113 protein-coding genes, 7 tRNA genes and 1 pseudogene (2 of these 121 only partly in view) are annotated in these 111420 nt (G+C 59.7%); 59 read left to right on the top strand and 62 right to left on the bottom strand.

Features of this window, described 5'->3' with window-relative positions; all coding sequences use genetic code 11:
* A protein-coding gene (locus JFT63_RS15190; RefSeq protein ID WP_198844236.1) for a serine kinase/phosphatase crosses the window boundary here: on the bottom strand, positions 1-151 show its 5' portion. 254 nt of this gene lie to the left of the window's left edge; only the first 151 of its 405 coding nucleotides appear in the window; it begins with the start codon at positions 149-151; the stop codon falls past the left edge of the window.
* Positions 152-290: 139 nt separating this feature from the next.
* Here JFT63_RS15190 and can point away from each other — a divergent pair, with 139 nt between their 5' ends.
* Positions 291-935 carry a carbonate dehydratase gene (can, locus tag JFT63_RS15185; protein WP_003188288.1) on the top strand — a complete coding sequence of 215 codons (645 nt, stop codon included), beginning with the start codon at positions 291-293 and terminating at the stop codon, positions 933-935.
* Here the strand turns inward: can and JFT63_RS15180 are convergent.
* The 3 genes from JFT63_RS15180 to acpA form a co-directional block, all read right to left on the bottom strand.
* A complete protein-coding gene (locus tag JFT63_RS15180) occupies positions 932-1456 on the bottom strand; it encodes an SET domain-containing protein-lysine N-methyltransferase (protein WP_198844235.1) in 525 nt (174 codons plus the stop codon). The two genes, can and JFT63_RS15180, sit on opposite strands and share 4 nt — an antisense overlap.
* Positions 1457-1596: 140 nt before the next feature.
* Positions 1597-2766, bottom strand: coding sequence for a hypothetical protein (locus JFT63_RS15175; protein WP_198844234.1), 1170 nt, complete (start codon positions 2764-2766; stop codon positions 1597-1599).
* 119 nt (positions 2767-2885) lie between these two features.
* Positions 2886-4586, bottom strand: a complete 1701-nt coding sequence (gene acpA, locus JFT63_RS15170) for an acid phosphatase (protein ID WP_057701734.1) — start codon at positions 4584-4586, stop codon at positions 2886-2888.
* A gap of 154 nt (positions 4587-4740) precedes the next feature.
* On the opposite strand from acpA, the gene JFT63_RS15165 reads away from it, so the two are divergent.
* Complete coding sequence (locus tag JFT63_RS15165; RefSeq protein WP_057701733.1) at positions 4741-5031, top strand: nucleotidyltransferase family protein; 291 nt, start codon at positions 4741-4743, stop codon at positions 5029-5031.
* 109 nt (positions 5032-5140) lie between these two features.
* Here JFT63_RS15165 and JFT63_RS15160 read toward each other — a convergent pair whose 3' ends face one another.
* A complete protein-coding gene (locus tag JFT63_RS15160; protein ID WP_057701732.1) occupies positions 5141-6559 on the bottom strand; it encodes a short-chain fatty acid transporter in 1419 nt (472 codons plus the stop codon).
* Positions 6560-6745: 186 nt separating this feature from the next.
* On the opposite strand from JFT63_RS15160, the gene JFT63_RS15155 reads away from it, so the two are divergent.
* The 5 genes from JFT63_RS15155 to JFT63_RS15135 all read left to right on the top strand — a co-directional run bounded on the left by JFT63_RS15155 (position 6746) and on the right by JFT63_RS15135 (position 14678).
* Entirely contained in the window at positions 6746-8035 is a 1290-nt protein-coding gene (locus JFT63_RS15155) for an MFS transporter (protein ID WP_057701731.1), read from the top strand.
* 128 nt (positions 8036-8163) lie between these two features.
* Complete coding sequence (locus JFT63_RS15150; RefSeq protein ID WP_057701730.1) at positions 8164-9069, top strand: cation diffusion facilitator family transporter; 906 nt, start codon at positions 8164-8166, stop codon at positions 9067-9069.
* 109 nt (positions 9070-9178) lie between these two features.
* A complete protein-coding gene (locus JFT63_RS15145) occupies positions 9179-10399 on the top strand; it encodes a TolC family protein (RefSeq protein ID WP_186559352.1) in 1221 nt (406 codons plus the stop codon).
* Between the two features lie 19 nt (positions 10400-10418).
* Positions 10419-11525, top strand: coding sequence for an efflux RND transporter periplasmic adaptor subunit (locus tag JFT63_RS15140; protein WP_186559350.1), 1107 nt, complete (start codon positions 10419-10421; stop codon positions 11523-11525).
* 18 nt (positions 11526-11543) lie between these two features.
* Positions 11544-14678 (top strand): CusA/CzcA family heavy metal efflux RND transporter, encoded by a 3135-nt coding sequence (locus JFT63_RS15135; RefSeq protein ID WP_057701727.1) that lies wholly within the window; start codon positions 11544-11546, stop codon positions 14676-14678.
* A 75-nt stretch (positions 14679-14753) separates the two neighbouring features.
* Here the strand turns inward: JFT63_RS15135 and JFT63_RS15130 are convergent, their stop codons facing one another.
* From JFT63_RS15130 to JFT63_RS15120, 3 genes are all read right to left on the bottom strand, one after another.
* A complete protein-coding gene (locus JFT63_RS15130) occupies positions 14754-16199 on the bottom strand; it encodes a heavy metal sensor histidine kinase (RefSeq protein ID WP_198844233.1) in 1446 nt (481 codons plus the stop codon).
* Complete coding sequence (locus JFT63_RS15125; protein ID WP_005784544.1) at positions 16196-16870, bottom strand: heavy metal response regulator transcription factor; 675 nt, start codon at positions 16868-16870, stop codon at positions 16196-16198. The genes JFT63_RS15130 and JFT63_RS15125 overlap by 4 nt, the downstream gene beginning before the upstream one ends.
* 337 nt (positions 16871-17207) lie before the next feature.
* The gene (locus JFT63_RS15120) at positions 17208-18527 is read right to left on the bottom strand and encodes an OprD family porin (RefSeq protein ID WP_198844232.1); all 1320 of its coding nucleotides are present in this window, start codon (positions 18525-18527) and stop codon (positions 17208-17210) included.
* A 226-nt stretch (positions 18528-18753) separates the two neighbouring features.
* On the opposite strand from JFT63_RS15120, the gene JFT63_RS15115 reads away from it, so the two are divergent.
* The 3 genes and pseudogenes from JFT63_RS15115 (at position 18754) to JFT63_RS30105 (ending at position 20508) form a co-directional block, all read left to right on the top strand.
* Positions 18754-19086 carry a DUF2790 domain-containing protein gene (locus JFT63_RS15115; protein ID WP_057701725.1) on the top strand — a complete coding sequence of 111 codons (333 nt, stop codon included), beginning with the start codon at positions 18754-18756 and terminating at the stop codon, positions 19084-19086.
* A gap of 105 nt (positions 19087-19191) precedes the next feature.
* Positions 19192-19968, top strand: a pseudogene (locus JFT63_RS30110) (PAS domain-containing protein); the annotation flags it as partial.
* Between the two features lie 12 nt (positions 19969-19980).
* Complete coding sequence (locus tag JFT63_RS30105) at positions 19981-20508, top strand: methyl-accepting chemotaxis protein (protein WP_442963716.1); 528 nt, start codon at positions 19981-19983, stop codon at positions 20506-20508.
* 153 nt (positions 20509-20661) lie between these two features.
* Here JFT63_RS30105 and JFT63_RS15105 read toward each other — a convergent pair whose 3' ends face one another.
* The 6 genes from JFT63_RS15105 to JFT63_RS15080 all read right to left on the bottom strand — a co-directional run bounded on the left by JFT63_RS15105 (position 20662) and on the right by JFT63_RS15080 (position 26006).
* A complete protein-coding gene (locus JFT63_RS15105; RefSeq protein WP_003188310.1) occupies positions 20662-20898 on the bottom strand; it encodes a hypothetical protein in 237 nt (78 codons plus the stop codon).
* 446 nt (positions 20899-21344) lie between these two features.
* The gene (locus JFT63_RS15100; RefSeq protein WP_198844231.1) at positions 21345-22154 is read right to left on the bottom strand and encodes an AraC family transcriptional regulator; all 810 of its coding nucleotides are present in this window, start codon (positions 22152-22154) and stop codon (positions 21345-21347) included.
* 213 nt (positions 22155-22367) lie between these two features.
* Positions 22368-24197: a gamma-glutamyltransferase gene (ggt, locus tag JFT63_RS15095; RefSeq protein WP_198844230.1), complete on the bottom strand. Its 1830-nt coding sequence runs from the start codon at positions 24195-24197 to the stop codon at positions 22368-22370.
* Between the two features lie 36 nt (positions 24198-24233).
* Positions 24234-25013 (bottom strand): PhzF family phenazine biosynthesis protein, encoded by a 780-nt coding sequence (locus JFT63_RS15090; protein WP_186559340.1) that lies wholly within the window; start codon positions 25011-25013, stop codon positions 24234-24236.
* Between the two features lie 127 nt (positions 25014-25140).
* Positions 25141-25217: transfer RNA gene (locus JFT63_RS15085), tRNA-Met, on the bottom strand.
* A 237-nt stretch (positions 25218-25454) separates the two neighbouring features.
* Positions 25455-26006 carry an RNA polymerase sigma factor gene (locus tag JFT63_RS15080; RefSeq protein ID WP_057701719.1) on the bottom strand — a complete coding sequence of 184 codons (552 nt, stop codon included), beginning with the start codon at positions 26004-26006 and terminating at the stop codon, positions 25455-25457.
* Between the two features lie 263 nt (positions 26007-26269).
* On the opposite strand from JFT63_RS15080, the gene JFT63_RS15075 reads away from it, so the two are divergent.
* The 11 genes from JFT63_RS15075 to sctU are packed head-to-tail and all read left to right on the top strand — an operon-like array spanning position 26270 to position 36410.
* Positions 26270-27334 carry a TyeA family type III secretion system gatekeeper subunit gene (locus tag JFT63_RS15075; protein ID WP_198844229.1) on the top strand — a complete coding sequence of 355 codons (1065 nt, stop codon included), beginning with the start codon at positions 26270-26272 and terminating at the stop codon, positions 27332-27334.
* Positions 27331-29424 (top strand): type III secretion system export apparatus subunit SctV, encoded by a 2094-nt coding sequence (gene sctV, locus JFT63_RS15070; protein WP_057701717.1) that lies wholly within the window; start codon positions 27331-27333, stop codon positions 29422-29424. Before JFT63_RS15075 ends, sctV begins: the two co-directional genes overlap by 4 nt.
* A gap of 37 nt (positions 29425-29461) precedes the next feature.
* Positions 29462-30361, top strand: coding sequence for an FHA domain-containing protein (locus tag JFT63_RS15065; RefSeq protein WP_198844239.1), 900 nt, complete (start codon positions 29462-29464; stop codon positions 30359-30361).
* Positions 30362-30369: 8 nt separating this feature from the next.
* Positions 30370-31716, top strand: coding sequence for a FliI/YscN family ATPase (locus JFT63_RS15060; protein ID WP_438811477.1), 1347 nt, complete (start codon positions 30370-30372; stop codon positions 31714-31716).
* Positions 31703-32131: a type III secretion system stalk subunit SctO gene (sctO, locus tag JFT63_RS15055; protein ID WP_057701715.1), complete on the top strand. Its 429-nt coding sequence runs from the start codon at positions 31703-31705 to the stop codon at positions 32129-32131. The genes JFT63_RS15060 and sctO overlap by 14 nt, the downstream gene beginning before the upstream one ends.
* Complete coding sequence (locus JFT63_RS15050; protein WP_198844227.1) at positions 32128-32586, top strand: type III secretion system HrpP C-terminal domain-containing protein; 459 nt, start codon at positions 32128-32130, stop codon at positions 32584-32586. Before sctO ends, JFT63_RS15050 begins: the two co-directional genes overlap by 4 nt.
* Complete coding sequence (locus JFT63_RS15045) at positions 32583-33596, top strand: FliM/FliN family flagellar motor switch protein (protein ID WP_057701713.1); 1014 nt, start codon at positions 32583-32585, stop codon at positions 33594-33596. Before JFT63_RS15050 ends, JFT63_RS15045 begins: the two co-directional genes overlap by 4 nt.
* On the top strand, positions 33593-34246 hold the full coding sequence (gene sctR, locus JFT63_RS15040) for a type III secretion system export apparatus subunit SctR (protein WP_057701712.1): 654 nt from the start codon (positions 33593-33595) through the stop codon (positions 34244-34246). Before JFT63_RS15045 ends, sctR begins: the two co-directional genes overlap by 4 nt.
* 7 nt (positions 34247-34253) lie before the next feature.
* Entirely contained in the window at positions 34254-34517 is a 264-nt protein-coding gene (sctS, locus tag JFT63_RS15035) for a type III secretion system export apparatus subunit SctS (RefSeq protein ID WP_014716816.1), read from the top strand.
* A gap of 10 nt (positions 34518-34527) precedes the next feature.
* A complete protein-coding gene (gene sctT / locus JFT63_RS15030; protein ID WP_057701711.1) occupies positions 34528-35316 on the top strand; it encodes a type III secretion system export apparatus subunit SctT in 789 nt (262 codons plus the stop codon).
* Positions 35313-36410 (top strand): type III secretion system export apparatus subunit SctU, encoded by a 1098-nt coding sequence (gene sctU, locus JFT63_RS15025; protein ID WP_186559330.1) that lies wholly within the window; start codon positions 35313-35315, stop codon positions 36408-36410. The genes sctT and sctU overlap by 4 nt, the downstream gene beginning before the upstream one ends.
* Here the strand turns inward: sctU and JFT63_RS15020 are convergent, their stop codons facing one another.
* From JFT63_RS15020 to JFT63_RS14935, 19 genes are all read right to left on the bottom strand, one after another.
* The gene (locus tag JFT63_RS15020) at positions 36411-36776 is read right to left on the bottom strand and encodes a transcriptional regulator (RefSeq protein WP_186559328.1); all 366 of its coding nucleotides are present in this window, start codon (positions 36774-36776) and stop codon (positions 36411-36413) included.
* Entirely contained in the window at positions 36773-36976 is a 204-nt protein-coding gene (gene hrpT / locus JFT63_RS29615; protein WP_078820232.1) for an HrpT family type III secretion system protein, read from the bottom strand. Before hrpT ends, JFT63_RS15020 begins: the two co-directional genes overlap by 4 nt.
* Positions 36973-39114: a type III secretion system outer membrane ring subunit SctC gene (sctC, locus tag JFT63_RS15015; protein WP_198844226.1), complete on the bottom strand. Its 2142-nt coding sequence runs from the start codon at positions 39112-39114 to the stop codon at positions 36973-36975. The genes hrpT and sctC overlap by 4 nt, the downstream gene beginning before the upstream one ends.
* A 14-nt stretch (positions 39115-39128) precedes the next feature.
* Complete coding sequence (locus JFT63_RS15010) at positions 39129-39521, bottom strand: type III secretion protein (protein ID WP_198844225.1); 393 nt, start codon at positions 39519-39521, stop codon at positions 39129-39131.
* Positions 39522-39737: a hypothetical protein gene (locus tag JFT63_RS15005; RefSeq protein WP_057701706.1), complete on the bottom strand. Its 216-nt coding sequence runs from the start codon at positions 39735-39737 to the stop codon at positions 39522-39524.
* A gap of 88 nt (positions 39738-39825) precedes the next feature.
* Entirely contained in the window at positions 39826-40419 is a 594-nt protein-coding gene (gene sctL / locus JFT63_RS15000; protein WP_186559325.1) for a type III secretion system stator protein SctL, read from the bottom strand.
* Entirely contained in the window at positions 40397-40978 is a 582-nt protein-coding gene (locus JFT63_RS14995; protein ID WP_233102309.1) for a type III secretion protein, read from the bottom strand. The genes sctL and JFT63_RS14995 overlap by 23 nt, the downstream gene beginning before the upstream one ends.
* Before the next feature lie 13 nt (positions 40979-40991).
* Positions 40992-41792, bottom strand: a complete 801-nt coding sequence (gene sctJ, locus JFT63_RS14990; protein ID WP_057701703.1) for a type III secretion system inner membrane ring lipoprotein SctJ — start codon at positions 41790-41792, stop codon at positions 40992-40994.
* 2 nt (positions 41793-41794) lie between these two features.
* Positions 41795-42166: a hypothetical protein gene (locus JFT63_RS14985; RefSeq protein ID WP_057701702.1), complete on the bottom strand. Its 372-nt coding sequence runs from the start codon at positions 42164-42166 to the stop codon at positions 41795-41797.
* 117 nt (positions 42167-42283) lie between these two features.
* Positions 42284-42487 (bottom strand): type III secretion protein, encoded by a 204-nt coding sequence (locus JFT63_RS14980; RefSeq protein WP_082629588.1) that lies wholly within the window; start codon positions 42485-42487, stop codon positions 42284-42286.
* A gap of 240 nt (positions 42488-42727) precedes the next feature.
* Complete coding sequence (locus JFT63_RS14975; RefSeq protein WP_057701701.1) at positions 42728-43651, bottom strand: sigma 54-interacting transcriptional regulator; 924 nt, start codon at positions 43649-43651, stop codon at positions 42728-42730.
* Positions 43652-43971: 320 nt separating this feature from the next.
* The gene (gene ychF, locus JFT63_RS14970) at positions 43972-45072 is read right to left on the bottom strand and encodes a redox-regulated ATPase YchF (protein ID WP_057701700.1); all 1101 of its coding nucleotides are present in this window, start codon (positions 45070-45072) and stop codon (positions 43972-43974) included.
* A 22-nt stretch (positions 45073-45094) separates the two neighbouring features.
* Positions 45095-45679 (bottom strand): aminoacyl-tRNA hydrolase, encoded by a 585-nt coding sequence (gene pth, locus JFT63_RS14965; RefSeq protein WP_003208389.1) that lies wholly within the window; start codon positions 45677-45679, stop codon positions 45095-45097.
* Between the two features lie 167 nt (positions 45680-45846).
* Positions 45847-46452 (bottom strand): 50S ribosomal protein L25/general stress protein Ctc, encoded by a 606-nt coding sequence (locus JFT63_RS14960; RefSeq protein WP_005784612.1) that lies wholly within the window; start codon positions 46450-46452, stop codon positions 45847-45849.
* A gap of 138 nt (positions 46453-46590) precedes the next feature.
* The gene (locus JFT63_RS14955; RefSeq protein ID WP_003208392.1) at positions 46591-47532 is read right to left on the bottom strand and encodes a ribose-phosphate pyrophosphokinase; all 942 of its coding nucleotides are present in this window, start codon (positions 47530-47532) and stop codon (positions 46591-46593) included.
* 46 nt (positions 47533-47578) lie between these two features.
* Positions 47579-47653: transfer RNA gene (locus JFT63_RS14950), tRNA-Gln, on the bottom strand.
* Positions 47654-47690: 37 nt separating this feature from the next.
* On the bottom strand, positions 47691-48539 hold the full coding sequence (gene ispE, locus JFT63_RS14945) for a 4-(cytidine 5'-diphospho)-2-C-methyl-D-erythritol kinase (RefSeq protein WP_082629587.1): 849 nt from the start codon (positions 48537-48539) through the stop codon (positions 47691-47693).
* Between the two features lies 1 nt (position 48540).
* On the bottom strand, positions 48541-49158 hold the full coding sequence (lolB, locus tag JFT63_RS14940) for a lipoprotein insertase outer membrane protein LolB (RefSeq protein ID WP_057701699.1): 618 nt from the start codon (positions 49156-49158) through the stop codon (positions 48541-48543).
* A gap of 4 nt (positions 49159-49162) precedes the next feature.
* Entirely contained in the window at positions 49163-50887 is a 1725-nt protein-coding gene (locus JFT63_RS14935) for a tetratricopeptide repeat protein (protein ID WP_198844223.1), read from the bottom strand.
* 316 nt (positions 50888-51203) lie between these two features.
* Between JFT63_RS14935 and hemA the strand changes: the two genes are divergently transcribed.
* From hemA to JFT63_RS14905, 6 genes are all read left to right on the top strand, one after another.
* Positions 51204-52493, top strand: a complete 1290-nt coding sequence (gene hemA, locus JFT63_RS14930; protein ID WP_057701697.1) for a glutamyl-tRNA reductase — start codon at positions 51204-51206, stop codon at positions 52491-52493.
* On the top strand, positions 52490-53572 hold the full coding sequence (gene prfA, locus JFT63_RS14925; protein ID WP_057701696.1) for a peptide chain release factor 1: 1083 nt from the start codon (positions 52490-52492) through the stop codon (positions 53570-53572). The genes hemA and prfA overlap by 4 nt, the downstream gene beginning before the upstream one ends.
* Positions 53573-54403, top strand: coding sequence for a peptide chain release factor N(5)-glutamine methyltransferase (gene prmC / locus JFT63_RS14920; protein WP_198844222.1), 831 nt, complete (start codon positions 53573-53575; stop codon positions 54401-54403).
* Positions 54397-55152, top strand: a complete 756-nt coding sequence (locus JFT63_RS14915; protein WP_198844221.1) for a molybdopterin-synthase adenylyltransferase MoeB — start codon at positions 54397-54399, stop codon at positions 55150-55152. The genes prmC and JFT63_RS14915 overlap by 7 nt, the downstream gene beginning before the upstream one ends.
* Positions 55145-55939 carry a glutamate racemase gene (gene murI / locus JFT63_RS14910; protein ID WP_198844220.1) on the top strand — a complete coding sequence of 265 codons (795 nt, stop codon included), beginning with the start codon at positions 55145-55147 and terminating at the stop codon, positions 55937-55939. The genes JFT63_RS14915 and murI overlap by 8 nt, the downstream gene beginning before the upstream one ends.
* 111 nt (positions 55940-56050) lie before the next feature.
* Positions 56051-56569, top strand: coding sequence for an acyloxyacyl hydrolase (locus JFT63_RS14905; protein WP_057701692.1), 519 nt, complete (start codon positions 56051-56053; stop codon positions 56567-56569).
* Between the two features lie 113 nt (positions 56570-56682).
* Here the strand turns inward: JFT63_RS14905 and JFT63_RS14900 are convergent, their stop codons facing one another.
* The 12 genes from JFT63_RS14900 to JFT63_RS14845 form a co-directional block, all read right to left on the bottom strand.
* Positions 56683-56988, bottom strand: coding sequence for a YkgJ family cysteine cluster protein (locus JFT63_RS14900; protein ID WP_032803249.1), 306 nt, complete (start codon positions 56986-56988; stop codon positions 56683-56685).
* Between the two features lie 55 nt (positions 56989-57043).
* Positions 57044-57535: a DUF2878 domain-containing protein gene (locus JFT63_RS14895; RefSeq protein WP_198844219.1), complete on the bottom strand. Its 492-nt coding sequence runs from the start codon at positions 57533-57535 to the stop codon at positions 57044-57046.
* Complete coding sequence (locus JFT63_RS14890; RefSeq protein WP_198844218.1) at positions 57528-58799, bottom strand: SAM-dependent methyltransferase; 1272 nt, start codon at positions 58797-58799, stop codon at positions 57528-57530. Before JFT63_RS14890 ends, JFT63_RS14895 begins: the two co-directional genes overlap by 8 nt.
* Positions 58786-59595, bottom strand: a complete 810-nt coding sequence (locus JFT63_RS14885; RefSeq protein WP_057701689.1) for a DUF1365 domain-containing protein — start codon at positions 59593-59595, stop codon at positions 58786-58788. Before JFT63_RS14885 ends, JFT63_RS14890 begins: the two co-directional genes overlap by 14 nt.
* Positions 59592-60839 carry an NAD(P)/FAD-dependent oxidoreductase gene (locus JFT63_RS14880; protein WP_198844217.1) on the bottom strand — a complete coding sequence of 416 codons (1248 nt, stop codon included), beginning with the start codon at positions 60837-60839 and terminating at the stop codon, positions 59592-59594. The genes JFT63_RS14885 and JFT63_RS14880 overlap by 4 nt, the downstream gene beginning before the upstream one ends.
* Positions 60836-61618 carry an SDR family NAD(P)-dependent oxidoreductase gene (locus tag JFT63_RS14875; RefSeq protein ID WP_057701687.1) on the bottom strand — a complete coding sequence of 261 codons (783 nt, stop codon included), beginning with the start codon at positions 61616-61618 and terminating at the stop codon, positions 60836-60838. Before JFT63_RS14875 ends, JFT63_RS14880 begins: the two co-directional genes overlap by 4 nt.
* Complete coding sequence (locus JFT63_RS14870) at positions 61615-62037, bottom strand: nuclear transport factor 2 family protein (RefSeq protein WP_198844216.1); 423 nt, start codon at positions 62035-62037, stop codon at positions 61615-61617. Before JFT63_RS14870 ends, JFT63_RS14875 begins: the two co-directional genes overlap by 4 nt.
* Entirely contained in the window at positions 62030-63472 is a 1443-nt protein-coding gene (gene phrB, locus JFT63_RS14865; RefSeq protein ID WP_198844215.1) for a deoxyribodipyrimidine photo-lyase, read from the bottom strand. Before phrB ends, JFT63_RS14870 begins: the two co-directional genes overlap by 8 nt.
* On the bottom strand, positions 63473-64402 hold the full coding sequence (locus JFT63_RS14860) for a MerR family transcriptional regulator (protein WP_186559310.1): 930 nt from the start codon (positions 64400-64402) through the stop codon (positions 63473-63475).
* 3 nt (positions 64403-64405) lie between these two features.
* Positions 64406-65365, bottom strand: a complete 960-nt coding sequence (locus JFT63_RS14855) for a YbgA family protein (protein ID WP_198844214.1) — start codon at positions 65363-65365, stop codon at positions 64406-64408.
* Between the two features lie 113 nt (positions 65366-65478).
* On the bottom strand, positions 65479-65694 hold the full coding sequence (locus JFT63_RS14850) for a TIGR02450 family Trp-rich protein (protein ID WP_057701682.1): 216 nt from the start codon (positions 65692-65694) through the stop codon (positions 65479-65481).
* Entirely contained in the window at positions 65691-66677 is a 987-nt protein-coding gene (locus tag JFT63_RS14845) for an NAD(P)/FAD-dependent oxidoreductase (RefSeq protein ID WP_198844213.1), read from the bottom strand. The genes JFT63_RS14850 and JFT63_RS14845 overlap by 4 nt, the downstream gene beginning before the upstream one ends.
* Positions 66678-66889: 212 nt before the next feature.
* Here JFT63_RS14845 and JFT63_RS14840 point away from each other — a divergent pair, with 212 nt between their 5' ends.
* Both JFT63_RS14840 and hemH read left to right on the top strand, forming a co-directional pair.
* Complete coding sequence (locus JFT63_RS14840; RefSeq protein ID WP_198844212.1) at positions 66890-67789, top strand: TIGR01777 family oxidoreductase; 900 nt, start codon at positions 66890-66892, stop codon at positions 67787-67789.
* Positions 67790-67803: 14 nt separating this feature from the next.
* Complete coding sequence (gene hemH / locus JFT63_RS14835) at positions 67804-68829, top strand: ferrochelatase (protein ID WP_198707503.1); 1026 nt, start codon at positions 67804-67806, stop codon at positions 68827-68829.
* 127 nt (positions 68830-68956) lie between these two features.
* On the opposite strand, the gene JFT63_RS14830 is transcribed toward hemH, so the two are convergent.
* The gene (locus JFT63_RS14830; RefSeq protein ID WP_198844211.1) at positions 68957-71053 is read right to left on the bottom strand and encodes a TonB-dependent siderophore receptor; all 2097 of its coding nucleotides are present in this window, start codon (positions 71051-71053) and stop codon (positions 68957-68959) included.
* A gap of 111 nt (positions 71054-71164) precedes the next feature.
* Positions 71165-72325, bottom strand: coding sequence for a Do family serine endopeptidase AlgW (algW, locus tag JFT63_RS14825; RefSeq protein WP_057701677.1), 1161 nt, complete (start codon positions 72323-72325; stop codon positions 71165-71167).
* A 101-nt stretch (positions 72326-72426) separates the two neighbouring features.
* On the opposite strand from algW, the gene JFT63_RS14820 reads away from it, so the two are divergent.
* The 3 genes from JFT63_RS14820 (at position 72427) to cysN (ending at position 76269) form a co-directional block, all read left to right on the top strand.
* Positions 72427-73185 (top strand): Nif3-like dinuclear metal center hexameric protein, encoded by a 759-nt coding sequence (locus JFT63_RS14820; protein WP_198844210.1) that lies wholly within the window; start codon positions 72427-72429, stop codon positions 73183-73185.
* A 258-nt stretch (positions 73186-73443) separates the two neighbouring features.
* Positions 73444-74361 (top strand): sulfate adenylyltransferase subunit CysD, encoded by a 918-nt coding sequence (cysD, locus tag JFT63_RS14815; RefSeq protein ID WP_017137614.1) that lies wholly within the window; start codon positions 73444-73446, stop codon positions 74359-74361.
* A gap of 9 nt (positions 74362-74370) precedes the next feature.
* Positions 74371-76269, top strand: coding sequence for a sulfate adenylyltransferase subunit CysN (gene cysN, locus JFT63_RS14810; protein WP_057701675.1), 1899 nt, complete (start codon positions 74371-74373; stop codon positions 76267-76269).
* A 107-nt stretch (positions 76270-76376) separates the two neighbouring features.
* Here the strand turns inward: cysN and JFT63_RS14805 are convergent, their stop codons facing one another.
* The 3 genes from JFT63_RS14805 to JFT63_RS14795 form a co-directional block, all read right to left on the bottom strand.
* Positions 76377-77276, bottom strand: a complete 900-nt coding sequence (locus JFT63_RS14805) for an acyltransferase (RefSeq protein ID WP_057701674.1) — start codon at positions 77274-77276, stop codon at positions 76377-76379.
* Positions 77277-79376 (bottom strand): phosphate acetyltransferase, encoded by a 2100-nt coding sequence (pta, locus tag JFT63_RS14800; protein ID WP_186559296.1) that lies wholly within the window; start codon positions 79374-79376, stop codon positions 77277-77279. It lies immediately after the preceding gene.
* A 79-nt stretch (positions 79377-79455) separates the two neighbouring features.
* Positions 79456-79746 (bottom strand): DUF3565 domain-containing protein, encoded by a 291-nt coding sequence (locus JFT63_RS14795; protein WP_198844238.1) that lies wholly within the window; start codon positions 79744-79746, stop codon positions 79456-79458.
* On the opposite strand from JFT63_RS14795, the gene JFT63_RS14790 reads away from it, so the two are divergent.
* Complete coding sequence (locus tag JFT63_RS14790) at positions 79745-80230, top strand: FKBP-type peptidyl-prolyl cis-trans isomerase (protein ID WP_003171645.1); 486 nt, start codon at positions 79745-79747, stop codon at positions 80228-80230. The genes JFT63_RS14795 and JFT63_RS14790 overlap by 2 nt on opposite strands.
* A gap of 279 nt (positions 80231-80509) precedes the next feature.
* On the opposite strand, the gene rpsT is transcribed toward JFT63_RS14790, so the two are convergent.
* Positions 80510-80788, bottom strand: coding sequence for a 30S ribosomal protein S20 (gene rpsT / locus JFT63_RS14785; protein WP_003188401.1), 279 nt, complete (start codon positions 80786-80788; stop codon positions 80510-80512).
* A gap of 253 nt (positions 80789-81041) precedes the next feature.
* On the opposite strand from rpsT, the gene murJ reads away from it, so the two are divergent.
* The 6 genes from murJ (at position 81042) to ispH (ending at position 88563) form a co-directional block, all read left to right on the top strand.
* Positions 81042-82580 (top strand): murein biosynthesis integral membrane protein MurJ, encoded by a 1539-nt coding sequence (gene murJ / locus JFT63_RS14780; protein ID WP_057701671.1) that lies wholly within the window; start codon positions 81042-81044, stop codon positions 82578-82580.
* A 119-nt stretch (positions 82581-82699) separates the two neighbouring features.
* The gene (gene ribF, locus JFT63_RS14775; protein ID WP_057701670.1) at positions 82700-83638 is read left to right on the top strand and encodes a bifunctional riboflavin kinase/FAD synthetase; all 939 of its coding nucleotides are present in this window, start codon (positions 82700-82702) and stop codon (positions 83636-83638) included.
* A 14-nt stretch (positions 83639-83652) separates the two neighbouring features.
* A complete protein-coding gene (gene ileS / locus JFT63_RS14770; RefSeq protein WP_057701669.1) occupies positions 83653-86484 on the top strand; it encodes an isoleucine--tRNA ligase in 2832 nt (943 codons plus the stop codon).
* On the top strand, positions 86477-86989 hold the full coding sequence (gene lspA, locus JFT63_RS14765; protein ID WP_003188406.1) for a signal peptidase II: 513 nt from the start codon (positions 86477-86479) through the stop codon (positions 86987-86989). The genes ileS and lspA overlap by 8 nt, the downstream gene beginning before the upstream one ends.
* Positions 86990-86996: 7 nt before the next feature.
* Positions 86997-87434 carry an FKBP-type peptidyl-prolyl cis-trans isomerase gene (locus JFT63_RS14760; RefSeq protein ID WP_169855857.1) on the top strand — a complete coding sequence of 146 codons (438 nt, stop codon included), beginning with the start codon at positions 86997-86999 and terminating at the stop codon, positions 87432-87434.
* 181 nt (positions 87435-87615) lie between these two features.
* Complete coding sequence (ispH, locus tag JFT63_RS14755) at positions 87616-88563, top strand: 4-hydroxy-3-methylbut-2-enyl diphosphate reductase (RefSeq protein ID WP_198844209.1); 948 nt, start codon at positions 87616-87618, stop codon at positions 88561-88563.
* Here ispH and JFT63_RS14750 read toward each other — a convergent pair.
* Complete coding sequence (locus tag JFT63_RS14750) at positions 88517-89092, bottom strand: GspH/FimT family pseudopilin (RefSeq protein WP_198844208.1); 576 nt, start codon at positions 89090-89092, stop codon at positions 88517-88519. The genes ispH and JFT63_RS14750 overlap by 47 nt on opposite strands.
* A gap of 205 nt (positions 89093-89297) precedes the next feature.
* Between JFT63_RS14750 and pilV the strand changes: the two genes are divergently transcribed.
* From pilV to thiO, 5 genes are all read left to right on the top strand, one after another.
* Positions 89298-89783 carry a type IV pilus modification protein PilV gene (gene pilV, locus JFT63_RS14745; protein ID WP_198844207.1) on the top strand — a complete coding sequence of 162 codons (486 nt, stop codon included), beginning with the start codon at positions 89298-89300 and terminating at the stop codon, positions 89781-89783.
* Positions 89780-90487: a prepilin-type N-terminal cleavage/methylation domain-containing protein gene (locus JFT63_RS14740; RefSeq protein ID WP_057701665.1), complete on the top strand. Its 708-nt coding sequence runs from the start codon at positions 89780-89782 to the stop codon at positions 90485-90487. The genes pilV and JFT63_RS14740 overlap by 4 nt, the downstream gene beginning before the upstream one ends.
* Positions 90488-90492: 5 nt before the next feature.
* The gene (locus JFT63_RS14735) at positions 90493-91023 is read left to right on the top strand and encodes a pilus assembly PilX family protein (protein ID WP_198844206.1); all 531 of its coding nucleotides are present in this window, start codon (positions 90493-90495) and stop codon (positions 91021-91023) included.
* 11 nt (positions 91024-91034) lie between these two features.
* Positions 91035-91436, top strand: a complete 402-nt coding sequence (locus tag JFT63_RS14730) for a type IV pilin protein (RefSeq protein ID WP_057701663.1) — start codon at positions 91035-91037, stop codon at positions 91434-91436.
* A 62-nt stretch (positions 91437-91498) separates the two neighbouring features.
* The gene (gene thiO, locus JFT63_RS14725) at positions 91499-92608 is read left to right on the top strand and encodes a glycine oxidase ThiO (RefSeq protein WP_198844205.1); all 1110 of its coding nucleotides are present in this window, start codon (positions 91499-91501) and stop codon (positions 92606-92608) included.
* Here thiO and JFT63_RS14720 read toward each other — a convergent pair.
* Together JFT63_RS14720 and JFT63_RS14715 are read right to left on the bottom strand one after the other, a co-directional pair.
* Positions 92595-92828 (bottom strand): PP0621 family protein, encoded by a 234-nt coding sequence (locus tag JFT63_RS14720; RefSeq protein WP_198844204.1) that lies wholly within the window; start codon positions 92826-92828, stop codon positions 92595-92597. The genes thiO and JFT63_RS14720 overlap by 14 nt on opposite strands.
* A 127-nt stretch (positions 92829-92955) precedes the next feature.
* Positions 92956-93981: an outer membrane protein assembly factor BamD gene (locus JFT63_RS14715; protein ID WP_005784660.1), complete on the bottom strand. Its 1026-nt coding sequence runs from the start codon at positions 93979-93981 to the stop codon at positions 92956-92958.
* A gap of 149 nt (positions 93982-94130) precedes the next feature.
* Between JFT63_RS14715 and rluD the strand changes: the two genes are divergently transcribed.
* The 7 genes from rluD (at position 94131) to JFT63_RS14680 (ending at position 99225) form a co-directional block, all read left to right on the top strand.
* Positions 94131-95093 carry a 23S rRNA pseudouridine(1911/1915/1917) synthase RluD gene (gene rluD / locus JFT63_RS14710; RefSeq protein ID WP_198844203.1) on the top strand — a complete coding sequence of 321 codons (963 nt, stop codon included), beginning with the start codon at positions 94131-94133 and terminating at the stop codon, positions 95091-95093.
* Positions 95090-95815 (top strand): peptidoglycan editing factor PgeF, encoded by a 726-nt coding sequence (gene pgeF, locus JFT63_RS14705; RefSeq protein ID WP_057701661.1) that lies wholly within the window; start codon positions 95090-95092, stop codon positions 95813-95815. The genes rluD and pgeF overlap by 4 nt, the downstream gene beginning before the upstream one ends.
* Positions 95816-95950: 135 nt before the next feature.
* Entirely contained in the window at positions 95951-98515 is a 2565-nt protein-coding gene (clpB, locus tag JFT63_RS14700; RefSeq protein ID WP_057701660.1) for an ATP-dependent chaperone ClpB, read from the top strand.
* 295 nt (positions 98516-98810) lie between these two features.
* Positions 98811-98886 (top strand) — tRNA-Asn (locus tag JFT63_RS14695).
* A 10-nt stretch (positions 98887-98896) separates the two neighbouring features.
* Positions 98897-98973, top strand: a tRNA-Pro gene (locus JFT63_RS14690).
* Between the two features lie 5 nt (positions 98974-98978).
* Positions 98979-99054: transfer RNA gene (locus JFT63_RS14685), tRNA-Lys, on the top strand.
* A gap of 94 nt (positions 99055-99148) precedes the next feature.
* Positions 99149-99225 (top strand) — tRNA-Pro (locus tag JFT63_RS14680).
* Positions 99226-99403: 178 nt separating this feature from the next.
* Here the strand turns inward: JFT63_RS14680 and JFT63_RS14675 are convergent.
* Genes JFT63_RS14675 through JFT63_RS14665 form a run of 3 tightly spaced genes read right to left on the bottom strand, consistent with a single transcriptional unit; the run spans position 99404 to position 101619 of the window.
* Positions 99404-100702, bottom strand: a complete 1299-nt coding sequence (locus JFT63_RS14675; protein WP_057701659.1) for an NAD(P)/FAD-dependent oxidoreductase — start codon at positions 100700-100702, stop codon at positions 99404-99406.
* 60 nt (positions 100703-100762) lie between these two features.
* Positions 100763-100936, bottom strand: coding sequence for a DUF3094 family protein (locus JFT63_RS14670; protein ID WP_005784671.1), 174 nt, complete (start codon positions 100934-100936; stop codon positions 100763-100765).
* Between the two features lie 53 nt (positions 100937-100989).
* Entirely contained in the window at positions 100990-101619 is a 630-nt protein-coding gene (locus tag JFT63_RS14665) for a DUF1780 domain-containing protein (RefSeq protein WP_003188431.1), read from the bottom strand.
* A gap of 163 nt (positions 101620-101782) precedes the next feature.
* On the opposite strand from JFT63_RS14665, the gene JFT63_RS14660 reads away from it, so the two are divergent.
* A complete protein-coding gene (locus tag JFT63_RS14660; protein ID WP_198844202.1) occupies positions 101783-102472 on the top strand; it encodes an energy-coupling factor ABC transporter permease in 690 nt (229 codons plus the stop codon).
* 64 nt (positions 102473-102536) lie between these two features.
* Positions 102537-102752, top strand: coding sequence for a hypothetical protein (locus JFT63_RS14655; protein WP_003171680.1), 216 nt, complete (start codon positions 102537-102539; stop codon positions 102750-102752).
* On the opposite strand, the gene yacG is transcribed toward JFT63_RS14655, so the two are convergent.
* The 4 genes from yacG to JFT63_RS14635 are packed head-to-tail and all read right to left on the bottom strand — an operon-like array spanning position 102749 to position 105637.
* The gene (gene yacG / locus JFT63_RS14650) at positions 102749-102949 is read right to left on the bottom strand and encodes a DNA gyrase inhibitor YacG (RefSeq protein WP_005784677.1); all 201 of its coding nucleotides are present in this window, start codon (positions 102947-102949) and stop codon (positions 102749-102751) included. The genes JFT63_RS14655 and yacG overlap by 4 nt on opposite strands.
* On the bottom strand, positions 102946-103569 hold the full coding sequence (gene coaE / locus JFT63_RS14645; RefSeq protein WP_057701655.1) for a dephospho-CoA kinase: 624 nt from the start codon (positions 103567-103569) through the stop codon (positions 102946-102948). The genes yacG and coaE overlap by 4 nt, the downstream gene beginning before the upstream one ends.
* Positions 103566-104432 carry a prepilin peptidase gene (locus JFT63_RS14640; protein ID WP_057701654.1) on the bottom strand — a complete coding sequence of 289 codons (867 nt, stop codon included), beginning with the start codon at positions 104430-104432 and terminating at the stop codon, positions 103566-103568. The genes coaE and JFT63_RS14640 overlap by 4 nt, the downstream gene beginning before the upstream one ends.
* Entirely contained in the window at positions 104429-105637 is a 1209-nt protein-coding gene (locus JFT63_RS14635; protein ID WP_198844201.1) for a type II secretion system F family protein, read from the bottom strand. Before JFT63_RS14635 ends, JFT63_RS14640 begins: the two co-directional genes overlap by 4 nt.
* A 199-nt stretch (positions 105638-105836) precedes the next feature.
* Between JFT63_RS14635 and JFT63_RS14630 the strand changes: the two genes are divergently transcribed.
* The 3 genes from JFT63_RS14630 (at position 105837) to JFT63_RS14620 (ending at position 106842) form a co-directional block, all read left to right on the top strand.
* Complete coding sequence (locus JFT63_RS14630) at positions 105837-106250, top strand: pilin (RefSeq protein WP_057701652.1); 414 nt, start codon at positions 105837-105839, stop codon at positions 106248-106250.
* Between the two features lie 63 nt (positions 106251-106313).
* Positions 106314-106386 (top strand) — tRNA-Thr (locus JFT63_RS14625).
* Between the two features lie 150 nt (positions 106387-106536).
* A complete protein-coding gene (locus JFT63_RS14620) occupies positions 106537-106842 on the top strand; it encodes a DUF6388 family protein (RefSeq protein WP_198707983.1) in 306 nt (101 codons plus the stop codon).
* A gap of 70 nt (positions 106843-106912) precedes the next feature.
* Here the strand turns inward: JFT63_RS14620 and nadC are convergent, their stop codons facing one another.
* Positions 106913-107761, bottom strand: coding sequence for a carboxylating nicotinate-nucleotide diphosphorylase (nadC, locus tag JFT63_RS14615; RefSeq protein WP_057701650.1), 849 nt, complete (start codon positions 107759-107761; stop codon positions 106913-106915).
* 246 nt (positions 107762-108007) lie between these two features.
* Here nadC and JFT63_RS14610 point away from each other — a divergent pair, with 246 nt between their 5' ends.
* The 3 genes from JFT63_RS14610 to ampE form a co-directional block, all read left to right on the top strand.
* On the top strand, positions 108008-110161 hold the full coding sequence (locus JFT63_RS14610; RefSeq protein ID WP_198844200.1) for a DUF1631 domain-containing protein: 2154 nt from the start codon (positions 108008-108010) through the stop codon (positions 110159-110161).
* A 61-nt stretch (positions 110162-110222) separates the two neighbouring features.
* Positions 110223-110786, top strand: coding sequence for a 1,6-anhydro-N-acetylmuramyl-L-alanine amidase AmpD (ampD, locus tag JFT63_RS14605; RefSeq protein ID WP_057701648.1), 564 nt, complete (start codon positions 110223-110225; stop codon positions 110784-110786).
* A protein-coding gene (gene ampE, locus JFT63_RS14600) for a regulatory signaling modulator protein AmpE (RefSeq protein ID WP_057701647.1) crosses the window boundary here: on the top strand, positions 110783-111420 show its 5' portion. It continues 199 nt past the right edge of the window; only the first 638 of its 837 coding nucleotides appear in the window; the start codon lies at positions 110783-110785; its stop codon lies beyond the right edge, outside the window. Before ampD ends, ampE begins: the two co-directional genes overlap by 4 nt.

The raw sequence follows: 111420 nt of genomic DNA, 5'->3' as shown, positions 1-111420 counted from the left end.
GCTCGCGCTCGCCACGCGGGATTTCATCGCCGATTTCCGCAGTCTGGTCTTGCTCGTCAAAATCCAGCTCGCGCATCTCACCCATGCGGTCCTCGTTGTCGTCGATCGGTTCCGGCTGGGTTGCGCCGTAGGGACGTCGTGATTCAGTCATGGCCAATCCTCATACTGTGGGGCTTATAGTGTGTGGACAGGCTGTGCGCCCCAAAGATTCAAGCTAATTTGCGCCAGGCGTGACCCGGACGAGGGGTTGTCAGTCACAAAACTGCGCATCATTCCTGAGGCTTTCCCTGATGAACGAACTACAAGACCTGCTTGATAACAACGAACGCTGGGCGGATGCGATCAAACAGGAAGATCCCGAATTCTTCGCCAAGCTCGCCCGCCAGCAAACCCCGGAATACCTGTGGATCGGTTGCTCCGACGCCCGGGTGCCGGCCAACGAGATCGTCGGCATGTTGCCCGGTGATCTGTTCGTGCACCGCAACGTGGCTAACGTGGTGCTGCACACCGACCTTAATTGCCTGTCGGTGATCCAGTACGCGGTGGACGTGCTCAAGGTCAAACACATCCTCGTCACCGGCCACTATGGCTGCGGCGGCGTGCGTGCATCGATGCAGGACCGCCAGTTCGGCCTGATCGACGGTTGGCTGCGTACTATTCGCGACCTCTACTACGAGAACCGCGACGTGCTCGCCCAACTGCCGACTGAAGAAGAACGCGTCGACCGCATGTGCGAACTCAACGTGATCCAGCAGGTGGCCAACGTAGGCCACACCAGCATTGTGCAAAATGCCTGGCACCGTGGGCAGAGCCTGTCGATCCATGGCTGCATCTATGGCATCAAGGACGGTCGCTGGAAGAGCTTGAACACCACCATCAGTGGCTTCGAGCAACTGCCGCCGCAATACCGCCTGCGCCCGTTGGGCGAAGCCTAAGAGCGCTTGTGCTCGCGCCACCAGGCCATGAAGGCCTGGCCTTCGGCGTTCAGCGCCTGCTTGCTGCCGGTGATCCAACCCCGGCAGTTCAGCTCGCCGCAATGGCAAGCGAACTGTCGGGTCAGGGCGTCTTCGGTCGTGGCGTAATCCAGCGTCAGCAGGCTACCGGCGGCTATCGGTTGCACGCTCCATAGCTCCAGGTACGTAGTGTCCAGGAACACGTTCGGATTGCAGGAATGCTGGAGCAGGCCGCAAAACCAACAATCGTACAAGTGAATACGTGTCGACAACTGCAGCGTATGCGGGCGCCGTTCGCTGACGGCATAGCCCGAAACCTGGGCAATGCGCACGCGGCTGTCAAAGGCCGTGCGAGCCATGACCCCGGCCGCCGCGCCGTGGGCGTCTTGCGTGACCTGGAAATGCGCGTTCGAGGGGTAACCTTGCTCCACGAGCAGTGTATTGAAGGGGTACAGGCAGCTACCCGCCGCGGTCTTAGCCTTATCCCTGGCTTGAGTTTTCATCGCTCTCCTGAACCAGGCTGCATGGACCTGTGCGTATTGGCTGACAGCCAGTCTTGCAGCAAATGGGTGCGGTTCAAGACTCGCCGAAGTGAGATCCGATTTCTACTGTCAAATCTGACAGTAGAAATCGCTGGCTCGCATTAAAGCGCGGGAGAGGCGACGGTGGGGGCCGGTGCGGCATTTCTCAGCTGCTTCAACTGCGCCTTGACTGACGGGGTGGCGCACTTGGCGTTGGCTTGCTCCGGGGTCAGGTTGCGCACCGAGGTGTAGAACAGCTCGCAGGTCTGCTCTTTGCGCGTGACCTGCCAGGTGTTCAAGCAGGCTTTGAGCAACACATTCGCATCGCTGGCGGGTTTCTGACCCATTCCGGCTTGCCAGCAGGCCGCGCTTAAATCCTGGCCCATCACTTTCAATCCGGCATCGTCGGCTTTTTGCTCATCGCCGTCATAGCTCGTCGGGTCCGCCGCGTACCAGATGTAGCTGGGGTGATTGGCGCCCAGTACGGATACGCTTTTGCCCGCTGCCGGGCTGATCTGCGCCAGCTCCAGCACGCCCACGCTCTGGCCATATTGTTGCTTGATCCAACTGCGCACCGGTGCGCCGAACGCCACCATCGGCAGTGAGCCGTTGGCGTGCAGGCTTAGTTCCCTGACCATGCGGGTCTGGTAGTCGGTGAAGTAGCTATAGACGCTTTCCAGATCCTTACCGGCATTGGACGGCGCGGCGATGGGCGCGATATCGATGATGGTCTGGTAAGCCGGTGTTTCGCTGACCGGGATGCCGTTGTCGGTGAGCAAGGCCGCCCAACGGTCAGTGGTGGCCGACTCCAGGTAGTCCTGGGCCTGGGTGAGCGAATAATCCGGTGGGAAATGCAGCAGTTCGATGCTTTTGCGATTCTCCAGGGCCATGCCCAGCGGCAGAAACAGGTACCAGTTATAAGCCCACTTGCCATCATCGTTGAGCCGGCTGGCACCCTGGTAAGCCAGGTCGGCGGTATCGAGTAAGGTGGTCAAGGATCGGCCGTAAGAATCAGGTACGCCGCTGAAATTCGCCGAGACCTGACCATCGCGGCTTTTCACACTGACCCTGGCTCGGCTGTAGCCGTCACGCTGCAGGCTCTGGTTCAAATAATGCTCAGCGGTCTGCTCCAGCGTCCATGGCCGAAAGCAGATCACATTGCAGTTATTGGGAAATGCGAATAGCTGGGTGACGCGCTGCGTACTGCCCAGAGGCACCTCGATGTCGGCCTGTACGACCGCACTCACCAGCAGTGCGGCGAGGGTGAAGGACAGCCTGGTCGGTTTAAACATAGTTGGTTCCTTGTCAGCGAAGCCCGTCTGCGCGGGATAAAAGCCCACCTGCACACAGTAGCGGCTGACCGGAAAAATCGCGTGTTAAATCGCCAGGCATGTCGTTATTGGATAAGCCCCTAGGGTTGAAATTGCAACGCGTTGGTCAGGTCGCCCATGGGTTTCTGGCCGCGGGCGATCATTGCGTCGTCACGCTGCTTGAGGCCGTCCAGCGTCTCCAATTGGAACACCCGGGTGATCAAACGCAGGATCGACGCGGTGTCGTACACCGTGTGGTCAACGGTGCCTTTGCGCGCAAACGGCGACACCACCAAAGCCGGCACACGCGAGCCCGGGCCCCAGCGGTCACCCTTGGGCGGCGCGACATGATCCCACCAGCCGCCGTTTTCATCGACGGTGACCACCACCACCATGTTTTTCCACTGCGGGCTCTCTTGCAGCACTTTCAGGGCGCGGGCGATATGGCGGTCGCCCGAGGCCACATCGGCATAACCGGCGTGCATGTTGAGGTTGCCCTGGGGTTTATAGAAACTCACCGCAGGCAGCTTGCCGGCCTGGGCATCGGCGAAGAATTTATTGGTGCTCGATTCATCGCCCAAGCCGCCGTCGCGCAGGCGCTTGGCACGTTCTGCGGGGTTTTGCGGCCCTTGCTGCTTGAAGTAGTTGAACGGCTGGTGGTGGTACTGGAAATTCGGAATCTTGGGGATCCCGCCCGAATCCTTGAACTGCTCCAGGGTGGCTTGCCACGCACCGGCGTACCAGGCCCAGTCGATGTTCTTTTTCGACAGTTTGTCGCCAATGTGCTCGTGGGTTTGCGGCACCAGCACGTTGGGCAGATCAGGCTTTGAGTAATCCGGGTTTTGCGGGTCGCGGATCCAGGTAGGCCAATAGGGCGGCGCCAGAGTGTTCACGGCGTAACCGTCCGGGGTCAGCGCACTCGGGCCGAACTGCGGCGGGCCGCTCATGGCGCTGGCCGGAGATGCGTCCAGCGGCTTGAGGCGTGTGTCGGCGGGGTCATCGCTTTGCAGCGTGGCGATCTGCGCCTTGGCCACTGATTGCGCGGCATTGGGATAAACCGGGGCCGTGGCGCTGATCAGGTACTGGTGGTTAAGAAACGAGCCGCCAAACGCGCCCTGGAAGAAGTTATCGCACAGCACAAACTCCTTGGCCACGTCCCACAAGCGCAGGGCATAACGGCTCTGGGCGTAATGGCCCATCACCAGCCCACCGGAATCGCCCCAGGCGACAAAACCATCATTCTTGCCGCCGTTGATCTGCATCTGGTTCTGGTAGAACACGTGCCACAGGTCGCGAGTCACCAAGCTCAATGGCAGGTCTTCGGCGTTCGGGCCCTTGAGGGCAAACGGTGCATTGGGCAAATTTTCCTGAAATTGCACGCCGGCGGGGTAAGTCACCCCGTCCACCGTTTGCGGGCCGACTTGCAACACACCGCCCCAGGTGGGCGGCAGGCTGGCCAGCACACTACCGTCGCGGTCGCGCTGCTGGGTGTCAGTGGCAGATAACGCCGACAGCGGTTTCTCAAGCCCAGGGAAATCGGCAAACAGGTTGTTGAAGCTGCGGTTCTCGGCGTAGATCACCACCACGGTCTTCACCTGCTCGCGCAGCGCTTTGTCCAGTTCCTGGGGCGTGAGCGGCCGGGTCACGGGTGGGCCAGGTGCTTCGCTGGTATTGCCGCAGGCACTCAAAGTCGCACCCACCCCCAACACCGCCGCACCGCCGAGGAAGCGCCGACGGCTGGTGTCTACCGTCGGTTGGGTGGCGGAATCGGAGGAGGGAAGGTCTTCGTGCTCATCACTCATTGCGGGGGAGTCCTTGGCGAGATGTTGCAAGATATTTCGCAGGACGGTAGCAACGGAATGTGACGGAACAAAGACAGGCGGGTGATGGGGGGCGTGTCTACACGGCTCAAGCGCTGCTAAGGTTGCAAGGTGTTGAACGTCGCCAAGGTGAACTGTGAAGCCTTCTACCGCACTTGATCTGAACAGGATCGCTATTCGTGTGATGGTTACTCGCTTTCGAGCCTTTAATCCGCGAGTCTTTGGCTCTGCTTCAATGGGCGAAGACAGAGAGGGGAGTGATCTTGACCTGCTTGTTGATGTACTCCCTGGCACCACGTTATTTGACTTGGGTGGCCTACAGGTAGAGTTGGAGGAGTTGTTGGGCGTTAAGGTTGACCTGCTTACACCCGGTGATCTGCCAGCAAAACTACGCCATCAGATATTGGCTGACGCCAAATCGGTATGACAGGGCGCAGAACATACTGTGGCAGCGGGCTTGCTCGCGAAGGCTGTGTGTCAGTCGCCGGATTTTTTCTGACAGTCCACATTCGCGAGCAAGCCCGCATCGACCCCTTTTAAGGCATCACAGGCGGCAAATACTTCAGCGTCGTCCCCAACGCCCACAGCAAAAACAACACCAGCGGCGTATGCACCAGCAACTGCACAAACGAAAATCCGATCAAGTCCCGTGCCTTTAACCCCAATACCCCCAGCAACGGCAGCATATAAAACGGGTTGATCAAGTTCGGCAGTGCCTCGGCGGCGTTGTAGATCTGCACCGCCCAGCCCAGGTGATATTGCAGGTCATTGGCCACTTGCATCACATAAGGCGCTTCGATAATCCACTTGCCGCCGCCCGATGGAATAAAGAAACCCAGCACCGCCGAATACACGCCCATCAGCAGCGCGTAGGTGTCGTGGGAGGCGATGGAGGTAAAGAACGTCGAGATATGGTGCGCCAGGGTCTGGCCATCACCGCCCTTGACCACCGTCATCAGCGCGGCAATCGAGCCGTACAGCGGAAACTGGATCAGCACGCCGGTGGTGGTCGGCACCGCACGGGCCACGGCATCAAGAAAGCTGCGCGGGCGCCAGTGCAGCAGGGCGCCGACCATGATGAACAGGAAGTTATAGGTGTTGAGCCCGGAGATGGCACTGATCGCCGGCTTGGTCGAGAACTCATGGAACAGCCAGCCGGCTGCCAGCAATGCCAGCAATATCGTCAGCAACGGGCTGTGTTCCAACCATTCGCCTGGACGCGTCGGCGCTTGTGGCTTGGGCAGGTTAAAGGCCGGGTCGACACCACAGGCCTTGGCATCCCGGGCGCTGTTGGGGCCGGGCGCTGTGGCGTAGGCGATGATCAGCGAAACCACGATCAGCGCCAGCAGCAGCACACCGGATTGCCACAGAAAGATGGTCTCGGTAAACGGGATCATCCCGGTGATCGACAGGATCGACGGCGGCAAGCTCGCCGGGTTGGCCTGTAACTGCGCGGCTGACGATGACAGCCCCAGCGCCCACACGGCACCGAGGCCCAGGTATGCCGCAGCGCCGGCGGCGCGGTAGTCCATGCGCAAGTCGGTACGACGGGCCAACGCCCGCACCAGCAAACCGCCGAATACCAGGGACAGGCCCCAGTTCAGCAACGAGGCCACCATGGAAATCAACGCCACCCAGGCCACCGCCGAGCGGCCATTCTTGGGGATGCGCGCCAGGCGGTCGATCAGCTTCACCGCCGGCGGTGAGCTGGCGACCACGTAACCGCCGATCACCACAAAGGCCATCTGCATGGTGAACGGGATCAGGCTCCAGAACCCGTCGCCAAACGCCTTGGCCGCTTCGGCGGGCGCCGCGCCCATGCCCAGGGTCGCTACGGCGACGATGATCACGGCGAGGGCGGCAAACACCCAGGAGTCGGGAAACCAGCGCTCGGCAAAATTGGAGCAACGCAGGGCAAATCGAGCGTAGCGGCTTTCTTCGATAGCATCGGCCATGAAGCTTTCCTCTTGTATTTATTATGGGGTTTGGCAGTTTTACGGCATGTTCCTCTACCCCCATTGATTTGGGAATGTAGTTATCTTCAACGATCAATGAGTAAAACAAATATATCCATCGTGATTGCCATCAAGGGACTCAGCTCATAACCTGCACGCCATTTTGTTTGTCTGCCGAGCCTGCACATGACTGCCACCTTTTCCCCACGGGCGCAGCGTTTTTCCCGCTCCGACTACAAAACCCTGGGCCTGGCCGCCCTCGGCGGAGCCCTGGAAATCTACGACTTCATTATTTTTGTGTTCTTCGCGCTGACCCTCAGCCAATTGTTTTTCCCTCCGGAAATGCCCGAGTGGCTGCGCCTTTTGCAAAGCTTCGGCATCTTCGTCACCGGTTACCTCGCGCGTCCGCTGGGCGGCATCCTGATGGCGCACTTTGCCGACCATTTGGGACGCAAGCGTGTCTTCAGCTTGAGCATCCTGATGATGGCCTTGCCCTGCCTGCTGATCGGCATCATGCCGACCTACGCGCAAATCGGCTATTTCGCCCCCTTGATCCTGCTGGCGCTGCGCGTGCTGCAAGGTGCCGCAGTAGGCGGCGAAGTGCCCAGCGCCTGGACCTTCGTCGCCGAGCACGCACCGCGTCATCACCGTGGCTACGCCTTGGGCTTCCTGCAAGCCGGCCTGACCTTTGGTTACTTGCTGGGGGCACTGACCGCCACCTTGCTGGCGCAAGTTTTTACACCTGCTGAAATCCTCGACTACGCCTGGCGCTTGCCTTTCCTGCTCGGCGGCGTATTCGGCGTGATTGGCGTATGGCTGCGGCGTTGGCTCAGCGAAACCCCAGTGTTTCTGGAAATGCAGGCGCGTCGCCAGGCCGCTGCCGAAATGCCATTGCGCACCGTGCTGCGCGAGCATCGCGCCGTGCTGCTGCCGGCCATGATCCTGACCTGCGTACTCACCTCAGCCGTCGTGGTGCTGGTGGTCATCACACCGACCATGATGCAGAAAACCTTCGGCATGAGCCCCAGCCATACTTTCGCCCTGAGCGCGTTGGGCATCGTCTTTCTGAACATCGGCTGCGTCCTCGCAGGCTTGCTCGTGGACCGCATCGGCGCCTGGCGCGCGGTATTGGTCTACAGCCTGTTGCTGCCGGTAGGTATTTTTATCCTGTATGCCAGCCTGATCAGCGGCGGCGTGTGGCTGGGCGCGGCGTACGCCGTGGCAGGCTTGAGCTGCGGCGTAGTGGGCGCGGTGCCGTCGGTGATGGTGGGCCTGTTCCCGGCGCAGGTGCGGGTGTCGGGGATCTCCTTCACCTACAACATTGCCTACGCGCTGTGGGCGAGTACCACACCGCTGCTGTTGATCGCGCTGATGCCGACCAGCCCGTGGATCTGCGTGGGATATTGCGTGGTGATGGGGGCGGTGGGGGTAGCGAGTGTGGCGTTGTTTGGAAAGCGCCACGCGTTGGCTGCCTGAAGATCGGTTCAGGAGAGCGCTCGAAGCTAACGACGTTCTGGCGTGCAGATGACAATTTTGCAAACCATGCCCGTGAATCTGGCCTATAGCTCTATGATCCGCCCCATCCCAACCCACGAGAACATCCCATGAGCGCAGGACACAGCCACGCCCAGGTACGCGCCGGTCACGAACGCAAGTTATGGATCGCACTGGGGCTGACCGGCAGCTTCATGCTGGCCGAAGTCATCGGCGCCTTTATCACCGGCAGCCTGGCGCTGTTGTCGGACGCGGCGCACATGATGACCGACGCTCTGGCCCTGGCGATTTCCCTGGTGGCGATCCAGGTCGCCAAGCGTCCTGCAGATCGCAAGCGCACCTTCGGGTATGCGCGGTTCGAGATTCTTGCAGCGGCGTTTAATGCATTGCTGTTGTTCGCCGTGGCGTTCTACATCCTGTACGAGGCTTTTCAGCGGCTGCAGGCGCCGGCCGAAATCCAGTCCACCGGCATGTTGGTGATTGCGTTGCTGGGGCTGGTCGTCAACCTCATCTCCATGCGCCTGCTCAGCGCCGCCAGCGGCGAGAGCCTCAACGTCAAGGGCGCCTATCTGGAAGTCTGGAGCGACATGCTCGGCTCCGTCGGCGTGATCATTGCTGCGTTGGTGATCATGTTCACCGGCTGGGGTTGGGTCGATTCCGTGGTCGCGGCCGCCATCGGCTTTTGGGTATTGCCGCGCACCTGGACATTGCTCAAGGCGAGCATGAACATCCTGCTGCAAGGTGTGCCGGAGGGCGTTGATATCGAGCAGGTGGAGCAGGGCATTCGCAGCGTGCCTGGGGTCAAGGACGTACACGACCTGCATATCTGGGCCCTCACCAGTGGCAAGAACGTGCTGAGTACGCATTTGGTCGCGGATGCGTCCCAAGGCACTGAGCAACAGATCCTCAGCCGAGTGACGGAATTGCTGCACGAACAATTTGATATTTCTCATGCCACGATCCAGGTCGAGGGCGAGGGCTTTGCGCATGACGACCATGACGACGTGCATGCCTGAGCCTGGCTAACGGATTTGTAATCTTTCACACACGGCCCTGATAAGTACCGACAGCTACATTGCCCCCGCTGGGAAACCCCAGCAACTTCATGGGCGTGGAACTCTCGTTATGGCAATTTCCGTTAGAACACTCTTGGGGGCGGCGGCAGTGTGGGTCGCTGCAAGCGCCGCCCTGGCACAACCTCTGACCCTCGATGCAGCCTTGCAAACCGCCTTCGCCAATAACCCGGACCTGGCGGCCGCACAATGGGACATCGACATCGCCCAGGGCGGCCGTCAGCAAGCCGGTTTGATCCCCAACCCGGTGGCTTCCTGGGACGCTGAAGACACCCGCCGCAACAGCCGCACCACCAGCATCAAGCTCAGCCAGACCCTGGAACTGGGCGGCAAGCGCGGTGCGCGTATCGAGGTGGCCACCCGCGCCCAGGACGCTGCCGCGCTGAGCCTGGAGCAGCGCCGCAACGTGCTGCGCGCTGAGGTGATCGACAGCTATTACGGCGCCCTGCGTGCCCAGGAACGCCTCGATCTGGCGCAACGCTCAATGGCGCTCGCCGAACGCGGCCTGGTGGTCGCCAACGGGCGTGTTACCGCGGGCAAATCATCGCCGGTGGAGGCCACCCGCGCCCAGGTGCAGGTATCGGAAATTCGCCTGGAATTGAATCGCGCTCAGGTGGGTCTCACTGACGCCTACCGTCGGCTGGCCGCCAGCACCGGCAGCGCCGCCGCCGACTTCCAGGCGGTCGCCACGCAAGGTAGTTCCACACCGGCATTGCCTGGCGCCGCGCAATTGTTGGCGCGACTTGAGCAGACCGCCGAGTTGCGCCTGGCCGAACTGAACATTGTGCAGAACGAAGCCAGCGTGGGCCTGGAAAAAGCCCAGCGCATCCCGGATCTGGACGTATCCATCGGCAGCCAGTACGACGCCAGCGTGCGCGAGCGGGTCAACCTGGTGGGCGTGTCGATGCCGATCCCGTTGTTCAACCGCAACCAGGGCAACATCCTCGCGGCCAGCCGTCGCGCCGACCAGGCGCGCGATTTGCGCAATGCTGCTGAGCTGCGCCTGCGCACCGAAACCCGCCAGGCCCTGGACCTGTGGCAAACAGCGAACACCGAAGTGCGCACCTTCAACCAACAGATCCTGCCTGCCGCGCAGAGTGCGGTCGACAGCGCCACCCGTGGTTTCGAGATGGGCAAGTTCAACTTCCTCGACGTGCTCGACGCCCAGCGCACCTTGATCGCGGCGCGCACCCAGTACCTTGCGGCGACCGCCCAGGCCACCGACGCCTGGGTGCGCATCGAACGAATTTACGGCGACCTCGCCCGGTTTTGATTTTTTCTGGAGTCCCCTGATGAACAAAAAACATGGCATGGCGCTCGCCGTCGCCTTGGGCCTGCTGCTATCGGGCTTGGCCCACGCCGAGGAAGAAGAAGGCAAGCTTGAACTCACCGAGCAGCAGATCCAGGCGGCCGGTATTGAACTGGCCCAGGCGCAACCGCGCTCAATCAGCACCGTGCTGACGCTGCCGGGCGAGGTGCGTTTTGATGACGACCGCACCTCCCACATCGTGCCCCGTGCGGCGGGTGTAGTGGAGGCGGTGAAGGTCAATCTTGGCCAGTCAGTGAAGAAGGGCGAGCTGTTGGCAGTGATTGCCAGCCAGCAGATTTCCGATCAGCGCAGCGAGCTGGCGGCCAGTGAGCGCCGGGTCGAACTGGCGCGCACCACCTTCCAGCGCGAGCGTCAGTTGTGGCAGGACAAAATCTCTGCCGAACAGGATTACCTGCTGGCGCGGCAAACCCTGCAAGAAGCCGAAATTGCCCTGAACAATGCGCGGCAAAAAATGACTGCGCTCAGCGGCAGCGCCGTATTGGCAGGCGGCAATCGTTATGAACTGCGTGCGCCGTTCGCCGGTGTGGTGGTGGAAAAACACCTGGGCGTCGGCGAGGTGGTCAGTGAAACCAGCAACGCGTTCACCCTCTCGGACCTGTCCCAGGTGTGGGTCACCTTCGGCGTATTTCCCAAGGACCTGAACAAGGTGCGCGTGGGCAAACCGGTAAAAGTCAGCTCGACGGAAATGGGCACCGAAGTACTGGGCACCGTGGCCTATGTCGGCAACTTGCTCGGTGAGCAGACGCGCACCGCTACCGTGCGCGTGACGGTACCCAACCCCGACGACGCCTGGCGCCCGGGCTTGTTTGTGGCCGTGCAAGTCGCCACCGATACCTACCAGGCCAAGGTCACCGTACCGCAGGCCGCCATCCAGACCGTCGAGGACAAACCCTCGGTGTTTGTGCGCACCGCGGACGGTTTTATCACTCGCCATCTTGAACTGGGCGTGAGTGAAAACGGCTACGTCGAAGTGCGTAAAGGCCTGGAGGCCGGCGCACAGGTGGCGACGGCTGGCAGCTTTATCCTCAAGTCCGAACTGGGCAAAGGCTCGGCCGAACACGCCCATTGATCCTGCGAGTGATTCCCCATGTTTGAGCGCCTTATCCAATTTGCCATCGAGCAGCGCATCATCGTGCTGTTGGCGGTGCTGTTGATGGCCGGTGTCGGCATCGCCAGCTATCAGAAGCTGCCCATCGACGCGGTGCCTGACATCACCAACGTACAGGTGCAGATCAACTCGGCGGCGGCGGGGTTTTCGCCGCTGGAAACCGAGCAGCGCATCACCTTTCCCATCGAAACCGCCATGGCCGGTCTGCCCGGCTTGCAGCAGACGCGTTCGCTGTCGCGTTCGGGCTTGTCCCAGGTGACCGTGATCTTCAAGGACGGCACCGACCTGTTCTTTGCCCGCCAACTGGTTAACGAACGTCTGCAAGTGGCGCGTGAACAATTGCCCGCGGGCATCGAAACCGCGATGGGGCCGATTTCCACCGGGCTTGGGGAAATTTTCCTGTGGACCGTGGAGGCCAAGGACGGTGCACGCAAGGAAGACGGCACGCCGTACACACCGACTGATTTGCGGGTGATCCAGGACTGGATCATCAAACCGCAACTGCGCAATGTGCCGGGCGTGGCCGAGATCAATACCATCGGCGGCTTCGCCAAGGAATATCAGATAGCACCGGACCCCAAGCGCCTGGCCGCCTACAACCTGACGCTCAATGACCTGGTCACCGCGCTGGAGCGCAACAACGCCAACGTCGGCGCCGGTTACATTGAGCGCAGCGGCGAACAGTTGCTGATCCGCGCGCCGGGGCAAGTGGCGTCCATTGATGACATCGCCAACATGGTCATCAGCACCTCGGACGGCACGCCGATTCGGGTGCGCAACGTGGCTGAGGTCAATATCGGCCGTGAATTGCGTACCGGCGCCGCGACCGAAAACGGTCGTGAAGTGGTGCTGGGCACGGTGTTCATGTTGATCGGCGAGAACAGCCGCAGCGTGTCTCAGGCAGTGGCGAAAAAACTTGAGGAGATTAACCGCTCACTGCCCGAAGGCGTGGTGGCGGTCACCGTTTACGACCGCACCAACCTGGTGGAAAAAGCCATTGCCACCGTGAAGAAAAACCTCTTCGAAGGTGCGTTGCTGGTGGTGGCGGTGTTGTTCCTGTTCCTGGGCAATATTCGTGCGGCGCTGATCACGGCGATGGTGATTCCGCTGGCGATGCTGTTCACCTTCACCGGCATGTTCACCAACAAAGTCAGCGCCAACCTGATGAGCCTCGGTGCGCTGGATTTCGGCATTATTGTCGATGGTGCGGTGGTGATCGTCGAGAACGCCATCCGTCGTCTGGCCCATGCGCAGCAGCGTCACGGCCGCCTGCTGACCCGCAGTGAGCGCCTGCACGAAGTATTTGCCGCCGCCAAGGAGGCGCGGCGCGCGCTGATCTTCGGGCAACTGATCATCATGGTGGTGTACCTGCCGATCTTCGCGCTCACAGGTGTGGCCGGGAAGATGTTCCACCCCATGGCCTTCACCGTGGTGATTGCCTTGCTCGGCGCGATGATTCTGTCGGTGACCTTCGTACCGGCGGCGATTGCGTTGTTCGTCACCGGCAAGGTCAAGGAAGAAGAAAACTTCGTCATGCGCAGCGCACGCCGGGTATATGACCCGGTGCTCAACTGGGTGATGACGCGTCGCCCCTTGGTATTTGGTCTGGCGCTGCTGACCATCGTTGTATCGGGCCTGGTTGCCAGCCGCATGGGCAGTGAATTTATCCCCAGCCTCAGCGAAGGCGACTTCGCCCAGCAAGCGCTGCGCGTGCCCGGCACCAGCCTGACGCAATCGGTGCAGATGCAGCAGCAACTGGAAAAAACCTTGCTGGCCCAAGTGCCGGAAATCGAGCGGGTATTTGCGCGCACCGGTACGGCCGAAATTGCCTCCGACCCGATGCCGCCGAATATTTCCGACAGCTACGTGATGCTCAAACCCAAGGATCAATGGCCTGACCCGAAGAAGTCCCGCGAGGCAATCATCGCTGATATCCAACGGGCCAGCGCGATTGTGCCGGGCAGCGCGTACGAGCTGTCGCAACCGATTCAGCTGCGTTTCAACGAGCTGATTTCCGGGGTGCGCAGTGATGTGGCGGTGAAGGTATTTGGCGATGACATGGCGGTGCTCAACACCACCGCCGGCGAAATCGCCGAAACCTTGCAGAAGCTCAACGGTGCCTCGGAAGTGAAGGTAGAACAGACCTCCGGCCTGCCGGTGCTGACCATCAATATCGACCGCGACAAGGCTGCCCGCTTTGGCCTGAACGTGGGCGATGTGCAGGACACCATCGCTGTCGCCGTCGGTGGACGTCAGGCCGGTACCTTGTACGAAGGTGATCGGCGTTTCGACATGGTCGTGCGCTTGTCCGACGCGCTGCGCACCGATATCGACGGCTTGTCACGCTTGCTGATTCCGGTGCCGGCGCTGGCCGGCAACACCTCGGGGCAATTGGGCTTTATCGCCTTGTCACAGGTCGCCAGCCTCGACCTGGTGCTGGGCCCCAACCAGGTCAGTCGCGAGAACGGCAAGCGCCTGGTGATCGTCAGCGCCAACGTGCGCGGGCGCGATATCGGCTCGTTTGTCGAAGAGGCCGAAGCCGCCATCACTGCCCAGGTGAAAGTCCCCGCCGGCTACTGGACCACCTGGGGCGGCCAGTTCGAACAGCTCAAGGAAGCCTCCGAGCGCCTGCGTATCGTGGTGCCGGTGGCGTTGCTGCTGGTGTTCGGGTTGCTGTTCATGATGTTCAACAACCTCAAGGATGGCCTGCTGGTGTTTACCGGCATCCCGTTCGCGCTGACCGGTGGGATCATGGCGCTGTGGCTGCGGGATATACCGCTGTCGATTTCGGCGGGGGTGGGCTTTATCGCATTGTCGGGCGTGGCGGTGCTTAACGGGCTGGTGATGATCGCCTTCATCCGTAACCTGCGCGAAGAAGGTCGCTCATTGCCGGTAGCGATCCACGAAGGGGCGCTGACCCGTTTGCGCCCGGTGCTGATGACCGCGCTGGTGGCGTCTCTCGGATTTATCCCCATGGCACTCGCCACCGGCACCGGCGCCGAAGTGCAGCGCCCGTTGGCGACGGTGGTGATTGGCGGGATTATTTCCTCCACCTTACTGACGTTGCTGGTGCTGCCGGCGTTGTATCAGTGGGCTCATCGCCGCGAAGAGTGAGTTGCCTGATACCTTGAAGACACCACAAAGCAAAGTGGGAGGGGGCTTGCCCCCGATAGCGGTGTGTCAGCCAGCTCATGCATCAACTGACCCATAGCCATCGGGGGCAAGCCCCCTCCCACATGAGATCTCTGTTGTCTGCAAAGGAAACACCAGACTGAACCGCGTAAAGCGTCCCGGCTGGCTGGTGACATGGGCATGCCCCTCATGAAGATGCATGATCGACTTGACGATCGCCAACCCCAACCCGGTGCCGCCTTCGGCACGGGCACGGCTGCTGTCGGCGCGGTAGAAGCGTTCGAACAGGTGCGGCAGGTGATTCGCGTCGATACCTCGACCCGGGTTGCCCACCGACAGCGACACGCTCTGTTCATAGGTTTCCACCAACAACAAGATGCTTGAACCTTCAGGCGTATGGCGGATGGCATTGGACAACAAGTTGGAAATCGCCCGCTGGATCATCAGGCGATCACCGGTCACCCAGGCATCGCCGCGCAGGCTCAGGGTGACGTGCTTGTCTTCGGCGCTCAGGGCAAACAGCTCCATCACTCGCTCGGCCTCCTGCCCCAGGGATACGTCGGTGAATGAGGCCCGCGCCGCCGGATGGCTGACCTGAGCCAGGAACAGCATGTCGCTGACGATACGCCCCAAGCGTTCCAGCTCTTCGGTGCTCGATTCCAGTACCGCCTTGTATTCCTCGGGCGGACGCTGGCGCGACAGGGTCAGTTGGGCCTTGCCCATCAGGTTGGTCAGCGGGGCGCGCAGTTCGTGGGCCAGGTCATCGGAGAATTGCGAGAGTTGCTGTACGCCCGCATCCAGGCGGTCGAGCATCACGTTGAAGGCTTGGGCCAGTTCCCCCAGTTCGTGGGGCAAATTGCCCACCGACAAACGGTGCGTCAGGTCCTGGGTGGTGACCTTCGCCGCCACCTGGCTGAACTGCTTCAACGGCGCCAAGCCGCGCTGCACCAGCCACCAGGCGCCCATGCCGATCAGTATCAACAGCAGCGGCAGCGCGATCAGCGTGGCGCGCAGATAGGCGCTGAGCAGTGCCTGGTCGTCTCGGCGGTCCAGGGACAGCAGCACCCGCACGCGCTCGCCGCTGGCCAGGCGCATCAGGCTGGAGGCGCTGAGCACCTGGTTGCCGTCGCTGTCGGCCCAGTTCAGGTAGCCGAGGGTTTCCCGCGGCTTGAAGTCGGTGAGCAACGGCGCTTGAGGCTTGGCGCCGATGTTGAGCAATACGCTGTTATTGGGCGCGGTACCGACGATGGTCAGGTAGAAATTGTCGTGGCCGATGACCAGGTCCAGCAGCGCATGGGGGCGGGCGCGAATGGCCTGGGCATCGAGCCCCAGGGACAGGCTGTGCTGGATCTGTTCCATCTTGCTTTCCAGGCCCTTGCGCGCCAGTTTTTCCAGTTCATGGGTCAGGGCCAGGTAGGCCAGGGTGGCCAGCAGCAAGACCAGGCCCGCGCCCATCAGGCTGACGGTCAACCCCAGGCGCATCGACAGGCTGCCGGTTCTCATGGGCGCGCCTCCAGCACGTAGCCCACGCCGCGGATGGTGTGGATCAGCTTGACCTCGCTCTGGTCATCGACCTTGGCGCGCAGGCGGCTGATGGAGACTTCCACCACATTGGTATCGCAGTCGAAATTCATGTCCCACACCAGCGAAATAATCTGCGTGCGGGTCAGCACTTCACCGCTCTGGCGCATCAGCACCTGCAGCAGCGCAAACTCCTTGGTGGTCAGGTCAATGCGCCGGGTGCCGCGATAGGCGCGGTGGCGACGCGGGTCCAGCTCCAGGTCCGAGACGCGGAACACTTCCGGCTGGGGGATATGCTCGCTGCGCCGCAACAGGGTCCGTACCCGCGCCAGCAGCTCGGGGAACTCGAACGGTTTGACCAGGTAATCGTCGGCGCCCATGTCCAGGCCCTTGATCTTGTCCGCCAGCCGGCCTCGGGCCGTGAGCATCATCACCCGCTGGTTGCCATTGCGGCGCAGTTGTTCCAGCACTTGCCAGCCATCCTTGCCCGGCAGGTTGACGTCCAGAATCACCAGCTCATAGGCATGCTGCTCGGCCAGGTGCAGGCCATCAATGCCATTGGCGGCGCAGTCGGCCACGTAGCCGCTTTCGTTCAAGCCTTGTCGCAAATAGTCAGCGGTTTTTTGCTCGTCCTCAATCACAAGGATACGCATGGGGGGTTACCTCTTGAATGATGGAGAGAAGGCGCCCATGTCCTTATGGCGGCGGTTATTGAAGTGGGAAAAGTCTGAAGGCTAAAGTAGCTTTAGGGTCAACTGCGACCATCGGTCGCATAACCCTGCGCACAAAAAAAACGCCCCAAGCGGGGCGTTAAAAATTCATCTCTTTCCAAAGGAGCTACACAACAGCTTCAGAGATGAACGTGCTCGGTGAATAAGTTGACGCGAGTATAGAAAGTTGAACTTAACGAGAAGCTGAGGCCAATATTACAATTTTGATAATCGGCTATTTGTGAACAGATGTTAGTTAATCGCGAGCGAATGTAAGGCGTCATAGCACGGCCAGTGGATATTCGGCGATCAAGCGAACTTCTTCCAGGTCGGACTCAAAGGCACTGGAGCGCACGGTGGCCTGGCGCAAGCGCAGGGACAAATCCTTGAAACGCCCATTTTGCACCACGTACTTGGCCTCGATATCCCGTTCCCAACGGCGTTGATCGGTCAGCGGGTTACCCGCCGCATCGCGCCGCATATACACGGCGTTGGCGTTGCTGTAGTCGGCGCCGGTGCCTTTGCCGTAGCGGGTCATGAACGACAGGCCTGGAATGCCGAACGCCTGCATGTCCAGGTCGTAGCGCACCATCCATGAGCGCTCCTTGGGCGAGTTGAAGTCGCTGTACTGGATCGAGTTATTGAGGAAGATCGAATCAGACTGGCGCAAGTAGTCGAAGTCGTCGTCGCCATTGTTGCGCTGGTGCGACACCGCCACGCTGTGGGCGCCGACCTTGACCCCCAGCCTGGCGCTCCAGATGGTGTTGTCGAACTCGCCGAGCTGTTTGCTGCCTTCGTCCACCGCCTTGTAGACGTTGAAATCGCCGAACAGTGACACCTCGTCGGTCAGCGCATAATTGGCGTTGCTGCCCAAATAGTACTGATTCCAGGCATCTTTCAAACGGCTGCTGTAGAGGCTGACGCTCAGGTGTTTATTGAATTGATAGTCACCGCCGACATAGCCCACCCAGGGTGAGTCGACCTTGCCCGCATAGAACGTCGCAAAGCCGTTGTTCATCCCGCTTTCATTGGGCTGGCTCATGCCGCTCAAGCGTCCGCCTTGCAGGCTCAGGCCTTCCAGGCTGGTGTTTCGCACGGTGAAACCGCGAAAGCTTTGCGGCAATACCCGTGAATCGCCGTACGCCACAACAGGCGTCAGCGGGAATACATCGCCGGCCTTGATTACCGTATCCAATACCCGCAGTTTCGCCGCGCCGCCGAGTTTGCTGTAGCTGTTTTCGGGCTGATTGGCGCTGTCCACCGGCAACACACCGAACGAGCCCTTGCCGCCGCTGCGGCCGGCACCGGAGTCGAGCTTGAGCCCCAACATGGCAAACGCATCCAGACCAAACCCCACGGTGCCTTGGGTAAAACCGGATTCAAACTGGCTGATCAGCCCTTGCGCCCAGGCTTCGGAATAGCCGTTACCGGTGGGGCTGGATTGGCTCTTGCGATCGTCGCGGTTGAAGTAAAAAGTGCGCGCCAGTACGTTCAGGCTGCTGCCTTCGATAAAGCCTTCGGGCTTTTCCTGCTCTGCGGCCACGGCCAGGGGCAAGGCGGCCATCAGTGAAAAGGGAAGGGTGTAGTGACGAATATTCATGATGCGCTCCTCGGTGATGGCAGTTATCGGCTTCTTATAGAGGCGGGCATTCTTATTGATCTGGCCCGGGCTGATAGTTGCAAACGGCGGATAACAGTGGCATTGCATGAAGATTACGATTCTGGAAACTAACGGCCCTCTAACAAATACGTAATGTTTTGGTGAACCTGGCGTCAGGGTTGATTGATTAGTCTCGACACTTAACTTTTATGTCGAGGACTTGGTCATGAACTTTTATAAAGTGGGTTTGGGCGTATTAACGGCGGTCTTGTCCTTCGGTGTACTGGCCGAAGGCGGAGGGGATCGCACCTTTGCCCTGATGATGGAGCGCAACGAGAAAGCCATGGCTGCCTACGCGATCAAAAAAGGCAAGGCTGTGCCCCAGGTGCAGACCTATCGCTACGGCATGGACCTGGACATCGCCAAGGTGGTCAACGTGACGCCGCCGATCCGCTCGTGCAATGCGGTGCCGTCGCGCATGACCTATGAAGACTCCAGCGGCAAGCTCAATACCCTGGAATATCAAGTCATGGGTGTGTGCCGATTCAATGGGGGCTGATGGGGCTGAAAATATAGTTCGACTTGAGTCCCGAGCCCTCTTCAGAAAACTGCGCCAGCGCCGATGCAGGTTAGTACGCCCACCTCACTTGCCTAATGGTGCCCCATGTTCAACACCCGCCTGAAGCAGGAGCTGACCGCTCTGCGCGAAGAATTGTCGAGCTTGCTACAGGTGAAAGAGAGCCTGGAAAGCGAAATGCTCTGCCTGACGCTGGACGCCGAGGGCCGGGTGGAGTGGGCGAATGCCAACTTCCTGGAGGAACTGGCCTATTCACTGAGTGAGATTGTGGGGCGTGCAATCGAAGACCTGGTACCGGCCCATGTACGCCAGGACGAGTTCCAGTTGCGCTTCAAGCACGCGCTGGCCCGTGGCGAACACTTTGCCGGGGCCGTGCGCCTGATGCGTGGCAATGGCAAGGAGGCGTGGTTGCGTTCGATCGTGCAACCGGTGCGCAGTTCGGAAGGGCGCATCAAGCATTTTTCGATTTTTTCCAGCGACCTCACCCGTACCATCGAGAGCTCGCGTGAACATGAAAACCTGATCACCGCGCTGATGCGTTCCACCGCGCTGATCGAGTTCGACCTGGACGGCAACGTGCTCACCGCCAACGACCGCTTCCTCAGCAGCATGGGGTACAGCCTGGCGCAGATTCAGGGTAAACATCACCGTATGTTCTGCGAGCCGCAGGAATACAACAGCCCCGAGTACCAGCAGTTCTGGAAGCGCCTGAACGCCGGTGAGTTCGTGGCGGCGCGCTTCAAGCGTGTCGACAGCCATGGCCGCCTGGTATGGCTGGAAGCCACCTATAACCCGGTGCTGGACGCCAATGAACGGCTGTACAAAGTGGTCAAGTTCGCCACGGTCATCACCGACCAGGTCAACCGCGAGCAGGCGGTGGCCGAAGCCGCCAACATTGCCTACAGCACCTCCCTGCAAACCGACGACAGCGCCCAGCGCGGCACCACCGTGGTCACCCAGGCGGTGGACGTGATGCGCGACCTGGCCCAGCACATGCAACAGGCCGGTGAGGGTATTGAGGCGCTGAATGCCCAGTCCCAAGTGATCGGCAGCATCGTCAAGACTATCAGTGGCATTGCCGAGCAGACCAACCTGCTGGCGCTCAACGCCGCCATTGAAGCCGCACGCGCCGGTGAACAGGGGCGTGGCTTTGCGGTGGTGGCCGATGAAGTACGGCAACTGGCGTCACGCACCAGCAAAGCCACCGAGGAAATTGTCGGCGTAGTGCGCCAGAACCAGGACATGGCCCGCGATGCGGTTGCGCTGATGGCCGACGGCCGCCTGCAAGCCGAACAAGGCCTGGCCCTGGCGGCCGAGGCGGGCACGGTGATTGTGGAGATTCAGGACGGTGCGCAAAAAGTGGTGAGTGCGGTCGGGCAGTTTGCCAATCAGTTGTCGAGCTAAAGAGCACGTTCGGACACCAAACTCGATTTTGGCGACAACAGAACCCAAATGTGGGAGCTGGCTTGCCTGCGATAGCATCACCTCGGTGTACCTGATGTACCGAGGTGTCTGCATCGCAGGCAAGCCAGCTCCCACATTGGTTTTGTAGTGTTTTCAGGTTCTCGGCATGCACTCGATAGTGCGGTTTACCACGGTCTTGGCCATCTCCAGCAAGTGCCACGCGGCATGGATTCTGGCGCGGTCATGGGGTTGCAGGTGATCGCAGCAGTCCCACACCGTGGCCGATGCGCTGTTGATCAGATGGGAAATGTAGAGTTGAGCGTCTTCGAAGCTGAGCTCTTCGTTGACGACTAGGCAATCCATGGGTGGATCGGGAAGTGCTTTGGTCATGGTGTAACTCCTATTAACTCAAAGGAGCCGACCCGTCGCGACTAAACGTTGGGTGGCGGCTGTACGCAGGTTAGTCGACCGGCAAATAGGCAAAGTCCGGCGCACCCGAGGGCGCCCTGCGCACAGCCACCATAAAACCTCATGGAGGACCATGCGCCTATTAAATCCGAGCGACTAAACCCGATCACTGAAAAGGCAGTGACGGACCGAAGACTAGCCATCGATTCCAACAGGCACAAGGTGGCAAGGATTGTCTCGGAAACGTCCTGCAATTTAAAGGGACACGGCTTGCTGGCCCTTTACAAACCATGACCAAATGCCAGCAACACCACCTCATCCAACTGTGGGAGCTGGCTTGCCTGCGATAGCGGTGTGCCTGATACACCGAGGTGTCTGCATCGCAGGCAAGCCAGCTCCCACAGTTTGAACGTATTCCAACCCAGCACTCAGCGTCCGAGCATCTTCACCCAGCGCGAGGGCGGCATACCGTAAGTGCTGCGAAATTGCCGGGTCATGTGGCTTTGGTCGGTGAAACCTGCGGTCATCGCCGCATCCACCAGCGATTGGCCCTGGGCCAGCAAGTGACGCACCAGATCCAACCGGCGCATGGTCAGGTAGCGGTAGGGGCTGGTGCCGAATAGCAGACGAAAATCCCGCGATAACGCCCAGCGGTCGCGGCCGGCATGGTCGGCTATTTCATCCAGGGTGATGCTGCGGCCCAGGGCGCTGTGGATAAATTCACGGGCGCGTTCGGCGGCTACGTAGTCGAAGGCTTTGCGGCTGACAACCGCACCGGATGCCTCGCTCAGCGCCTGAGCCAGGTCGAACATGGCGTCCTGCTCTTGCATCGGGTCAATCGGGCAATCCAGGCTTTGCAGCAACAATTCGCTGGCGCGGTGCAGCCGAGGGTCGGTGGACAAGCCGCCGGGAATGAAAGGCAAGGGTTTGCCGCCGAGGATCTGCTGGATCAACGCCGGCTCCACATAAATCATCCGGTACTTGAAGCCTTCGTCGCTGCCGGCGCGACCGTCATGAATTTCATCCGGGTGAATCACCATGGTGGTGCCGGGCATACTGTGGGTCATGCCGCCGCGATAATGAAAACTCTGCACGCCGAACAACGTGCGCCCGATGGCGTAAGTGTCATGGCGATGGGGGTCGAATGCGAAACCGGCAAAGTACGCCTCGATGCGGTCCAGGCCGCTGGCGTGCGGGGCGCGGTGCAGCCAGTCGAGGGAGTGGGTGGGTTTGCCCATGGTGACTTGTCACAGATAGAGGTGGGAACACGTTAACCGAGTCTGCCGCGGTTGTCTGCTCGGGGTCTTGTACGATTGTGCAGGTGTTGGGCGGCGCAGATTGCTAACGAAACGCAGCGGATCGTCAATCGAGCAAAAACCGTGATCCACGCCGGGGAGGGCATTGAGGTTATGGGTTTTGTGCATCGTGCATTCTCCTTTGATCAAAACACCTTAATCGCCCAACGCCTCACCCTCACGCCGTGGGTCCGCACCGCCGCTCAGTATCACCTTGCCCTGGGCATCCCGCGTGCGCACGATGGCCTGGACGCCACTGGTCATATCGATCTCGCTCAGGGCATGGCCCTTGTCCTTGAGCGCTTGTTTGAGCGCAGGGCTGAACAGGCCGGTTTCCAACTCAGTGGCGCCATTGCGGCTGCCGAAATTCGGCAGGCTGATGGCCGCTTGCGGGTCGAGCTGCCAGTCGAGCATGGCGACCAGGGATTTACTCACGTACTCGATGATCTGCGAACCGCCCGGGGAACCCACGGTGGCCAGCAACTCACCACTGTTGCGATCGAACACCAGGGTCGGCGCCATGGCCGAGCGCGGGCGCTTGCCGGGCTGCACGCGGTTGGCCACCGGCTGGCCGTTTTCTTCGGGGATGAATGAGAAATCGGTCATCTGATTGTTGAGCAAAAAGCCCTGGACCATCACGTGGGAGCCGAACGCTGCTTCCACAGTGGTGGTCATCGACACGGCGCCGCCCTGGTCGTCCACCGCCACCACTTGCGAGGTGGAGATGCGCAGCGGCGAACGATCCGGTGCATACGCCACTTGCACGCCCGCCGGTTGGCCAGGCTTGGCGATCCCCATGCTGCGCTCGCCGATCAGCGCGGCGCGCTGAGCCAGGTAATTGGGGGCGACGAGGCCAGCAACGGGCACGGGAGTGAAGTCAGCGTCGGCCACGTACAGTGCGCGATCGGCAAAGGCCAGGCGCCCGGCTTCGGCGATCAGGTGCACGGCCTCGGGCGTTGGTTCAAGCCCGGCCGGCGAGGCACTCTTGACCGGCGTCATCGGTGCAATCGCCAGGCGTGGGTCGCGGGCCTGGAGCGCCTGCAAGGTGCCCAGGATCTGCGCCACGGCAATGCCGCCTGAGGAGGGTGGCGGCATCCCGCAGATTTTCCATTGCTTGTAGTCGGTACACAGCGGCGCGCGTTCCTTGGCGTTGTAGCCCTTGAGATCGGCTACGGACAAGCTGCCGGCATTGTGATTGCCCTGTACCTTGCGGGCGATCTCATCGGCAATCGGCCCGTGGTACAGCGCATCCGGCCCCTCCTTGGCGATGCGCTTGAACACCGCGGCCAGCGCAGGGTTTTTCAACAGCGTGCCGGTGGCTTTTGGCGAACCATCGGCATTCAAAAAGTACGCCGCCATCTCGGGCGATTGCGCGATAAAGCGATCCGCCGCGATCAAGCTGTGCAAGCGCGGTGAAATGGCAAAGCCCTGCTCCGACAGGCGGATCGCCGGTTCGAACAGCTTGGCCCATTGCAGATGGCCGCTCTTGTTGTGCGCCATGTGCAGTGCGCGCAATACCCCGGGCGTGCCCACGGAGCGCCCGCCAATCTGCGCGTCGGTGAAAGCCATCGGCGTGCCGTCGGCCTTGAGGAACAAGCGCTCGGTCGCCCCCGCCGGTGCGGTTTCGCGACCGTCGTAGGCCTGCACGTTTTTGCCATCCCACAACATGATGAACGCACCGCCACCAATGCCGGAAGACTGTGGCTCCACCAGGGTCAGCACCGCTTGCATGGCAATCGCCGCGTCGATGGCCGAACCGCCTTGGCGCAACATCTCGCGTCCGGCTTCGGCGGCCAACGGGTTGGCGGCGGCAGCCATATGGCGCTCGGCGTGGCGGGTGCTCAGGTCCGTGCGATAGCCCGAACCCAGCTCCGGTGCCGGTGGTTGTTCGGTGACGGACGTGTGGCAGGCCGCCAGGGCCAGGGCTGCTGCGATGACCGTCAACTGACGGCGGGAAGTCAAAAACACGCGCTGAACTCCGTTCATTTTGAGAATGATCTGTTGTCCTTCCGGTACTGGGTTTTACAGGTAAATCGTACCTTGCATGTACAGCACCGCCTTGCCGGAGATAATCACGCGGTCGCCCTTGAGTTCACAGCGCAACTGGCCCTTGCGCTGGCCACCTTGCTCGGCGGTCAATTGCGACTTGCCCAGGCGCTCGGCCCAGAACGGTGCCAGCGAAGTGTGCGCCGAACCGGTGACCGGGTCTTCATTGACACCCACATTCGGGCCGAACCAGCGTGAGACAAAATCAAACTGTGTGCTCTTGGCGGTGACTGCGATCCCGCGTTTGGGCAGGCCCTTGAGCCGTGCGAAATCCGGAGTCAGTGCCGCCACCTGCGCTTCATTTTCCACCAGCACGATGTAGTCGTCGGTGCCGAACACCTCGGCAGTTTCAATGCCCAGTGCGCTCAACATCCCCGCCGGTGGTTCGCAGCGTTCAGGCTGTTTGGCCGGGAAATCCATCGCCAATTCGTCGCCATTGCGCGTCACCCGCAATTCGCCGCTACGTGTGGCAAAGCGCAGCACTTGCGGCGCATCTTCCAACATATGGATCAACACCCACGCCGCCGCCAACGTGGCATGGCCGCACAGGTCTACTTCAACTTCCGGGGTGAGCCAGCGCAGCTCGTAGAACTCGCCACGGGGCACAAAAAACGCGGTTTCCGAGAGGTTGTTTTCAGCCGCGATACTTTGCAGTTGTTCGTCGGGCAGCCATTCGGCAAGTGGGCACACCGCCGCCGGGTTGCCGCCGAAGGGGTGCTGGCTGAAAGCGTCGACTTGGTAGATGTCCAGTTTCATCGGGGCACTCCGCATTTTAGGGAGGCTGGACACTAACAGTGGGGGTGGGGGGCGTCAAAATACAGTTGGGGAGTTTTTTACGCTCATAAAAAAACGGCTTACCTTTCGGTAAGCCGTTTTTAGTACTTGGTGGCTACACAGGGACTTGAACCCCGGACCCCAGCATTATGAATGCTATGCTCTAACCAACTGAGCTATGTAGCCAAGTGGCGCGCATTATTCGCTCGGAACGGCAATGCGTCAAGCCTTTTTGTTGAAAATTTTTCTACGCTTTCAACTGTTTAACCGAAAACGGCGGTTTTGGCGACGGGCGGCGGCGGACGCGCTCTGTAGCAATGGTGAGATACAGAGCCGTAGCGTCTTGGAAAGTGTCTTTGAGGCTATGCCTGACAGTGTTGGGCAGATATCCCTGTCGCCCAACGCTTGCAAGGCTAATTCAGCTTAGCGGTACAGGTGCGTGTGTGTGACGCGCTTGAGCTGTTCGCGCGCCCGTGACAGCCGCGAGCGCACGGTGCCGATAGGGATGTCCAGCACGTCGGCGGTGTCCTGATAGCTACCATCGGTTTCCAGTGAGGCGTAAAGCGTCCTGCGCATTTCGGTGGGCAAGTGGTCAATAGCGCTCAGGGTATTTTCCAGGCGCCGGTTGATCTCAAACTCCCAGTCCAGGCTGTGGGTTTCTTCCTGGCCATGCCACAGCGATTCGTCGAATTCGCAATGGGCGGGTTTGGCATACAGGCGCCGAAAGTGATTGCGGATCAGGTTCTGCGCGATGCCGCACATCCAGGTGGTGAGCGTTGCGGTGCCGCTGAAACGTTCGCGATTACGCCAGGCTTCCAGGTAGGTCAATTGCAAAAGATCATCAGCATCTTCCGGGTTGAGCACGCGTTTATGAATGAAACGGCGAAGTTTTTTCTGTTGATCGTCTGTCAGGTGAAGCATGAATTGAGGCGAGTTACCACCAAGGTGAACTAAGGCTTCAATAGGGATATTCATGATTTTTTCCTTAAGGTAGACGCAGTCGAAACGTATCGACAGGAACCCGATTGCACTGCTTGTGCCAAACAGAAAAAATCACGTAACTACTTAATTTATATATATAAATATCTTGAATTGAAGCTTTTTTACGCAGGCTGTTGCACGTGAGGATCAGGCGCCCGTGCAAGTATTTTCAAATATGCCGTCGTTTCGAATTTCAATGGAACCGTATGGGTAGGCTTTGCCACACAGAGACACACTCTTCCGGAACTGGCCTGTCCATGAAAGTCGAATCGCGCAACGATGTGCCAACGGTCCAACGCCTGGATCAACCTGTTATCAGCAATACCACCGTGCCTGCGCCTGCGAAGGGTGTTGATGAACTGGCGCAACTGTTCAATCAGGAAGTCGTGCTCAATAAACTCCCGCTGGCTCAGCGGCAGATGGGCGTGCGCGTGCCTGCGGCGGAGCAACTGGTGCAGCTTTATGAGCAGTTGGGGCATCCGGCCCAGGCGAGCATGGCCTCGGTTTCTCGCCGCATCAGAATGCAGTTACTCAAAGACGCCAGCGTCGATAAATTGCTCGACCTCGCAGGCGGCGACCCGGCGCGTGCGTTCGTGGTGCTCAAGCACGTGGCGAGCCAGGCGGATGTCGAACTGCGTAAATCCGAGGCTGCCTTGGCCCGCGCAGCCATTGCCAAATTCGAGGCGCGTTTCAAAAGAGAAATCCAGGCAGGCCTGAACATTGCCGTAACCTTGCAAGCGGCCGGTGTGGACCCGCAGGAGCGCCAGGCGCTCCGTGCGCTCTACTATGCCAGCGTGGTCACGCGCCAATCGCTGGCGACCATGATGCAAGCCCTGCTGGGCGTATACGGCGGCGAGCGCTTCTATGAAGGGCTCAATGTGATGCGTAAAGCCTTGGCAGACGATATCGCGGCCCGGGTGTCATCGATGCCTACGCCACTGTTGCGCTCTTTGCTGCAGGGCCTGCGCAGTTGTGGGCAGTTGGGCACCGTGTTGGCCGATTGCCTGGCGTTTAACCAGCGACTGGACGTCGATCAGGACGCGGTTTCCCTGCTGCAGCGCCTGCTTGGGTACGCCGACAGCGGTATCGCGGCTGATGAAATCCTGCGGTTGGGGAGCGAGATGGGCAGTGGTTCGTCTTCCAGGCAACTGGCAGCGCTCAACGCGCTTTACCCTCTTATCCGGCAGATGCCGCTGGCCTTATGGTCTGACGATAGAGTCCGTGAGGAAACCTTGTTCAGGTTTGTCGCGGTGATGGACGAGCTGAACCGGATCGACGGGGGGACCCAGCGTTTTCCTGAGTTGCCGGGGGCTATGACGTGACCCTGTTGTCGACCATCAACGGCTTGCTGCTCAAAGTGGCACAGCGCGCTGAAGTGCTGGGCGCTGTGGTGGTCATGGCCATTGTGTTTATTTTTATCGTGCCACTGCCGACCTGGCTGGTAGATATTCTGATTGCGCTCAATATCTGCATATCCTGCCTGCTGATCGTTCTGGCGCTTTATCTCCCAGGCCCTCTGGCGTTCTCGTCGTTCCCGTCGATCCTGTTGCTGACCACCATGTTTCGTTTGGCGCTGTCGATTGCGACCACGCGCTTGATCCTGCTGGAACAGGACGCCGGTGACATCGTCGAGGCCTTCGGCAATTTCGTGGTGGGCGGAAACCTGGCGGTCGGGATGGTGATCTTTCTGATCCTGACCCTGGTCAACTTCCTGGTGATCACCAAGGGCTCGGAGCGGGTTGCCGAGGTGGCGGCGCGGTTTAGCCTGGATGCGATGCCCGGCAAACAGATGTCCATCGATAGCGACCTGCGTGCAGGGCTGATTGACGGCATGCAAGCGAGAGACAAGCGTGAGCAGTTGTCGCGCGAGAGCCAACTGTTCGGGGCCATGGACGGGGCCATGAAGTTCGTCAAAGGCGACGCCATCGCCGGCTTGATCATCGTCGTGGTCAACCTGTTGGGCGGCTTCTCCACGGGCATGTTCCAGCACGGTTTGAGCGCAGGCGATTCGATGGCCTTGTATTCGGTACTGACGATCGGCGATGGCCTGATTGCACAGATTCCGGCGCTGCTGATCTCGTTGACTGCCGGCATGATCATCACCCGAGTTGCACCGGATGGACGCAAAGGCGTCAGTAACATGGGCGTCGAAATTGCCCGGCAAATGACCAGCGAGCCCAAGAGTTGGGTGATTGCCTCGGTGGGAATGCTTGCGTTTGCCATGGTTCCCGGCATGCCAACCCTGGTATTTATCTTGATCGCGCTGATCACCGGCAGCGTGGGTTACTACCTGGTGCGTCAGCGTCAACAGCAGGCAGAGCCTTCCAGCGAGGCCGCTGAAGTGGTTCGCCCTGAAGAGAACGGCAAAGAGGACCTGCGCGGCTTTGACCCGTCGCGCCCTTACCTGTTGCAGTTTTCCCCCGTGCTGCGTGGCACGCCTGAAGTGACGAATTTGATTCACGGGATTCGCCAGGCGCGAAATTCACTGGTCGCCAATATTGGCCTGACGTTGCCGCCGTTCGAAGTCGAACTGGATGACTCACTGGCCCCCGATGAGATGCGCTTTTGTGTGCATGAAGTCCCCATGGTCAGGGCGTCGGTGGTCAATCATGTGGCCGTTGAACGCAAGGCGCTTGAGGTTGAGCCTGAGCACGCCATCGCCGGGCTGGTTGAGCGCGATGAACAGGATTGGCTCTGGTTGGCCCCTGACGATCCGCTGCTTGATGATCCGCAACTGGAGCGCTTCACCGCCACAAGCCTGATTCTGGAGCGTATGAGGAAGGCGATGATGCTCAGCGGGCCACAGTTCCTGGGGATTCAGGAGAGCAAGTCGATCCTGAGTTGGCTTGAGCATAACCAGCCGGAACTGGTGCAGGAGCTGCAGCGCATCATGCCGCTGTCGCGTTTTTCTGCGGTATTGCAACGCCTGGCCAGTGAAGGTGTCCCGCTGCGGGCGGTGCGCTTGATTGTCGAATCGCTGATCGAGTACGGACAGCATGAGCGTGAACCGGAAGCCCTGGCCGACTATGCACGCATTGCGCTCAAGGCGCAGATCTATCACCAGTACAGCGAGGCCGACGGCCTGCATGCCTGGCTGTTGTCTCCACAGAGCGAAAACATCCTGCGCGAAGCCCTGCGCCAGACCCAGACCGGGGTGTTCTTCGCGTTGGACCAGGACCACAGCGCGGCGTTTATCAACCTGCTCAATCAGGCCTTTACCTTAAGGGCCAAGAGCAAAAGCGTGATGTTGGTGGCGCAGGACTTGCGCAGCCCCTTGCGGACCTTATTGCTCGAAGAGTTCAACCATGTACCGGTGCTGTCTTTCGCTGAGTTGGGAAGCACGTCCAGGGTCAAGGTATTGGGGCGCATTGACCTCGGTCAGGAAGCATTAATGCGTGGTGCAGCGGCATGAGTTCACAGCCATGGACCGTCCGAAGGAGGGCTCGATGATGTATGAGTTACGCGTGCTTGATGGGCTGCGCCAGGGTGCCGCGTTGCCGTTGTTCGGCGAACGATGGAGCATCGGTGCCGAGTCGGATGCTGACCTGGTGCTGAGCGATCCTGGGGTCGCCGAGCATCATGCCCTGCTGCGATTTTTCGAGGCTAACTGGTCGGTGCAGGCCCAGGCGCAGCTGTTGTACGGGGCTGATGGCCAGGCCCTGGCGCAGATCCCGAGCCTGGCGCTGAACGTGCCCTTTGTGGTGGGCAGCGTGCGATTGTGCGTCACCTTGGCCGATCATCCATGGCCTGAGCCGGAGGCCCCGGTATCTGCAACATTGCCACCACCGGGCCAACCTGTGCAGGCACTGCCGTTATCGTCCATCTCATCCTCGCAGCAAAAGCGTTTGATCAGCCTGATGCTGGTGGTGGCGGTAGTCATCGCGGTGGTGGGTATGGTCTCGACAGGGGAGCATGAGGCGCAGGCTTCCCTGATGCCACCGGTGATTGGCAAACATGAATTGGCCTCACCGTTTGATGTGCGTCAGCAGTTACTGAAAATGCTCGGCGAGCGTGAGCTAAGCCAACGGATCGACTTGCAAGTCATCAACGGCCAGGTCGTGCTCAGCGGTGATGTTTCCCAGGACGAAGTGGAGCTGGTGTCGCGGATGCTCAGCCGCTTTGGTGAGCAATTCGACAGTATGGTACCGGTGCTCAGTCGTGTACGTGTGCGAGATGACGCCTTGCCGTTCAGGATCGTGCAGATTGTCGGCGGACCTAACGGCCATGTGGTTCTGGAAGAGGGTAGCCGCCTGTTTTTGGGGGATCAGGTGGACGGGCTGCGCCTGGTGCTGATCGACAATAACAAAGTGGTTTTTGATGGCGCACAACGCTATGAGGTGCACTGGTGAGTACACCCGTGCAAACGCGTCTTGACGCCTGGCAACAACGCCAGGCCCAGTCGCTAGGCAGCTTTGCGCCGGTGGCCATGCGCGGGCGAATCCAGCGCGTCAACGGCATGCTTTTACAGTGTCGGCTGCCTCAGGCGCGCATCGGTGATTTGTGCCAGGTGGAGAAAGGGCCGGGTGATTGCATGCTTGCTGAAATCATCGGGTTTGATCAGCAGGATGCGGTGCTCAGTGCCCTTGGGAACCTGGAAGGCGTGCGCGTGGGGGCACCGGTTGAGCGCCTGGGCGTGTCGCATCGGGTGCAGGTCAGCGAGGCGCTGTTGGGGCAGGTGCTGGATGGCTTCGGGCGGCCGATTACGGGCCAGGGTGCCAGCGCATTTGTCGAGTCCGAACTGCCGGATACCAGCCCGGTGTTATGTGAAGCGCCCTTGCCCACCGAGCGACCGCGTATCAACCGGGCGCTGGCCACCGGGGTGCGGTCCATCGATGGCTTGATGACGCTCGGTGAGGGCCAGCGCGTGGGTCTGTTCGCCGGGGCCGGTTGTGGCAAAACCACCTTGTTGGCCGAGATCGCCCGTAACGTGGAGTGCGATGTCATCGTGTTCGGCTTGATCGGCGAGCGGGGGCGCGAACTGCGTGAGTTTCTCGACCATGAGCTCGATGAGCAATTGCGCTCCAAAGCGGTACTGGTGTGTGCCACATCTGATCGCTCCAGCATGGAGCGTGCCCGCGCCGCCTTTACCGCCACGGCACTGGCTGAAGGTTTTCGGCGCAAGGGTCAACGGGTGTTGCTGCTGATTGATTCGCTGACCCGGTTCGCCAGGGCCCAGCGTGAAATTGGCCTGGCTGCCGGCGAACCCCTGGGGCGCGGAGGCCTGCCGCCTTCGGTGTACAGCTTGCTGCCGCGCTTGGTGGAGCGCGCCGGGTTGACCCGTGACGGCGTGATCACAGCGATCTACACGGTGCTGATTGAACAGGACTCCATGAACGACCCGGTGGCCGATGAAGTACGTTCATTGCTCGACGGCCATATCGTGTTGTCGCGCAAATTGGCTGAGCGTGGGCACTATCCGGCGGTGGATGTGTTGGCCAGCCTTTCACGAATACTGAGCAACGTCGCGGCGCCTGAGGATATTCAGGCGGGCACGGCATTGCGACGTTTGTTATCGGCGTACCAGCAGATCGAGTTGATGCTCAAGCTGGGCGAGTACCAGCCTGGCAGTGATGCGTTGACGGACCTGGCCGTGAACAGTCGCCAAGCGGTGGACGGCTTCCTGCGCCAGGATCTGCGTGAGCCGACACCAATGGCCGTCACGCTGGAGCAACTCAGGGAGCTGACCCGCTATGTCCCCTTCTGATGTGCTGCTCGGTGAAGTGCAGATGCTGCGTTGCCTGCGCAGGCACAGGGCTGATCGTGCCGAACGTGCCCTGCGTGAGGCCAAGCGTGCGCAGCGGGCCCTGCTCGCGCATATCCAGCAGGCCCAGGATGCACTTGAACACACTCGGCAGGAGCAGGCCCGGCAAAGTGCTGAGTTGCTCAGTCAGCACCAGGGCCAACTCTTGACCTTGGCGGGCCTGAAATCCTGGAACGCACAGGAGCGCTCTTTATCCGCCAGTACCCGGCGCGAAGAGGGGCAGCTGGAGGCGCTGTGCAATCAACGGCAAGAAAAGGAACACCACGTTGGCAGTGCCCAGAGGCAAGCCACCGAATGCCTGCGGCAGGTGGAAAAGTTGCAGGAGCTATCACTTTTGCTTGCACAGGAGCCGACATGACCCAGGTTGCGAATACACCCACTGAACGACCAACCCTGCGTGAGCCTCGCGAAGAGCGTGAGTCAGGCGCAGCGGGCGTGGTGCCGTGGGAGCAAGGGCGACTGTTTGCGCGGTTGTTTGCCGGGGATGGGGAGGGCGCCGGGACGAGAGCCTCCTTGCCGGGAAAAAAACCAGCGGCAGGTGTCGCCATGATCGAGGCGTTGGCCGAGCAACTGGCGCCTCGTGTGTTGGCCGGTTCGCAGTGGCCATTACAGGCCGTGCTGTACTTGCCACGTCTGGGACGGATCAACGCCAGTGTGCGCCGAGAGCAGAGCGCCTTGGCCATTGAACTGGAAGCGGAACACGACGCCACGGCTCGCTGGCTCAGCGGCGTACGGCAACAGTGTGAGGACCGTTTTACCCAAGCGCTGGGGCTGCCGGTCAGCCTGCTTCTGCCAAGCGTCGGCAACCCATGATCGTACCGCTGCTGACACTTCCGTCGATCAAGAGCGACTGGGTTGCCGCACGCCGCCGGCTGGGCCGTGGCCTGTACTTGCCGTTCCATGTTGCGGGTCAGGCCGGGGAGTTGCGGCTTGAGCCTGGACGTCCGCCAGTTGGCGCTGACGCGGTGTGCTTCGACACGCAGTGCGGTGTGCTGGCACTCGCTAAGGCGGGGCCGTTGCTTAGCCTGCTGGGCGAATGTCCGGTGACCCTGGCAAGGGGCGACAACGAGCCTGATTCCTGGTTCTGGACGTTGTTCCAGTATTACCTGAGCCCCGAAGTGCGAGCGCTGTTGGGGTATGTGCGATTGCTACACACCGAGCGACCAAAGGGCTTTGGCTGTCGCGTCACCGTGACCCTGGGGACCTCGTGGGTTGAGGGTTATGTGTGGTTGAGCACCAAAAGCTTTTTGGCATTGCACGAGGCGGGGGCCTGGCGAGCCACGGCTGCACCGCTGCCGTTGTCGTTTCAACTGGCAATTGCCGTGACCCTTGGGCGGTTGCGGTTGCCGATCGTACAGGCCGGCAGCCTGCGAGCCGGCGACGTGCTGGTGCTTGAACAGACTTTTTTCCAGGCCCGGGGCAGCGGCTATGTGTCGGTCGGCAGAGAGCGCCTGCATGGCGGCATTGACGATGACACCGGGTGGTTACGTTTCACTCTTACTTCTATCGAGGACATGTCTGTGGACGAAGATTTAGCTGTACCTCATCACTCGGGGCATGAAGACGATGAACCCGTAGTGGACGTATTCGGGCCAGAGCCGTTCGATGAATTGAGCATGACGCTGAGCGTACGCTGCGGAACATTGAACCTGACCCTGGGGGAGTTGCGCAACCTGGTGCCCGGCTCGGTATTGGGCATTACCGGCTTTGCCCCTGGCATGGCAGGTCTGTTTTATGGCGATCGGCCCATTGGCCAGGGGCAGTTGGTGGAAGTTGACGGGCGCCTGGGGTTGCAGTTGTCCCGAGTGGTGTTCGGTCGATGATTCTTCAAGGGCTGGACCCGATAGTCCTGGCGGTATTTCTGGGCGCGTTGTCGTTGATGCCCATGCTGTTGGTGGTCTGCACAGCCTTCTTGAAAATCGTGATTGTGCTGATGATTACCCGCAATGCCATCGGCGTACAGCAGGTACCTCCGAGCATGGCCATCAACGGAATTGCCCTGGCGGCCACCTTGTTCATCATGGCGCCGGTGGGGTATGAGATCGCCGAGAATATCAAGGCTTCGCCTCTGGACATGAGCAACGTGCAAACGTTTCTGCATACCGGCAATGAGGCCATCAACCCTTTGCGTGCATTCATGCTGCGTAATGTGGACCCGGATGTGCTGACCCATCTACTGGACAATACCGCAAGGCTGTGGCCTGCGAAAATGGCGCAGGAGGTACAGCGAGAGGATCTTATCCTGCTGATCCCGGCCTTTGTGCTTTCGCAATTGCAGGCGGGGTTCGAGATCGGGTTCCTGATCTACATACCCTTCATCGTGATCGACCTTATTGTTTCCAACCTGTTGCTGGCGCTGGGTATGCAGATGGTCTCGCCGATGACCATTTCTCTGCCGCTCAAGCTGCTGCTGTTCGTGCTGGTGTCTGGCTGGTCGCGGTTGCTCGACAGCCTGTTCCTTTCCTATCTCTGAGTGGCGTATGGAACCTATCGTGCTGTTCAAGCAGGGCATGTTGCTGGTGGTTGTACTGTCGGCGCCGCCGCTGATCGTGGCGGTGGTGGTGGGGGTGCTGACCTCGTTGGTACAAGCGCTGATGCAGATCCAGGACCAGACATTGCCCTTTGGTATCAAGCTGGTGGCGGTGGGTGTCACCTTGATCCTGACGGGCCGCTGGATTGGCGTGGAGTTGATCCAGCTGATCAACCTGACGTTTGAAATGATCGGCCGTTCGGCCCTGAACTAAGGCGTTGCCTGTGCTGCTTTATCTCGAGTATCTCCCCAGCCTGGTGATTGGCATGGCGCGTATCTACCCCTGCGGCATCCTGGTGGCGGCGTTCTGTTTTCAACATGTGCGCGGCTTGCCTCGGCACACCATCGTGATGGTCATGGCGCTGTTGCCCGCTCCGGGTATTCATGCTGCTTTGGCGGGGCAGGATTATTCAGCATTGATGCTTGGTGCGCTGATGCTCAAGGAGGTCGCGTTGGGGTTGCTGCTGGGGGTGTTGTTGGCGATGCCGTTCTGGATGTTCGAGTCGGTGGGTGCGCTGTTGGACAACCAGCGTGGCGCCTTGGCCGGTGGCCAGCTCAACCCGTCACTGGGGCCGGACGCGACGCCGATCGGGCACATGTTCAAGCAACTGGCGATTTACCTGCTGATGGCCATCCTGGGCTTGGGCACGCTCACCCAGGTGATCTGGGACAGTTACCTGATCTGGCCACCCACCGTGTGGTTTCCGCTTCCGGCAGCTAATGGCATGAGCGTATTTGTCGGGCTGCTCAATGACACGTTCATGCACATGCTGCTGTATGCCGCGCCCTTTATTGCCGTGCTGTTGTTGCTGGAGTTCGGTATTGCGTTGCTGGGGGTCTACAGCCAGCAATTGCAAGTGAGTACCTTGGCACCGCCGGTCAAATGCCTGGCGGGAATCGGTATTTTGTTGCTGTACTTTGCATTGTTGCAGGACCTTATTGTCGGGCGTATGAGCCAGCTGGGTGAGCTAACGCACTACCTGGGGCTTTTGTTCAAGGTCGCGACGCCGTGAGTGATTCGGGCGAAAAAAAGCACCCGGCGTCTGCCAAGAAACTGCGTGACCAACGTAAGAAGGGTCAGGTCGCGCAAAGCCAGGATGTGAGCAAGCTGCTGGCGCTGACGGCGATCAGTGAGGTCGCCTTGTTCACTGCCGAAACCAGTCTGCAGCGCTTTCAGCAACTGTTGGTGTTGCCGATGTCACGCTTGGGCCAGCCGTTTGCGCGGGCGCTGGAAGAAGTGCTGGTGGAGGGCCTGGTGATGTTTTTCTCGTTCTCTCTGTTGATGGCCGGGCTTGCGATTGCCGCCAAGCTGATCGCCAGTTGGATGCAGTTCGGCATGCTGTTCGCACCGGCCACACTGAAGATGGATTTCAATCGCCTGAACCCTGTCAGCCAGATCAAGCAGATGTTCTCTGCTCAGTCGTTAATGAATCTGCTGATGAGCATCGCCAAGGCATTGCTTCTGGGCTTGATGGTGTACGTGGTGGTCTGGCCCGCTTTGGGGGCGTTGATTAACCTTGCCAACAGCGACCTGCAGAGTTATCTGCTGGCGCTGATCGCGTTGTTCCGTCACTTGCTGCATGCCTGCCTGGGGCTGTTGCTGGTGTTGGCGCTGATCGATCTGACCTTGCAAAAACACTTCTTCGCCAAGCGTATGCGCATGACACAGGTTGAGGTCGTCAAGGAGTACAAGGACATGGAGGGCGACCCCCATGTGAAGGGCCAGCGCCGCCAATTGGCGCATGAATTGGCGCAAGAGGAGCCGAAGGTCAAACTGCCCAAACTGGAAGAGGCCGACATGTTGGTGGTTAACCCCACGCACTTTGCAGTCGCCCTCTACTACCGCCCAGGCGAGACGCCTTTGCCCCTGCTGATCAGCAAAGGCACGGACGACGAAGCGCGAAAACTGATCGCGCGAGCTAAGGTCGCCGAGGTCCCGGTGATTCAATGTGTGTGGTTGGCCCGCACCATCTATACCAAACAGGTGGGTGCAAGTATTCCTCGCGAAACCTTGCAGGCGGTAGCATTGATCTACCGCACCTTGCGTGAGCTGGATGACGAAGCCAAGCGCGAAACGCTGGAACTGCCTGAGCTTGATCAACGCTGATCAGCGACTGGAACCTGGGTCCAGTGCGCTGAGATTGGCCAGCGAGAGCATCCTGCCGAGGATCCTGCCCGTATCGCCGTGAGAGGTGGGCAATGCGTGCCAGATCACCAGGGCGTCCTGATTATCGAGATAGATAAAACATCCATCAAACACCTGTGCCTGCTCAAAGCGCCGTTGCAATGCGCGTTGTAATTGCCCGGCTTGCAACGCTTCGCGAGCGACATGCAAGGCCAGCCCAGGCCGATTGCCTGCGTGCGCCACACGCACCTCAATACCGCAAGCGAGAACCTGGTGAGTGGCAGCGCCGCTCACCAGGTTCTCCAGAAATACCTGGCGTGGTTGGTCGGGTATTTCCTGGATGCTCATCGTTCCAGCGATATCGTCTGGTAATCCGCTCGCTCCCCGGAAGGGCCGGGTTCGACACGCATGTGAGATGGCCACCAGATCACCATCTTTTGTGCGGTCGATTGCGGGCGTGAGCAGGAGTCGCCTTTGCACGTGGGGGTGCAAGCGCTGACGAGCAGCGCCGCACCGATCAGAGTGACGCACAACAATTGATGTTTCATGGGCGGACCTTATGAGGTGGCGTAATCAAAGTGGGGCGCGGTACGCTGAGGTGTTCATCCTTCACCACCGGACGCATGGCGATAAATACCTCGGCTTCCTCACCCGGTTTCAACCAGGCGTGTGGCCACACGGTGACGGCAAGCGTTTGCGAGTTGCTGCATTCTTTTTCGTCGATGCGCACATTGCGGTTGAACTGGTTGCGCAACACCACGACTGCAACGTTGTACTCAGCGCCCGCGTACCATTGGCTGCGATCGGTACTCAGCGCGAGCAGGTCGCGGGTGCTGCACAACGTGTTCAGCCCCAGGGGCATTGGCGCCAACTTGAAGGCCTTGGGCACTTGCCCCGTCACCAGGTGCGCCAGGGTACTGATCACGTCGCTACGTTTGATTACCGGCTGGTGCGGGGCGTTACGCCTGGCCAGCGGTGCCAGCGCCGTCTGCAATTGGGCCTGGTCCGCCTGAGGCAAATAGCGAGACGGATCGGCCTGGTCGCCGATGACGCGTGGCGTGATGATAAACAGGCGTTCACGTCGATTGTTCTGCCTTTCGCTGGAAGAGAACAGCGCCTTGCCCAGCAGCGGGATATCGCCCAGCAGCGGCACCTTGTTTTGCCTGTCGGTGCTTTCTGTGACGTGGAAGCCACCCACCACCATCGAGCGCTTTTCCGCCATGACGGCCTGGGTGCTGACGTTACCGCGGCGCACATCAAGGTCCCTCAAGCTACGGTTGGGGTTGGATTCGTCGAAGGTGCCGTCTTCGATATCCACCACCAGGTGGATCTGATGGCTTCCCCGGCTGGTGATCACGCGGGGCACGACCTGGACGCTGGTACCGACAGTGACCGGCAAGATGGTGGCGTTTTCACGCCCGGGCGTCAGGTATTGAGTGCGGTTGAAGTCGATCACCGCCGGCTGGTTTTCCAGGGTGAGCACGGACGGGTTGGAAACCATGGTCGCCAGCCCCTTGGCTTCCAGGGCACGTATGTCGGCATAGAAACGGTCGCGATTCTCAATCGACAGCTGTTGGGATGTGCCCGGCGCCATCTGTACACCGCCACGGAACCGGCTGTTCTGAAAGCCCCAGTTCACGCCGAACTCGTCCAGCTGCGTACGCTCGATATCCAGAATGATCGTGTCGATCTCCACCAGTTTGCGCGCCACATCGAGTTGAGCGATCAACTCGCGGTACATGGCCTGGCGCTCGGGCAGGTCGTAGATCAAGACTGCGTTATTGCGAATGTCGGCTTCGACGCGAATCCGGCTGCTGGGGGCAGGCGCACGCGGGGGCAGTGTGGCGCCAATGTCCAATGGCATGTTGTTGCTGTTGGTACCGAGGATCTGCCCCAGCATGGGATTGCTCAAGCGGGGAGCATTCGGCGCTATAGGCGAGGGCTGTGAGGAGGGGCGTTGGCTCAGCACCGAGGAAATCGGATTTGAACGCGGCTCCAGCAACCCTCGCACAATGCTGGAAACACCAGCAATGATCAGCTTCTGGCCGCGGTAATCCACTTGACGATCCGCGGCATTGGCGAACTTCAGCGGGAAGCTCAGCACGGTCTGTTTTTCATCGGCGGTGCGGCGTTGGCTGCTGAACTGCTTGATTTGTTCGATATAGCGCCGAGGTCCGGAGACCAGCACGACGCCATCTTCGGGCAACTCACCCCAACCGAAGCGACTATCGAGCAGGCCAATATCCGTGAGCGCCTGCTTGAGGTCGGCAATGGTCTCGGAGGAAACCTCCAGGCGCGCGGACTCTTGCTGGTCCAGGGTGCTGATGTAGAGCGTGTTGTTGTACAGATACCATTGGAAGCGATGTTCTACTCCCAGCCGGTCGAGCAAGGATTGCGGGGTATTGGCGCGTATCTTGCCGTTGACGGTGCCCTCCAGCAGACCCTCGATTTGCAGTTGCGTACCAAAGGTTTGGGCGAAGTCGTCGAGCACGTCCCGAACTGGCTTATGTTCGGCTTCATAAGCGTAGGCAATGTTCCTCCATTCGGCGGGGATCGCCGCGAACGCGCATGGGGTTGAAGCCAGTAGCCAGGAAAACAGGAACACTTTGCGCCAATGGGCTCTTTTGAATGAAGCATCAGGCGAGTCAAGGCACAAGCGGCTGCCCTTATGGGTCTTGTTAGGCATAGACAGTTCTCTGATTAGTACAAGCGTGAACGTAGCGGGGTGGGTTTGAGGTTCTGGGCGGGGCGAGCAAGACGCGCAACGATTGCGCGCCATGTGTCGCGTTGGTTGAGCAGGGTCTCGAGGCAACTCAGTACGTGGGCTTGGCCACGGTCTGTGCGCAGACGTTGAATCAGCCATAGCGCACCTGTGTCAGCTTTTTGAGCCAATGCCCCCTGAAAATGATTCAAGCTGGCCGCGCCCAGGCGCAGCCAGCCTTGCAAGGCTGCGTTATCTGGCAGAGCTGAGGTCAGTTGAACGCCCAATAAAATGGCGTCGCCCTGACGTCGCAAGGTGACTGGGTCTTCGCCTTCAAATAGGGCGATTTCTTCCTCCTTGCCGCTCAACCAGTCACCCACGAGCGCTTTCATTTACTGAAAACTTTCAATCGTTGTTTTGAGCATCTGATTGACCGTTTTACCGTGCTCGCTATAAAGCGCAAACGTGACCTCTCTGCGCGTTACCAAGTTGTGAAACAACTCGCTGTCTTCGGCGGCCAGGCTTTCTTCGAAACCGGACTTGAATTCTTTGTACGTCGATGTCTTATTTCGGGCGATCGAATGAGTCAGTTCTTTGAAGAAATCCATGATTTCCCTCTGATACATAGGTTGAAAGGTGAATTTAAACAGTCGGTTCTAAGTGCTGAATATAAATAAAGTCTTTGTACTCGTAGGATTAGATCTCGATCGAATACTCTTTGCCCTGGTTGAAAAAAGTATCGAGCATGGCATTCCAGCTGATACGGAAGTCCCCCTCATCTGTTTTCAATACGAGTGTTTGAGGATGAACCGTGTCGTCGGCGGTTACTTTCCAGAATCTGCTCTTGTGACGGGCTAGGCCCTGCCTTATTTCCTCAAGATCATGGGGATGACAAAGCAACGTCGCACTGACTTCCTGAACTTGGCTATCCAGCAACTGCTTCAACAGCGCTGCGAGACGTTGCGGGGCAGTTGTCTCGTCGAGCAGGCAGCGAATGGCCTGGTTGGTGATGGAGGTCGCATAGTGTTCAAGGTTGTCGCACATCGATTGACGGTCGCGTTCCCATTGCTTGAGTTGAGCGTCGGCACGTTGCCAGATTTCCAATGAGGCGTGTTCAAGCATGGCCTCGCATTTTTTTTCGGCCATACGTATCAATTCGTCGGCCTGGGCATTGGCCTGGCTCAACAGATGGTTGGCCTGCTCCCAATTGGCCAGCTCTTCGCGCGGGATAAGGTTGGCTCGCGGGCCGGAGGCGTCCTTGCGTAACTCAATAGTATGTCGGCATAACATCGCTGCTTTCCTCCTCCTGGCGAGACAGGGGCAGGCCGTCGCTCGCCATGGTTGCGACGCGCCAGACGACGGCCTGCCAGAGCGTGTTCAATCGGCTGCTTGCATTTTCGAGTGGGGCGTCTGCTGTTTCAGCCTCGCTCACACGCGTACGGGGGAAGCGCAATCGAAGGCGCTGCCAGGTCGCGGGTTCAACCCAGCTGTGAAGCAGTCGTAGCGGATCGGACTGTGGGGGCAGCATGGAAGGGTACAGCGCCATGGAGAGGCGCATGCACCACTCATGATGATCTTCACTCAAGGATGCTGCTGCTTGGGGATTGAACGTGTGATTAGCCAATGCCAGGACCAGGTTGAGCTGGTTCGTGGAGGCCAGGGCCAACCGAAGCACAGTGGCATTAGGTGCAGCCGGCAAGCAGGCTGCAAAACCCGTAAGGTCGTCTGGCACTGACCGAGCGCTATAAAAAAGCCTTTCAATCGCCCGGTACTTGTCGCCTCTCCAGTCTTCGTGGGCGTGCTTCCAGGGAAAAGCCCACCATTGAGCCCAGGCCAGTTGCTCACGCATCAGATGATCGGGTCTAGGTGCCATGCGTTGGCCCCGTTGAGTTTCCTGTCAGTGCGGGCTGTTGATGGGGACGCTTGCGCCGCGCTTGCAGGATGATCATGGCAGCCACGGCCGAAGCCAGGCTGAGCAGCAAAATCATGATGCTGGTTCGCCAGAATCCGAGATCGTCGCCGGGCACCAGGAAGGGGCCGAAATACACCAGGCGTTGTTGTTCCTGATAAGTGGAGGCCGGTACAAACACCACGGTGAGTTTTTGCGGATTGTCCACGGCGGTGGTCATTCCAGGGATGCTGCTCGCCACCATTCTGCGGACCCTTGCGCGGATGTTGTCGGGGTCCAGGCGTGGATCATGCTTGATGAATACCGACGCGGATGCGGGTTGGACCGGCTCTCCGGGCGCGATGCGTTCAGGCAACACCACATGCACGCGTGCGACGATGACGCCGTCGATCTTGGACAGCGTGGTTTCAAGCTCTTGAGATAAGGCATAGATGTAGCGGGCACGCTCTTCCAGCGGCGTGGAAATGACCCCTTCCTTGCGAAAGGTATCCCCCATAGTGGTCCGGGCCAGTCGGGGAAGGCCGGCGGCTTCCAGGGTACGCACGGCGCGCCCGATGTCGCTCGTATTAACCGTTACGACGACACCGTCTTTGGCCGGGACTTTTTGCGCGCGAATATGTTTATCAGCCAATTCGGCTACGACCTCATTGGCTTCTTGTTCGGACAGTTGGCGATGCAGTTCTACCCGGTCACCACATCCGCTCAATATAAAAGTCATACTCAAAACTAAAGCGACAAGCAGAGAGTTATTCATGCTCAAGACTGCATGTTGCTGATCTTGTCAATGCACTGGGTTGTCTTGGCAAGGCATTTCACCATCAGTTGTGTTGTCAGTTGTGCGTTATGTAACTCGCGTGGGTAATTGCCTATGGCCTCAACGTCTATCCCTTTTTTGGTCGACCGTATTATTTTGGCGAAGCCATCTCTTGAGTTGCTGAGGTGCTTGGATGCTTCTGTCAAAAGGAGTGAGACGTCAGGCTTGGAAGCGATTGTGTTTGTGGGATGAGAACCTTCGAACAGTGATGTGAAAAAACTGACGTCCGTGCTGCCTGCCGAGTGTTCCGGTGGCGTACGGTCATGCTCGGTACTGCTGCTTTTCTGTGAAAAACGGTCGTTGACTATTTGCATGGGGTGTTTACTCGTTCAGGGTGGACAGTGGCGCTAGAACACTAAAATGATCTGTCGGCCGGTTGGATGATTACCTTTCGGGCTGGAAAGCCTGAAAGGTAATCGGTCACCTCGTAGTTATTGGCCAGCGCCCGACCGGATCAATGCTTGAATATTTTTTACTTCAGCACTCTTCCAGCCGTTTTTTATGGCATCAGCCTTCATTTTCTCGAAGATAGCTTCGGCTGAGCCTTCGCTGCTGCCTGCGGCTGCACTTGTACCTCCTAGAGATGCAACTGTTTGCGCTATACTTTTCATACCACTTGATGCGTCAATACTCATATAAAAAATCCTGTTGTGGGTTTTTGGGGCTTTATTTTTCCAGCGGTCAAATCGCGGCAACGTCTGCGTGTTGCAGAAATTTTCTCCTGGCAACCACTGTGTGGCCCGTATAAGTAATGCGTTCCAGATGTTTCCAGGTGTCGATGTTGCTAAATATTTTATCGAGGCGCTGGTTGATGAAAATGTTGGCGATACAGGCTGTTATGACCTACTTATTAGCGGTGAGATGAACGGTTGAACTTATGCCAGTGAGATGTTCAATTGTTTCATCCTGTAATACAGCGTGCGCTTAGCGACCCCCAACTCAATGGCTACGTTATCTACGCAGTGATGGTGGCGGTACATGGATTCTTCAATTAACGCTTTTTCAATTTGTTGAAGGCGTGTCTTCAGGTCCATCTGAGGTGGTTGCTTTCTGCCCACGGGGGTTGAGAGCGGTGGTAGGCCCAGGACGAACCGTTTCGCCGTCGAACGTAGCTCGCGCACATTACCCAGCCAGGAGTGGCAGAGCAGTTGATGCAGCAGGCTGTCAGGAGGCGATGGAGCGCTGCATTTGAACTGCTCCGCTTCTTCCTGAACCATTTCCAGAAACAACGGGATGATCCGTTCGCGCCGATCTCGCAGGGCCGGGAGTTCGATGCTCACGACATTCAGCCGAAAGTAGAGATCACGCCTGAAGGCGCCTTGTTCGACCATGATTTGCAGCGACTGCTGGGCTGACGCAATCACGCGCATGTCCACGGAGATCAAGCGAGTCGAGCCCAGGCGTTCCACCCCGCGGCACTCCAGCACGCGCAGCAGCTTGGCTTGCAGGCTCAGGGGCATGCTGTCGATCTCATCCAGGTACAGGGTACCCAGGTGGGCTGCTTCGACGAATCCAGCCCTGGATTGTATGGCCCCGGTATAAGCCCCGCTGTTGACCCCGAATAACTGACTTTCTGCGAGGCTTTCTGGAATGGCCGCACAGTTCACGGCAACAAAATTACCGCGTCGCCCCGATAATCGATGAATCCGCTGCGCAAGCGTGTCTTTTCCGGTGCCGGTTTCTCCCAACAATAGAATGTCAACGTTGAGTGCGGCAGTGTTGTTAAGCGTGGTTTCAATTTCTGGACCCTCAATGAGTGAAACGTCTGTTTTATTATCCTTCTGGACGTAGGTCGACATGAATTGATACTCCCTGTTCGCTATTACTTCACTGTTGCAAATACGGTCTGCGCGCGCCAGCTCAGTAGAACGTAGATTATAAAAGTTGTCACTCGGTGTAGAGAGGTTTAAGTGGAGGGGTGATGTAGGAAAATGATGGTAAGTTTTGGTTTGTCGGTGACGGCAGTAAGTGCGAGGTTAATGCGGTGATTGGTAAGTAGGAATATTCTGAAAGTCTGATTTTTTGGATGTAAGTCGCCTTCATAAACAGTCACCCACAAAAAAGCCGATGCACGGCATCGGCTTTTTTATGGGCTCGTAGTAAATACCGTGGTGGGTACTTATACGTTAAAACGGAAGTGCATTACATCGCCATCCTTGACAATGTATTCCTTGCCTTCAAGGCGCCATTTGCCGGCTTCCTTGGCACCGGCCTCACCCTTGTACTGAATGAAGTCGCTGTAGGCGATTACTTCGGCGCGGATGAAGCCCTTTTCGAAGTCGGTGTGGATCACGCCGGCAGCTTGTGGCGCGGTAGCACCGACCTTGACGGTCCAGGCACGGACTTCTTCGACACCGGCGGTGAAGTAGGTCTGCAGGTTGAGCATCTCGTAGCCGGCGCGGATCACACGGTTCAGGCCAGGCTCTTCAAGGCCCAGGGCTTCAAGAAACATGTCTTTCTCTTCGCCGTCATCAAGCTCGGCGATTTCAGCTTCGATCTTGTTGCATACCGGAACAACAATGGCGCCTTCTTCCTCGGCAATGGCCTTGACCACGTCGAGCAGCGGGTTGTTCTCGAAGCCGTCTTCGGCGACGTTGGCGATGTACATCACAGGCTTGGTGGTGAGCAGGTGGAAGCCTTTGATCACAGCCTTCTCATCGGTGCCCATGTTCTTCATCAGGCTGCGCGCCGGCTTGCCTTCGGTGAAGTGAGCGATCAACTGCTCCAGCAGGCCTTTCTGGACCACTGCGTCCTTGTCTCCGCCCTTGGCGTTACGCGCGACTTTCTGCAGTTGCTTTTCGCAGCTGTCGAGGTCGGCGAAAATCAGCTCCAGGTCGATGATTTCGATGTCGCGCTTGGGGTCGACGCTGTTGGAGACGTGGATCACGTTCTCGTCTTCAAAGCAGCGGACCACATGGGCGATGGCATCGGTTTCACGGATGTTGGCCAGGAACTTGTTACCCAGGCCTTCACCCTTGGATGCGCCGGCGACCAGGCCTGCGATGTCGACGAATTCCATGGTGGTCGGCAGGATGCGCTTGGGGTTGACGATTGCCGCCAGTGCATCCAGGCGAGGGTCCGGCATCGGCACGATACCGCTGTTGGGTTCGATGGTGCAGAAGGGGAAGTTCTCCGCCGCAATACCGGACTTGGTCAGGGCGTTGAACAGGGTGGATTTGCCGACGTTGGGCAGGCCGACGATGCCGCAATTGAATCCCATGGTGTTTCCCCTCGGGTAAAAGTCAGGCCTTCTGGCTGTGCAGGTTTTTCATCGCGCGGTTCCATTCACCGGCGAAGATATCCGGCAGCACGCCGAGGGCAAAATCGATGCTGGCATCGAGTTTTTCCTGTTCGGCGCGTGGCGCACGACCCAGGACGAAATTTGAAACCATACTGGCAACGCCTGGGTGGCCAATGCCGAGCCGCAGACGGTAAAAAGTATTCTGATTGCCCAGCTGCGCGATGATGTCGCGCAGGCCGTTGTGCCCGCCGTGTCCGCCGCCTTGCTTGAGCTTGGCAACGCCGGGTGGCAGGTCCAGTTCGTCATGGGCCACCAGGATTTCTTCGGGTTTGATCCGGAAGAAACCCGCAAGCGCCGCGACAGCCTGGCCGCTGCGGTTCATGTAGGTGGTGGGAATCAGTAGACGAACATCCTGACCCTGGTGCGAAAAGCGCCCGGTCAGGCCGAAATATTTGCGATCGGCCACAAGATTGACGCCTTGGGCGTGGGCGATGCGCTCAACAAAAAGGGCCCCCGCGTTATGCCGGGTCTGTTCGTATTCGGCGCCTGGATTTCCCAGGCCAACGATCAGTTTAATGGCAGTCACGACAGGGGCCCTTCCTTTGGAGTTGTGGATAACATCGCTACACCAGCGTGCGGCGAAAGTGGACGACAGGAGCTCACTTATCCAGAGATAAACTTCGCGTTGTTGCCCGCTTTCTCGCTACGTTTCGGTCCGCGATGTTCCCTCAAGCTCCTTCGTTGCAGAGTGTATTACTCGGCAGCGGTTTCGCCGGCTTCATCTTCTGCTACAACACGTGGCGCGTGGACGTTGGCAACAGCCTTGTCGTCGTTGTGAGCCAGTGCAACGAACTCAACGCCTTTAGGGGCCTTGAGGTCGGACAGGTGGATGATGGTGCCGATTTCAGCGGCCGACAGGTCGACTTCGATGAACTCAGGCAGGTCTTTCGGCAGGCAGCTTACTTCCAGCTCGGTAGTGGTGTGAGAAACAACGCCACCTTTCTTGACTGGAGCTTCTTCGCCAACGAAGTGTACAGGCACGATAGCGGTCAGTTTCTGACCGGCTACAACGCGTACGAAGTCAGCGTGCAGTACGTGGCCCTTGGAAGGGTGGCGCTGCAGGGCCTTGATGATAACGTTCTGCTTTTTGCCGCCAACGTTCAGTTCGATAACGTGGCTGTAGGCAGCATCGTTTTCGAGCAGTTTGGCAACTTCTTTAGCCAGCATGCTGATGGATTCAGGGGCTTTGTCGCCACCGTAAACTACAGCTGGAACCAGGCTTGCGAGACGACGCAGGCGGCGGCTCGCACCTTTCCCCAGGTCGGAACGCACTTCAGCATTCAGAGTAAAATCGTTCATGTTGTATCTCCAAAATAACCACATTCGCCCCAGCGTTTGCGACCAGCGCTAAAGGCGATATGGGCAAAAAAGCCCCGCCCCAACAGTATGTTGGGGCGGGGCGCTTTTCGTCAGTGAGGTGCTCCGAAGGTTTGACCCTTAACGGAACATCGCGCTGATCGATTCTTCATTGCTGATGCGGCGAACCGCTTCGGCAACAACCGGTGCGATATCCAGTTGACGGATACGCGAACAGGCTTGAGCAGCAGCGGACAACGGGATGGTGTTAGTCACCACCAGTTCGTCCAGCATGGAGTTCTCGATGTTCTCGATCGCTCGGCCCGACAGCACAGGGTGTGTGCAGTAGGCGAAGACTTTTGCAGCACCGTGCTCTTTCAAGGCTTTCGCCGCGTGGCACAGGGTGCCGGCGGTGTCGACCATGTCATCAACCAGAATACAGGTACGCCCTTCGACATCACCGATGATATGCATCACTTCAGAGTGATTGGCTTTTTCACGGCGTTTATCGATGATCCCGAGGTCCACGCCCAGGGATTTGGCAACGGCCCGTGCACGCACGACGCCACCAATGTCCGGGGACACGATCATCAGGTTTTCAAAGCGCTGGTCTTCGATGTCATCCACCAGAACGGGGGAGCCGTAGATGTTATCTACCGGAATATCGAAGAACCCCTGGATTTGGTCAGCGTGCAGGTCAACCGTGAGAACACGGTCGATGCCTACCACGGTCAGCATGTCAGCAACGACTTTCGCGCTGATAGCCACACGTGCGGAACGCGGACGGCGATCCTGACGGGCATAACCAAAGTAAGGGATTACAGCTGTGATTCGAGTCGCTGAGGAGCGGCGGAAGGCATCAGCCATCACGACGAGTTCCATCAGGTTATCGTTGGTCGGAGCGCAGGTCGGCTGAATAATGAAGACGTCTTTACCGCGGACATTTTCATTGATCTCGGCTGTAATTTCGCCGTCGGAGAATTTACCGACAGAGATGTCACCGAGAGGGATATGCAGCTGACGTACGACACGTCGAGCCAGATCGGGGTTGGCATTCCCCGTAAAGACCATCATCTTGGACACGCGCAGTACCTAGAGGCTGAGGGTAACCTGGATGAGTATTAGAAAATGGCAGGGGCGGCTGGATTCGAACCAACGCATGGCAGGATCAAAACCTGCTGCCTTACCGCTTGGCGACGCCCCTGTATCTGTTGCAACGAGTGCCTAACACTCGATTCCTTTTAGAGCAGACTTTGCAGCTTGCGATGCAACATCGAAACGTTGCTTCCCTTTGCTACAAACCCTGTAAGGGTCTCTGTAAGAAGGGCCGAGACTTTATCAGCTTCAGCTTTGCTTGGGAAGCCCCCAAACACACAACTTCCAGTTCCGGTTAATTTTGCTTCGGTAAATTTACCTAACAAATTCAAAGCGTTACGTACCTCTGGATAACGCCTTGCTACAACCGGTAAGCAGTCATTTCGACTGTTTCCCTTGGGAACGGGGCGCACTTTAATGGGAGAAGAGTTACGTGTCAACAACGGATCTGAAAAAATTTCTGCTGTACTTACAGATACTTGCGGCACAAGCACGACATACCAGGGTTCTTCGGGCTCCACAGGGGTAAGTTTCTCCCCCACGCCTTCGGCAAACGCGGCGTGCCCACGCACGAAAACCGGGACGTCCGCGCCCAGTGTCAGGCCCAGCGCAGCCAGGCGATCGTGGTCCCAGCCCAGTTGCCACAAGTGGTTCAGACCCAGCAACGTCGTTGCGGCATTCGAGCTGCCGCCCCCGATACCGCCACCCATGGGCAGAATTTTGTCGATCCAGATATCGATCCCGAGCGGGCAGCCGGATTGTTGCTGAAGTTTTTTCGCCGCCTTCACGATCAGATTGCTGTCGTGGGGCACGCCTTCGAATTCGGTGTGCAGCTGGATCACACCGTCGTCGCGTACGGCAAAGGTCAGCTCATCGCCATAGTCGAGGAACTGAAAAAGTGTCTGCAACTCGTGATAGCCATCTTCACGGCGACCCAGAATGTGCAGCATCAGATTGAGTTTCGCGGGCGAGGGCAGGGTCAGGCGTTCTGTCACGTTATTGCCCCAACTTGCGCGGCTGCCAGTCCTTGATCACCAGCGTGACGTCAAGGTCGGTGCCGTGCAGCTTGATGCGCTCGGGCAGCCAATAACCGTTCTGTTGCACATAGCTCAGGTACTCCACCTGCCAGCCGTCCTGCTCCAGGGAGGCAAGGCGACTGTCGCCGTTGAGGCTCAGGCGACTTTTGCTCTCGGGCGCCGGAAGGCCGCGTACCCACCACACCAGGTGCGAGACGGGCAGTTTCCAGCCGATCTGCTGTTCCAGCAGTTCCTCCGGGGACGTCGCTTCGTAGCGTCCCTGGTTGGCGACTTCCAGGCTCACCTGTCCCGGCCGGCCCGTCAGGCGAGCAGCACCCCGACCCAGCGGTCCGGAGAGGCGGATGTCGTAATAATCCTGGCGTTGCAGCCAGAACAGGGTACCGCTGCCGGAATCTTTCGGCGCACGCACCCCGACCTTGCCCTCGATCTGCCAACCGTCGATGCTGCTCAGCTGATCCTTGTGTTGTTTCCATTGCGCCGGGTTGCCCTGGCCCTCAACGGATTCACGGGTGCCTACGCCCGCGCAACCGGCGAGCAGGGCGATAAAACTGAAGACGATAATGTGGCGCAAGAACATAAGCTTAAAGGGTCTCGGATCCGGTCAGGCGCTTGATGGTGCCGCGCAGGATGGGGCTTTCGGGTTGTTCCTTGAGGAATTTTTCCCAGATTTGTCGGGCTTCGCGTTGCTTGCCTTTGGCCCAGAGCACTTCGCCCAGGTGTGCGGCGACTTCTTGGTCGGGAAAACGCTCAAGAGCCTGGCGCAGCAAGCGCTCGGCCTCGTCGAGGTTGCCCAGGCGGTAATTCACCCAGCCCAGGCTGTCGAGCACGGCCGGGTCTTCAGGGTTGAGCGCATGGGCCTGTTCGATCAGCGCCTTGGCTTCGGCGTAACGTGTGGTGCGGTCAGACAAGGTGTAACCCAGGGCGTTGAGTGCCATGGCGTTATCCGGGTCGCGCTTGATGATCAGGCGCAGGTCCTTCTCCAACTGGGCCAGGTCATTGCGTTTTTCTGCCTGCATGGCGCGGGTGTACAGCAGGTTCAAATCGTCGGGATATTGCAGCAACGCTTGTTGCAGCAGCTTCCAGGCGCGTTCGCCCTGCTTGTTGGCCGATAAGGTCTCGGCCTGGATCAAGTACAGCTGGATGGCGTAGTCCGGCTCGGCATCGCGGGCCGCGGCCAGGCGTTTTTCCGCTTCGTCGGTACGGCCATTGCTCATCAGGATGTCGGCCTGGCGCAACTGGGCGGGCAGGTAGTCATTGCCGGGGCCGACCTGGGCGTACTCAAGCAGCGCGGCCTGCGGGTCGTTGCGTTCTTCAGCGATGCGGCCCAGGTTCAGGTGCGCCGAGTCCACATGGCTGTCCCGTTCGATCAGTTGTTCCAGATAGCCTTTGGCCTCGTCCCAGGCTTTGGCTTCCAGGCACACCAGGGCCAGCGAATAGCGCAGCTCGTCGTCGTCCGGGTATTGCTGGACGAGGTTGGCAAACTGCACTTTGGCGTCTTCCATGCGGTCCTGCTCAACCAGCATTCGTGCATACGTCAGGCGCAGGCGCTTGTCGTCCGGGTATTTCTTGATGCTTTTTTCCAGCAGAGGAATCGCTTCCTTGCCGCGATTGAGGTTTTGCAGCAGGCGTGCTCGCAGCAGAATCGGCGCGATCTCGCCATCTTCCGGCGGGTTCTGCTCAAGCAATTTGAGTGCGGCGTCGGCTTCGTCATCCTGTTGCAACAGCAAGGCTTTGCCGAAAATCAACTGGCTGTTCTTCGGATGCTTTTGCAGCAGGCGGTCGAAACTCTTCATCAGGCCATTGCGCGTGTCCTGATCGGTGTCGGCGGCCGACAGCGCCAGGAAATCGAAATGCGTGTCGCCCTTGCCCTGCAGGACTTTCTCCATATAAACCATGGAGTCGTCATAGCGACCCGCGCGCGCCAGTTGTACGGCGGCGGCGCGCTGGGCTTCCAGATCGTCGGGGGCATTTTTTGCCCAGATCAGCGACGTGTCCAGCGCAGCCTGGTCGGCTCCCAGGTATTCGGCAATGCGAAAGGCTCGCTCGGAAATGCCCGGATCCTGGGTATTGATGGCCTGGGTCACGTAATTATCCAGCGCAATATCGAAACGATTACGCTGGCCGGCCAGTTCCGCCGTCAGCAGGCTGTAGATCGTTTCTTCACTGAACGAGGAATAAACCTTGGGCTTTTCAGGGGCGGGGGCGGTGTCTTCTGCCGGCGGCGTAGCCTCGGGCGACACGGGTGCCATGGCCTGGCAGCCGCTGAGGAAGACAAAAGCAAGGAGCAACGCGGAAGATCTATTCATATAGGAAGAGGACGACTAACCTGCGGTCGGATCATCATGACACAAGCCTTCGGCCAAACATAACCGGGGCACTCGGAATACGACTATTGCTGCCTTTTGCCTTGCCTTTGTAGGAGCGAGCTTGCTCGCGAAAAACCTGAGAGCGCCGCTGGGCGTCAGGCTTACCGCGTTATCGTTGACGATTTTCGCGAGCAAGCTCGCTCCTACTAAGAGGCGATGATAGGCATAAGGTATAGGGACAATAGACGACGGTGGTTGTTCTGGATCTTTCGAAGTAGGACAATTGTCGGCTTCCCGACATCATCAGCGATATTGAATGGCCTTCCTCGCACTCGGTATTAACCACAAGACTGCCTCCGTAGACGTGCGCGAGCGCGTGGCGTTTACCCCTGAGCAGTTGGTTGAGGCCTTGCAGCAGCTCTGCCGGATCACCGACAGCCGCGAAGCTGCGATCCTTTCGACCTGCAATCGCAGCGAGCTCTATATAGAGCAGGAACATCTCTCGGCGGATGTGGTGCTGCGCTGGCTGGCCGATTATCACCATTTGAGCCTCGATGACCTGCGCGCCAGTGCTTATGTGCACGAAGAGGATGCGGCAGTTCGTCACATGATGCGCGTGGCGGCCGGTCTCGACTCGCTGGTGCTGGGCGAGCCGCAAATTCTTGGGCAGATGAAGTCTGCCTACGCCGTGGCGCGTGAGGCCGGCACGGTCGGTCCGCTGCTGGGGCGTCTGTTCCAGGCCACCTTCAATTCGGCCAAACAGGTGCGCACCGACACGGCGATCGGCGAAAACCCTGTATCGGTGGCCTTTGCCGCTGTCAGCCTGGCCAAGCAGATTTTCAGCGACTTGCAGCGCAGCCAGGCGCTGCTGATCGGTGCTGGTGAAACCATTACCCTGGTCGCGCGGCACCTGCACGATTTGGGCGTGAAGCGCATCGTGGTCGCCAACCGCACGCTTGAACGGGCGAGCATCCTTGCCGAACAGTTCGGGGCTCATGCGGTGTTGCTGTCGGACATCCCGGCTGAACTGGTACGCAGTGATATCGTCATCAGTTCCACCGCCAGCCAGTTGCCGATTCTCGGTAAAGGCGCGGTCGAAAGCGCGTTGAAGCTGCGCAAGCACAAGCCTATTTTCATGGTGGATATCGCCGTTCCGCGGGATATCGAACCAGAAGTCGGCGAGTTGGACGACGTTTACCTCTATAGCGTCGACGATTTGCATGAAGTCGTCGCCGAGAACCTCAAAAGCCGCCAGGGTGCTGCCCAGGCCGCCGAAGAAATGGTCAGCACCGGCGCAGAAGATTTTATGGTGCGTCTGCGTGAATTGGCGGCGGTGGATGTGCTCAAGGCGTATCGTCAGCAGGGCGAACGCCTGCGTGACGAGGAGCTGAGCAAGGCCCAGCGTTTGCTCGCCAACGGCAGCAGCGCCGAAGAGGTGCTGATGCAATTGGCCCGTGGCCTGACCAATAAACTGCTCCATGCACCCAGTGTTCAGTTGAAAAAGCTTACCGCCGAAGGCCGCCTCGATGCGCTGGCCATGGCCCAGGAACTCTTTGCCCTCGGTGAGGGCGCGTCAGACAGCTCTTCGGATAAAAAACCGCAATGAAAGCGTCACTGCTCAATAAACTGGACGTGCTCCAGGACCGTTTCGAAGAACTGACCGCCTTGCTCGGCGACGGCGAGGTCATTTCTGATCAGGCCAAGTTTCGCGCTTATTCCAAGGAGTACGCCGAAGTTGAGCCAATCGTAGCCACCTACAAAATGCTCACGAAAGTACAGGCTGACCTCGAAGGCGCTCAGGCGCTGCTCAAGGACAGCGATCCGGACATGCGTGAAATGGCCGTGGAAGAAGTCCGCGAAGCCAAGGAAAAGCTCGCCGAATTGGAGGGCGACCTCCAGCGTATGTTGCTGCCCAAGGACCCCAACGATGGGCGCAACGTGTTCCTCGAAATCCGCGCCGGCACGGGGGGTGACGAGGCGGCGATTTTCTCCGGCGACTTGTTCCGCATGTATTCACGCTACGCCGAACGACGCGGTTGGCGGGTCGAGATTCTGTCCGAGAACGAAGGTGAGCACGGTGGCTATAAAGAAGTCATCGCCCGAGTTGAAGGTGACAACGTCTACGGCAAGTTGAAGTTCGAATCCGGTGCCCACCGCGTGCAGCGTGTGCCGGCCACGGAATCCCAGGGCCGTATTCACACCTCGGCGTGCACTGTGGCCGTGTTGCCCGAGCCGGACGAACAGGAAGCCATCGAGATCAACCCGGCGGACTTGCGCGTTGATACCTACCGCTCGTCGGGCGCCGGTGGCCAGCACGTCAATAAGACCGACTCGGCGATTCGGATTACCCACTTGCCATCGGGCATCGTGGTGGAATGCCAGGAAGAACGCTCCCAGCACAAAAACCGGGCGCGGGCGATGTCCTGGCTGTCGGCCAAGTTGAACGACCAGCAAACCAGCGCCGCCGCCAACGCCATTGCCAGCGAGCGTAAGTTGCTGGTGGGCTCGGGCGACCGTTCCGAGCGTATCCGTACCTACAACTTTGCCCAGGGGCGGGTAACCGACCATCGGGTCAACCTCACCCTTTATTCCCTGGACGAGATTCTCGCCGGCGGCGTGGATGCGGTAATCGAGCCGTTGCTCGCTGAGTACCAGGCTGATCAGCTGGCCGCGATAGGTGAATAAATGACCATCATTGCCAGCCTGCTGCGCGCCGCCGACCTGCCCGATTCGCCCACCGCGCGCCTGGATGTGGAACTGCTGCTGGCCGCCGCCCTGGGCAAGTCCCGCAGTTATCTGCACACCTGGCCGGAAAAGATCGTCAGCAGCGAAGATGCCCTGACCTTTGCCGATTACCTGCAACGTCGTCGCAGCGGCGAGCCGGTGGCCTATATCCTCGGCCAGCAAGGGTTTTGGAAGCTGGACCTGGAAGTCGCACCGCACACGTTGATCCCGCGCCCGGAAACCGAATTGTTGGTGGAAGCTGCACTGGAGTTGCTGGCTGCTACCCCCGCCAAAGCGCTGGACCTGGGCACCGGCAGCGGCGCCATTGCCTTGGCGTTGGCCAGTGAGCGCCCGGCCTGGCAGGTTACCGCTGTCGATCGCGTGCTCGAAGCCGTGGCCCTGGCCGAGCGCAACCGCCAGCGCCTGCACCTCAATAACGCCACAGTGCTGAACAGCCATTGGTTCAGTGCTCTGCAAGGCGACCGCTTCGACTTGATCATCAGCAACCCGCCTTACATCGCCGACAACGATCCGCACCTGGTGGCGGGTGACGTGCGGTTTGAACCGGTCAGCGCCCTGGTGGCCGGGCCTGATGGCCTGGATGATTTGCGTCTGATCATCAATGAATCACCGGCCCATCTGAATGCCGGTGGCTGGCTGTTGCTTGAGCATGGCTACGACCAGGCGCTGGCTGTGCGTGACTTGTTGCTGGGCCAGGGCTTTGAAGGCGTACACAGCCGTATCGATCTTGGTGGTCACGAACGCATCACCCTGGGGCATCGCCCGTGCTGACCGACCAGGAGCTGTTGCGCTATAGCCGGCAGATTCTGTTGCAGCATGTCGACATCGACGGGCAGTTGCGTCTGAAACAGAGCCGTGCGTTGATCGTCGGCCTCGGTGGCCTGGGCGCTCCGGTTGCGCTTTATCTTGCCGCTGCCGGCGTGGGTGAGTTGCACCTGGCGGATTTTGACACGGTGGATTTGACCAACCTGCAACGCCAGATCATCCATGACACCCACAGCGTAGGGCAGACCAAGGTCGATTCGGCCATGCGTCGCCTGAGCGCGATCAACCCTGAAATTACGTTGATCACCCATCGCGTGGCGCTGGATGCCGACTCGCTGGTCTGTGCAATCGGCGCGGTGGACGTGGTGCTCGATTGCAGTGACAACTTCTCTACCCGCGAAGCGGTGAATGCGGCCTGCGTCGTGGCGGGCAAGCCATTGATCAGTGGCGCGGCCATTCGCCTTGAGGGGCAATTGTCGGTATTCGATCCGCGTCGCGTCGACAGCCCGTGCTATCACTGTTTATACGGGCATGGCAGCGACACCGAGTTGACCTGCAGCGAAGCGGGTGTGGTCGGGCCGTTGGTGGGGCTGGTCGGTAGCCTGCAAGCGTTGGAAGCCTTGAAGCTGCTGGCAGGTTTCGGTGAGCCGCTGGTGGGTCGCCTGCTGCTGATCGACGCCTTGACCACGCGTTTTCGCGAGTTGCGCGTCAAGCGCGACCCTGGCTGCAGCGTGTGTGGAACCCGGCATGGTTAAGGGCGCGCCCATCGGTGTGTTCGATTCTGGCGTCGGCGGCCTGACGGTGCTGGAAGAAATTCAGCAGTTATTGCCCCATGAATCGCTGCTGTACGTGGCCGACTGCGGGCATATCCCCTATGGCGAGAAGACGCCGGCGTTTATCCTTGAGCGTTCTCGAACCGTCGCCGAGTTCTTCCGCGAACGCGGCGCCAAGGCGTTTGTGATCGCGTGTAACACCGCAACGGTCGCTGCCGTTGCCGATTTACGCCAGGACTACCCCGACTGGCCGCTGGTCGGCATGGAACCTGCGGTCAAACCTGCTGCTGCCGCTACCCGCAGCGGCGTGGTGGGGGTGCTCGCCACCACCGGTACGCTGCAAAGCGCCAAATTCGCGGCCCTGCTCGACCGCTTTGCCACTGATGTGCGAGTGGTTACCCAACCCTGCCCGGGTCTGGTTGAGCTGATCGAAGCAGGGGATCTGAACAGCCCCGCCTTGCGCACGCTGTTGCAGGGCTATATCGAGCCGCTGCTCAGCGCCGGTTGCGACACCATCATCCTGGGTTGCACCCACTATCCCTTCCTCAAGCCGCTCCTGGCGCAGATGCTGCCCGCCAGCATTATCCTGATCGACACCGGCGCCGCCGTGGCACGCCAGCTCAAGCGCTTGCTGGATGAGCGCGACTTGCTGGCGACTGGCAATCCGGAGACTGCACAGTTCTGGACCAGCGGCGATCTGTCTCACCTAAGAAATATCCTACCGACACTCTGGACACATCCCGGCGTTGTGCGAAAATTTGGCCTGTGAAAATTTCGTGAAATAACGCTGAAAAAAGCTGAACTTCTGGCTACACGCCAGCTTCTATAGGCCGTTAGCCTGTACAAAACTTAATAAACTAGTTCGCAAAGGATGTTTCTGATGAAGCGCTTGTTCTGTTTGGCCGCGATTGCGGTCGCTATGTTGGGACACTCTGTTTCAGCCCAGGCCGCCGGCCTGGAGTTCGGCCTGGGAAGCACCAGCGATTCGACGCTGACCTATCGCTTGGGTCTGACTTCCGATTGGGATAAAAGCTGGATGCAGAGCAACGTCGGCCGACTGACCGGCTACTGGAGCGGCGCCTATACCTATTGGGAAGGTGACGATCGAGCAGGCGCGAGCAGCCTGTCGTTCTCGCCGGTATTTGTGTATGAGTTTGCCGGCGAGTCGGTCAAGCCTTACATCGAAGCCGGTATCGGTGTGGCGGTGTTCTCCCGCACGCGGTTGGAAGACAACAACATCGGCCAAGCCTTCCAGTTCGAAGACCGCCTGGGTTTCGGCCTGCGATTTGCCGGTGGGCATGAAGTGGGCATTCGTGCCACGCATTATTCCAACGCCGGTATCAGCAGCAATAACGACGGGGTTGAGAGCTACGCGTTGCACTACACCATGCCGTTGTAGGCAATGTAACGCACTGTAGGAGCGAGCTTGCTCGCGAAGAACGTCAACGATAACGCAGTGAATCAGGGTCGTGGCGCGTTCGGATTTTTCGCGAGCAAGCTTGCTCCTACAGGTCAGCGATAGACCGTGGCGATGCCTTCGCGTTCTTCAAGGCATTCCGGCGCACCCATCTCGAACTCCCGGCAAATCAACGGTCGCAGCGCATAGATCGTGCACATCATCGTGTCTCGATCCAGTGCGGCGCACCAGCCGTCGTCCAGGCGCAGCATCACTTCGCCGCCCCACTCATCGGTATCGATAAAGCGCTGCGGCACGCCCGTGTCGGTGATCAGCATGACTTCCAGTTGGCAGCAACAGGCTGCGCACGTCGAGCAAGTGACGGCCGGTTCAGTGATTTGAATATGGGGGATGTTGGTCATAGCCGCGCAGTGTAAGGCAAGTGCGTTAAACGCGTATGAGCGCTCGGACAAAACGTCAGTGTTCCAGCCTGCGTGCTAGCCCGTGCAGCAGGGGAAACAGCATGGCCCATAACAGCGCCAGGCCGATCAGGGTCGTCGTCGTACCGTAACCAAAACCCACACCAGCCAATTGGCTGCCTGCGTAATAAGACAACGGCCCGCCCACCGCGCCCAACAGGCTGGCAAGCCACCAGGGCCGCGCGCTCCAGGCCAGGCAATGGCGCAGCGTTGTGGCCAGCAACGCCCAAAGCACGATCAACCAGAATGGAATCAACGGCCCGGGCTCGTTGAAGTGGAACACGCCCAGGCTGCGCAGCAGCGTGTCCAGCAATGTGCCTGCCAGTGTCACGTTGAGCACGAGCAGGCCGTCATCTGCCGGCGAACTTATCCACAGCAGATGCACCCCCAGTGCCGCCACGCCCACCAGCAGCCATAGGCTGTCGCCGCCGATTACGCAGGCAAACCAGCCGCACTGAAACAGCGCGGCATTGGTCAGGGTTTTAAGCACTGAAGCGCCCGAGCAGCGGCGGGTTGATCGCGGCCGGTTTGGCCAGCAGCAATTGTGCGGTACCAATGGTGCGTTCCATAAACCCGCCTTCGCAATAGCACAGGTAGAACTCCCACAAACGCAGGAAGTACTCGTCGTAGCCCAGTTCTGTGAGACGGCCATGGGCGCGGCGGAAGTTTTCATGCCACAGGCGCAGGGTACGGGCGTAGTGCAGGCCGAAGTCCTCCATGTGCAGCAGGTTCATGTCGGTGTCGCGGCTGACGATGTGCAGCATGTTCTGCACACAGGGCAGGGCACCGCCGGGGAAGATGTAGCGCTGGATAAAGTCGACGCTGCGCTTGGCCTGCTCAAAGCGCTGTTCGCGAATGGTGATGGCTTGCAGCAGCATCAAGCCGTTGGGCTTGAGCAAATGCGCGCATTGTTTGAAATAGGTCGGCAGGAACCGATGGCCCACCGCCTCGATCATCTCGATTGACACCAGCTTGTCGTATTCGCCTGTGAGGTCGCGGTAATCGCTGAGCAGCAAGCTCACTTGCTCTTGCAGGCCCAGCGCCTGGATGCGTTTTTCGGTGTAGGCGAATTGTTCCTTGGATAAGGTCGTGGTGGTGACCTTGCAGCCATAATGCTGCGCCGCATATAGCGCCATGCTGCCCCAGCCAGTGCCGATTTCCAGCAGATGGTCGCTGGGTTTGAGCGCCAGTTTCTGGCAGATGCGCTCCAGCTTGTTCAGTTGCGCTTGTTCCAGCGTATCGTCGGGGGTCAAGAACTGCGCCGCCGAGTACATCATGGTCGGGTCGAGAAATTCTTCGAACAGGTCGTTGCCCAGATCGTAATGGGCGGCGATGTTTTTCTGCGAGCCCTTGCGAGTGTTGCGGTTAAGCCAATGCAGGCCTTGGGTGAACGGGCGGGCCATGCGCGCCAGGCCACCTTCCATGGCGTCGAGCACTTGCAGGTTGCTGACCATCACCCGGACCACAGCGGTAAGGTCGGGGCTGGTCCAGTAACCGTGGATATACGCCTCGCCGGCGCCGATCGAACCATTGGCGGCCACCAGGCCCCAAACCGCCGAGTCGAGAATCTGAATCTCGCCCAACAGGTGCGCTTCCCGTGCGCCGAACACTTGCCGCTCGCCGTCTTCGATCACCACCAATTGGCCGTGACGCAGTTGGCTGAGCTGGCGCAGCACCGCCTTGCGCAGCAGCGCAGCGGTCATGCCGTTGACGTTCAGGCGGTTAGCCTTGACCGATAAGCTAGGGGATTTCATGGCGGCGATCCTTGGTATACCCGACTGCGGTGCGAGAGGCGCCATCGGCGGCCCGGTGGGAGAAAATCGGTGTGCGTTTGAGCAGCAGGCGCAAGGCTTGCCAGTAGATGGCCAGGCAAGTCTTGGCGGTCATCCAGGGGAAGCGCCACAAATAGCGATGCAGGCTGGCGCGGCTGAGTGCGTGTTTTTCCAGGCTCAAGGTGGCGTCGAAGACTTTTTGCGCGCCCTGCCAGTCGGCCATGTGTACACCGAGCCGGGCGGCGGGCGGGCTGAAACTCATGCGGTATTCCAGGTCACGCGGCAAGAAGGGCGACACATGGAACGCCTTGGCCACAGCGAAGTGCTGGTGCTCATCGGCCCCGAGGGGCTGGGCCGGCAGGATGTAGTGATAGCGCTCGCGCCATGGCGTGTTGGTCACTTCACACAGGATCGCGGCCAGCTGCCCGTCGGCTTCGAAACAGTAGAAGAAACTCACCGGATTGAACGCCAGGCCCCAGCTGCGGGCCTGGGTCAGCAGGCAGATAGCGCCCTGGGGTGTACGTCCCAGAGCCTTGCCGACTTCTTGGCGCACCGCATCGCTCAAGCTCATGCCATGGCGCGTCAGTTCACGCAGGTAATCCTGCTGGCGAAAGCCGAAGGGCGCCAGGCGACTCGCTCCGGCCAACGGCGAGAGCGCCAGTACTTGATCCTGCTCGCTGAGGTCCAGGTACAGCAGGCCAATGCGGTAGCGAAAGGCGTGGGCCCTGGGCGTAAACCGACGATGGGCGATCCAGCCGCTGTACAAGGCGCTGTTCACAGGGTTTCCCCAAACGCCTGGGCCACGCGCAGAGCGCTGACCACGCCGTCCTCGTGAAAGCCGTTGGCCCAATATGCGCCGCAATAGAAGGTGTTGCGGGCACCGTGCAATTCTTCCCAGCGTGCTTGAGCGGCCACGGCGGCCAGGCTGTACTGCGGGTGGGCGTAGGTGTAGCGCGCGAGGATCTTCAGTGGGTTGATCATTTGCGTCTGGTTGAGGCTGACACAAAAGGTGGTGTCGCTGTCGATGCCCTGCAGGATGTTCATGTCGTAGGTGACGGCGGCCTGATTTTGCGAGTTGCCGGTCAGCCGGTAATTCCAACTGGCCCAGGCCAGCTTGCGGTCGGGCAGCAAGCGCGTATCGGTGTGCAGCACCACATCGTTGTCGGCGTAGGGCAGGGCGCCGAGGATCTCTCGTTCGGCCTGGCTCGGGTCTTCGAGCAACGCCAGGGCTTGATCACTGTGGCAGGCGAATACCACACGGTCGAAGGTTTCGCTGCCGGCCGGGCTGTGGATAACCACCCCATCATCGGTGCGCTGCACTTTATGCACAGGGCAATCGAGGCGCACATGTTCGCGAAAGCTGCGGCTCAGTGGTTCGATGTAACTGCTTGATCCGCCTTCGATCACGCACCATTGCGGCCGGTTGTTGACCGATAGCAAACCGTGGTTTTTGAAGAAACGCACGAAGAATTGCAGCGGGAAACCGAGCATGTCCGAAAGGGACATCGACCAGATCGCTGCCCCCATCGGCACGATGTAGTGGCGGATAAATCTTTGGCCATAACCGCCGGCTGCAAGGTAGTCGCCGAGGGTCATCTCGGCGCTGATACGCTGCTCTTGCAGGTCCAGAGGCGCCTGGCGATTGAAGCGCAGGATATCGCGCAACATGCCCCAGAAACCCGGTGACAGAATATTGCGGCGCTGGGCAAACAGGCTGTTGAGGTTGTTGCCGTTGTACTCGAACCCGCTGCTTTGGTCGCACACCGAAAAACTCATTTCGGTGGGTTTGAACTTCACGCCGATCTGGCCCAGCAACTGGATGAAGTTGGGGTAGGTCCAGTCATTGAACACAATAAAGCCGGTGTCCACGGCATGGCGTTCACCCTCCACGGTAACCTGGACGGTGTGCGTATGCCCGCCGATGCGGTCGCCCGCTTCGAACACGGTGATGTCGTGGCGGCGGCTGAGCAGGTAGGCGCTGGTCAGCCCGGCGATACCGCTGCCGACAATGGCGATCTTCACAGATCATCCTTTTTCGGTGGTGGGCTGCGCAACATGCGCTTGCCGATGATCAGTTGCGCGCGATTGGGCAGCTTCGACAGCGGCCACAGGGTGGCGATGAACATGGCCGGGAAGGCGATCTCCAGCGGGCGTTTTTCCAGTTTTGCAAAGATGTGCCGCGCCGCCTTGTCGGCGGGCCAGCTCAAGGGCATCGGGAAGTCGTTGCGCTCGGTCAGCGGGGTGTCGACAAAACCGGGACTGATCACGGTGACGTCGATATTTTCCGGCGACAGGCTGATGCGCAGGGACTCGAACAGGTAGCGCAGGCCGGCCTTGGATGCACCGTAGGCTTCGGCGCGGGGCATCGGCAGGTAAGTCACGGCGCTGGCCACGCCCACCAGGTGCGGAGTACGCCCGGCGCGCAACAGTGGCAGAGCGGCCTCGATGCAATAACTACTGGCCAGCAGATTGGTGCGCACCACATGCTCGATGATCGATGCATCAAATTGCCGGGCGTCGACATATTCACAGGTGCCGGCATTGAGGATCACCGTGTCCAGGGCGCCCCAGACCTGGGCGATGTGTTCACCGATCTCGCGCACGGTCTGGCTGTTGGTCAGGTCACCGGCCACCACCAGCACTTGCCCGGGATAACGATGGGCGAGAGCCTCCAGCGGGCCTTTTGTGCGGGAACTGAGGGCCACGTGCGCGCCACTGTTGAGCAGTTCTACGGCCAATGCTGCACCGATGCCACTGCTGGCGCCGGTCAGCCAATAACGGCGGGGCGATACAAGGCTCATCCCATTCTCCTTTTCAGCCAACTGATGACGCCGCCGACAATCGGCACATGTTCATAAAGCAATGCACCAGCATCGAAATAATCACGATGCTGATAAACCTTGTCGCGCCACATCAAGTGGGAACAGCCCTCTACCCGGATCATCTTGCCTGCGGCCAGGCGCGGATGACGAAAACTCATGATCCAGCGCAGGTAGCCTTCGCCTTCGGCGGTCTGGTCGACACCCTGAAACTCGAAATCCAGTTGGCCGACGTTGCTGTACAGCTGCGCGAAATAACGCTGCAGTTCTGGCAGCCCATGCACGTGATGCAGCGGGTCGGCAAATACGATGTCATCGCTGTACAAACTGCCGAGCAGGTGCAAGTTGTGCTTGTCCAGCGTAGCGAAGGTTTTGGCGAATTGGCGCAGGAAGTCACTCATGCTCAGCCATCTCCTGACGTGAAGGCAGGCGGCGAAAAGCGGCCAACGCGCGCTCCCGGGAGGCTTTGAGGTCGACGATGGCGCGCGGGTAATCCGCCACGCCAAACAAACCGCCGGCCGCTGCCGGGTTGTGCACTTCTTTTTTATTCAGCGTGACCAGTTCCGGCAGCCAGCGTTTGATGAAGACGCCGTCGCCGTCGAATTTTTCCGATTGGCTCAGCGGGCTGAAAATCCGGAAGTACGGTGCCGAGTCGGTACCGGTCGATGAGCTCCATTGCCAGCCGCCGTTATTGGCCGCCAGGTCGCCGTCGATCAGGTGGCGCATAAAGAAGCGCTCGCCTTCGCGCCAGTCGATCAGCAGGTTTTTGGTCAGGAACATCGCCACCACCATGCGCAGGCGGTTGTGCATCCAGCCGGTTTCCAGCAATTGGCGCATGGCCGCGTCTATGATCGGCAAGCCCGTGCGTGCTTGCTGCCAGGCGGCGAGGTCTTCGGGAGCGTCGCGCCAGGCCAGCGCTTCGGTTTCCGGGCGAAAGGCGCGGTGGCGGGATACCCGTGGGTAGCCGACCAGGATGTGCTTATAGAATTCGCGCCATAGCAGCTCGTTGATCCAGGTGATGGCGCCGATGTCGCCGCTTTCGAACTCGCCCTGGTTGGTTTGCAGCGCGGCGTGCAAGCACTGGCGCGGCGAAACCACGCCGGCGGCAAGGTAGGCGGAAAGCTGGCTGGTACCGGGTTTGGCCGGAAAGTCGCGCTCGTCTTTGTAATAGCTGATCTGCTGGTCGGCGAAGGCGTCGAGGCGGCGGCGCGCTTCGTCTTCACCGGCTGGCCAGAGGGCGCGCAAGGTTTCGCTGGGCGGCTCGAACCCGTCTACCGTAGTCGGCACCGGGTCGCTTTTCACGTCGAGCCTGGCCTGGGCTTTCGGCGTTGCCACCAGGCGCGGCAGGGCGCTGTGCAGGCGGTTGTAGCACACCTTGCGAAACTGGCTGAACACCTGGAAATAGGTACCGGTCTTGGTCAGTACGCTACCGGGTTGGAAAAACAGTTGGTCCAGATAGTGGTGAAACGTCACGCCGCGCGCTTGCAGAGCGTGGGCCACTGCGCTGTCGCGGCGGCTTTCGTGAATGCCGTATTCCTCGTTGACGTGCACCGATTCCACCGACAGATCCCGGCACAGCTCGCTCAGCACCGCTGGCGCCTGGTCCCAGGTGGCGGCGTGGCGGATTAACAGCGGGATGTTCAGTTCGCCCAGCGAACGGCTCAGGCATTGCAGGTTGCGCAGCCAGAAATCGACTTTGCACGGCGCGTCATCGTGGGCCAGCCACTGTTCTGGAGTGATCAGGTAAATGGCCGCGACGGGGCCGCGCTGGCTTGCGGCAGCCAGGGCAGTGTTGTCGTGCAGGCGCAAGTCGGTGCGCAGCCAGATCAGATGCATTTAGACAATTCCACGCTGGATCAATAACTGGTGGGCCGACAAGGGGTCTTGCGCCACGAACAATTCGGGGATGTCGCGGGCGAGCGCGGACAACTCGGCGTTGTGAATACACACGGCCGGGCCGGCAATCAGGGTTGGGCAACTGACACCGCCCAATAGTTTTGTGAGTGCCGACAAATGGAGGGTTTTACTCGAATACAGCAGTACTGCGCGGGGTCGCAGGTGTTCCACCGCCAGGGCCAATTCACCGGCAGGCAGCGGCCAGTCGAATACTTCCACCGGGCAGTCGGCGCTGCTGGCCAGCCAGGCACTGAGCCACAGGTGCGGCTCCAGCGGCAGGTCGGAATGGTTGACCAGCAACAGCGGTGCGCCGTGGAGTTGGCGATTGTTGTGATAAATCCGCGCGCCGAACTTGCTGCGCAACCATGACAGAAAAAAAACCCGCTCCATCTGCGCGCCGAACTGGCCCTGCCATTTCTGCTCCAGCTCCGTGAGCAGCGGCAGCATCAATTGCTCGCACAAGGTACGTGGCGGGTAGAGCGCCATGGCTTGGTTGAAAGCGTCGTCGACCCGACGTTCGGCCAGTTCGCTGATGGCATCCACCAAATGCTGGCGCAGGGCGTGCCACTCGTTTTCCATGGGTTCGGGGCTGGCCTGGGCTGAGTCGATCAAGCCTTTGACCTGGCTGACGGGCACGCCACGGTTAAGCCATGTAAGGATCGCATGGATGCGTTGTACGTGTTCGGCACTGAACAGCCGATGCCCCTTGGGTGTGCGCTGCGGCACGATGAGGCCGTAGCGGCGTTCCCAGGCGCGCAGGGTCACGGCGTTGACGCCGGTCTGGCGCGCCACTTCGCGGATCGGCAACCAGCCGTTTTCAAGGGCCAGGGCAATGTCTTCGCCGGGTTCGTCTAGCAGGGCAGCTTTCATGGGTTATATCGCATTACGCAGGCTGAGGTTTTCCGGGTGCGGTTGCAGGTAGGCCTGCTGCGCAATGTAACGATCCGGGTGCTGACGAAAGTGGTGCTTGAGCAGGGTCAGTGGCACCACCAGCGGTACGATGCCCTGGCGGTACTGGCTGATCACTGTTTGCATTTCCTGTTTGTCATCGGCGCTGATGGCCTGCTTGAGATAGCCACTGATGTGTTGCAGTACATTGCTGTGGGTGCCGCGCGTGGCGCACTTTTTCAAACCCGCCATCAGCTCGCTGAAATAACCATGGGCCAAAGCCTGGAGGTCGACGTCCTTGCCCATGCTGCCGAGCAAGTGACCCAGGCTTTTGTAATGCACCGGGCTGTGGGCCATCAGCAGGTATTTGTAGCGCGAGTGGAAGGTCAGCAGGCCGTGGCGGGTAAGCCCCTCGGCCAGCAGTTGTTGCCAGGTGGCGTACACGAATACACGGGTCAGGAAGTTTTCCCGCAGCACAGGGTCGTTCAGCCGACCGTCTTCTTCCACCGGCAGGTTGGGGTGGCGTGCGCAAAACGCCTGGGCATAAATGCCGCGCCCGCCACCGTCAACGGGCGTGCCGTTGGCGCGGTACACCTTGACCCGCTCCAGACCGCAGGATGGCGACTTTTGCATGAAGATATAGCCGCACAGGTCGGTGTGTGCCTGGGCCATCTGCTGACCGTAGTCGTGCAGTGGCTGCGTGACGTTGAGTTCACGGTTTACCGTGCCAACGGCTTGTGGCTGCGCAGGGTCACCCACCAGGCGGATTGGCTCGCGGGGGATGCCCATGCCAATGGCGACTTCAGGGCACAACGGCACGAAGTCGAAGTAGTCGCTGAGCGTCTGGGTGCACAGCAGAGACTGTTTATGCCCGCCGTTAAAGCGCACGTTCTCGCCAAGAAGGCAGGCACTGATGGCGATCTTCGGTTTTGTACTCCTGGACATACCCAAAACCTCTGCAAGAATCCTGTACAAGTTATAAAACTTGTACAACTAAACCTCATCATAGATTCGATGTTGTACAAGTCAAATAGTTTGTAGAGGTTTTTTCTGCAGCGTTACTTCCAGCCGATTTTCCACTGTTCGGCGTTTTGCAGGGTTTGCCAGGGCAGGCGTTCAGCGCGCCGGGTCAGCACGGCTTGCAGTTCGATTTCCAGCACCGTGCCTTCGTCGTCACGAAACAACTCGGTGACCAGAAAATGTTTTTCCTTGTTGCGTGGCTGTGCTGCCGTCCATTTCGACAGCAGCAACTTGCTGGGGTTGAGGCGGTTCATTGCAGGTGTTCGATCAAGCGTCGCGCCGCTTCCTGGCCACTGAGCCAGGCGCCTTCCACCCGGCCCGAGAGGCACCAGTCGCCGCAGACGAACAGGCCCAGGTCGGCATCGGCCAGTACACCAAACTCATGGCTGCCCGACGGGCGAGCGTAGAGCCAGCGGTGGGCCAAACTGAATGACGGCGCGGGCATGGCGCTGTGCAACAGTTCGGCGAAGGCGCCGTGCAGATGCTCGATCACCGCGTCCTTGGGCAGGTCCAGGTGGGCCTTGCTCCAGGCGCTGGTGGCGTGCAGCACCCAGGTGTCGAGGGTGGTGTCGCGCCCGGGTTTGCTGCGGTTGCGCGCCAGCCAGTCAAGGGGGCTGTCTTGCACGAAGCAGCCTTCCATCGGCGTATCCAGGGGCTTGTCGAAGGCCAGAGCAATGGCCCAGGTCGGATCCATTTTCACCCCGGCGGCGGCACTTGCCAGCTTGGGGGCAGCGGCCAGCAGGGCAGTGGCCTGAGGGGCCGGCGTGGCGATGACCACATGGCTGAAGGGGCCATGACTGTCACCGTCGGCGTCGAGCAGGTTCCAGTGCTGCGTGCCCTGGAACACCTCGGTGATGCGGCAACCGAACTCCACCGGCAGGTCATCGAGCAATGCACGGGTGATGGCGCTCATGCGCGGTGTACCGACCCAACGAATCTGTTCATCGGGGGAGGGAGTCAGTTGTCCGGACTTGAAGTTGTACAGCTGGGGTTTCCACTGTTCGGCCCAGCCGTTGCTTTGCCAGCGCTGTACTTCGTTGACGAAGCGTCGGTCGCGGGCGGTGAAATACTGCGCGCCCATGTCCAGCGCGCCGGCATCGCTGCGCTTGCTGGACATGCGGCCACCGCTGCCGCGGCTTTTATCGAAGAGTTGCACTGCGTGGCCCGCGTCTTTTAACGCTCGGGCGGCGGAGAGACCGGCGATGCCGGTACCTATGATCGCGATGGGGACAGTCATGGGAGGCCTCGTTTTACCGTTGGGTACAGACTACGCCGACACCAATAGCTGTACAATATTGTTTTTTGGTATAAGTTTTGGCGTGCCTGATTGTGTGGCGTGACCTATGGTTAAGCTCAGGCTTTAACGCGCGTCACGCTCGATTATCAAATTGATCCCTGCTTATAAAATAGACCAGTGAGCGGCGGCGAACGTTACATGAGGAGAGTCCCATGCATATTTTGCTGACCGGCGGTACCGGCCTGATTGGTCGTCAACTCTGCCAACACTGGCTCGCCCAGGGCCATCGCCTGACGGTGTGGAGCCGGCAACCGGAAACGGTCGCCAGGCTCTGCGGCGAACAGGTACTTGGGGTGGGTCGCTTGCAAGAGGTGATTGGCGCGGTGGACGCGGTGGTCAACCTGGCCGGTGCGTCCATTGCCGACCGGCCCTGGACCCACAAGCGCAAGGCATTGCTGTGGAGCAGCCGTATCAACCTCACCGAAACCCTGCTGGCCTGGATCGAAAGCCTGGAGCAGAAACCGCCGGTACTGATCTCCGGCTCCGCCGTGGGTTGGTACGGCGACGGCGGTGAGCGCGAACTGACCGAAGCCAGCGGCCCGGTGCTGGACGATTTCCCCAGCCAGTTGTGCATTGCCTGGGAAGAAACCGCCCAGCGTGCCGAAGCCTTGGGCGTTCGCGTGGTGCTGGTGCGGACCGGGTTGGTACTGGCGGCCGAGGGCGGCTTTTTGTCGCGCCTGTTGCTGCCCTTTAAACTGGCACTGGGCGGGCCGATCGGCACGGGTAGGCAGTGGATGCCATGGGTGCATATCAAGGATCAAATCGCCCTGATTGATTTTCTTCTGCACAAGACTGACGCCAGCGGTCCTTATAATGCCTGCGCGCCACACCCGGTGCGTAATCGCGAGTTTGCCAAGACCCTCGGCCAGGTGTTGCACCGCCCGGCATTCATGCCGATGCCGGCGTTTGCACTGAAGGTTGGTTTGGGGGAGTTGTCCGGTTTATTGCTGGGCGGGCAAAAAGCCTTGCCTGAGCGGCTGCTGGCGGCGGGTTTCACTTTCCAGTTCACTGAGTTGCGTGCGGCTCTGGACGACCTGTCCAGCCGCCTCTAAAGATAGGATGTTGCATGACCGATCACGCGTTGTTACTGGTCAACCTGGGCTCGCCAAAGTCCACCTCCGTGGCCGATGTGCGCAGCTACCTCAATCAGTTCCTGATGGACCCTTATGTGATCGACCTGCCATGGCCGGTGCGGCGTTTGCTGGTGTCGCTGATCCTGATCAAGCGCCCGGAGCAGTCTGCTCATGCCTATGCGTCGATCTGGTGGGATGAGGGCTCGCCGTTGGTGGTGCTGAGCCGTCGCCTGCAGCAGCAAATGACCGCTCAGTGGACCCAGGGCCCGGTGGAGCTGGCGATGCGTTATGGCGAGCCGTCGCTGGAAACCGCCCTGACACGGCTGGCCGCCCAGGGTATCGGCAAGGTGACACTGGCGCCGCTGTATCCGCAGTTTGCCGACAGCACCGTGACCACGGTGATAGAAGAAGCCAAGCGCGTGGTGCGCGACAAGAAACTGAGTATTCAGTTTTCGATCCTGCAGCCTTTTTACGACCAGCCCGAGTACCTCGATGCCCTGGCGGCGAGTGCGCGCGCTTATGTGGAGCAGGATTACGATCACTTGCTGCTCAGTTTCCATGGTTTGCCTGAACGTCACCTGACCAAGCTTGACCCTACCGGCCAGCACTGCTTCAAAGACGCTGACTGCTGTAAGAACGCATCCCCTGAAGTGCTTGCCACCTGTTATCGCGCGCAGTGCTTCAGCGTGGCGCGGGACGTAGCCGAGCGGCTGGGCTTGCCGGAGGGTAAATGGTCGGTGGCGTTCCAGTCCCGCCTGGGTCGGGCCAAATGGATCGAACCCTACACCGAGGCGCGCCTTGAGGCATTGGCCCAGCAAGGCGTGAAGAAGCTGCTGGTGATGTGCCCGGCGTTTGTCGCCGATTGCATTGAGACGCTGGAGGAGATTGGTGATCGCGGTCGCGAGCAATTTCGTGAAGCGGGGGGCGAGGAGTTGGTGTTGGTGCCTTGCCTGAATGATGAGCCGCAGTGGGCGGCAGCCCTTAATACCCTGTGCGAACGAGCGCCGACGACGCTGTAACCCGGGCCGGATTAAGATCAAAATGTGGGAGGGGGCTTGCCCCCGATAGCGGTGGATCAGTGACAGATATGCTGACTGACACACTGCAATCGGGGGCAAGCCCCCTCCCACATTTTGTCCTATGTTGTCAGAGGTTGAGGGTCAAGCTGACCGTGAGGTTGCGCGGTTCACCAGGGTTGGCCCAGTACCTGCTGTAGGACCGCTCGTAGTACTTCTCATCGAACAGGTTATTCAGGTTCAGCCCCACAGTGACATTCTTGGTGGCCTTGTAGTGAGCCAGCAAATCCACGGTGTGGTAGGCCGGCAGTTCGAAGCTTGTGCCCGCTTCACCGGAGCGGTCCCCTACATAAGTAAACGCCGCCCCTACGTCTGAACCGCGCAACATCCCATCCTGAAATTCGTACACGCCCAACAGGCTGCCGCTGCGCTTGGCGACACCGAGAATACGGCTGCCCGTGGGGATGGCTTTGTCGCCCTTGGTCACTTCGGCGTCGATGTAGGCCAGCGCGCCGATCACGCGCAGGGCGTCGGTCACTTGCCCGGTCACTTGCAGGTCGAACCCCTGGCTGCGGGCCTTGCCAATGGCGCGGTCGGTGTTGGTCGCCGGGTCCAGGGTCAGCACGTTTTCCTTTTCGATATGAAAGGCCGCCAGGGTGGCGCTGAGGCGCTCGTCAAACAGCTCGCTTTTGATACCCACCTCATAGCCCACGCCTTCTTCTGGCTTAAAGGATTTGCCGCCGGCATCCAGGCCGCTATTGGGCTTGAACGAGGTGGATGCGTTGGCAAATACCCCGACTTGCGGCGTGAGCTGATAGAGCAGGCCGGCGCGTTGGGTCAGGGCGTCGTGGGTCTGGCGGCTCTTGGCGTGGTTGCGGGCGAAATTGTCGGTGCTCTGTTCGAAGTGCTCGAAACGCGCACCGATCATGCCGCGCAGGCGGTCGGTGAAAATGATCTGGTCTTGCAGGTTCAGCGCGTGGCTTTTGGTCTGTTCGAAAAAATCGGTGCCGGAACGTTCTCCGTTGGGTTTGGACTGGCCGTAGACAGGGTTGTAGATATCGATGAGGTAACGACTGCCGCCGATGGTGGTGACGCGTTCTTTTTTGCGGTAATCCTCGTATTCGGTGCCGATCAGCAGTTCATGCTGCCAGCTGCCGATATCGAACAGCCCGCGCAGTTCCAGCTGGGTGATGCTGTCATGCCAACCGGTGGAGCGCTCACGATAGCGACGGTTGACGGTGTGGCCATCCCCATTCAACGCACGGCTTTCCGACGCATCGCCCCACAGGCTGCCCTGCTTGTAGTGGCTGGCCAGACGCAGCTTCCAGGCGTCGTTGAGGTGATGTTCGAGCGCGGCCTGGATGCGGTTGTTGTGGTTGCGAATATTGCCGTCGTTGGGCTCGCCGAGGAAGGTGGAATGGGACATGCCGGTATCGGCGACGATGCCCCGGTCGAAGGTGGAGCTGTGGCGCACGAATTCGCTTTCGACCAACAGCTGGGTGTCCGGGCTCAACTGCCAACTGAGCGAGGGCGCCACGAATACACGCTTGGCGTCTACGTGATCGCGAAAGCTGTGGTTGTCTTCAACGGCCAGGTTCACCCGCGTCAGCACGCGTCCCTCGCTGTCCAGCGGCGTATTCACATCCAGCGCCGTGCGGTAGCGGTCCCAACTGCCGGCACTGGTTTGCAAGGTGGTGAACGCTTCGGGCTGGGGTTTCTTGGTGACGATATTCACTGTGCCGCCAGGATCGCCACGCCCATACAGGCTGGCGGCGGGGCCTTTGAGAACTTCAATGCGTTCGATATTCGCAGTGTCCGGCGTACTGGGGTAACCGCGGTTGGCGCTGAAACCGTCCTGGTAGAACTCGGACGTGGTGAAGCCGCGCACGCTGTATTCGTAGAGGGTCAGGCCACCAAAGTTGTTTTGCTTGGACACGCCGCCGGCAAAGTCCAGGGCGCGCTCCACGCTGGTACTGCCCAGGTCTTTGAGCACCGTGGCCGGGATCACGCTGATCGATTGCGGTATGTCGCGCAGGGCGGTATCGGTCTTGGTGGCACTGGCCGAGCGGGTGGCGCGATAGCCCTGGACCGGGCCGGTGGCCGACTCATACGCCTCCGAGGTCACGCTGATGGTGTCCAGTTCCAGGGTGTTGTCTTCGGCGTAGGCAGGGTCGAGCAGAAAACCCAGGGCCAGACCGGCCAGGGGCACAAACTTTCGAGACGGCATGAGAGAGCGTTCCAATAGCGATATTGAAACAATATAACATGCCTATTGAGAATGAGTCGCTACGAACGTAAACTTGCCAGTGCCCGCGAGCGGGCACTTGGGTCGTATCGGCTACTGCTCTTCTTTTATCGGTGCGGTTGCCGGCGGCGGACGCAGGCCGATTTCCGCCGAGAGCTTGATCTCTTTGCCGTTGCGCATGACCTGGATCGCCACCTTGTCGGTTGGCTTGATCCGCGCGACCTGGTTCATCGACTTGCGGCCATCACCGGCCGGTGCGCCGTCGATGCTGAGGATCACATCGCCCAACTCCAGCCCGGCTTTCTGCGCCGGGCCGTCGCGGAAGATCCCGGCAACCACGATGCCTGGGCGTCCGGTCAGGCCGAATGACTCGGCCAGTTCCTTGGTCAAGGGTTGCACTTCAATGCCCAGCCAGCCGCGAATGACCTGGCCGTGTTCGATGATCGACTTCATCACTTCCATCGCCAGCTTTACCGGGATCGCAAAACCGATGCCTTGTGAGCCGCCGGACTTGGAGAAAATCGCGGTATTGATGCCGGTGAGGTTGCCATTGGCGTCCACCAGCGCACCGCCGGAATTGCCGGGGTTGATGGCGGCGTCGGTCTGGATGAAGTCTTCGTAGCTGTTAAGGCCCAACTGGTTGCGCCCGGTGGCGCTGATGATGCCCATGGTAACCGTCTGGCCCACGCCGAACGGGTTACCGATAGCCAGCGCTACGTCACCTACGCGCAAACCGTCGGAGCGGCCGAGGGTGATTGATGGCAGGTTCTTCAAGTCGATCTTGAGTACCGCGAGGTCGGTTTCCGGGTCGCTGCCCACCACACGGGCCAGGGTTTCGCGGCCATCACGCAGGGCGACCACGATCTGGTCGGCGCCGGTGGTCACGTGGTTGTTAGTGAGGATGTAGCCTTCGGGGCTCATGATCACTCCGGAACCCAGGCTGGACTCCATGCGGCGCTGCTTGGGGCCGTTATCACCGAAATAGCGGCGAAACTGCGGGTCTTCGAACAGCGGGTGCGCCGGTTTGTTGATGACCTTGGTGGTGTACAGGTTGACCACCGCAGGGGCCGCGATAGTGACCGCGTCGGCATAGGTGACCGGGCCCTGCACCACCGTGTTGGTTTGCGGCGCTTGTTGCAGGTTCACATCCAGGGTCGGCAGGCCCACCCATTGGGGATAACGCTGAATAATCAGCATCGCGATCAGCACGCCAGCCAACAATGGCCATCCAAAAAAACGCAGTGCCTTGAGCATCAAGTAAGTCCTGACAGGTTGCAGGGGGCGGGCGAGCGCCCATAATGTTGCGCATTATACGAGGCTGCGACGCCTGCGAACCGGATATTTAGGAGTCTTTTATGGCCGTGCCCCTTACCACCCTCGTCGAGGAAGCCGACCGCTACCTTGGCAGTGCCAAAATCGCCGATTATTGCCCCAATGGCCTGCAGGTCGAGGGCCGCCCGCAGGTGATGCGCATCGTCAGCGGCGTGACCGCAAGCCAGGCGCTGCTGGACGCCGCTGTCGAAGCCAAGGCCGACCTGATACTGGTACACCATGGTTATTTTTGGAAGGGTGAGAGCCCGTGCATCACCGGCATGAAGCAGCGCCGCCTGAAAACCCTGCTCAAGCACGACATCAGTCTGTTGGCCTATCACCTGCCATTGGACCTGCACCCCGAAGTGGGCAATAACGTGCAGCTTGCCAAGCAACTGGACATCACCGTCGAAGGCCCATTGGACCCAAGCAACCCCAAGGTGGTCGGCCTGGTCGGGTCGCTGGCCGAACCCTTGTCACCGCGTGATTTTGCCCGCCGTGTGCAGGATGCGATGGGGCGCGAACCGCTGCTGATCGAAGGCAGCCAGATGATCCGCCGCGTCGGCTGGTGCACCGGAGGTGGCCAGGGCTATATCGACCAGGCAATTGCCGCCGGAGTCGACCTGTACCTGAGCGGCGAGGCCTCCGAGCAGACCTTCCACAGCGCCCGTGAAAACGACGTCAGCTTCATTGCTGCCGGTCATCACGCCACCGAGCGCTATGGGGTGCAGGCGCTGGGTGACTACCTGGCGCGGCGCTTTGCCCTGGAGCATTTATTCATCGATTGCCCCAACCCGATCTGATGGCTCTCCCCTGTAGGAGCGAGCTTGCTCGCGAAAAAACCGAGAGCGCCGCGTTCATCCAGAATGCCCGCGTTATCGTTAACGATCTTCGCGAGCAAGCTCGCTCCTACAAGTGTCCGAGCGCCCAAACCCGGAGGTATATTCATATACCGTTTCGATCTAGAAGGCGCCCTGAATAGAAGAAGGTGCTGTGCTAGCATGCCCCGCTCGAACACGGCCCGCCTGGCCGTCCATAAGATCGTTTTTCCGTGAGTAACCATGGTCGACAAACTGACGCATCTGAAACAGCTGGAGGCGGAAAGCATCCACATCATCCGCGAGGTCGCCGCCGAGTTCGACAACCCGGTGATGCTCTACTCGATCGGTAAAGACTCCGCCGTGATGCTGCACCTGGCGCGCAAGGCTTTCTTCCCGGGCAAGCTGCCGTTCCCTGTGATGCACGTCGACACGCGCTGGAAATTCCAGGAAATGTACAAGTTCCGCGACAAAATGGTCGAAGAGCTTGGCCTGGACCTGATCACTCACGTCAACCCGGACGGCGTGGCGCAGGGTATCAACCCCTTCACCCACGGCAGTGCCAAACACACCGATATCATGAAGACCGAAGGCCTCAAGCAGGCGCTGGACAAGCATGGTTTCGACGCAGCGTTCGGCGGCGCCCGTCGCGATGAAGAGAAGTCCCGTGCCAAAGAGCGCGTGTACTCGTTCCGCGACAGCAAGCACCGCTGGGACCCGAAGAACCAGCGCCCGGAGCTGTGGAACGTCTACAACGGCAACGTCAACAAGGGCGAGTCGATCCGCGTGTTCCCGCTGTCCAACTGGACCGAACTGGACATCTGGCAGTACATCTACCTGGAAGGCATCCCGATCGTGCCGCTGTACTTCGCCGCCGAGCGCGACGTGATCGAGAAGAACGGCACGTTGATCATGATCGACGACGACCGCATCCTCGAACATCTTTCCGACGAAGACAAAGCCCGCATCGTCAAAAAGAAAGTCCGTTTCCGTACCCTCGGCTGCTACCCGTTGACGGGCGCGGTGGAGTCTGAAGCCGAGACGCTGACGGACATCATTCAGGAAATGCTCCTGACGCGAACTTCCGAGCGCCAGGGCCGTGTCATCGACCACGATGGTGCAGGCTCGATGGAAGACAAAAAACGTCAGGGTTATTTCTAAGGGGCTGTCATGTCGCACGTATCTGATTTGATCAGCGAGGACATCCTCGCCTACCTGGGCCAGCACGAGCGCAAAGAGATGTTGCGCTTCCTGACCTGCGGCAACGTCGATGACGGCAAGAGCACCCTGATCGGGCGCCTGCTGCACGACTCCAAGATGATCTACGAAGATCATCTGGAAGCCATTACCCGAGACTCGAAAAAGTCCGGCACCACCGGCGATGACATCGACCTGGCGTTGCTGGTCGATGGCCTGCAGGCCGAGCGTGAACAGGGCATCACCATTGATGTTGCCTACCGCTACTTCTCCACCGCCAAGCGCAAGTTCATCATCGCCGATACCCCCGGCCATGAGCAGTACACCCGCAACATGGCCACCGGTGCGTCCACCTGCGACCTGGCGATCATCCTGATCGACGCCCGCTACGGCGTGCAAACCCAGACCCGTCGCCACAGCTTTATCGCTTCGTTGCTGGGTATCAAACACATCGTGGTGGCCATCAACAAGATGGACATCAACGGCTTTGACCAAAGCGTATTCGAGTCGATCAAGGCCGATTACCTGAAGTTCGCCGAAGGCATCGCGTTCAAGCCAAGCACATTGGCTTTCGTGCCGATGTCGGCGCTCAAGGGCGACAACGTGGTGAACAAGAGCGAGCGTTCGCCCTGGTACACCGGCCAGTCGCTGATGGAGATCTTGGAGACTGTCGAGATCGCCAACGACCGCAACTACACCGACCTGCGTTTCCCGGTGCAGTACGTCAACCGCCCGAACCTGAACTTCCGTGGGTTTGCCGGCACTCTTGCCAGCGGCATTGTGCACAAGGGCGACGAAGTCGTGGTGCTGCCGTCGCGCAAGCGCAGCCGGGTCAAGTCCATCGTCACCTTTGAAGGTGAGCTGGAGCACGCAGGCCCGGGTCAGGCCGTAACCCTGACCATGGAAGACGAGATTGATATCTCCCGTGGCGACCTGTTGGTGCATGCCGACAATGTGCCGCAAGTGACCGATGCGTTCGACGCCATGCTGGTGTGGATGGCTGAAGAGCCGATGCTGCCGGGCAAGAAGTACGACATCAAGCGCGCTACCAGCTACGTGCCGGGTTCCATCACCAGCATCGTGCATCGCGTGGACGTGAACACCCTGGCCGAAGGCCCGGCGAGTTCGCTGCAGCTCAACGAAATTGGCCGGGTCAAGGTCAGCCTTGATGCCGCCATTGCCTTGGATGGCTATGACAGCAATCGCACGACCGGTGCCTTTATTGTCATCGACCGTTTGACCAACGGCACCGTGGCCGCCGGCATGATCATCGCGCCACCGACCAGCCAGGGCGGGGCAGCGCAGCACGATAAATTGGCACACGTGGCCACTGAAGAACGTGCCCTGCGTTTCGGCCAGCAGCCGGCTACCGTGTTGTTCAGCGGCTTGTCGGGCGCCGGCAAAAGCACGTTGGCCTATGCGGTTGAGCGCAAGCTGTTCGACATGGGCCGGGCGGTGTTCGTACTGGATGGCCAGAACCTGCGGCATGACCTGAACAAAGGCCTGCCTCAGGACCGCGCCGGGCGTACCGAAAACTGGCGCCGTGCGGCTCATGTGGCGCGTCAGTTCAATGAAGCTGGCTTGCTGACCCTGGCAGCCTTCGTTGCTCCTGATGCCGAAGGCCGCGAACAGGCCAAGGCGCTGATCGGCAGCGATCGCCTGCTGACCGTCTACGTGCAGGCGTCGCCGCTGGTATGTGCCGAGCGTGATCCGCAAGGTTTGTATGCAGCCGGTGGGGATAACATCCCTGGCGAGTCCTTCCCGTACGACGTGCCGTTGAATGCCGACCTGGTGATCGACACCCAGGCCTTGTCGCTGGAAGACAGCGTCAAGCAAGTGCTGGAGTTGTTGCGTCAGCGCGGCGCGATCTAAGCTTTATTGCCGCACAAAAAAGCCCGCCACCGAGTGATCGGTGGCGGGCTTTTTACCTATTCTCAAATGTGAACTCGGTCAATGTGGGAGCTGGCTTCCACCGGTGATCAGCGGCTGGCCGGAAAGTCTTTGTGAAGCTGCTCCAGCAATGCATCCTTGTCTTGCCACAACTGGTTGATCCAGCCTTGGAACGCCAGCCGATACTCCCCGTCCTGCTCATAGTTCTTGCCGATGAACTCAGTGGGGATCTGCACTTCTTCAAACTGCACGACCACCTCCTTCACATTCCCGCACAGCAAATCCCAGTAGCCCGGGCGTCCGGCAGGGTAGTGAATGGTCACATTCACCAATGATTTGAGCTGCTCGCCCATGGCATCCAGCACAAACGCAATGCCGCCGGCCTTGGGCTTGAGTAAATAGCGAAATGGGGAGTTCTGCTGCGCATGTTTGCCCGGTGTAAACCGCGTGCCCTCGGCAAAGTTGAAAATACCCACGGGGTTGTCGCGAAACTTCGCGCAGGTCTTGCGGGTGGTTTCCAGGTCCTTGCCCTTCTTTTCCGGGTGTTTCTCCAGATAAGCCTTCGTGTAGCGCTTCATGAACGGAAAGCCCAGCGCCCACCACGCCAAACCAATCACCGGCACCCAGATCAGCTCTTGCTTAAGGAAGAACTTCAGCGGACGAATACGCCGATTGAGCACGTATTGCAGCACCATGATGTCGACCCAGCTCTGGTGGTTACTGGTCACCAGATAGGAATGCTGATAATCCAGGCCTTCAAGGCCGCTCAAGTGCCAGCGTGTGCGGCGTACCAGGTTCATCCAGCCCTTGTTGTTGGTCACCCAGGCTTCGTGGGTGTGGTTCATCAGCCATTCGCTGAAGCGTTTGGCGAAGGGCAGAGCCTTGAACAGCGCGACGATAAACAGGAACGAACACAACAGGATCGTGTTCAGCGCCAGCAATAGCGAAGCGATCACTCCGCGTACGGCGGCAGGTAGAAAATCCAGCATTTAGATATCCATAGGTCGGTTGGCGGCTTGGATCGCAGTCAGCGCGATGGTGTACACGATGTCGTCTACCTGGGCGCCGCGCGGCAGGTCGTTGACCGGTTTGCGCAGGCCCTGGAGCATCGGCCCCAGGCTCACGCAATCGGCGCTGCGTTGCACGGCTTTGTACGTGGTGTTGCCGGTGTTCAGGTCGGGGAACACGAACACCGTCGCCTTGCCGGCCACCTGGCTGTTGGGCGCCAATTGCCGGGCCACGCTTTCATTGGCTGCGGCGTCGTATTGCAGCGGGCCATCGATCAGCAGCGAGCTTTGTTGTTCGTGGGCGAGCAGCGTGGCTTCGCGGACCTTTTCCACTTCTTCACCGCTGGCCGAATCACCGCTGGAATAGCTGATCATCGCCACCCGTGGGGTGATGCCGAACGCGGCGGCCGAGTCGGCGCTTTGCAGAGCGATTTCCGCCAGTTCCGCAGCGCTTGGGTGCGGGTTCATCACGCAGTCGCCGTATACCAGCACCTGCTCGGGGAACAGCATGAAGAACACCGACGACACCAGGGTGCAGCCCGGTGCAGTCTTGATCAGTTGCAGGGCCGGGCGAATGGTATTGGCAGTGGAATGGATAACGCCGGAAACCAGGCCATCGACTTCGTCCAGGGCGAGCATCATGGTGGCGATTACTACCGTGTCTTCAAGCTGCTGCTCGGCCATGGGCGCGTTGAGGCTCTTGGTCTTGCGCAAGGCAACCATCGGCTCGACATAGCGCTGGCGAATCAGGTCCGGGTCAAGGATCTCCAGGCCCTCGGGCAGCTCGATACCCTGGGCGCGGGCAACCGCTTCCACATCCGCCGGTTTGGCCAGCAGCACGCAGCGGGCAATGCCTCGGGCCTGGCAAATGGCGGCGGCTTGCACCGTCAACGGCTCGCTGCCCTCGGGCAACACGATACGCTTGTTGGCGGCCTGGGCCCGTTGGATCAACTGGTAGCGGAACACCGCCGGCGACAGGCGCATCTCCCTGGGCGTGCCACACCGCTGGTGCAGCCAGCGCGCATCGAGGTGGCTGGCGACGAAGTCCGTGATGATCTCCGCGCGCTCGCGGTCATCAATGGGGATTTCCTTGTTGAGGCTGTTGAGCTGGTTGGCGGTGTCGTAGGAGCCGGTGCTCACCGACAGCACCGGCAGCCCGGCCTGGAAAGCGCCACGGCACAAATCCATGATGCGCGGGTCGGGCAGGGTGTCGCTGGTCAGCAGCAGGCCGGCCAGCGGTACGCCGTTGATCGCGGCCAGGCTGACGGCGAGGATGATGTCGTCGCGATCGCCGGGGGTGACCACCAGCACACCGGGCTTGAGCAGCTCCACGGTGTTGCGCATGGTGCGGGCGCAGATGATGATCTTGGTCATGCGCCGGGTTTCGTAGTCGCCGGCGTTGAGGACTTGCGCACCCATCAGGTCGGCCACATCGCGGGTGCGCGGGGCATTGAGTTCGGGCTGATAGGGGATGCAGCCAAGCAGACGGAAATCACCGCTGCGCAACAACGGTGAGTGCTCTTTGAGGCGCGCCGAGAACGCCTCCATGCTTTCGTCGGTGCGCACCTTGTTGAGGATCACGCCCAGCACTTTAGGGTCTTTGGGGCCGCCGAACAGTTGGGCCTGCAATTCCACGCGGCCGGAGAGCTCGGTAAGGACTTCGTTTTCCGGCGCCGAGACCAGGATCACTTCCGCATCCAGGCTCTTGGCCAGGTGCAGGTTGACCCGCGCGGCGTAGCTGGCGCTGCGGGTCGGCACCATGCCTTCGACGATCAGCACGTCTTTGCCTACGGCGGCCTGCTGATACAGGGTGATGATTTCTTCCAGCAGCTCATCGAGCTGACCGTCGCCGAGCATCCGCTCCACGTGGGCCAGGCCCAGGGGCTGTGGCGGCTTCAGGCCGTGGGTACGGGCCACCAGCTCGGTGGAGCGCTCCGGCCCGGTATCGCCCGGGTGTGGCTGGGCAATCGGTTTGAAGAAGCCGACTTTAAGGCCGGCCCGTTCCAGGGTACGCACCAGCCCTAGGCTGATGGAGGTCAGACCCACACCAAAATCGGTGGGCGCGATAAAAAAAGTCTGCATGCGAATTCTCTGGAGGTGCATGGCTTGGGTGGCGCTCTATGCGTGAGCGCCTACCGCGAATCAGGCGTCAAGGTTATCGTTATTCGCGCACTTGCGCACACCAGCCGCACGCAAAGGGTTGGCCTATTTTTTCAAGGCGTTGAGCAGGGTCGATGATCCAGGCTCGCGACTGCCATGGCGGCTGGTGGCGCAGGTGCTGGGTGTGGCCGCAGGACAGCTCGGCAACCCAGTGCAGGTCGTCGTCCTGGTGGAATCCGGTGATGATAGAGACCGTTGGTCGGCCCCGTCTGTCCGGGTTCTGTTCGCTTTCGGGCAAATCCTTGTTTAGACTTGTCCGTTCTTCATTCTTATGCAAAAGGTCTCGCCCCATGACGATCGCCGCTAACAAGGCTGTCTCCATCGACTATACCCTGACCAACGACGCTGGTGAGGTCATCGACAGCTCAGCCGGCGGCGCGCCGCTGGTCTACCTGCAAGGCGCAGGTAACATCATCCCAGGCCTGGAAAAGGCACTGGAAGGCAAGGCAGTCGGTGATGAACTGACCGTTGCCGTAGAACCTGAAGATGCCTACGGCGAATACTCCGCCGAACTGGTCAGCACCTTGAGCCGCAGCATGTTCGAAGGCGTTGACGAGCTGGAAGTGGGCATGCAGTTCCACGCTTCCGCACCGGACGGCCAAATGCAGATCGTCACCATCCGTGATCTGGACGGCGATGATGTGACTGTCGACGGCAACCACCCTCTGGCTGGCCAGCGCCTGAACTTCCAAGTGAAGATCGTTGCCATCCGCGACGCTTCCCAGGAAGAAGTGGCTCACGGCCACGTCCACGGTGAAGGCGGTCACCACCATTGATTGTGGTTTGATCAATCGGTAGCAAAAACGCCCCGACTGGTTCGGGGCGTTTTTTTTTGCCTTGAGAATATTCCCGGTCACCTTTCTTTAGGAGCGAGCTTGCTCGCGAAAAACCTGAGAACCCCGCTGGGCGCCAGGCTTCCCGCGTCATCGTTAACGATCTTCGCGAGCAAGCTCGCTCCTACAGTTTTCAGGCACAAACAAAAATGCCCCGGACCTTTCGGTACGGGGCATTTCTTAACTGTTACGCAGCCTGGGCTGCGTGGCAGTTGTTACCACTTAGGCTGCAGCAGGAACGCTCAGAGCCTTGATGTGGCCATTCAGGCGGCTCTTATGGCGAGCGGCCTTGTTCTTGTGGATGATGCCTTTATCGGCCATACGGTCGATAACTGGCACGGCCAGAACGTAAGCAGCTTGAGCTTTTTCAGCGTCTTTGGTGTCGATGGCTTTAACTACATTCTTGATGTAGGTACGAACCATGGAACGCAGGCTGGCGTTGTGGCTGCGACGCTTCTCAGCCTGTTTTGCACGTTTTTTGGCGGAAGGTGTGTTGGCCACCGTCGAGCTCCTCGAAAGACTTTTTAGGAAATAGCAAACAAAATAGGCCGCGAATCATGCCGATGACTTGATGGGTTGTCAAGGGCGGCTGATGCGAACTGCTGAGTGGTCGATCTGAAGAGGCGGGTGATTTATTTCCGGCGCTTGACCTGTAAACTCGCGAGCTTTGGCTCTGTGCTGTTGCAGGCGCGCAGTATCGCATAAGTAGGCGCTTTGTTCGCCTGCTCTTTATCTATAGGCGCAAACTCTTTCAATGAATCTGCTCAAATCGTTGGCTGCGGTCAGCTCTATCACGATGATCTCCCGGGTTTTGGGGTTTGTGCGTGACACTCTGCTGGCGCGCATCTTTGGCGCCAGTATGGCCACGGATGCCTTCTTTATTGCCTTCAAACTCCCCAACCTGCTGCGGCGGATCTTCGCCGAAGGTGCGTTTTCCCAGGCGTTCGTGCCGATTCTGGCCGAATACAAGACCCAGCATGGCGAGGAGGCGACCCGTACGTTCGTCGCCTACGTCTCGGGCCTGCTGACGCTGGTGCTGATGCTGGTCACCATCGTCGGGATGCTCGCCGCGCCCTGGGTGATCTGGGCCACGGCGCCCGGTTTTGCCAACACACCGGAAAAGTTCGCACTGACCACTGATCTGCTGCGGGTGACCTTTCCTTATATATTGCTGATTTCCCTGTCGTCGCTCGCCGGGGCGATCCTCAATACCTGGAATCGTTTCTCGGTACCGGCCTTTGTGCCGACCTTGCTGAATGTCAGCATGATTATTTTTGCGCTGTTCCTCACGCCGTATTTCGACCCTCCGGTCATGGCCCTGGGTTGGGCGGTGCTGGCCGGCGGCCTGGCGCAGTTGTTGTACCAACTGCCGCACCTGAAAAAAATCGGCATGCTTGTACTGCCGCGCCTGAACCTCAAGGACACCGGCGTCTGGCGCGTGATGCGCAATATGCTGCCGGCGATCCTCGGGGTGTCGGTCAGTCAGATTTCGCTGATCATCAACACCGCGTTCGCCTCGTTGCTGGTGTCCGGGTCGGTATCGTGGATGTATTACGCCGACCGTCTGATGGAGTTGCCATCCGGTGTGCTTGGCGTGGCATTGGGCACGATCCTGCTGCCGACCCTGGCGCGCACCTATGCCAGCAAGGATCGTCAGGAGTATTCGCGCATTCTCGATTGGGGCCTGCGTCTGTGCTTTCTATTGGTGTTGCCATGCGCGCTGGCCCTGGGAATCCTCGCCGAACCGCTGACGGTCTCGCTGTTTCAATACGGGCAATTCGATGCACATGACGCCTTGATGACTCAGCACGCGCTGGTTGCCTACTCTGTCGGCCTGCTCGGTATTATCGTGATCAAGGTGCTGGCGCCGGGCTTCTACGCACAGCAAAACATCCGCACGCCGGTGAAGATTGCGATTTTCACGCTGATCGTCACACAGTTGCTCAACCTGCTGTTTATCGGTCCGTTGGCCCATGCCGGGCTGGCGCTGGCGATCAGTGCCGGTGCCTGTATCAATGCCGGTCTGTTGTTTTATCAGCTGCGCAAGCAGCAGATGTACCAGCCGCAGCCGGGTTGGGGAATGTTCACGCTCAAGTTGCTTGTGGCGGTGGCCGCAATGTCCGCGGTGCTGGTGGGGCTGATGCAGGTGATGCCGGCCTGGGGTGATGGCGATATGCTGGAGCGCTTCATGCGCCTGGGTGTATTGGTAGTCGCGGGCGTGGCGGTGTACTTCGGAATGTTGCTGTTGCAGGGTTTCCGCCTGCGTGATTTCAATCGCAAGTCGTTGGGATAGAGAGTTTGCCGCGATAAAACGGTTGTTTTATCGATTCGACCCATTTGGCCTGCGCTGTTGCCTGTCGTCCGGGGCTGGGTGTGGTTATAATCGACCACTTTATGAGCAAGAAGCGCGTTATGCAGCTGGTTCGAGGTCTCCACAACCTGCGCCCCGAGCATCGGGGCTGCGTCGCCACTATTGGCAACTTTGACGGTGTTCACCGTGGCCACCAGGCTATCCTGGCAAGGTTGCGCGAGCGTGCGGTCGAGTTGGGCGTGCCCAGCTGCGTGGTGATTTTTGAGCCACAACCGCGGGAGTTCTTTACCCCGCAAACGGCGCCGGCTCGTTTGGCGCGCTTGCGCGACAAGCTGCAGCTGTTGGCGGAGGAGGGCGTTGACCGCGTCCTCTGCCTGGCGTTTAACCAGCGCTTGCGCAGCCTCAGCGCCGCCGAGTTCGTCGACCGCATCCTGGTCGATGGCCTGGGTGTGCAACATCTGGAGGTCGGCGACGACTTCCATTTCGGTTGTGACCGGGTCGGGGATTTCGATTTCCTGCAACATGCCGGCGTCAACCAGGGTTTTACCGTCGAGGCCGCGCAAACCGTCGAACTGGACGGCCTGCGTGTGAGCAGCACCCAGGTGCGTAACGCTCTGGCTGCCGCCGACTTCGACTTGGCCGAGCGTTTGCTCGGTCGCCCGTTCCGCATTGCCGGGCGGGTACTGCACGGCCAGAAGCTGGCGCGCCAATTGGGCACGCCAACTGCCAACGTGCAACTCAAGCGCCGCCGTGTGCCGCTGACCGGGGTTTACCTGGTCAGCGTCGACATCGACGGCCAATCGTGGCCGGGAGTCGCCAATATAGGCGTCAGGCCCACGGTTGCAGGTGATGGCAAGGCCCACCTGGAAGTTCACCTTTTGGATTTTGCCGGTGATTTATACGACCGGCGTTTGACGGTGGTTTTCCACCAGAAGCTGCGTGAAGAGCAGCGTTTCGCCTCCCTGGAGGCGTTGAAAACGGCGATCAATGCGGATGTCGCCGCCGCCCGTGCACTAGCCGCACCTAGCGCCCATCGCTAACCGAAGAGCCTTAAATGACCGACTATAAAGCCACGCTAAACCTTCCGGACACCGCCTTCCCAATGAAGGCCGGCCTGCCACAGCGCGAACCGCAGATCCTGCAGCGCTGGGACAGTATTGGCCTGTACGGAAAGTTGCGCGAAATTGGCAAGGATCGTCCGAAATTCGTCCTGCACGACGGCCCTCCTTATGCCAACGGCACGATTCATATCGGTCATGCGCTGAACAAGATTCTCAAGGACATGATCCTGCGCTCCAAAACCCTGTCGGGCTTTGACGCGCCGTACGTTCCGGGCTGGGACTGCCATGGCCTGCCGATCGAGCACAAAGTCGAAGTGACCTACGGCAAGAACCTGGGCGCGGACAAGACCCGCGAACTGTGCCGTGCCTACGCCACCGAGCAGATCGAAGGCCAGAAGTCCGAATTTATCCGCCTGGGCGTGCTGGGCGAGTGGGACAACCCCTACAAGACCATGAACTTCAAGAACGAGGCCGGTGAAATCCGCGCCTTGGCTGAAATCGTCAAGGGCGGTTTCGTGTTCAAGGGCCTCAAGCCCGTGAACTGGTGCTTTGACTGCGGTTCGGCCCTGGCCGAAGCGGAAGTTGAGTACGAAGACAAAAAGTCCTCGACCATCGACGTGGCCTTCCCGGTCGCCGACGACGCCAAGCTGGCCGAGGCTTTTGGCCTGGCGAGCCTGGCCAAGCCGGCTGCCATCGTGATCTGGACCACCACCCCGTGGACCATCCCGGCCAACCAGGCGCTGAACGTGCACCCGGAATTCACCTACGCCCTGGTGGATGTCGGTGATCGCCTGCTGGTGCTGGCAGAAGAAATGGTCGAGTCGTGCCTGGCGCGATACGAGCTGCAAGGCTCGGTGATCGCCACCGCCACCGGCTCTGCGCTGGAGCTGATCAACTTCCGTCACCCGTTCTATGACCGCCTGTCGCCGGTGTACCTGGCTGACTACGTCGAGTTGGGTTCGGGTACCGGCATTGTCCACTGCTCGCCAGCCTATGGCGTGGACGACTTCGTGATCTGCAAGAAGTACGGCATGGTCAACGATGACATCATCAACCCGGTGCAGAGCAATGGCGTCTACGTGCCTTCGCTCGAGTTCTTCGGTGGCCAGTTCATCTTCAAGGCCGACCAGCCGATCATCGAAAAGCTGCGTGAAGTCGGTGCGTTGATGCAAACCGCCACCATCCAGCACAGCTACATGCATTGCTGGCGTCACAAGACCCCGCTGATCTACCGCGCTACGGCGCAGTGGTTTATCGGCATGGACAAAGAACCGACCAGCGGCGACACCCTGCGTGTACGCTCGCTCAAAGCCATCGAAGACACCAAGTTCGTCCCGGCCTGGGGCCAGGCGCGCCTGCACTCGATGATCGCCAACCGTCCTGACTGGTGCATCTCCCGCCAGCGTAACTGGGGCGTGCCGATCCCGTTCTTCCTGAACAAGGAAAGCGGTGAGCTGCACCCGCGCACCGTCGAGCTGATGGAAGTCGTGGCCCAGCGCGTTGAACAGGAAGGCATCGAAGCCTGGTTCAAGCTGGACGCCGCCGAGCTGCTGGGCGATGAAGCGCCGCTGTACGACAAGATCAGCGACACCCTCGACGTGTGGTTCGATTCGGGCACCACTCACTGGCACGTGCTGCGCGGTTCGCACCCGATGGGCCACGAGACCGGCCCGCGTGCCGACCTGTACCTGGAAGGTTCGGACCAACACCGTGGCTGGTTCCACTCGTCGCTGCTGACCGGTTGCGCGATCGACAACCACGCGCCGTACCGCGAGCTGCTGACCCACGGCTTCACCGTCGACGAGACGGGCCGCAAGATGTCCAAATCGCTGAAGAACGTGATCGAACCGAAAAAGATCAACGATACCTTGGGCGCCGACATCATGCGTCTGTGGGTGGCTTCTACCGATTACTCGGGTGAAATCGCCGTGTCGGACCAGATCCTGGCCCGCAGCGCCGACGCCTACCGTCGTATCCGTAATACCGCGCGCTTCATGCTGTCGAACCTGACCGGCTTCAACCCGGCCACCGACCTGCTGCCGGCCGAAGACATGCTCGCCCTTGACCGTTGGGCCGTGGACCGTACCCTGTTGTTGCAGCGCGAGTTGCAGGAGCACTACGGCGAATACCGCTTCTGGAACGTCTACTCCAAGATCCACAACTTCTGCGTGCAGGAGTTAGGCGGTTTCTACCTCGACATCATCAAGGACCGCCAGTACACCACTGGCGCCAACAGCAAGGCGCGCCGCTCGGCGCAGACCGCGCTGTACCACATCAGCGAAGCGCTGGTGCGCTGGATCGCGCCGATCCTGGCGTTCACCGCCGACGAACTGTGGGAATACCTGCCGGGCGAGCGTAACGAGTCGGTCATGCTCAACACCTGGTACGAAGGCCTGACCGAACTGCCGGCCGACTTCGAACTCGGCCGCGAGTACTGGGAAGGCGTCATGGCCGTCAAGGTTGCGGTGAACAAGGAGCTGGAAGTTCAGCGTGCGGCCAAGGCCGTGGGCGGCAACCTGCAAGCCGAAGTCACCCTGTTTGCCGAGGACGGCCTGACCGCCGACCTGGCCAAGCTGAGTAATGAGCTGCGCTTCGTGCTGATCACCTCCACCGCGAGTCTGGCACCGTTTACCCAGGCTCCGGCAGACGCGGTAGCTACCGAGGTGCCGGGCTTGAAGCTCAAAGTGGTCAAGTCGGCCTTCCCCAAGTGCGCTCGTTGCTGGCACTGCCGTGAAGATGTCGGCGTGAACCCTGAGCATCCGGAAATCTGTGGTCGTTGTGTCGACAACATCAGCGGTGAAGGCGAGGTTCGCCACTATGCCTAATGCAGCCAGTCGTTTCGGACGTCTGGGCTGGCTCGTACTGAGCCTGCTGGTTCTGGTCATTGACCAGGTCAGCAAGGCTCACTTCGAGGGCTCCCTGGAAATGTTCCAGCAAATCGTGGTGATCCCGGATTACTTCAGCTGGACCCTGGCCTACAACACGGGTGCCGCCTTCAGCTTCCTCGCTGACGGCGGCGGCTGGCAGCGCTGGCTGTTCGCGGTGATCGCCGTGGTGGTCAGTGCCGTGCTGGTGGTGTGGCTAAAGCGCCTGGGTCGCGACGACACCTGGCTGGCTATCGCGCTGGCCCTGGTGTTGGGCGGCGCGCTGGGTAACCTGTATGACCGCATCGCCCTGGGCCATGTGATCGACTTTATCCTGGTGCACTGGCAGAACCGCCATTACTTCCCGGCGTTCAACTTTGCCGACAGCGCCATCACCGTTGGTGCAATCATGCTGGCGCTGGATATGTTCAAGAGCAAGAAAACCGGAGAGACCGTCAATGACTGATCAGGTATTGGCTGAGCAACGCATCGGCCAGAACACGGAAGTCACTCTGCATTTCGCACTGCGCCTGGAGAATGGCGACACGGTCGACAGTACCTTCGACAAAGCGCCGGCGACCTTCAAGGTCGGCGACGGTAACTTGCTGCCGGGTTTTGAAGCGGCGCTGTTTGGCTTCAAGGCTGGTGACAAGCGCAACCTGCAGATCCTGCCGGAAAATGCCTTCGGCCAGCCCAACCCGCAAAACGTGCAGATCATCCCGCGTTCGCAGTTCGAAGGTATGGACCTGTCGGAAGGTTTGCTGGTGATCTTCAATGATGCGGCCAATACCGAATTGCCCGGTGTGGTTAAAGCCTTCGATGATGCGCAAGTGACCATCGATTTCAACCATCCGTTGGCCGGTAAAACCTTGACGTTTGATGTTGAAATCATCGACGTTAAAGCGCTCTAACTGACGAAACCGGTTCCTGTGGGGCTGGCTTGTGTGGGAGCTGGCTTGCCTGCGATAGCATCACCTCGGTGTACCTGATACATCGAGTCGTTTGCATCGCGGGCAAGCCCGCTCCCACAGAGGCTTATTCTATAGAGCTGAGTTGATCCAATTTCTTGGCCTGCAAGGCACGAGGCACAGCATGCAAATCAAACTCGCCAACCCCCGTGGCTTCTGCGCCGGCGTGGACCGGGCGATCGAAATCGTCAATCGCGCCCTGGAAGTCTTCGGGCCGCCGATTTATGTGCGCCATGAAGTCGTCCATAACAAATTTGTGGTCGAAGATTTGCGCGCGCGCGGGGCTATTTTTGTCGAAGAGCTCGACCAGGTGCCCGACGACGTGATCGTCATCTTCAGTGCCCACGGTGTTTCCCAGGCTGTACGTACCGAAGCGGCAGGCCGTGGCCTCAAGGTGTTCGATGCCACCTGCCCACTGGTGACCAAGGTGCATATCGAAGTGGCACGCTACAGCCGCGACGGTCGTGAGTGCATCCTGATCGGCCACGCTGGTCACCCGGAAGTCGAAGGCACCATGGGCCAATACGACGCCAGCAACGGCGGTGCTATCTACCTGGTGGAGGACGAGAAAGACGTCGCCAACTTGCAGGTGCACAACCCGGAACGCTTGGCTTTCGTGACCCAGACCACCTTGTCCATGGACGACACCAGCCGCGTAATCGATGCCCTGCGCACGCGGTTCCCGGCCATTGGCGGCCCACGCAAGGATGACATCTGTTACGCCACGCAAAACCGCCAGGATGCAGTCAAGCAACTGGCGAACGAATGTGACGTAGTGCTGGTGGTCGGCAGCCCCAACAGTTCCAACTCCAACCGCTTGCGTGAACTGGCCGAACGCATGGCCACCCCGGCATACCTGATCGACGGTGCCGAAGACATGCAGCGCAGCTGGTTCGACGGTATCGAGCGTATCGGCATTACGGCAGGTGCCTCCGCACCCGAAGTGTTGGTGCGCGGCGTGATCCAGCAGTTGCAGGCCTGGGGTGCTACCGGTGCCGATGAGCTGGCTGGCCGTGAAGAGAACATCACGTTCTCGATGCCCAAGGAGTTGCGAGTCCGCTCGCTGCTCTGACGCCAACAATGCCGCCTCGGCATAATGCCTGCTCGGTTTTGTCACCGCGCAGGCTGATGCGCCCGCTGGGGGCCAGCACGATCTGATACAGGCTCTGTGCCTGGCTCGTGTCGCACACATGCACGGTACCGGCACGGAAGCCTCCGCCGGCGAAAACCGGCTCTCCCAAGCCGCTGAAGCGCACCTGGTTCGTAACCGGGCCATTGCCCGCCACCGGCACGCGACCATCGCCCTGGCGCTCCAGCAGTACCGGGTTGTCGTCGTCCTCATGGCCGCGCCCACTGACGTCCAGTATCACGCGCCACCCCTGGCTCCAGTCTCTGTCCTTTGCATGAATGACCACCGCCTGATTGCGCGTGATCGCCTCCATGCGTGCGTAACGCAGCCCGGCGGCAAGTGATTGGGCCACGCTTTGTCGTTGCTGCGATTCAAGCAAACCTTTGAAGCCGGGTACGGCCAATTGCGCGAGGAAGCTGGTGATGATCAGCCCCAGCAGCATTTCAATCAGGGTGAATCCTCGTTGTGTCATGTGCGTTCCCTCCCTGGACGCGAGTGAATCTTCGAGTTGCAGACCTAGGTATAGCGCCTGGCCCGGGCGCCGGATGATGGCCTTTATGTCCAAAGTATTTCCCTTTGTTCCGGCAGCAGCGCGGGTCGAAATCCGCCGCTAGTCTTGGGTCGCACAGCAGGTTTTGCCTGCTTTTTTCCGGCCTTCGACATGGATGACGACGGTAATGTCTGCTCGCCCGAATCGATTTTTTTTGCGTTCTGCGCGTCGGCGCCAATCCGGCATGACGCTGATCGAGGTGCTGATAGCGCTGATGATCCTGGCTGTCGGGCTGATGGGTGCTGCAATGCTCCAGCTCAACGCGCTCAAGTACACCGACAGCGCCAGGATGACCAGCCAAGCCAGTTTTATCGCCTACGACATGCTCGACAGAATTCGCGCCAACGCTGGCGCGGATTACAGGTGGGGCATGGACGAGCCGGGGCCGGCCAGCACCTCGACCGCCAGCGTGCGCGACCTGGACCTGCATGATTTCGAGGCCAATATCCTTGGTTTTGCCGGCAAGGATGCCAAGGGTTCCGTGGTGGTGAGCGGGCATGAGGTCACCATCAGCATCAGTTGGGAGGATCGCCGGTCAGCAAGCAACCCGGGCGCACGGGAAACCTTCACCCTGACCAGCCGCATCGCCAGTGAACCGGGAGCGATGCAATGAATCGTCATGCGCGAGGTTTCAGCCTGGTGGAGTTGTTGCTGGCACTCGCCGTCGGGCTGGTGCTGGTGTTGGGGGTGAGCCAGGTGCTCATAAGTTCACGATTGACCCACGACAGTCAGCAAGCCGCCATGGTGTTGCAGGATGATGCGCGGTTTGCTCTGGGCAAGATCACACAGGACATTCGCCAGGCAGGCATGTTGGGGTGTTTGGCCACGACCGTTATCGACAACGCCCCGGCCGCCTTCGACCGACCGATAAGCTGGGACGCCTCGGGGAGTTCGAGGTCGCTGAGGTTGGTCACCGCAAACGTCGGTGACGGCGTTGGCAAGCCCGACTGGACGGTGTTGTCCGATTGCAAGGAGACAGCCCAGGCTTATGCAGGGTCAGCACCTGCCGCTGCCCCTGGCCTGATCCGCTTTGGCATACGCCAGCTCACGTATACCCATGAAGCGGGTCAGTTGAAGGTCAGTACTCCGGCAGCGCCGGCCAAGGCGGTACTGATTGATAACGTTCGGGCATTCGACATCAGTTTTGGCTTGGCGGCCAAACCTGAATCTACGGTTGTGGTGCGTTACGACAGCCATCCGGCTGATGACTCGTTGATACGGAGCGTGCGTATCTCCATGACGCTGCTGGACCCAACTGGGCGGGTTAGAGACCAGACCTACAACGTCGTGGCGGCGCTGCGAAATCGATTGGGTTAGGAGCGATGTCGATGCTTGGCGGGATTCGTTTACGGCAAAACGGGATGGTGCTGCTGATCAGTCTGGTATTCCTGCTGTTGTTATCGCAGATAGGGCTGTCGTCGATACAGGGGGCGGTCACCCAGCAAAAAGTCGCGAGCAGCCTGTGGCAGCGCAATCAATCGTTTCAGGCTGCTGAAAGCGGCTTGCGGCTGGGGGAGTCGGTTGTGCAGAGGGGTGGCCCTGGGATGCCTGTGTGCCACTCGGTTATGACGTGTGCGCCGCCCAATGAAGCGTTTTCCTTGACTGGCGCTGGCAAAAACCCTGTCTCGGCAATCGCCTGGTTGGCCTTGAGGGGCGGGTTTTATGGCGTTCAATCACTGGGGGAAGGCGCAGGGCTGGCTCATTTGCCGCTCGACACACGGGCCGCGCTCTTTCGCATCACTGCGGTGGGGCTCGCAGGACAATCGCGTACGGTGCTTGAGGCGGTTTATGCGCGGGTAGAGGAGGGCGGCAGCGTCAAGTTTCGACGGATTTCATGGCGGCAACTTCAATAAGGAGCAATGGGATGGGCATGGATAGCCAGGGCTTTACCCTGATGGAGTTATTGATCGCCGTCGCGATCGTCGCGTTGTTGGCCGGCATTGCGTATCCCGGGTACATCGGCCAGGTAAAAAAGGTGTACCGCGCGCAAATCGTTGCGTTGCTGAGCGAGCAAGCCCAGCACCTGGAGCGCACGTATACCAGAAATGGCACTTTTATTGATGCGGGCGGCGTCATTGCGGGCAACGATCACTATAGAATCAGCGTGATTTTGAACCCCCAGGATTTCGACTTGCTCGCCACGCCTGCCGCGGACTCAGTGATGGCCGACGACGCGTGCGCAGCTTTCAGCTTGAGCAGCACCGGTACGCGAAGTAATCCGGGAGCGGCGCCTGAAATGTCGCGCAAGGTCTGCTGGGGGCAATGATGAGAGTGCTTGAAGAGTGGGCGCAGGGCGCGCCTTTCCCTGTTTATTGGCGGGATCAGATGATGGCAAAGCAACAGCAAGTGGTGATTGTCGGCGGCGGTGTAATCGGGCTGTTAACGGCCTACAACCTCGCCAGGGAAGGGCGGGCAGTCATGCTGCTAGAGCGTGCGGGGCTTGGGCAGGAATCTTCCTGGGCGGGTGGCGGAATTGTTTCGCCACTGTATCCATGGCGTTATAGCCCGGCCGTCACTGCCTTGGCCCACTGGTCCCAGGATTTCTATCCGCAGTTGGCACAGCGCTTGTTTGCCGCGACCGGTGTCGATCCCGAGGTACACACTACGGGTCTGTATTGGCTCGACCTGGATGATGAGGCTGATGCATTGGCCTGGGCTGCGCGCGAAGGGCGACCCCTGAGCAAAGTGGACGTGTCGCAGGCCCACGATGCCGTGCCGGCGCTGGGGGGCGGCTACTCCAGGGCGATCTACATGGCCGACGTGGCCAATGTACGCAACCCGCGCCTGGTCAAATCCTTGAAGGCGGCGCTGCTGGCGTTGCCGGACGTGACGATTCACGAGCACTGCGAAGTGTCGGGTTTTGTGCTGAACAACAATCGGGTGGTGGGGGTGAACACGGCTACGGGATCGGTTTTTGCCGATCAGGTGGTGCTCGCCGCCGGGGCCTGGAGCGGGCAGTTGCTGAGCACGCTGGGCATGGCGCTCCCCGTGGAGCCGGTCAAAGGCCAAATGATCCTGTACAAATGCGCTTCCGACTTTTTATCCAGCATGGTCCTGGCCAAGGGGCGCTATGCAATCCCCCGGCGCGATGGGCACATTCTGATTGGAAGCACATTGGAGCATGAGGGGTTCGACAAGACGCCGACCGAAACTGCGTTGGCGAGCCTCAAGGCATCGGCGGTAGAACTCATCCCCGCCCTGGCGGACGCCGAGGTAGTCGGCCATTGGGCGGGGTTGCGGCCCGGTTCGCCGGAAGGTATCCCCTATATCGGAGAGGTTCCCGGCTTTCAGGGCTTGTGGCTCAACTGCGGGCATTACCGCAATGGTCTGGTACTGGCACCGGCTTCCTGCCAGCTGTTCGCCGACTTGCTGTTGGGGCGGGCTCCGATCATTGATCCAGCGCCTTACGCCCCGGCAGGTCGCCTCAACGCTGGATAGACTTCGGCCCTTGTTCCAGGTGCGCCTGGGTGCAGTACCACTCCTGGCTTGAACTCAGGGCGCGGTCCTGCGGCAGATGCACGCCGCAGTGGGCGCAACGCACCATCAGCGCGGCGTTAGGCTCGGCAGGGCGTTGCTGGCGGGCAGCGGGGTTTTTGAATTTGCGCCAGAACCATACCGCGGCAGCAATGACGGCAATCCAGAACAGTAGACGAAGCATGATGGGCAGTTTCTCGACAAGGAATGCGCCAGTTTAGCCAAGGTGGCCACAGGCGCACAGCGCAATAAATACTCGCTCATAAAAAAGGGAGCTCTTCAGAGCTCCCTTTTTGCGTTGCGTCGAACAATCAGTCGAACACACCGAAGGTCATGTAGCTGAACCACGAACGGTCTTCGTTATTGCCAAGGGCCTGCGGCTCCTCTTCTTCGATAACGTCGCCGTTCTCGTCGTGAGGCTTGAGGTCCGAAGGAATGGCATCCTTGGCGTCCTGGTACTGCTTGATCACGTCCTGGTTGGCGCGGGTTTCACCCGGCGGCAGCGGCGGACGAGATTCGATCAGGCCCAGGGTGTACTTGCTCAGCCACGAACGGTTGTCGGCTTCAGCCACCTGAGGCACGAACTGGCCGTCTTTCAGGCTTGGGTGATCGGGGTAGTTGAGCTTCAGGGTTTCCAGGCTGGTGGTCGCCAGGGTGTCCAGGTGCAGACGCTGATAAGCCTCGGTCATCACCGCCAGGCCGTCGCCCACGGATGGGGTTTCCTGGAAGTTCTCCACAACATAGCGGCCACGGTTGGCGGCAGCTACGTATGCCTGACGAGTCAGGTAGTAGTGGGCCACGTGGATCTCGTAGGAAGCCAGCAGGTTGCGCAGGTAGATCATGCGCTGCTTGGCGTCCGGCGCGTAGCGGCTGTTGGGGTAACGGCTGGTCAGCTGGGCGAACTCGTTGTAGGAGTCGCGCGCAGCGCCCGGGTCACGCTTGGTCATGTCCAGCGGCAGGAAGCGCGCCAGCAGGCCAACGTCCTGGTCGAACGAGGTCAGGCCCTTCATGTAGTAGGCGTAGTCCACGTTCGGGTGCTGTGGGTGCAGGCGGATAAAACGCTCGGCGGCGGACTTGGCAGCTTCCGGCTCGGCGTTCTTGTAGTTGGCGTAGATCAGCTCCAACTGGGCCTGGTCGGCATAGCGGCCGAACGGGTAGCGCGACTCCAAGGCCTTCAGCTTCGCTGTGGCGCTGGTGTAGCTATTATTGTCCAGGTCTGTCTGAGCTTGCTGGTACAGCTCGACTTCGCTCAGGTTTTCGTCGACGACGTCCTTTGTTGACGAGCAAGCAGCAGTCATGGCGAGGATGGCGATCAGCAGCAGGTGTTTCACTTGCATGGCGGCTTGCGTCCCTATGACGGCCGCTGTCTTGGGCGGGGCCGTCCTGTTATGATGAGCGCCCCGTTGAAAGCCTCGGGGCAAAAGACGCCGTATTTAACCACAAGCGCGCAGCCGAAACCAAAGGCTGTGCCACGCCTAGTCTGAGCATGTCCGATAAAATTGAACTTCGCGCAGAGGTGCCGTCCGAATTGGGCGGCCAACGCCTCGATCAAGTCGCCGCACAATTATTCGCTGAGCACTCGCGCTCGCGCCTTTCCGCCTGGATCAAAGACGGCCGCCTGACTGTGGATGGAGCGGTTATCCGCCCGCGAGACATAGTCCATGGCGGTGCGATTCTTGAGCTGACTGCCGAGCAGGAAGCCCAGGGAGAATGGGTCGCCCAGGACATTGAGCTGGATATCGTCTATGAAGACGACGACATCCTGGTCATCAACAAACCCGCGGGCCTGGTGGTTCACCCGGCCGCCGGGCACGCTGATGGCACTTTGCTCAATGCCCTGTTGCACCACGTACCGGACATTATCAATGTCCCGCGCTGCGGTATCGTGCACCGTCTGGACAAGGACACCACCGGTCTTATGGTGGTGGCCAAGACCATTCAGGCGCAGACGCAACTGGTTACGCAATTGCAGAGCCGTAGAGTCAGCCGCATCTATGAGTGCATTGTGATCGGCGTCGTTGTGGCCGGTGGCAAGATCAACGCACCCATTGGTCGTCACGGCCAGCAGCGCCAGCGTATGGCGGTGATGGAAGGCGGCAAGCAAGCGGTCAGCCACTACCGTGTGCTGGAGCGTTTCCGCTCCCACACCCATGTGCGGGTCAAGCTGGAAACCGGGCGTACCCACCAGATTCGCGTGCACATGGCGCATATCAACTTCCCGTTGGTCGGCGATCCTGCCTACGGTGGCCGCTTCCGTATTCCGCCGGCGGCCAGCCAAACCATGGTTGAATCGCTCAAGTCGTTCCCGCGCCAGGCACTGCACGCACGCTTCCTGGAACTGGATCATCCGACGAGCGGTAAGCGCATGAGCTGGGAATCGCCACTTCCAGACGATCTGGTCTGGTTGTTGTCGCTGCTCAAGCAGGATCGTGAGGCATTTATCGGATGAGTGACTGGCTGATTCCTGACTGGCCCGCGCCGGCTCGGGTAAAAGCCTGCGTCACCACTCGTGCGGGCGGCGTCAGTCTGGCGCCGTTCGACAGCCTTAACCTGGGCGATCACGTCGAGGACAGCCTTGAGGCCGTCCTTGAAAACCGCCGTCGTCTGAGCGGCGCTTTCGATATCCAGCCTGCCTGGTTGCGCCAGGTCCACGGTACTCACGTAGTCGAGGCCGATCCAGGCCGTACTGTCGAAGCAGATGGCAGTTGGACCAGCATCCCTGGCATCGCCTGCACGTCCATGACCGCCGATTGCCTGCCTGCGTTGTTCTGTAATCGGGCGGGCACCCGGGTTGCCGCAGCCCATGCCGGTTGGCGTGGCTTGGCGGCCGGCGTGCTGGAGGCCGCGTTCGAAAGCCTGGATACCATTGCCGAAGACGTTCTGGTCTGGCTCGGCCCAGCCATTGGCCCACAAGCCTTTGAGGTCGGCCCGGAGGTGCGTGAAGCGTTCATGCAGCAACTGCCGGCCACCGCTGAAGCCTTCGTTCCGAGCCATAACCCCGGCAAGTTCATGGCCGACATCTACCAACTGGCGCGGCTGCGTCTGGCAGTACGCGGTGTCACCGCTGTATATGGTGGCGGTTTTTGCACAGTGACCGACCCGCGCTTCTTTTCTTATCGCCGCAGCCCGCGCACGGGCCGATTCGCCTCCCTTATCTGGCTTGAACGCTAGACTCTCCTGACCTGTATCAACCGTCCGCCGCTTGAAACCCCCAGAATCCACCCCATCTATAAGGGTATCTGGCAGGTTTCTTCATTCAGGATGTGTTTGTTCATAGCTCCGGCCTGCTCAAAAGGAAGGTGACTAATGCGTATTGATCGTTTAACCAGCAAATTGCAGTTGGCCTTATCGGACTCCCAATCCCTGGCGGTCGGCCTCGACCATCCGGCGATTGAGCCTGCGCACTTGATGCAGGCGCTCCTGGAACAACAAGGTGGTTCTATCAAACCCTTGTTAATGCAGGTGGGCTTTGACATCAACAGCCTGCGCAAGGAGTTGAGCAAAGAGCTCGACCAACTGCCGAAAATTCAAAATCCTACCGGCGACGTGAATATGTCCCAGGACTTGGCGCGCCTGCTCAATCAAGCGGACCGCCTGGCCCAGCAGAAGGGTGATCAGTTCATCTCCAGCGAACTGGTGCTGCTCGCCGCCATGGACGACAACAGCAAGCTCGGCAAATTGTTGCTGGGGCAGGGCGTGAGCAAGAAAGCCCTGGAAAACGCTATCAACAACCTGCGTGGCGGCGAGGCCGTGAACGACCCCAACCATGAGGAGTCGCGCCAGGCCCTGGACAAATACACCGTCGACCTGACCAAGCGCGCCGAAGAGGGCAAGCTTGATCCGGTGATTGGCCGTGACGACGAGATTCGTCGCACCATCCAGGTCCTGCAACGTCGCACCAAGAACAACCCGGTGCTGATCGGTGAGCCTGGCGTGGGTAAAACCGCGATTGCCGAGGGCCTGGCCCAGCGCATCATTAATGGTGAAGTGCCGGACGGCCTCAAAGGCAAGCGCCTGTTGTCCCTGGACATGGGCGCCCTGATCGCCGGTGCCAAGTTCCGTGGTGAGTTCGAAGAGCGCCTGAAATCCCTGCTTAACGAATTGTCCAAGCAGGAAGGCCAGATCATTCTGTTTATCGACGAACTGCACACCATGGTCGGCGCCGGTAAAGGCGAAGGCTCCATGGATGCCGGCAACATGCTCAAGCCAGCCTTGGCGAGGGGCGAGCTGCATTGCGTCGGTGCCACCACGCTCAACGAATACCGTCAGTACATTGAAAAGGATGCGGCCCTTGAGCGTCGTTTCCAGAAAGTGCTGGTGGAAGAGCCAAGCGAAGAAGACACCATCGCGATCCTGCGTGGCCTGAAAGAGCGTTATGAAGTCCACCATAAGGTGGCGATTACCGACGGCGCGATCATTGCGGCGGCCAAGCTGAGCCATCGCTACATCACCGATCGTCAGTTGCCTGACAAGGCCATCGACCTGATCGACGAAGCGGCCAGCCGTATTCGTATGGAGATCGACTCCAAGCCCGAAGTGCTCGACCGCCTGGATCGCCGCCTGATTCAACTGAAAGTCGAATCCCAGGCGTTGAAGAAAGAAGAGGACGAGGCCGCGAAGAAACGCCTGGAAAAACTTCAGGAAGAAATCGTCCGCCTGGAGCGTGAGTATTCGGACCTCGAAGAAATCTGGACCTCGGAAAAAGCCGAAGTTCAGGGGTCGGCGCAGATCCAGCAGAAGATCGAGCAGTCCCGTCAGGAACTGGAAGCTGCGCGTCGTAAAGGCGATCTGAGTCGCATGGCCGAGTTGCAATATGGTGTGATTCCGGATCTGGAACGCAGCCTGCAGATGGTCGACCAGCACGGCAAGCCTGAGAACCAGTTGCTGCGCAGTAAGGTGACTGAGGAAGAAATCGCCGAAGTGGTCTCCAAGTGGACCGGTATTCCAGTGTCGAAAATGCTCGAAGGCGAGCGCGACAAGTTGCTGAAAATGGAAAGCTTGTTGCACCAGCGTGTCATCGGTCAGGAAGAGGCAGTGGTAGCGGTGTCCAACGCGGTACGGCGTTCCCGTGCCGGCTTGTCCGACCCGAACCGTCCAAGCGGCTCGTTCATGTTCCTCGGCCCGACCGGTGTCGGTAAGACTGAGCTGTGCAAGGCCCTGGCCGAGTTCCTCTTTGATACTGAAGAGGCCATGGTGCGCATCGATATGTCCGAGTTCATGGAGAAGCACTCGGTGGCTCGCCTGATTGGCGCACCACCAGGCTATGTGGGCTACGAGGAGGGCGGTTACCTGACCGAAGCCGTGCGGCGCAAGCCTTACTCGGTGATCCTGCTGGATGAGGTCGAGAAGGCGCACCCGGATGTGTTCAACATCCTGCTGCAGGTGCTCGAAGATGGTCGTTTGACGGACAGCCACGGGCGTACGGTGGACTTTCGCAACACGGTGATCGTGATGACCTCCAACCTGGGCTCGGCACAGATCCAGGAGCTGGTGGGGGATCGTGAAGCCCAGCGCGCGGCGGTGATGGATGCGTTGACCACCCACTTCCGCCCGGAATTTATCAACCGGGTCGACGAAGTGGTGATCTTCGAGCCTTTGGCACGGGATCAGATTGCGGGTATTACCGAGATCCAGTTGGGCCGCCTGCGCAGCCGCCTGGCTGAGCGTGAGCTCGACCTGGAGCTGAGCAGCGAGGCGTTGGACAAGCTGATCGCGGTGGGCTACGACCCGGTGTATGGCGCACGGCCATTGAAGCGTGCGATCCAGCGCTGGATCGAGAACCCGTTGGCACAGTTGATCCTGTCGGGCAGCTTTATGCCGGGCACCCGCGTCACGGCGACGGTGAAAGACGACGAAATCGTTTTCCATTAAGGCTTGCACCCGCTGTAATAACCAGAGGCCTCGCATTGCGAGGCCTTTTTTTTCGATAGGGCGTTGAACTGTAAGGCAAAGGCTTGTAAAGTGCGCCCCGCAGCAACGTCAGCCCACGGGTTTCTTCTCCCCAAGAAGAAATCAGAAAGAAGCGCAAATCATTGTCTTAAAAGCAATTTAAAGGGTTGACAGGGGTTTTTAAGATTGTAGAATAGCGCGCCTCAGAGACGCTAACGTAGCGATACGGACAGGGTCGAAGAGAAGGTTACACAGCAGTAAATTTGAAATATGTAGTTCCGTGATAGCTCAGTCGGTAGAGCAAATGACTGTTAATCATTGGGTCCCAGGTTCGAGTCCTGGTCACGGAGCCAATTTCAAAATCGGGGTATAGCGCAGTCCGGTAGCGCGCCTGCTTTGGGAGCAGGATGTCGGGAGTTCGAATCCCCCTACCCCGACCATATTTGGGTCGTTAGCTCAGTTGGTAGAGCAGTTGGCTTTTAACCAATTGGTCGTAGGTTCGAATCCCACACGACCCACCATTTTTGAGACCAGTTCAGGCTGGAATCGAATCTTAAGATCAGAGGCCAAAAGCGCTGATCGAAGAAGGCGACTGAAAGGTCGCCTTTTTTTTACCGGGGTATAGCGCAGTCCGGTAGCGCGCCTGCTTTGGGAGCAGGATGTCAGGAGTTCGAATCCCCTTACCCCGACCATATTAAAAATCCTCGTATCGAAAGATACGGGGATTTTTTTTGCGCGCGCGAATCCTGAATTCTCCTCAAAACAAATGTGGGAGGGGGCTTGCTCCCGATAGCGGTGGGTCAGCTAAGTATTCATTAACTGACACACCGCTATCGGGAGCAAGCCCCCTCCCACAGGGGTTATGCGTTGTTAGTGGAGTTTGAGGCGCGGTTCGGTGCCTCGGCCGATCTTGCTGCCCAGCATCAGCATCGCCGTGCGGAAGAACCCGTACAGCGCCATCTGGTGCATACGGTACAGCGACACGTAGAACATCCGCGCCAACCAGCCCTCCAGCATCACGCTGCCAGTCAGGTTACCCATCAGGTTACCTACCGCCGAGAACCGCGACAGCGAGATCAGTGAGCCGTAGTCGGTGTACTTGTAGGTCGGCAGTTCCTTGCCTTCAATGCGCAATTTCAGCGACTTGGCCAGCAACGAAGCCTGCTGATGCGCGGCCTGGGCCCTCGGCGGCACGTTGCGGTCGGTGCCCGGTTGAGGGCAGGCGGCGCAATCGCCAAAGGCGAAGATGTTTTCATCGCGAGTGGTTTGCAGCGTTTGCAACACTTGCAGCTGATTGATGCGGTTGGTTTCCAGGCCATCGATGTCCTTGAGGAAGCCCGGTGCGCGGATCCCGGCTGCCCATACCTTGAGGCTGGCGGGAATCACTTGGCCGCTGCTGGTAATCAGCGCGTCGGCCGTCACTTCGCTGACCGCCGAGTTGGTCAGCACGGTCACCCCGAGTTTTTCCAGGGTTTTATGCACCGGGCCGCCGATGCGCTCCGGCAGGGCAGGCAATACCCGCGGTCCGGCTTCGATCAGGGTGATGTGCATGTTTTCCGGCTTGATGCGGTCCAGGCCATAGGCGGCCAGCTCATGGGCTGCGTTATGCAGCTCAGCGGCCAGCTCCACCCCGGTGGCGCCGGCACCGACGATAGCCACGCTGATTTGCTCAACGGCATCGGTTTGCCCGGCGTGGGCGCGCAGATAGTGGTTGAGCAACTGTTGGTGGAAGCGCTCGGCCTGTTTGCGGGTATCGAGGAACAGGCAATGCTGCGCCGCGCCCTCGGTGCCGAAGTCGTTGGTGGTGCTGCCTACGGCAATGACCAGGGTGTCATAGCCCAGCACGCGCGCGGGCACCAGCTCGCGGCCTTCTTCATCGAGGGTGGCGGCCAGCTGGATTTTTTTCTGTTCACGGTCGAGCCCACTCATGCGCCCAAGCTGGAACTCAAAGTGGTTCCATTTTGCCTGGGCGACATAATTGAGTTCGTCTTCCGAAGAGTTCAGCGAGCCGGCAGCCACTTCGTGCAGCAGAGGCTTCCAGATGTGAGTCAGGTTGGTGTCGACCAGCGTGATGCTGGCCTTGCCGCGCTTGCCCAGAGTTTTACCCAGGCGGGTAGCCAACTCCAGGCCGCCGGCGCCGCCGCCGACGATAATAATACGATGGGTCATGGGGATATCTCGCAAGGCTAAAAGAAATCGGAGCAGTTACCCCCGCGAGCGCCAGGCAGCTCATAGCGTCAGGTAACTCAATAGGCGGCTCAGTACGCCGAGCCCGATCACCACTACCAGCACCACACAAAGGAGCAGCCATGGCCGGAAAGGCTTGCGCTCGACTCTGTGCTGGGAGAGTTGCAGGTACTCTTGGACATGCTGTTGGTCATCGGGGTTCAGGCGGCTGGTCATAAAGGCCTCGTCAGGTAGACGTTGCAAAAGGGCGCCACGTTACAGCCAGGGGATTAAAGGCTGATGCCCACATCGAACACTATGCTGCGGCCCAGGTTGTTGCGCAAGAAGTCCGGCGCGTCTGGATGTGCGAACAGTACACGCGCGAAGGTCGGTCCCACCAGTGACAGTGAACGCCAGCCCTGGCGCAGGTATTCGGTTGGCGGCGGAAAGTGGCTGTTGAGATCCAGCACTTCGCGTTTGAGGCTGGTGAAAGCGATAAGGTCCAGCTCCCCCAGGTCCATGCCGCGTTCTTTGTAGTTATGCGCTTTTTTGCGCAGTGTCGGTGCCAGGCGCAACAAAAACTCATGGGCGGGAATACGCCGTGGCTTGGCTTCGCGCCGCACCAGTTGGCTCAAGGAGAACGCGCTGCGCCTGCGTAATAATTCGTCGCGCCATTCGTCGTTCAGACGGCGCCCCTCGTCCAGCACGAAAAACACCTCGAAACTGGCATCACGAAACAGTACATCCGGCGGCTCCTGGCCGGCAGCGTGAAACTCTTCGACACGGTAGGGCACGTTCAAGCCTTGCAGCAGGCGCTGGCAGACCCAACGCTCACGCTCCCACTTGCGGGCATTGGACAGAAACGCATTGGCTTGTTCGGCTGCTACGGTGAGCAGGCGCAAATAATCTGAGTCATCCATAGTCCCAGCTTAGCGTTCAAATGATGACCACAGGAAGTCTTGCTCCCACATTTGAAACTCACACCAGCCCAGGTAATGTTAAAGCGCGGGTGTAGACTGCTCACTCGGCAGCAAGCCCAGGGATGAGGTGTGTGGTGAGGTTTTTCATAAAGGTAGTGCATCTGTGATCAGTGCAGCTGTTCTGGCGCCATCGACCCTCGGCATCGGCTGGCTGTTATATGCGCCGGTGGTGATATGGGCGATGTTGCGCTCGCCCTGGGTCGAATTGTTCGCCGACCGACGGCGCCAGCATTTGCTGTTCGGTACGGTGTTCGCCTTGTTTATGCTGTGGCTGGTGCGGCGGGATTTCGATACCGGGGTCTCTTACCACTTTATCGGCATGACCGCCGTGACCTTGCTGCTGGATTGGCCGCTGGCAATCATCGGTGGCTTCGCCGCCCAGCTTGGCTTGATGCTGCTGGGGCGCCAGGACCTGGCTGCGCTCGGCGTCAACGGCTTGCTTCTGGTCGGGCTGCCGGTGCTGGTCACTGAAGGCTGCGCGCTGTTGGTGGAACGGGCGCAGCCGCGAAATCCCTTTGTGTATATCTTCTGTTCCGGCTTTTTTGCGGCGGCGCTGTCGGCATTGTTGTGCCTGTTGGTCGGCCTGGGCCTGTTGTGGTTCGACGGCCGCTTTGCGATGCCGCAATGGTTGGAAGACTTTGTAGGTTACCTGTGGCTGATCATCTTCCCTGAGGCTTTCATCAACGGCATGGTCGTCAGCGCATTGGTGGTGTTTTGCCCGGAATGGCTTGAGACCTTCAACCGAACCCGCTATCTCTCGGCCCCCTGGAAGGACGACGATTCACGGCGTTGATCCAGGTCAAATCCCGCGCAACGACGCAGGTCCATGCTCTGCAAAATTTTCAGGAGCACGGATCATGAGTGTGTACGAGTGGGCACGGCAGGAGTTGCGCAGAAGCCAGGACGCAGCGCAGGAAATCGGTTTTGACCCAGGCTTGACCTTGCGCGCCATGCTCAGTGCCGTGGTACAGCAAAGCAAGGGTGTACGCAGTTTTGAGGACCTGGCCGACGAGCTGCAATACCTGGCAGAAAATCTCGACGACCAGCAGGAATATGCCTTTATGCGGCCTTAGTGGCGCGGCGGCAAGTCTTCGGAAAACAGTTCGTCTTCAGCATCCGGGGCCACGGGGATTTTGTGTTCCTCTGCGGCCCAGGCACCCAGGTCGATGAGTTTGCAACGGTCCGAGCAAAACGGCCGGTTGAGGTTGGCCGCTTTCCATTCCACGGGTGCACCGCAGGTTGGGCAGTCGACGGTCAAGGGTTGGCTCATGATCGGCCTCCACGCAAAGTAAGGTAAAAGTGGTGCAGTCGCTCGACCTCGCCGTGCAGCCAGGCAAGGTCCTTATCGTTGACCAGCACGTCATCGGCATGGTTCAGGCGGTCTTCGCGGCTCGACTGGGCCTTGAGAATCGCCTGCACCTGCTGTTCGCTGATGCCATCGCGCTGCAGGGTACGCTGAATCTGCAGCGATTGCGGCACGTCGATCACCAGAATGCGCTGGGTCATGCTGTATTGGCCGGACTCGATCAGCAGCGGAGACACCAGGATCGCGTAAGGCGACTGGGCGCGTGCCAGGTGGCTGCGAATTTCTTCGGCGATCAGCGGGTGCAACAAGGCTTCCAGCCACAGGCGTTCTTGCGGTACTTCAAAGATCAGTTTGCGCAACGCGGCTCGATCCAGCTGGCCGTCGGGTAACAGCACGGTCTCGCCGAAATGCTCGGCAATGCGCGCCAGCGCCGGCCGCCCGGGTTCGACGACCCAGCGGGCAGCATGATCGGCGTCCACCAGGTCGATGCCCAGGTAGATAAAGTGCTCGGCCGCAGCGCTTTTGCCGCTGCCAATGCCGCCTGTGAGGCCAAGAATCCAGGGTGTTGCGACAGAAGTGGTCATCTGAAACCGACAGACTGCAAATAGAAGTCGGTTATTTGACCACCCCAGAGCAATGCAATCCAGCCGGCAATTGCCAGGCACGGCCCAAAGGGCATCGGCGTCGACGTTTGGGCCTTGCGCAAACGCAGCAGGATCAGCCCTGCAAACACCCCCATCAAGGAGGCCATCAGCAGCGTCATCGGCAGGATCTGCCAGCCACCCCAGGCCCCCAGCAATGCCAGTAACTTGAAGTCGCCATGGCCCATGCCATCCTTGCCGGTGACCAGCTTGAACAGCCAGAACACGCTCCATAGACTCATGTAGCCAATGACCGCGCCCCACAGCGCATCGGGCAGTGTCGCCAGCAGGTCGGTGCTGTTGAAGATCAGCCCCAGCCAGAGCAGTGGCAATACCAGTACATCCGGCAGCAATTGGTGGTCCAGGTCAATCAGGCTCATGGCCAGCAAGCCCCAGCTCAGCAACATCACCGCAGCGGCTTGCCAGCCGAAGCCGAAATGCCAGGCAACGGCGGCGGTGATCAGTGCGCACGCAACTTCGGTCAGGGGATAGCGGGTGCTGATGGGCTCACGGCAATGGGCGCATCGACCGCTGAGCATCAGGAAGCTGAGCAGCGGAATATTTTCCCACGGCCGAATCGGCTGGTTGCAGCGCGGACAGCAGGAGTTCGGGCGCATCAGGTTGTATACCGGCCCGGCGGGCTCGGTGGGCAGGCCGAGAACCTCATTGGCCTGGGCGCGCCATTCGCGTTCGAGCATTTTGGGCAGGCGCCACACCAGCACGTTGATAAAGCTGCCGATGATCAGGCCCAGTATCAGTGTCGTGCAGACAAACACCCAAGGCTGCTCGCTCAGCAGCAGGCTCAAAATGCCGTACCCAATTGAAAGACCGGCAGGTACATCGCGATCACCAGCGCGCCGACAATGGCCCCCAGAACAACCATGATCATCGGTTCCATCAAGCTGGTGAGGTTATCGACCAGGGTGTCTACGTCTGACTCGTAGTGGTTCGCGACTTTTTCCAGCATCCGGTCCAGGGTGCCGGACTCTTCTCCAATGGTGGTCATCTGGATCGCCATAGCGGGAAACAAACCGCAGCTGTGCATGGATTGATTCAACTGCATGCCTGTGGATACATCGTGGCGCATACGTTCGATTGCCTGTTTGAAGGGTTCATTGCCGACGGCCCCGGCTACCGAGCCCAATGCCTGCACCAGCGGGACACCCGCTGCAAACGTGGTAGAGAGCGTGCGTGCGTAGCGGGCGACGGCTGATTTTTGCAGCAGTTTGCCTGCCAGGGGCGCTTTCAACAAACTCGCTTGCAGCCAATGGCGAAAACCTGGGTAAAGACGGTAGGCATAGCGCAGCCCACCCGCCCCCAAGGCCAGCACCAGCGCGAGTATCCACCACGCCTGTTGCAGGAACTCGGACAGCGCAATGACCCCCAGGGTGAACCCGGGCAGTTGGCTGTCGACCCCGGCAAACAGATGCTGGAACTGTGGCACGACGTGTATCAACAGCACTGTGCTGACCAGTGTAGCGACCACCAGGACGGCGACCGGGTAAGTCATGGCTTTTTTGATCCTGGCTTTGAGCTGTTGGCTTTTTTCCAGATCAATAGCCACGCGTTCAAGCAGGGTTTCCAGGGCCCCGGCCTGCTCTCCGGCGGCTACCAGGTTGCAGTACAGGTCATCGAAATAACGCGGATGCAGGCGTAGCGCTGCGGCCAGGTTGTTGCCGCTGGCGATCTGTTGTTTCAACGCCCTGACCAGCTCACGCACCTGCTGGTTTTCAAAACCCTCGCTGATGATGTCGAAGGCTTGCAGCAGCGGGATGCCAGCTTTGAGCAGTGTCGCCAACTGCCGTGTGAACAGACCGATATCGGCTGGCAATATTCGCGGGGTGAGAACCGACAGTGATCGCGTTTTCTTGCGCACGCGCTCCGGGCAGATCCCTTGCTGGCGCAGTTGCGCCTTGATCAGCGCAAGGCTGCTGCCAGCGATTTGCCCGGTCACCCTGCGTCCTTTGCGGTTGATGCCTTCCCAGGCATAGATCGTTGACGTGTCGTTCATAGTGGTTTGCGCACCCGGCAGTGAAGAATTTATAGCGTAGTCAGGCGGCGAATTCGGGACGGCTGGTGTTATGGGATAAAGTGTCAGAATGTGCGTCTTGCAGGCGATGGGCTCGGTGGGGGTGGGTACACTGGCGCCGTTGCACACTTCGGGGCGCAGGACGCGCCTTGTCATGGTTTTATTCTGGAGAGTGAAAGAGATGCGTCAAAAAGGCTTTACCTTGATCGAGTTGTTGATCGTCGTGGCAATCATCGGCATTTTGGCCACCATCGGTTTGCCCCTGTACACCAAGCACCAGGCCAAGGCCAAGTTTACGGCGGGGCTGGCTGAAATCAGCGCGCTGAAGGCCGGCTATGAAGACGTCATCAACCAGGGCACTGTGCCTACTGTGTCGTTGATCGGCGGCAACAGCCCGACCGCCAATTGCAAGATCGACGTGACAGGGGATGTAGCCTCGGGCGCCGGCGCCATCAGCTGTGAAATCCTTGATGCACCTGCGCCCGTGCTGGGCAAGACCATCACCTTGACCCGCAGCGCAACCAGCGGATGGACCTGTGCCACCACCGCGGATCCGCAGTACGTTGCCAAGGGCTGCTCTGCCAACGGCGCGTGATGGCGCCGGGCGGTGAGCGAGTCAGTTGCTGCATGACCAATGCAGTGCTAGCTTTAGCCCACCGCCCGTGTAGCTCAGCCGGTAGAGCAGCGCACTCGTAACGCGAAGGTCGCAGGTTCGATTCCTGTCTCGGGCAAAAACGCACCACTGCTTCAAAGGCAATGTTTTCAGATGATCCCAGAATGGTTCTGAAGGCCAGACGAGTTGGCATTCGCGCCCGCTCTTTTGTATCTGCGCAACCTTGATGACCCAGATGCATCCCCATTCCTTGATCTAAGAGAACAACATGACCACGACTGAGATGACCCAGCAAGCGCGTCACGAAGAAGCCCTCCAGAAATACCTTGAGGCGACGCCGCAGCTTAAAGAAGAGATCAAGGACCTGAGTGCTGACGACCAGCGCGATCAGATTCAGTGGGCATTCGAGGATGAGGCAGAGAGCCAGAACCTCCAGCCTTGGGAGTTGACCCTCAAGTACACCTCGACACCGGAAGAATTCGAAGCTGCGCGGTTGGCCTTGCATAAAGAGGCCGCCGAGGTGCTGGGCGTCGAATGGGAAGAGTACTGCGAGATGAATAATCTTGTAGTTTAAGCGCTGATGGCGGGGCGGGCTTGTTGTGGCGAGGGAGCTTGCTCCCTCGCCACAACAATAGCTCCGCGCTTTAGATACTCAGACGCATCGACAGGTCCACTGCCTTCACATCCTTGGTCATCGCGCCGATGGAGATGAAGTCCACGCCGGTTTCAGCGATTGGCAGCAGGGTACTTTCATTGATCCCGCCGCTGGCTTCCAGCTTGGCCTTGCCGGCGTTCAAGCGCACGGCCTCGCGCATGTCTTCCAGGCTCAGTTCATCAAGCATGATGATGTCGGCTCCCGCCGCCAGGGCGTCACGCAACTCCGCCAGGTTCTCCACCTCGATTTCCACCGGCTTGCCTGGGGCGATCTTGTGGGCGGCCGTAATCGCCTGGGCAATGCCACCGCAGGCGGCAATATGGTTTTCCTTTATCAGGAACGCGTCATACAGCCCGATGCGGTGATTGTGGCAACCGCCACAGGTGACCGCGTATTTCTGCGCCAGGCGCAGGCCCGGAAGTGTCTTGCGGGTGTCCAGCAGCTTGACCTGGGTGCTGGCAACAAAGTCCGCCAGGAACTGCGCTCGGGTGGCGACACCTGACAGCATCTGCAAAAAATTCAACGCACTGCGTTCACCCGTGAGCAGCGAGCGGGCCGGGCCTTCAAGGTGGAACAGCGCCTGGTTGGGGCTGACACGTTCACCGTCGGCCACCTGCCAATGCACGGCGACCCGTGGGTCCAGTTGGCGAAATACCGCATCTACCCAGGCCGTACCGGCAATCACGGCCGCTTCGCGGGTAATGATCGTGGCCTTGGCCAGCCGTTCGGCCGGGATCAACTGCGCGGTGATATCACCGCTGCCGACGTCCTCCAGCAGTGCGCGGCGCACGTTGGCTTCGATTTCGGCGGTGAGGTCGGCAAGACGGAGGTTCGGCATAACAGGCTCCACAAACAAAGTGCCGGGATTATAGGGGTTGCGTGCGTTTGAACCCAGCGCGCCGCTCATTTACAGCGCAAAGGCAGAGTTTGCTGGCGCAACCACCCTCGTTTGCAAGATAATCTCGCGCCTTGCAATTGGCGTCATAGCTTTGACGTCCAGGCGGTAATCGGTTTATTTGCAGCACACTGTCGTGCCTGCCCCCGTTCTTTACCCCTCACAACACCGCCGTTTCAGGAGGCCAGGATGCACAATGACGGAAAGGTGGTGCCTATCAACAGGGCACAGGCCACGCCATCGCCGCTCGCGCGCCTGCCGGTGGTGTTGCTGCAGGTACGTGACAAGGCTGCGCAACAGTTGCAACAGGGTTTGCAGGAACTGTTCGATAACGCCGACGACACCCTGTTCGAAATGGCTGATAAGGCCCGGAGCACCGTCGACCATCATATTTTTTTCGAGGCGATGCGCGATCTGCGCCTCAAGCGCAAGAACTTCGAGCGCGTGTTCATGGAGCAACTGTTTGTCGCCTTCGCCAATCTGGGGCAGTTCGGAAGCGGCGACTTGCAGCTGGTGCCGGTGGTGTCCTACGAAGCGGTATCCGGTACCAGCGCCGACGATGTGGAAAAAGCCGTAGCCCTTGAGGCCATGCTCAGTCGGGTGCGACATCGTGATGGTTTGGCCCTGGGACAGTTGAGCGCACGCATGAGCCAATTGCTGGGCAGGCGCCTGGAGGATCATGAAAATCCGCTGGGCCCGGCATTGCTGTGTGAGTTTTTCCTGCAGGCAGGGCGCAGCCTGGGGGTGGAAATTCGCGTCAAGCTGATCATGCTCAAACTCTTTGAAAAATACGTGCTCAGTGACGCTGACCTGTTGTACGGCGAAGCCAATCAACTGCTGGTCGCGGTCGGCGTGCTGCCCGAACTCAAGGCTGTGCCGTCCCGTCGTCCCGGCGGGCGCGCCAGCCGGGAACACCACCACGCCAGCCAGCCGATCGTCGACCCGCCGCTCGATGAGAGCGGCCAGCAAGCGTTCAGCGCGTTGCAGAAATTACTGCAAGCCGTGCGTGGCAGCGTGGTACCGACCCTCGAAGCCAGTGCCGAGCCGCAACCCATTGCCACCCGTGATCTGCTGCGCCTGCTGTCGCATTTGCAGCAGTACGTCCCCGAGCCTGAGGCTGAAGACGATTTTGACCTGCGTAACCAGCTTGAACAGCTGCTCACCCGAGTCAGCGTCAAGAGTGGCAAGTCGCGGGTCCTGGAAGATGCTGACGAAGATGTCATCAATCTGTTCGCTATGCTGTTTGCGTTCATCCTCGCTGATAGCAGTGTGCCGGACGCGTTCAAGGGCCTGATCGCCCGTTTACAGATACCCTTGCTGAAAGTCGCCGTGCTGGACAAGAGCCTGTTCAGTTGCGCGAGCCATCCGGCGCGACGTTTGCTCAATGACATCGCGAGCGCCGTCATGGGCTGGAGCCCGCCGCAAAACGCCTGCCACGATGCTCTGTACCAGCGTGTGGAACAGGTGGTTCAGCGTTTATTGAATGAATTTGTTGAAGACCCGGCGATTTTTTCCCAGCTACTGACACAGTTCAGCGCGTTTACCGCGGATGAATGCAGGCGCAGCCAGTTGCTTGAACGCCATACCCGTGAGGCCGAGCAGGCGCGCTTGCATACTGAGACTGCCCGCCAGCGTGTGGCGCAAGTGCTTGATCGAAGGCTGGCGGGCAAGGTTCTGCCGCAGTTTGTGGTGCAATTCCTTCAGCAGGCCTGGGGCCAGGTGTTGTTATTGGCCATGCTCAAGCATGGCGAACAATCGCTGCAATGGCAGGCGGCGCTGCGTACTCTGGATGAGTTGGTCTGGAGCGTCGGCCTGCGGGAAGACACCGAAGCGGGCCGGCATTTGCTTGAGCAACTGCCCGTGTTGCTCAAGGCATTGCGTGACGGTTTGGCCGCTGCGGCGTTCGATCCTTTCAGCACCCGTGAGTTTTTCCAACGGTTGCAGGCCACGCACGTTCAGTCGTGCGAGGGCGACCCAGCCCAAGTGCTGGTCGAAGTCCGCGAGCCTTTTATGCTTGGCGCTGGTGTGCCGACCGTCGTTGAGTCGCTGCCCAAAGATGACCTCGATCTGATCAAGGCCAGTCAGTTGCGGGTCGGCGCCTGGGTAGCGTTTGAGCAAGATCAACAGACCCCCCTGCGCTGCAAGTTGACGGCAATCATGCCGCCTGACGATACCTGTATTTTCGTCAGCCGCACCGGGCTTAAGGTGCTGGAAAAAACTACCGTCCAATTAGCCCAGGCGTTCAAGTGTGGCGCACTGCGCACGTTGGACGATGGCCCTTTGTTTGAGCGTGCGCTGGCTGCGGTGATGGGCGATCTGCGTCAACTCAAACGCGGCAAGTGATCGCAACCGCAGGGTGGAACGCGGCATACTGGTAACACCTCGTCTCATTTCAGGAGCCTGTATGCAGTTGGACCCCGCCAGCGGTTGGTGCCAGGGCATCCGTCTTTGCCCTTCGCCCAACTTCAACGAGCGCCCTGAAGGCGAAATCTCGCTGTTGGTGGTGCATAACATCAGCTTGCCTCCTGCGCAGTTCGCCACGGGCAAGGTGCAGGCGTTTTTTCAGAATCGCCTGGATGTTTCAGAGCATCCCTACTTTGCCGGTATCGCCCACCTACGCGTGTCTGCGCATTTTCTGATTGAACGTGACGGTACTGTCACGCAATTTGTCTCGTGCCAGGACCGTGCCTGGCACGCCGGTATTTCCAGCTTCGAGGGGCGCGAGGTGTGCAATGATTTCTCGCTGGGGATCGAACTTGAAGGTACGGACGAACTGCCGTTCACCGATGCCCAGTACGCGGCGCTGATCGAACTGACGCGCCAGTTGCTCAAGGCTTACCCAAAAATCACTCGTCAGCGGATTTGTGGTCACAGCGATATCGCCCCGGGACGCAAGACCGACCCGGGCCCGGCTTTTGATTGGGCACGCTTTCTCGGCGCCCTGCAGGATGGAGGACACGAACAATGAGTTTCCTGGTGTTGGTGCTGGCGGTGTGGATCGAGAAGTTCTCGGCCTTGCGCCTGCGGTTGCAGCGCGACGGCGGATGGCTGCGTGAGTTGGCCAAACTGGAGTCGAGCCCGCGCATGGGCAAGCGACCCTGGCTGATCCTGACGATACTGGTGCTGCTGCCGGTAGCGTTGCTGGCGCTGTTGTTGTTGGTACTGGAGCCGGTGGCCTATGGCCTGTTGGCGCTGCCGGTGCACATCCTGGTGGTGATTTATAGCCTGGGTCGTGGTGATTTACTGGCAGGCCTTGGTCCGTTCCGCGATGCCTGGCGACGCGGTGATCTGCAAGCCGCAGAGCATGTGGCCGAGCGCGACCTGAAGCTTGGCGCCGACAGTGGTGAGCAATTGCTGGAGAGGGTTCAGGGTCATCTGCTGTGGCAGGCGTACCAGAGCTTTTTTGCGGTGATTTTCTGGTATTTCCTGCTGGGCCCGGTGGCCGCTTTGGCCTATCGGCTGTTGGCGCTGGCCAGCGAGCACAGCCAGAACCCGCTGGTGGCTGAACGCGCCGCGCAATTGCGCCATGCGTTTGACTGGTTGCCGGTACGCCTGCTGGCGGCGAGCTTTGCTTTGGTGGGCAACTTTGTCGGGGTCAGTCG

The sequence above is a fragment of the Pseudomonas sp. MF7453 genome (assembly GCF_016405455.1).
Classification (GTDB): Bacteria; Pseudomonadota; Gammaproteobacteria; order Pseudomonadales; family Pseudomonadaceae; genus Aquipseudomonas; species Aquipseudomonas paralactis.
The sequence above is the reverse complement of the archived record's forward strand: the minus strand, read 5'-3'. Positions and strand labels throughout refer to the sequence as shown.

Bases quoted from the DNA above. Each gene is read 5' to 3' on its own strand.
- JFT63_RS15135 (WP_057701727.1), top strand. From the start codon at position 11,544: ATGTTTGAGCGCCTTATCCAATTTGCCATCGAGCAGCGCATCATCGTG.
- JFT63_RS14995 (WP_233102309.1), bottom strand. From the start codon at position 40,978: ATGCGTGAGCAACTGGCCTGGGCTCAATGGTGGGCTTTTCCCTGGAAG.
- JFT63_RS14935 (WP_198844223.1), bottom strand. From the start codon at position 50,887: ATGAATAGATCTTCCGCGTTGCTCCTTGCTTTTGTCTTCCTCAGCGGC.
- cysN (WP_057701675.1), top strand. From the start codon at position 74,371: ATGTCGCACGTATCTGATTTGATCAGCGAGGACATCCTCGCCTACCTG.
- sctR (WP_057701712.1), top strand. From the start codon at position 33,593: ATGATTCTTCAAGGGCTGGACCCGATAGTCCTGGCGGTATTTCTGGGC.
- murJ (WP_057701671.1), top strand. From the start codon at position 81,042: ATGAATCTGCTCAAATCGTTGGCTGCGGTCAGCTCTATCACGATGATC.
- JFT63_RS14630 (WP_057701652.1), top strand. From the start codon at position 105,837: ATGCGTCAAAAAGGCTTTACCTTGATCGAGTTGTTGATCGTCGTGGCA.
- JFT63_RS14610 (WP_198844200.1), top strand. From the start codon at position 108,008: ATGCACAATGACGGAAAGGTGGTGCCTATCAACAGGGCACAGGCCACG.
- JFT63_RS15180 (WP_198844235.1), bottom strand. From the start codon at position 1,456: ATGAAAACTCAAGCCAGGGATAAGGCTAAGACCGCGGCGGGTAGCTGC.
- prfA (WP_057701696.1), top strand. From the start codon at position 52,490: ATGAAAGCGTCACTGCTCAATAAACTGGACGTGCTCCAGGACCGTTTC.
- hrpT (WP_078820232.1), bottom strand. From the start codon at position 36,976: ATGAAACATCAATTGTTGTGCGTCACTCTGATCGGTGCGGCGCTGCTC.
- JFT63_RS14805 (WP_057701674.1), bottom strand. From the start codon at position 77,276: ATGCTGGATTTTCTACCTGCCGCCGTACGCGGAGTGATCGCTTCGCTA.
- JFT63_RS15105 (WP_003188310.1), bottom strand. From the start codon at position 20,898: ATGACCAAAGCACTTCCCGATCCACCCATGGATTGCCTAGTCGTCAAC.
- JFT63_RS14905 (WP_057701692.1), top strand. From the start codon at position 56,051: ATGAAGCGCTTGTTCTGTTTGGCCGCGATTGCGGTCGCTATGTTGGGA.
- cysD (WP_017137614.1), top strand. From the start codon at position 73,444: ATGGTCGACAAACTGACGCATCTGAAACAGCTGGAGGCGGAAAGCATC.
- murI (WP_198844220.1), top strand. From the start codon at position 55,145: ATGGTTAAGGGCGCGCCCATCGGTGTGTTCGATTCTGGCGTCGGCGGC.
- JFT63_RS14960 (WP_005784612.1), bottom strand. From the start codon at position 46,452: ATGAACGATTTTACTCTGAATGCTGAAGTGCGTTCCGACCTGGGGAAA.
- JFT63_RS15045 (WP_057701713.1), top strand. From the start codon at position 32,583: ATGATCGTACCGCTGCTGACACTTCCGTCGATCAAGAGCGACTGGGTT.
- sctL (WP_186559325.1), bottom strand. From the start codon at position 40,419: ATGTTATGCCGACATACTATTGAGTTACGCAAGGACGCCTCCGGCCCG.
- JFT63_RS15130 (WP_198844233.1), bottom strand. From the start codon at position 16,199: ATGAGAACCGGCAGCCTGTCGATGCGCCTGGGGTTGACCGTCAGCCTG.
- JFT63_RS15160 (WP_057701732.1), bottom strand. From the start codon at position 6,559: ATGGCCGATGCTATCGAAGAAAGCCGCTACGCTCGATTTGCCCTGCGT.
- JFT63_RS14730 (WP_057701663.1), top strand. From the start codon at position 91,035: ATGGGCATGGATAGCCAGGGCTTTACCCTGATGGAGTTATTGATCGCC.
- JFT63_RS14900 (WP_032803249.1), bottom strand. From the start codon at position 56,988: ATGACCAACATCCCCCATATTCAAATCACTGAACCGGCCGTCACTTGC.
- JFT63_RS14655 (WP_003171680.1), top strand. From the start codon at position 102,537: ATGAGTGTGTACGAGTGGGCACGGCAGGAGTTGCGCAGAAGCCAGGAC.
- JFT63_RS14740 (WP_057701665.1), top strand. From the start codon at position 89,780: ATGAATCGTCATGCGCGAGGTTTCAGCCTGGTGGAGTTGTTGCTGGCA.
- sctC (WP_198844226.1), bottom strand. From the start codon at position 39,114: ATGCCTAACAAGACCCATAAGGGCAGCCGCTTGTGCCTTGACTCGCCT.
- hemH (WP_198707503.1), top strand. From the start codon at position 67,804: ATGACCGATCACGCGTTGTTACTGGTCAACCTGGGCTCGCCAAAGTCC.
- ispH (WP_198844209.1), top strand. From the start codon at position 87,616: ATGCAAATCAAACTCGCCAACCCCCGTGGCTTCTGCGCCGGCGTGGAC.
- JFT63_RS15005 (WP_057701706.1), bottom strand. From the start codon at position 39,737: ATGGATTTCTTCAAAGAACTGACTCATTCGATCGCCCGAAATAAGACA.
- prmC (WP_198844222.1), top strand. From the start codon at position 53,573: ATGACCATCATTGCCAGCCTGCTGCGCGCCGCCGACCTGCCCGATTCG.
- lspA (WP_003188406.1), top strand. From the start codon at position 86,477: ATGCCTAATGCAGCCAGTCGTTTCGGACGTCTGGGCTGGCTCGTACTG.
- JFT63_RS15120 (WP_198844232.1), bottom strand. From the start codon at position 18,527: ATGAATATTCGTCACTACACCCTTCCCTTTTCACTGATGGCCGCCTTG.
- JFT63_RS14870 (WP_198844216.1), bottom strand. From the start codon at position 62,037: ATGAGTGACTTCCTGCGCCAATTCGCCAAAACCTTCGCTACGCTGGAC.
- ampD (WP_057701648.1), top strand. From the start codon at position 110,223: ATGCAGTTGGACCCCGCCAGCGGTTGGTGCCAGGGCATCCGTCTTTGC.
- JFT63_RS14845 (WP_198844213.1), bottom strand. From the start codon at position 66,677: ATGACTGTCCCCATCGCGATCATAGGTACCGGCATCGCCGGTCTCTCC.
- JFT63_RS14720 (WP_198844204.1), bottom strand. From the start codon at position 92,828: ATGCTTCGTCTACTGTTCTGGATTGCCGTCATTGCTGCCGCGGTATGG.
- JFT63_RS15075 (WP_198844229.1), top strand. From the start codon at position 26,270: ATGAAAGTCGAATCGCGCAACGATGTGCCAACGGTCCAACGCCTGGAT.
- JFT63_RS15145 (WP_186559352.1), top strand. From the start codon at position 9,179: ATGGCAATTTCCGTTAGAACACTCTTGGGGGCGGCGGCAGTGTGGGTC.
- JFT63_RS15080 (WP_057701719.1), bottom strand. From the start codon at position 26,006: ATGAATATCCCTATTGAAGCCTTAGTTCACCTTGGTGGTAACTCGCCT.
- pgeF (WP_057701661.1), top strand. From the start codon at position 95,090: ATGAGTGACTGGCTGATTCCTGACTGGCCCGCGCCGGCTCGGGTAAAA.
- nadC (WP_057701650.1), bottom strand. From the start codon at position 107,761: ATGCCGAACCTCCGTCTTGCCGACCTCACCGCCGAAATCGAAGCCAAC.
- JFT63_RS15125 (WP_005784544.1), bottom strand. From the start codon at position 16,870: ATGCGTATCCTTGTGATTGAGGACGAGCAAAAAACCGCTGACTATTTG.
- phrB (WP_198844215.1), bottom strand. From the start codon at position 63,472: ATGCATCTGATCTGGCTGCGCACCGACTTGCGCCTGCACGACAACACT.
- coaE (WP_057701655.1), bottom strand. From the start codon at position 103,569: ATGACCACTTCTGTCGCAACACCCTGGATTCTTGGCCTCACAGGCGGC.
- ggt (WP_198844230.1), bottom strand. From the start codon at position 24,197: ATGAACGGAGTTCAGCGCGTGTTTTTGACTTCCCGCCGTCAGTTGACG.
- JFT63_RS14675 (WP_057701659.1), bottom strand. From the start codon at position 100,702: ATGACCCATCGTATTATTATCGTCGGCGGCGGCGCCGGCGGCCTGGAG.
- JFT63_RS14975 (WP_057701701.1), bottom strand. From the start codon at position 43,651: ATGTCGACCTACGTCCAGAAGGATAATAAAACAGACGTTTCACTCATT.
- JFT63_RS15155 (WP_057701731.1), top strand. From the start codon at position 6,746: ATGACTGCCACCTTTTCCCCACGGGCGCAGCGTTTTTCCCGCTCCGAC.
- can (WP_003188288.1), top strand. From the start codon at position 291: ATGAACGAACTACAAGACCTGCTTGATAACAACGAACGCTGGGCGGAT.
- JFT63_RS15090 (WP_186559340.1), bottom strand. From the start codon at position 25,013: ATGAAACTGGACATCTACCAAGTCGACGCTTTCAGCCAGCACCCCTTC.
- pta (WP_186559296.1), bottom strand. From the start codon at position 79,376: ATGCAGACTTTTTTTATCGCGCCCACCGATTTTGGTGTGGGTCTGACC.
- JFT63_RS14830 (WP_198844211.1), bottom strand. From the start codon at position 71,053: ATGCCGTCTCGAAAGTTTGTGCCCCTGGCCGGTCTGGCCCTGGGTTTT.
- clpB (WP_057701660.1), top strand. From the start codon at position 95,951: ATGCGTATTGATCGTTTAACCAGCAAATTGCAGTTGGCCTTATCGGAC.
- JFT63_RS14890 (WP_198844218.1), bottom strand. From the start codon at position 58,799: ATGAAATCCCCTAGCTTATCGGTCAAGGCTAACCGCCTGAACGTCAAC.
- JFT63_RS15010 (WP_198844225.1), bottom strand. From the start codon at position 39,521: ATGAAAGCGCTCGTGGGTGACTGGTTGAGCGGCAAGGAGGAAGAAATC.
- JFT63_RS14670 (WP_005784671.1), bottom strand. From the start codon at position 100,936: ATGACCAGCCGCCTGAACCCCGATGACCAACAGCATGTCCAAGAGTAC.
- JFT63_RS14850 (WP_057701682.1), bottom strand. From the start codon at position 65,694: ATGAACCGCCTCAACCCCAGCAAGTTGCTGCTGTCGAAATGGACGGCA.
- JFT63_RS14875 (WP_057701687.1), bottom strand. From the start codon at position 61,618: ATGAGCCTTGTATCGCCCCGCCGTTATTGGCTGACCGGCGCCAGCAGT.
- JFT63_RS14735 (WP_198844206.1), top strand. From the start codon at position 90,493: ATGTCGATGCTTGGCGGGATTCGTTTACGGCAAAACGGGATGGTGCTG.
- JFT63_RS14855 (WP_198844214.1), bottom strand. From the start codon at position 65,365: ATGTCCAGGAGTACAAAACCGAAGATCGCCATCAGTGCCTGCCTTCTT.
- ileS (WP_057701669.1), top strand. From the start codon at position 83,653: ATGACCGACTATAAAGCCACGCTAAACCTTCCGGACACCGCCTTCCCA.
- sctS (WP_014716816.1), top strand. From the start codon at position 34,254: ATGGAACCTATCGTGCTGTTCAAGCAGGGCATGTTGCTGGTGGTTGTA.
- hemA (WP_057701697.1), top strand. From the start codon at position 51,204: ATGGCCTTCCTCGCACTCGGTATTAACCACAAGACTGCCTCCGTAGAC.
- JFT63_RS15100 (WP_198844231.1), bottom strand. From the start codon at position 22,154: ATGGGCAAACCCACCCACTCCCTCGACTGGCTGCACCGCGCCCCGCAC.
- JFT63_RS15065 (WP_198844239.1), top strand. From the start codon at position 29,462: ATGTATGAGTTACGCGTGCTTGATGGGCTGCGCCAGGGTGCCGCGTTG.
- JFT63_RS14715 (WP_005784660.1), bottom strand. From the start codon at position 93,981: ATGCAAGTGAAACACCTGCTGCTGATCGCCATCCTCGCCATGACTGCT.
- thiO (WP_198844205.1), top strand. From the start codon at position 91,499: ATGGCAAAGCAACAGCAAGTGGTGATTGTCGGCGGCGGTGTAATCGGG.
- JFT63_RS14840 (WP_198844212.1), top strand. From the start codon at position 66,890: ATGCATATTTTGCTGACCGGCGGTACCGGCCTGATTGGTCGTCAACTC.
- yacG (WP_005784677.1), bottom strand. From the start codon at position 102,949: ATGAGCCAACCCTTGACCGTCGACTGCCCAACCTGCGGTGCACCCGTG.
- JFT63_RS14665 (WP_003188431.1), bottom strand. From the start codon at position 101,619: ATGGATGACTCAGATTATTTGCGCCTGCTCACCGTAGCAGCCGAACAA.
- pilV (WP_198844207.1), top strand. From the start codon at position 89,298: ATGTCTGCTCGCCCGAATCGATTTTTTTTGCGTTCTGCGCGTCGGCGC.
- JFT63_RS15115 (WP_057701725.1), top strand. From the start codon at position 18,754: ATGAACTTTTATAAAGTGGGTTTGGGCGTATTAACGGCGGTCTTGTCC.
- ychF (WP_057701700.1), bottom strand. From the start codon at position 45,072: ATGGGATTCAATTGCGGCATCGTCGGCCTGCCCAACGTCGGCAAATCC.
- JFT63_RS14820 (WP_198844210.1), top strand. From the start codon at position 72,427: ATGGCCGTGCCCCTTACCACCCTCGTCGAGGAAGCCGACCGCTACCTT.
- ribF (WP_057701670.1), top strand. From the start codon at position 82,700: ATGCAGCTGGTTCGAGGTCTCCACAACCTGCGCCCCGAGCATCGGGGC.
- JFT63_RS14620 (WP_198707983.1), top strand. From the start codon at position 106,537: ATGACCACGACTGAGATGACCCAGCAAGCGCGTCACGAAGAAGCCCTC.
- JFT63_RS15150 (WP_057701730.1), top strand. From the start codon at position 8,164: ATGAGCGCAGGACACAGCCACGCCCAGGTACGCGCCGGTCACGAACGC.
- acpA (WP_057701734.1), bottom strand. From the start codon at position 4,586: ATGAGTGATGAGCACGAAGACCTTCCCTCCTCCGATTCCGCCACCCAA.
- JFT63_RS14790 (WP_003171645.1), top strand. From the start codon at position 79,745: ATGACGATCGCCGCTAACAAGGCTGTCTCCATCGACTATACCCTGACC.
- JFT63_RS14860 (WP_186559310.1), bottom strand. From the start codon at position 64,402: ATGAAAGCTGCCCTGCTAGACGAACCCGGCGAAGACATTGCCCTGGCC.
- sctO (WP_057701715.1), top strand. From the start codon at position 31,703: ATGTCCCCTTCTGATGTGCTGCTCGGTGAAGTGCAGATGCTGCGTTGC.
- JFT63_RS14750 (WP_198844208.1), bottom strand. From the start codon at position 89,092: ATGACACAACGAGGATTCACCCTGATTGAAATGCTGCTGGGGCTGATC.
- JFT63_RS14985 (WP_057701702.1), bottom strand. From the start codon at position 42,166: ATGCAAATAGTCAACGACCGTTTTTCACAGAAAAGCAGCAGTACCGAG.
- JFT63_RS14635 (WP_198844201.1), bottom strand. From the start codon at position 105,637: ATGAACGACACGTCAACGATCTATGCCTGGGAAGGCATCAACCGCAAA.
- rluD (WP_198844203.1), top strand. From the start codon at position 94,131: ATGTCCGATAAAATTGAACTTCGCGCAGAGGTGCCGTCCGAATTGGGC.
- sctJ (WP_057701703.1), bottom strand. From the start codon at position 41,792: ATGAATAACTCTCTGCTTGTCGCTTTAGTTTTGAGTATGACTTTTATA.
- JFT63_RS15140 (WP_186559350.1), top strand. From the start codon at position 10,419: ATGAACAAAAAACATGGCATGGCGCTCGCCGTCGCCTTGGGCCTGCTG.
- algW (WP_057701677.1), bottom strand. From the start codon at position 72,325: ATGCTCAAGGCACTGCGTTTTTTTGGATGGCCATTGTTGGCTGGCGTG.
- JFT63_RS15020 (WP_186559328.1), bottom strand. From the start codon at position 36,776: ATGAGCATCCAGGAAATACCCGACCAACCACGCCAGGTATTTCTGGAG.
- JFT63_RS14980 (WP_082629588.1), bottom strand. From the start codon at position 42,487: ATGAGTATTGACGCATCAAGTGGTATGAAAAGTATAGCGCAAACAGTT.
- JFT63_RS15050 (WP_198844227.1), top strand. From the start codon at position 32,128: ATGACCCAGGTTGCGAATACACCCACTGAACGACCAACCCTGCGTGAG.
- JFT63_RS14795 (WP_198844238.1), bottom strand. From the start codon at position 79,746: ATGGGGCGAGACCTTTTGCATAAGAATGAAGAACGGACAAGTCTAAAC.
- lolB (WP_057701699.1), bottom strand. From the start codon at position 49,158: ATGTTCTTGCGCCACATTATCGTCTTCAGTTTTATCGCCCTGCTCGCC.
- JFT63_RS15175 (WP_198844234.1), bottom strand. From the start codon at position 2,766: ATGTTTAAACCGACCAGGCTGTCCTTCACCCTCGCCGCACTGCTGGTG.